The sequence below is a fragment of the Nocardioides currus genome (assembly GCF_003057875.1).
GTDB classification, from domain to species: Bacteria; Actinomycetota; Actinomycetes; order Propionibacteriales; family Nocardioidaceae; genus Nocardioides; species Nocardioides currus.
In genome coordinates, this window is sequence record NZ_PYXZ01000001.1 from 567,059 (window position 1) to 678,928 (window position 111,870).

Below are 111,870 nucleotides of genomic sequence, written 5' to 3' on the forward strand. Positions count from 1 at the left end.
TGCCCGTCGAGGTTGCCGTGCTGCTTGGCGAAGGTGACGAGCGCGAGGTTGGAGGCGTTGAGCATGAGCTCGATGCACATGAACACGACGATCGCGTTGCGGCGCACGAGCACGCCGACGCAGCCGATCGTGAACAGGATCGCGGACAGGACGATGTAGTGGGTCACTCCGGGCCCCCTCGGAGCTGTTCGGCGGACGAGCGAAGCGGAGGAGTCGAAGAACTTCGAGGGGTGCTCACTGCTCCTCGTCCTCCTTCACGACCGCGGGCATGGACCGGACGACGCCGCGAGCGGCGAGCACCCGCGAGACCGAGGCCTCCGACGCGGTGCCGTCGGGCAGCAGGGCCGGGGTGTCCACCGCGTTGTGGCGGGCGTAGACGCCGGGCGCGGCCAGCGGACCGAGGTGCTTGCCGTGCTCGGCGTAGTCGCGCATCCGCTGGGCGGCGATCGAGGCCTGCGTCGCCTTGGGCGTCAGGCGCTCGCGGTGGGCGAGCACCATGGCGCCGATCGCGGCGGTGATCAGCAGCGCGCTGGTGGCCTCGAAGGCGAAGACGTAGCGGCTGAAGAGGATGTTGGCGATCTGCTCGATGTTGCCGCCGGTGTTGGCCTCGTCGAGGCCCACGGCGGTGCCGAGCGTGACCTGCGAGAGGCCGATCACCAGGACCAGCCCGAGGACCAGGCCGAAGACGGCGGCCAGCACGCGCTGGCCGCGGATCGTCTCCACGACCGAGTCGGACGCGTCGACCCCGACCAGCATCAGCACGAACAGGAAGAGCATCAGGATCGCGCCGGTGTAGACGATGATCTGCACCGCGAACAGGAACGGCGCCTCGAGGACGGCGTACAGGACGGCCAGGCTGATCATGACCACGGCCAGCAGCAGCGCGGCGTGCACGGCCTTGCGGACGAACAGGATGCCGAGGGCCGCGACCACCATGATCGGGGCGAGGATCCAGAAGGTCATCGCGCACCCCCCTCGGTGGGCGCGGGAGCGGCGTAGGTGCCGCGGTAGTAGTCGCCCTCGTCGTCGCCGAGCCGCATCGCGTGCGGCGGCTGCTCCATGCCGGGCAGCAGCGGGGCGAGCAGGTCGGACTTCTCGTAGATGAGGTCGGCGCGGTTGGTGTCGGCCAGCTCGTACTCGTTGGTCATGGTCAGCGCGCGCGTCGGGCAGGCCTCGATGCACAGGCCGCACAGGATGCAGCGCAGGTAGTTGATCTGGTAGACGCGGCCGTAGCGCTCGCCGGGGCTGAAGCGCTGGCTGTTGCCGTCGGCGTCGGGGACGTCGGAGTTGGAGCCGCCCTCGACGTAGATCGCGTCGGCGGGGCAGGCCCAGGCGCACAGCTCGCAGCCGATGCACTTCTCGAGGCCGTCGGGCCAGCGGTTGAGCTGGTGGCGGCCGTGGAAGCGGGGCGCGGTCGGGAGCTTCTCGAAGGGGTACTGCTCCGTCACGACCTTCTTGAACATCGTGCGGAACGTGACCCCGAACCCGGCGACCGGGTCCCAGAACTGCTCCTTGAGGCTCTTGGGTTCAGCCATCACTTCTCCTCGTCGAAGGCTGCGGAGTCCGCGGTGCCGGGAACGGTCGTACGGCGATCGGGGAACGTCAGCGGTGCGGCGGCGCCGCGGACGGCACCCCCGGTCGGCATCGGCGGCGTCGGGAAGCCGCCGGCCCAGGCGTCGGTCTCGACGGCCCGGTCGGGCTCCTCGGCGTCGGCCTTCTCGGCACTGTCGCCGATGAAGAACAGCACCACGAAGAGCACCAGGAAGACCCCGGCCGCCCCGAACAGGTAGGTGCGGTCGATCCCGCCGTCGAGGGTGATGATCCGGATGCTGGCCACGGCGATGATCCACACCAGCGAGATCGGGATCAGCCGCTTCCAGCCGAAGGCCATGAACTGGTCGTAGCGCAGTCGCGGCAACGAGCCGCGCAGCCAGATGAACATGAAGATGAACAGCAGCATCTTCCCGAAGAACCACAGCAGCGGCCAGTAGCCGGAGTCGGCGCCCTCCCAGACCTGGATGATCGGCCAGGGGGCGTGCCAGCCACCGAGGAACAGCGTCGTCGCGAGCGCCGACACCGTCGCCATGTTGATGTACTCGGCGAGGAAGAACAGCGCGAACTTCAGGCTGGAGTACTCCGTGTGGAAGCCGCCGACCAGCTCGCCCTCGGCCTCGGGGAGGTCGAACGGGGCGCGGTTGGTCTCGCCGACCATGGCGATCACGTAGATGATGAACGACGGCAGCAGGATGACGGCGTACCACGTCGGGATCGGGATGACCCCGAGCCAGTACTCCTGCGCCGGGTTCTGCGCGGCCACGATCTCCGAGGTGGACATGGAGCCGGCGTAGAGGAAGACCGCGACGAGGGCGAGGCCCATCGCGACCTCGTAGGAGATCATCTGCGCACTCGAGCGCAGGCCGCCGAGCAGGCTGTACGTCGATCCGCTGGACCAGCCGCCGAGGACGATGCCGTAGATGCCGATCGAGGCGATGGCCATCACGAAGAGCACGGCGACCGGCATGTCGGTCAGCTGGAGCGGGGTGGTGCGGTCGGTGAACGGCAGGCCCACCTCGGGACCGAACGGGATCACCGCGAACGTCACGAAGGCCGGGATCGTCGCGATCACCGGCGCGATCAGGAAGACCACCTTGTCGGCGGCCTTCGGGATGATGTCCTCCTTGAGCGCCAGCTTCACGCCGTCGGCGAGCGACTGCAGCAGGCCGAACGGGCCGTTGACGTTGGGGCCGATGCGGTGCTGCATGCGAGCCACGACGCGGCGCTCGAACCAGATGTTGAACAGCGTCAGCAGCACCAGGACCAGGAAGATCAGCACGGCCTTGATCAGGATCAGCCACCACGGGTCCTGGCCGAAGGCCGAGAGTCCGTCGTCCGCCACCGCGGGCTGCACGGCGAGCACGCCGAGACCGAGGCTCATCACTTGGCTCCCTTCACGGTGACCGAGCCGCCGGGCGAGGCCAGGTCGGCGAGCACGCCACGACCGAACGAGTTGGCCGGCACCCACACCACCGCGTCGGGGAGGTCGGCGACCTCCACCGGCAGCGTGACCGAGCCCCGGTCGCCGGTCAGCACCACGCTGGCCGGGCCGTCGTGCAGGCCGAAGAGCGCGTCGTACGCCGCCTGGTTGATGCGGGCGACGGCGGGTCGTGCCGTGGCCGCCAGGTTGGCGTCGCCGTCCTGCATCGAGCCGCGGTCGAGCAGCAGCTTCCAGCTCGCCAGCGCGTGCGCGCCGGCCTTCGCCCGGGGCCTCTTGGGCTCCTTGCCGAGGACGAGCTCGGGACGCTCCCCGTCCCACGGGCCCATCGCCGCCATCTCGGCGCGGACCTCGGCCACGGTGCGGAAGCCCAGCGGGCTCCCCTGCCCCAGCACGGCCAGCTCGTCGGCGATGCCGGCGAGGAGACGCAGGTCGGGCAGCGAGCCCGGCTTGGTGAAGACGCCCTCGAAGGGGCGCGGGCGGCCCTCCCAGGTGACGAACGTGCCGGCCTTCTCGTCCACCGGGGCGACCGGCAGCACGACGTCGGCCAGGGCCGCGACCTCGGTCAGCCGCTGCTCCAGGCTGACCACGAAGCCGGCGGCCTCGATCGCGGCACGGGTGGCGGCCGGGTCGCTGGTGTCGTCGGGGTCGACGCCACCGATGACGAGCCCGCTGAGGTCGCCCTTGACCAGCGCGGCGACGATCGCGTCGCCGTCGCGGCCGGTCTTCTCGGGCACCGATTCCAGACCCCATGAGGTGGCGGCGTCGATGCGCGCGGACGCGTCGGCGACCGGTCGGCCACCGGGCAGCAGGGTCGGCAGGCAGCCGGCCTCGACCGCGCCGCGGTCACCGGCTCGACGCGGCACCCAGGCCAGTCGGGCGCCGGTCGTGCGGGCGAGCTCGAGCGCGGCGGTCAGGGCGCCGTGGCTCTGGGCCAGTCGTTCGCCGACGAGGATCACCGCGTCCTTGGTCACGCCGAACTCCGCGTCCTTGAGCGAGCCGAGGGCGGCGGCCTCCTCGCCGGGCACGGTCGGGACCAGGCGGCCGTTCATCTTGCCCAGCCCGCGGGTGGAGTACGGCGCCAGCGCCACGACCTGCGTCCCGCGCTTCGACGCCTTGCGCAGCCGCAGGAAGATCGTGGCCGCCTCGTCCTCGGGCTCGAGCCCGGCGAGCACCACGACGGGCGCGGCCTCGAGGTCGGCGTAGGACACGTCGGCGTTGAGGGCGACGAACGAGGCCAGGAAGTCGGCCTCCTCGGCGCTGTGCGGACGCGCGCGGAAGTCGATGTCGTTGGTGCCGAGGGAGACCCGGGCGAACTTGGCGTACGCGTAGGCGTCCTCCGCGGTCACGCGACCGCCGGTGAGCACCGCGGACGGGCCGGCCGCGTGCAGTCCACGGGCCGCGACGGCGAAGGCCTCGGGCCACGACGCGGGACGCAGCTCGCCGTCCTCGCGGATCATCGGGTGCGTGATCCGGTCGTCCTGGCGGGCGTAGTGGAAGGCGAAGCGGTCCTTGTCGCTGATCCACTCCTCGTTGACCTCGGGGTCGTTGCCGGCGAGGCGGCGCATCACCTTGCCGCGGCGGTGGTCGACGCGGATCGCCGCGCCGCAGGCGTCGTGCTCGGCGACGCCCGCCGTGGAGACGAGGTCGAAGGGGCGCGAGCGGAAGCGGTACTCGGCGCTCGTCAGTGCGCCCACCGGGCAGATCTGGATGGTGTTGCCGGAGAAGTAGGACAGGAACGGCGCGTCGGGCGCGATGCCGACCTGCTGCTGGGCGCCGCGCTCGACCATCTCGATGAACGGGTCGCCGGCGATCTCGTCGGTGAAGCGGGTGCAGCGCTGGCACACGATGCAGCGCTCGCGGTCGAGCAGCACCTGCGGCGAGAGGTTGATCGGCTTGGGGAAGGTGCGCTTGACGCCCTCGAAGCGGGTCTCACCGCGCCCGTTGGACATCGCCTGGTTCTGCAGGGGGCACTCGCCACCCTTGTCGCACACCGGGCAGTCGAGCGGGTGGTTGATCAGCAGGAACTCCATGACGCCCTGCTGCGCCTTGTCCGCGACCTTGCTGGTCACCTGGGTCTCGACGACCATGCCCTCGGCCACCGGCAGCGTGCAGGAGGCCTGCGGCTTGGGGATCGGCTTGCCGTTACCGGCGTCGGGGATGTCGACGAGGCACTGGCGACAGGCGCCGACCGGCGCCAGCAGCGGGTGGTCGCAGAAGCGGGGCACCTGCACGCCGATCTGCTCGGCGGCGCGGATCACCAGCGTGTTGGGCGGGACGCTGACCTGGACGCCGTCGATCGTGACGTTGACCAGGGCGGTCTTCTCGGGAGTCGTCGTCATGCGGAGGCTCCGGTGGTGGCGAACGTGGTGGAGGCGGCCGGGTCGAACGGGCACCCGCCGGTGGTGAGGTGGGCGAGGTACTCGTCGCGGAAGTACTTGATCGAGCTCGAGATCGGGCTCGTGGCGCCGTCGCCGAGCGCGCAGAAGGAGCGGCCCAGGATGTTCTCGCACTGGTCGAGCAGCAGGTCGAGGTCGTCCTCGCTGCCCTGCCCCTTCTCGAGGCGCGCGAGCGTCTGCACCAGCCACCACGTGCCCTCGCGGCACGGGGTGCACTTGCCGCACGACTCGTGCTTGTAGAACTCGGTCCAGCGCAGCACCGCCCGCACCACGCAGGTCGTCTCGTCGAAGAGCTGCAGGGCGCGGGTGCCGAGCATGGACCCGGCCGCCCCGACGCCCTCGAAGTCGAGGGGTACGTCGAGGTGCTCCGGCGTGAGCAGGGGCGTGCTCGATCCTCCGGGGGTCCAGAACTTCAGCTCGTGGCCCTCGCGCATGCCGCCGGCGAGGTCGATCAGCTGGCGCAGCGTGATGCCGAGCGGGGCCTCGTACTGCCCGGGCCTCGTGACGTGGCCGGAGAGGCTGAAGATGCCGTAGCCCTTGGACTTCTCGGTGCCCATCGAGGAGAACCAGCCGGCGCCGTTGCGGATGATGCTGGGCACCGAGGCGATCGACTCGACGTTGTTGATCACGGTCGGCGAGGCGTACAGGCCGGCGACCGCCGGGAACGGCGGGCGCAGGCGGGGCTGGCCGCGCCGGCCCTCGAGGCCCTCGAGCAGGGCCGTCTCCTCGCCGCAGATGTAGGCGCCGGCGCCGGCGTGCACGACGACGTCGAGGTCGTAGCCCGAGCCGTTGATGTTCTTGCCGAGGTGGCCCGCGAGGTAGGCCTCCTGGACGGCCCGCTGCACGCGGCGCACCACGTGGAGGACCTCACCGCGGATGTAGATGAAGGCGTGGTTGGCGCGGATCGCGTAGGAGCTGATGATGACGCCCTCGACCAGCGTGTGGGGGCTGGCCATCATCAGCGGGATGTCCTTGCAGGTGCCCGGCTCCGACTCGTCGGCGTTGACGACGAGGTACTTCGGCTTCGGGTTGTCCTGCGGGATGAAGCCCCACTTCATGCCGGTCGGGAAGCCGGCGCCGCCGCGGCCGCGCAGGCCGGAGTCCTTGACCGCGGTGATGATGTCGTCGGGGGCCGTGCCGAGGGCGGTCTTCATGGCGGCGTAGCCGCCCTGCTCCTCGTAGGCGGCCAGCGTCCAGGATCGGTCCTGGTCCCAGTTGTCGGTGAGGACCGGGGTCAGCACGTCGATGCTCACTTGTCGTCCACCTTCGTCTCGGACTCGGCGCGGGAGGTGTCGGCGTCCTCGACGGCCTCGGTCAGGCTGTCGGGGTCGCCGGTGCGGCCGGAGGCCTCGGTCGAGGGGGCGCTCCAGCCCTTCTCGCGCGCGATGCCCAGGCCGACCAGGGAGGCCGGACCGGCGCTCGGGCCCTCGTCGGCCAGGTCGTCGGGGAAGCCGGCGAGCACGCGCTCGGCCTGCTTCCAGGTGCACAGCCTGGGACCGCGCGTGGAGTGGACGTCCTTGCCGGCCCGCAGGTCGTCGACGGTGCGGACAGCCGACTCCGGGGTCTGGTTGTCCATGAACTCCCAGTTGACCATCATCACCGGCGCGTAGTCGCAGGCCGCGTTGCACTCGATGTGCTCGAGGGTGATCTTGCCGTCCTCGGACGTCTCGTCGTTGCCGACGTCGAGGTGCTCCTTGAGCCGCTCGAAGATCTGGTCGCCGCCCATCACCGCGCACAGCGTGTTGGTGCAGACGCCGACGAGGTAGTCGCCGACGGGCTTGCGCTTGTACATCGTGTAGAAGGTCGCGACGCCGCTGACCTCGGCGGCGGAGATCCCGAGCACCTCGGCGCAGGCCTCGATGCCCTCGGGCGTCACGCGGCCCTCGACCGACTGGACGAGGTGCAGCATCGGCAGCAGGCCGGAGCGGGCCTCGGGGTAGCGCGCGGCGATCGCGCGCAGCTCGGCGTACGTCTCGGACGTCAGCTGGGTGGGGTGACTCATCGGTCGACGCCTCCCATCACGGGGTCGATCGAGGCGATGGCGACGATGACGTCGGCGACCATGCCGCCCTCGCTCATCACGCTCGTGGCCTGCAGGTTGGTGAACGACGGGTCGCGGAAGTGCGCACGGAACGGGCGGGTGCCGCCGTCGGAGACGACGTGCGCCCCGAGCTCGCCGCGCGGGGACTCGATGGGGACGTAGGCCTGGCCGGCCGGCACCCGGAAACCCTCGGTGACGAGCTTGAAGTGGTGGATCAGCGCCTCCATCGACTCGCCCATGATGTGGCGGATGTGGTCGAGGGAGTTGCCCATGCCGTCGGAGCCGATCGCGAGCTGGCTGGGCCAGGCGATCTTCTTGTCGCCGACCATGACCGGAGCGCCCTCGAGGCCGGCGAGCCGGTCGGCCGCCTGCTCGACGATGCGCAGCGACTCGCTCATCTCGTTGAGCCGGACCCGGAAGCGGCCGTAGGCGTCGGCGGTGTCCCAGGTCTGGACCTCGAAGTCGTAGTCCTCGTAGCCGGAGTAGGGCTGCGTCTTGCGCAGGTCCCAGCCGTAGCCGGTCGCACGCAGCGGCGGGCCCGAGAGGCCGAGGGCCAGGCAGCCGGCGAGGTCGAGGTGCCCGACGTCCTCGAGGCGGGCCTTGAAGATGGGGTTGGCGTTGCAGAGCGCGGCGTACTCCGGGAGCCGCTTGCGCATGAGCGCGATGAAGTCGCGGATCTCGTCGAGCGCGCCGGGCGGCAGGTCCTGCGCGACGCCGCCGGGGCGGATGAACGCGTGGTTCATCCGCAGGCCGGTGATCAGCTCGAACAGGTCGAGGACCAGCTCGCGCTCGCGGAACCCGATCGTCATCACGGTCAGGGCGCCGATCTCCATGCCGCCGGTCGCGATGCACACCAGGTGGGAGGAGATGCGGTTGAGCTCCATCAGGAGCACGCGCATGACCTGCGCCTTCTCCGGGACGTCGTCCTCGATGTCCAGCAGTCGCTCCACACCGAGGGCGTACGTCGCCTCGTTGAAGAACGGCGAGAGGTAGTCCATCCGCGTGCAGAACGTGGTGCCCTGCACCCAGGAGCGGAACTCCATGTTCTTCTCGATGCCGGTGTGGAGGTAGCCGATGCCGCAGCGGGCCTCGGTGACCGTCTCGCCCTCGAGCTCGAGGATCAGGCGCAGCACGCCGTGGGTGGAGGGGTGCTGCGGGCCCATGTTGACCACGACCCGCTCGTCGGCGGAGTCGCCGAGCCCCTGCGCGATCGAGTCCCAGTCCTGGCCGGTGACCGTGAAGACCTTGCCCTGGCTGGTCTCGCTCGGGTCGGCGTACAGGTCCTGCTGGTTGTCGGTTGTGGTCACGAGTACGACCTCCGCTGGTCGGGAGGCGGAACGGTGCCGCCCTTGTATTCCACGGGGATGCCGCCCAAGGGGTAGTCCTTGCGCTGCGGGTGGCCCGGCCAGTCGTCGGGCATCAGGATGCGGGTCATGGACGGGTGGCCGTCGAACTGGATCCCGAACATGTCCCAGGCCTCGCGCTCGTGCCAGTCGTTGGTCGGGTAGATGCTGACCAGGCTGGGGATGTGCGGGTCGGCGTCCGGGCAGGTGACCTCGAGCCGGATGCGGCGGTTGTGGGTCATCGAGAGCAGGTGGTAGACCGCGTGCAGCTCGCGCCCGGCGTCCTCGGGGTAGTGCACGCCGCTGACGCCGGCACAGAACTCGAAGCGCAGGTCGTCGTCGTCGCGCAGCATCTGGGCCACGAACGCGAGGTCCTCGCGACGCACGTGGAAGGTGATCTCGCCGCGGTGGACCACGACGCGCTCGATCGCGGCGTCGAGGTCGGTGGCCCCCAGCCGGGCCTCGAGGGCGTCGGCGACCTCGTCGAACCAGCCGCCGTACGGGCGTTGCGTGGACGCGGGATAGACCGTGGGGCTGACGAGACCGCCGTACCCCGACGTGTCGCCACTGCCCTTGACGCCGAACATGCCGTGGCGCGAGCCGACGGCCCGGTTGATCTCCTGGTCGCCGGCGACGAGGTCGGTGGACGGGTCCTGGAGGTTGTGGTCGGGGGTGTCGTCGCTCATCGCAGCAGGCCCTTCATCTGCGAGGTCGGCAGCGCCTTCAGCGCGGCGGTCTCCTGCTGCTCGATCTCGTTGAGCCGGTTGACGCCGAGCTTGGTCGCCTGGACCTGGTCGTGCAGCTTGAGGATCGCGTCGATCAGCATCTCGGGACGCGGCGGGCAGCCGGGGAGGTACATGTCGACGGGGACGACGTGGTCGACGCCCTGGACGATGGCGTAGTTGTTGAACATGCCGCCGCTGCTGGCGCACACGCCCATGGCGAGGACGTACTTCGGCTCGGCCATCTGGTCGTAGATCTGGCGCAGGACGGGCGCCATCTTGTTGCTGACGCGACCGGCCACGATCATCAGGTCGGCCTGGCGGGGGCTGGCGCGGAAGACCTCCATGCCGAAGCGGGCGAGGTCGTACTTCGGCCCGCCCGAGGTCATCATCTCGATGGCGCAGCAGGCCAGGCCGAACGTCGCGGGCCAGAACGACGCCTTGCGCATGTAGCCCGCGACCCCCTCGACGGTGGTCAGCAGGACGCCGGACGGAAGCTTCTCTTCAATTCCCATGTGCTCAGTTACCTCTCTGAGGGTCACGAGGCGCGCGCCATGCCGAGGCGGAGGAGGGAAGGCGACCTTCAGCGGAGCGCAGCGGAGCGGTCGTCGACCGACGACAACGAAGGCAGGGTGCGTGCATCGTGACCCTCAGTCCCAGTCCAGGCCGCCGCGGCGCCATACATATGCGTAGGCGACGAACACGGTGGCGATGAAGACGACCATCTCGACGAGGCCGAAGAACTTCATCGCGTCGAAGTGCACGGCCCACGGGTAGAGGAAGATGATCTCGATGTCGAAGACGATGAACAGCATGGCGGTGATGTAGTACTTCACCGGGAAGCGGCCGCCACCGACGGGCTGCGGAGTGGGCTCGATGCCGCACTCGTAGGAGTCGAGCTTGGCCCGGTTGTAGCGCTTGGGCCCCACGGCGGCACTCATGATCACGGAGAACACCGCGAACCCGGCCGCCAGGAGGGCCAACGCCAGCACTGGCGTGTAGAGCTCCATCCTGCGTTTCCTTCCCTCTCGCCGTACGCCCACCGTGTGACCTTGTGAATAAGTTCACGAGTGGCGCAGAGCACAGTCTAGGGCGCGACGTGCGCTGCGTCACGCCGGGGGTCGGCGCACGAAAATGGGCTCTCACCTGCGCATTTAGTGCACAGTGGCGTTGCCTAATTGCGGGACCGGGTGCCACGGACCGGGCGGGACGCCGCTAGCCTGCCGGGCGTGGGTGCGCGGGGTCCGATCTGGCGTGAGCCGGGCATGCCGGCCCTGATGGTGATGACGTGCGCCGGCTTCTCCGGCTATGCCGTGCTCCTCACGGTCGCCCCGCTGTGGGCGGTCGAGGGCGGAGCGGGCACCGCGGGATCCGGGCTAGTCAACGGGGTTCTCCTGCTGTCCACGGTCCTCACCCAGCTCCTCGTCCCGCGTGCCCTGCGGCACGTCGGCTGGGGGCCGGTGCTCGCGGTCGGCCTGGCGCTGCTGGGCGTCCCGGGGATCCTGCTGACCCTGAGCGACGACCTGGGCGCCGTCCTGGGGGTGTCGGCGGTCCGCGGTGTCGGGTTCGGCGTCCTCACCGTCACCGGGAGCGCCGCCGTCGCCGCGCTGGTGCGTGCCGAGCGCCGCGGGGAGGCGATCGGCGCCTACGGCCTGGCGGTCGCGCTGCCCAACCTCGTCCTGCTGCCCGCCGGACCGTGGATCGCCGACAACCTCGGCTTCTGGGTGACGTTCGTCGTCAGCGCCCTGCCGGTGGTCGGCATCCCGGCGGCGCTCCGCCTCGCGTCAGCACTCCGACCGGACGACGCGGACCTCCACGCCGGAGCGGGCACGGTGGCCGACCCCGACGACCCGGAGTCCGCGGCCTACCGCCGACTGCTCCGACCGGTGCTGCTGCTGCTGGCGGTCACGCTGGCGGGCGGGGCGGCGATCACCTTCACGCCCCAGATGGTCGAGAGCCCCTCGGTCGCGGCGGCCGGCCTCTTCCTGATGGGCCTCTCGGCCGCCCTCGGCCGTTGGCGGGTCGGGGTCTTCGCGGATCGCCACGGACCGCAGCGCTTCCTGCTCCCCCTGGTCCCGCTCACCGGCTTCTCGATGGCGCTGATGGCGTGGTCGGTCGCTGGCTCCGCCGACGCCCGGACCGCCGCGTTCCTGCTCGCCATGCTCGTCCTCGGCCTGTGCTACGGCGGCCTGCAGAACCTGACGCTCCTGATCTCCTTCGGCTCCGTGTCACCTCGGCACCACAACCTCGCGAGCGCCGTGTGGAACGTCGGCTTCGACGCGGGTACGGCGCTGGGCTCGGTGGCCGTCGGGGTGATCGCCGGGTCGACCTCCTTCTCGACCGCCTTCCTGGTGGCAGCCATGGTCGCCGTCGCGACGCTCCCGCTCGCCTGGCGACCCGTGGTCGGCGCCCGGGAGCCGCGCCCGCGCTGAGCGGGCGCCTCAGGCGACGCCGAAGCGGCGACAGCGCATCCGGCGGTGGACCTCGGCGGCGATGCTCTGCATGCCGACAGCGGCCCAGACGAGGTTGGACGCGACGCTCGGCCACGCACCGTAGTAGGCGCTGGCGGCGCCGCCGAGGACTCCCCCGACCGTGTTCATGAGCGCGTAGGCGATCGAGTCGGCACCGAGCTTGCCCCGCCACAGCAGGACGTAGGCCGCGAACGTGCCCATGGTGCCGACCCAACCCAGTGTTGCCGCGATCATCGTGCTCGTCCTGCTCCTGCTCGACGGCCCCCACGGCCGCTGTCGGCGCCCAGTCTGAGTGAGTCCAGGCATTCAGATCAAACGCACATTTCTACATCCGGGGTTTAGAGTTACTAACTATGCAGATCGACCCCCGTCGGCTCAGGTTCCTGCTGGCCGTGGCGCGATCGGGCGGGGTGCTCGCGGCGGCCGACGACCTGCGCGTGACGCCCTCCGCCGTGAGCCAGCAGCTGGCCCGGCTGGAGACCGAGGTGGGCCGGCCGCTGGTGCGGCGCACGTCGACGGGCACGGTGCTGACCGATGCCGGGCTGGCCCTGGCCGAGGCCGCGGAGGACGTCGAGAAGACGCTCAGCGAGGTGCGGGCCCGGCTCGTCGACGACGGGGACGAGCCCGGGGGCACGGTGCGGGTGGGCGGCTTCCACAGCTTCCTGTCCCAGGTGCTGCTGCCACAGATCCCGGCCTGGCGCGAGGGTCACCCGCGCCTCGGCTTCGAGATCATCGAGTCCACGGAGGAGGAGACGCTGCGCAAGCTGCGCGCCGGCGAGCTCGACATCGCGATCCTCGAGCTCGACGCGGAGGAGTCGCAGCGCAAGCTGCCGGCGCGGCTCACCGAGACGCCGCTGCTCGACGAGCCCTGGAAGCTCGTCGTCCCCAGCGGCACCATCACCGCCGAGGACTCCGTCGACCTCTCCCGGCTCGGCCTGCCCTGGCTCGGCGTCGACCCGGAGGGGGCGGGCGCCAACGCCCTGCTGCGCGTGCGGCGCGCGACGAGCAACCAGATCCCGACCGTCCACCGCTACACCGAGACCCGGACGGCGCTGGCGCTCGTCGCCGCCGGCGAGGGCATGGCGCTCGTGCCCTCCCTCGCGCTCCAGGGCATCGCGCAGGAGGGGATCGAGACCCTCGACGTGCCCGGCCTCGGCCAGCGCCGGATCGTGCTGCGGCGCTACGAGGGCCGCGGCGTGCCGAAGGTGGTCGACGTGGCGACGGGCCTCATCCGCGACGCGGCCGCGGCGGTCTCCTTCGAGGGGCCGGGCTGAGGGCGCGCGGCACGGCTCACCAGCGGCCGTGCACCTGCTCGCGGATGCGGGCGTCGTACAGGTCCGAGATCCCGGCCAGCAGCTCGCCCGGCAGCGCGCCGACCTCGCCGGCCGCCGCGTTCGCCTGCGCCTGCGCCGTGTTGCGCGCGCCCGGGATGACGGTCGTGACGCCGGGCTGCTGGACGATCCACGCGATGGCGGCCTGCGCGGGCGTGACGTCCGGCAGGGCGGCCGACACCAGCGCAGTGAACTCCTGCGCGGCGGCGACACCGGTCGCGTAGTCGACACCGGAGAACGTCTCCCCCACGTCGAACGCGCTGCCGTCGCGGTTGTAGGTGCGGTGGTCGTCCTCGGCGAAGGTGGTGTCGAGGTCGTACTTCCCCGACAGCAGCCCGGAGGCCAGTGGCACGCGGGCGATGATGCCCACCCCGGCCGCCGAGGCGGCGGGCAGCACCGCGTCGAGCGGCTTCATCCGGAACGCGTTGAGGATGATCTGCACGCTCGCGAGGTGGGGCCGGGCGATCGCGCTCAGCGCCTGGTCGCAGGTCTCCACGCTGACGCCGTACGCCGCGATGATCCCCTCCGAGACGAGCTGGTCGAGGACGTCGTAGGTCTGGTCGTCGTCGATCACCTCCGAGGGCGGGCAGTGCAGCTGCACCAGGTCGATCGTGTCCACGCCGAGGTTGCGGCGCGAGCGGTCGAGCCACTCGCGGAACCTGGGCTCGACGTAGTTGGAGGGCACCTGCTCGTCGCGTCGACCCATCTTGGTCGCGACCGTGAAGCCGGCGTCGGCGTGGTCGGCGACGAAACGGCCCACGATCTGCTCGCTCCGCCCGTCGCCGTACACGTCGGCGGTGTCGTAGAAGGTGACCCCGGCCTCGGCCGAGGCCTCCAGCACCGCACGGGCGTCGGACTCGCTGACGTCGCCCCAGTCGGCGCCGAGCTGCCAGGTGCCGAGGCCGACGACCGAGGCGGAGAAGGGTGTGCGAGAGAAGGTGCGGGAGTCCATGGCCCGACCCTAGGTGAGGACCGGGTGCGATCAGGCGGTCGCGCGGTGCAGCGCGACGATGCCGCCCGACAGGTTGCGCCACTCGGGGGCGGTCCAGCCGGCGCCACCGATGAGGTCGGCGAGGCCCTGCTGGTCGGGCCAGGCGCGGATCGACTCGGCGAGGTAGACGTAGGCGTCGGGCGAGGACGAGACCGCGCGCGAGATCGCGGGCAGCGCCTTCATGAGGTACTCCATGTAGACGGTGCGGAACGGCGTCCACGTGGGGTGGCTGAACTCGCAGACCACGAGCCGGCCACCGGGTCGGGTGACGCGTCGCATCTCCCGGAGGCCCTGGACCGGGTCGACGATGTTGCGCAGCCCGAACGAGATGGTGACGGCGTCGAAGGTGTCGTCGGCGAACGGCAGCCTGGTGCCGTCGCCGGCCGTGAACGGCAGGGCCGGTCGCGCCTTCTTGCCCACCTGGAGCATGCCGAGGGAGAAGTCGCAGGGCACCACCATCGCGCCGCGGTCGGCGAACGGCTGGCTCGAGGTGCCGGTGCCGGCGGCGAGGTCGAGCACCTTCTCGCCGCGCGCCGGGGCGACCGCGTCGATCACGTCCTGGCGCCAGCGCCGGTCCTGCCCGAGCGAGAGGACGTCGTTGGTCACGTCGTAGCGCTTCGCGACCGCGTCGAACATGCGTCGGACGTCGGTCGGTTGCTTGTCGAGCTCAGCGCGGGCCACGCCCCAGAGGGTAGTCGTCGGCAACTTCGCGAAGTCGGTGGGCGTCCCTACGATTGTCGACACCCACCTCACTCCGGAGTCCCCATGCGCACGCCCCGTCTCGTCCCGATGCTGCTCGCCCTCGTCCTGGCGCTGAGCCTCGCGTCCCTCGCGGCCCCCGCCAACGCGACCTTCGACCGCCTGAGGTTCGGCGACACCGGGTGGAAGGTGCGGGTGCTCCAGAGCCGCCTGCACCAGCTGGGGCTGCACTCCGAGGTCATCACCAGCCGGTTCGATGCCCAGACCCGCGACGGCGTGCGGACCTTCCAGGCGCGCCGCAAGCGCCCGACCAGCGGCGTGGTCGACCGCGCCACCTGGGACAAGCTCGTCGCCAAGACCACCGAGCCGACGACCGAGGCGCTGCACAACATCTACACGCCCGGGCCGGCGATCCTGAAGCTCGGCGACCGCGGCCTGCCGGTGCGCCGCCTCCAGGCCCGGCTCGAGCAGGTCAAGTGGTGGAAGGGCGAGGTCACCGGGGTCTTCGAGGAGACGACCGTCGCGGCCGTCACCGGTTTCCAGGAGAAGCGCAAGATCCCCGTCACCGGTGAGGTCGACCGCCGCACCCTCGACCGCCTCGCCGAGATGACCCGCAAGCCGACCAAGGCAGAGCTGTTCAACATCGTGCCGACCGGACCGGCCCTCGACCCGCGCTGCCTGACGGGTCGCGCCATGTGCGTCGACAAGACCTCGCGCTCGCTGCGCTGGGTGATCGACGGTGTGGTGAAGTCGCGCTACGACGTGCGCTTCGGCTCCGACGAATTGCCGACCCGCGAGGGTGCCTTCGCGGTGTTCAAGAAGTCGCGCGACCACGTCTCAAGCCTCTACAACACCTCGATGCCGTTCGCGATGTTCTTCTCCGGCGGGCAGGCCGTGCACTACTCCCCCGACTTCGCGGCCACCGGCTACAACGGCGCGTCCCACGGCTGCGTCAACGTGCGCGACTACAACGGCGTCCGCTGGCTCTTCGACCAGGTGCAGGTCGGTGACAAGGTCATCGTCTACCGTTCGTGACGTGGTGATGACAGCGCCCATGGTCGTGCGTACGGCGAGCGTCGACCTCGACTCGATCGAGTCACTGCTCGACCTCGTGCCCGCCGACTCGCCGGTCAGCTGGCTGCGACGTGACGAGGGCCTCGTCGGCTGGGGCCGGGCGGCGGTCATCCGCACCTCCGGCTCGGCCCGCTTCCGCGACGCCGACAAGTGGTGGGCGGAGATCACCGGCCGGGCCGAGGTGCACGACGAGGTCAACGAGCCCGGCACCGGTCTGGTCGCGTTCGGCACCTTCGGCTTCGCCGACGACCCGGGCGACTCCGTCCTCGTCGTCCCGCAGGTGATCGTCGGTCGGCGCGGCGACCGGGCCTGGGTGACCACGGTCGACGTCGACGCGCCCGACCTCGTCGCCGCTCCTCTCCCGCGTCCGCCCGTGGGCCTCAGCTTCGCCGACGGTGCCCTCAACGGCGACGCCTGGATGTCCGCGGTGGCCGAGGCGGTCGCCCGCATCAACGCCGGCGACCTGGAGAAGGTCGTGCTGGCGCGCGACCTGATCGCCACCTGCGACGAGCCGGTCGACGTGCGGTGGCCGCTGCGCAAGCTGGCCGACGACTACGCCATGTGCTGGACCTTCCACGTCGATGGCATCTTCGGGGCCACGCCGGAGATGCTGGTGCGCCGCGAGCGCGGCCTGGTGACCTCGCGGGTGCTGGCCGGCACCATCCGGCGCACCGGCGACGAGGAGCGCGACGCCGCGCTGGCGGGCACGCTCGCCCGCTCGTCGAAGGACCTGGAGGAGCACGAGTACGCCGTCCGCTCGGTCGCCGACGCCCTCGAGCCCCACTGCTCCTCGATGAACGTGCCCGAGGTGCCGTTCGTGCTGCACCTGCCCAACGTCATGCACCTGGCCACGGACGTGGCCGGCGTGGTGCACGACGCGGCGACGGTGTCCTCGCTGCAGCTGGCCGAGGCGCTGCACCCGTCAGCCGCCGTCGGCGGCACGCCCACGGCTTCCGCGGTCGCCCTGATCGACGAGATCGAGGGCATGGCCCGCGACCGCTACGCCGGGCCGGTCGGGTGGATGGACGCCAACGGCGACGGCGAGTGGGGCATCGCGCTCCGCTCGGCGATCGTGCAGGGCGACACCGTGCGGCTGTTCGCGGGCTGCGGCATCGTCGGCAGCTCCGACCCCGAGTCGGAGCTCGCGGAGTCGCAGGCGAAGTTCGTGCCCGTGCGCGACGCCCTCTCGCGCTGACCGGCGCCGCTAGAGGTCGCTGCCCTCGGGCAGGCGCAGGAACTCCTGGCCCTCCGGCAGGAGGTTGCCCATGTGCGCGTCGACCATCCCGAGGGCTGCGTCGGTGTAGACCTTGTCGTGGATGCCGAGGTTGCGCGGGGCGCCGACCGCCCGGACGAAGTCGATCGCCTCGCCCACCTTCAACCATGGGGCGCTGATCGGCGCGAGCAGCAGGTCGATCTCGCGCTCGGGCAGGGTGAGGGAGTCGCCGGGGTGGTAGATCCGCAGACCGTCCACCGTGAGCACGAAGCCGCTGTTGTCCACGCGCGGGATCTCGGGGTGGATCATCGCGTGCCGCTCGCCGACCACGTCGACGGGCAGGCCGACGTCGAGGACCGACCCGGCGCGCACGACGCTCAACCGCTCGACCAGGTCGGGCGCGTCGACACGGATCCTGGCCGCCACACCCTCGACGGTCAGGATCGGCGCGTCGGTGCGTCGCAGGTGGTCGGCGGAGTAGTGGTCGGCGTGCTCGTGGGTGATGAGGACGACCGTGGCGCCGTCGACCGCGCCGGGCTCGGTGAAGCCGCCCGGGTCGACGACCACCACGGTCGAGTCCTGCTCGACACGGACGCACGCGTGCCCGAACTTCGTCAGTCTCATGGACCCAACCTAGATCGCTGACAACCATTCAGCGCCCCGGCCTGTCTGATTGTCGACCTCCAACACGCGGCAGTTATGGTGTGGGCGCCCTCGACGGATGCCAGGGGGAACCACATGCACCCGAACGAAGAGAGAACTCATGTCTGGACGCCGCGCACTGGCAGGGAGCCTGATGGCCCTGCTCATGCCCGCCTCGTTGCTGATGGTCTCCGCGACCACCTCGGCCGACGCAGCTGACGCCCCGCAGAACACCACCAACGCCCGCCAGGCCAAGGCGAAGGGCAAGGCCAAGCTCGTGGCCATGCCGCAGATCGTGCAGCAGGGCAAGAAGCCTGCGAGCGCCGGCTCGGCCAAGGCCGCGCTGACCGCCACGATCAAGCCCGCCAAGGCCGGCCGCCCCGTCGCACTCCAGGTGCAGAAGGGCAAGAAGTGGAAGACGGTCTCCAAGACCAAGCTGACCAAGAAGGGTCTCGCCGAGTTCGGCGCCCCCATCTCCAAGGGCGGCAAGGCCCTGACCTACCGCGTGACCGCGGCGCCGTACAAGGGTGCGAAGGCCGTCACCAGCAAGCCGACGACGACCGAGCGCTGGCTGACCGCCTCGTTCAGCGACGACTTCACCGGCTCGACCCTGAGCCCCTCGTGGAGCAACCGCGGCATCTACTACGAACCCGACAGCCTGCGTGAGTGCTCGAAGGGCGACCCGAGCGCCGTGTCCGTCAGCGGCGGCACCGTCAAGCTCTCGGTGATCAAGGACCCGACCCGCGCCAACGAGAGGTGCGTGGCCAAGAAGGACGGCAAGTCCACCGGCAGCTTCGACTACCGCCTCAACGGCCACATCGGCACCGAGGGCAGCGTCTCGATGCGCTACGGCTTCGCGGCCGCCCGCATCAAGACGCACAAGCTCCGTGGCCAGCACGGTGGATTCTGGATGCGTCCGACCACCGCTGGTGGCGGCGACCCGCGCGCCGAGATCGACGTCGTCGAGTACTTCGGTGACAAGCACCCCCAGGGCGGCCTGACGTCGTTCATCTACTCCACGAAGAACAACAAGGCCGTCAAGACCGGCTCGTGGATCAAGAGCCCCACGTCGTTCCTCAAGAACAAGAAGGACGGCTGGTCGAAGAACTACCACGTGTTCTCGGTCGAGTGGACGCCCAAGATGTATGTCTTCCGCATCGACGGCAAGGAGACCTACCGCACCAAGGTCGGCGTCTCCGACCAGTTCCAGTTCCCGATCCTGAGCCTGCTCAGCTCGGACTACGAGATCTCGCAGATGCCCGGCGGCGACAAGAAGCTGCCGCAGACGATGAACGTGGACTGGGTCCGCCTCTGGCAGGCCTGAGCCACCAGCTCATCTCGTACGGCGACACGCCGCCCCACTCCGGTGGGGCGGCGTGTTTCGCATTTCCGGGGGCCGGGGTGGCGGCCGGTAGGCGGGCGGGAGCGGGCCGGGCTGCCGGCCCCCGCGTCAGCCGGTCAGGTGGTGCACGTAGCACCAGCGCCAGTCCTCGCCCGGCTGGGCGGACTGCATCACCGGGTGGGTGGTGTCGTGGAAGTGCTCGGTGGCGTGGCGGTGCGGGGAGGAGTCGCAGCAGGCGACGTTGCCGCAGGCCAGGCAGCGCCGCAGCGAGACCCAGTGTGAGCCGAGCTCGACGCACTGCTGGCAGGTGAGGCCGTCCTCGGCGGTGAAGGCGACCGCGGGGCCGGCGGTGTCGAGGTGGTCGCACGAGCGGCCGACCACGACGCGCCGCGCGCGCGGGGCGTCGCCGTCGGCCTCGGCGGTGGCGATGTCGAGCATCGACTCCTCGACGTCGAGGATCGCGAGCACCTCGCGCACGACGTCGCTGGGGACGGTGCCGGTGCTGCGGACCTTGAGCACCTTCTGACGCTCCGCGTCGATCATCGCCAGCCGGGCACGGGCGTAGAGGTCGCTCGGCGACTCCTGGCCCTGCGTGGTGGACAGCTGCTCCCATGCGGCGAAGTTGCGCTGGTCGACGCGCTGGCGGATCAGGTCGTAGACCCCGTGCGGGTCGTCGTGGTCGAGTTCGTCGAGGGCGATGAACCCCGCCTTGGAGGCCTGCTGGAGCAGGGCCGCGCGGGCCAGGGCGTCGTCGAGCGGGTCGGGCGAGGGCACCCGCAGCCGACGGGCGACCCACGGCAGCGAGAGCCCCTGGATGAAGAGCGTCCCGGCCACGACGGTGAACGCGATCAGCAGCAGCACCTCGCGGTGCTCGGTCTCCTCGGGGATGACGAACGCCGCGGCCAGCGTGACGACCCCGCGCATGCCGGCCCAGCCGAGGATGAAGGTGTACTGCCACGGCGGCGCGTGACCGGTGGCGGGATCGGGACCGGGCCGCACCAGGGCGTAGCGGGCGGCGAAGACCCACACCATCCGCAGCACGATCGCGGCGGCGAGCGAGGCGGCGCAGACCGCGGCGATGCGCCCCGGCGCGATCTCGCTGTCGGCGACTCCTTCCAGGATCCAGCGCGCCTGGAGACCGATCAGCAGGAAGACGGTGTTCTCCAGCAGGAAGGCGATGGTGCGCCAGTTGATCCGCTCGGCGATGCGCGACTGGGCGGTCTGGATGATCGGCGCCTTGTGGCCGAGCAGGAGGCCGGCGACGACCACCGAGATGACACCGGACGACTCCAGCTCCTCGGCCAGGAGGTACGCCGCGAACGGGGTCACCAGCGAGATCGCGGTGTCCATCAGGGGGTCCGTGACGAGCTTGCGGAGCTTCGCCACGACCACGAAGACGACGAACCCGAGCGCGGCGCCCCCGAGGGAGGCCCACAGGAAGTCGACCCCGACCTCGAGCGTGTGCACGCCGACCGAGGCGGCGGCGAGCGCCGTACGCAGGGAGACGAGGGCCGTGGCGTCGTTGAGCAGCGACTCGCCCTCGAGGATCGTCACCACGCGTCGGGGCAGGCCGATGCTGCGGGCGATGGCGGTCGCGGCCACGGCGTCGGGCGGCGCGACCACCGCGCCGATGGCGATCGCGATCGGCCACGAGATGCTCGGCACGATCAGGTGCACGATCGCTCCGACCCCGAAGGCGGTGAAGACGACCAGGCCGACCGAGAGGAGCCCGATGGTGCGCCGGTTGGCGTTGAAGTCGACGAGCGAGGTCTGGATCGCGGCGGCGTAGAGCAGCGGCGGCAGCAGGCCGAGGAGCACGACCTCCGCCTCGAGATGCACCTCGGGGACGTGCGGGACGAAGGTGCCCACGACCCCGATGGCGATCAGCAGCAGCGGCGCGGGCAGGCCGACCCGGTCGGCGAGCGCCGTCCCGGCGAGCACGACGACGACCAGGGCGACGAGGAACAGCGCGATCTCCACCCTGGGATCATGTCAGCCGAGCGAGCCGATGCCACTGCGGTAGTCGGTCGCGTAGGTCAGCACGACGCGCCCGTCGCCGGGCGGCAGGATGAGTGACGCCGTCTGCGCGATGTAGGCGCCCTCGAGGTGCACGCTGACGTGGACGTTGCGATCGGCCGGGATCTCCCACGACACCGAGCCCCACACGACGACGTACTGACGCCCGTCGATGCTGGCGATCGGGCGGTACTTCGCGCGCACCGGTGCGTTGCCGGTGGTGAGGTCGACGGTGAGGAGCCGGCGAGGCCCGCTGTGCGCCTCGACGTAGGGGATGACGCCGGGCGTGGTGGCGAGCTCTGATGCTGTCGTCATGGGTGCCACCCTGCCCGAGGGCGCCATGGATAATCCTTCGGGTGCGGGTCCTCGGGGTGGTGGTCAGGTCGGTCCTGGCCCTCCTCACCCTCGTCGGCCTGCTGCTCGCCGCGGCCGGCGCGCTCGTCGCCGGGGTCGTGGGCTCCGACGACACGGTCTTCAACCGCCCCTCCGCGCTCGGCGCCGACGGCCGGCCGATCCTGACCGCGCCCGACCTGCTCGCCTACGACGGAGTCACGGTCACGCTGCGTGCCTCGGCCCCGGGCGGGGTCTTCATCGGCACGGCGCACCCGGTCGACGTCGCGGACTTCGTCGGCGACTCGTCACGGATCCGGCTGACGGACGTGACCCGCACCGGGGTCGGGTCGGAGGACGCCGGCGCGGGCGAGTCGGTCGACCCGGCACGGGCCGACTTCTGGACCGCGTCCATGACGGGGTCGTCGACCGAGGAGCTGACGCTCGACCGCGGCGCCTCGGCCGCCCAGTGGGTGATCGCGCCGCTGACCGGCGCCGGTCCGACCACGGTGTCCTTCGGCGTCACCGTGCCCGGGTTGTACGTCGCTGCGCTGGTGGTCTTCGGGGTCGGGACCGTCCTGCTGCTCGCCGGCGTCGAGCTGCTGCTGCGTCGACGCCGCCGTGGGCCGGGCCCGCCGACCGCGGCCGATCGCATCGCGGCGTACGTCCCGCCGTCGACCCCGACCCCCGGTCCGTCCCGCGGCAGGCACGCCGCGCTCTCGGTCGTGCTGACCCTGTCCCTGGCCGTCTCCTTGGCCGGGTGCGCGCCCGACGACCTGCTGCCCACCCGCCGCCAGTCGTCGGAGCTCGCCACCACCAAGGTCGCGCTGACCCGCGCCGACCTGCCCGCCCTCCTCGAGTCGTACGACGCCCGCCTCCGCGCCGCGATCAAGGCCGCCCGTCCGCCGAGGTACGCCACGACGAAGTGGCGTCTCGCCGATCGCGGGCCCGCGCTGGAGAGCGACCTCTTCGGCACCCGGGTCGGGCGGCTGACGAAGCTCGGTCGGCGCACCCCGCCGACCCACGACGGGGTCGAGGCGTTCTCCGCGCGCTTCGACTCCTACCCGATGTGGTCGTTGGCGGCCTCGCGGGTGGGGCGCGACACCCGCGTCGACCTCTTCACCAAGGCGGCGGTCGAGGCGCCGTGGCTCCGTCAGGGCGGCAGCGTCGTGTCGCGCGACCTGCCGCGACCCGGCACCCCCCGGTCGCTGCCCGGCAACAACGACGCGGCGGCGGCGACGGCGGCCTGGCGCGACTTCCTCCGCACCGGCGAGGAGGACGACCGGCTCGAGGTCGACCGCGACTCCCGGGCCTGGCGGGACAACGTCGCCGACCTCGGGAGCCGGGCGATGTTCCGCGGCTACGACGTGACGGTGCGACCGGACGGGTTGTCGCGGGTCGTGCGGGTGGCGGACGGCTCCCTCGCGATCGTGGCGCTGCGGGTGACGACCCGGCTCGACGGGCGGCCCGACCTGCGGGTGGTGTGGGCGCCGCCGTACGGGAAGTACCGCCCGGGCAAGGACGGGGTGCTGTCATTCGCCGACGTCGCCGTCGGGATCATCCACCTGCCGTCGAAGGGGACGCCGACGCTGCTCGGCTCGACCTTCAGCGAGGTCGCGGTCAGGCCCGGAGCGCCCTGATCCGCTGGTCCAGGTCGCGGCGGTTGTCACGCCGCACGACCGCCTCGACCACCTCGATCCCGCCGTTGGGCGAGGCCAGCGCCTGCTCGAGCTCGGGCAGGCTCGAGACGCGCAGGTGCGGCGTGCGGGTGGCGGCGCACAGGCTGGCGACGTCGACGCCGTGCGGGGTGCCGAAGAGCGTGTCGTAGCGGTCGGCGACCTCCGGGGCGCCCTGCTCGAGCATCGCGAAGATCGAGCCACCGTCGTCGTTGGTGACCACGATCGTCAGGTCGGGGCGCTCCTCGCGCGGGCCGAGGACCAGGCCGGTCATGTCGTGCAGGAAGGTGACGTCGCCCATCAGCGCGAGCGCGCGGCTGCTGTGCGGGCGACCGAGCGCGGCCCCGATCGCGCTCGACACCGTGCCGTCGATGCCGGCGAGGCCGCGGTTGGCGACCACCTTGCGCCGACCGCCGACCTCGTAGCGCGGCACCATCAGGTCGAGGTCGCGGATCGGGCTCGAGGCGCCGACGAAGAGGAGCCCGTCGCGCGGAAGCGCACGGCTCACCGCACCCGCAACGTCGTACGGCGTGAGCTCCCCCTCGCCCCGCAGCAGCTCGTCGAGCTGCCGTGCCACCGACCGGTCGGCCGCGAGCCAGGCGTCGAACCAGGCGGTGTCGCTCGACTCCGACGTCGTCGCGCGGGCGACGGCGTGGTCCACCGGGAACGGCCGGTCGCGCCACAGGCCGTCGCCCTCGACGTCCCACACCTCCACGTCGGGGCGGGCGAGGAGACGGGAGACCGGGCGGGACAGCGTGGGGTGCCCGGCGACGACGACCCGCTCGACCTGCGCGCCGAGATCACCCTCCAGCAGCAGGCGGTAGGTGCGGATGGCGTGGGTGCCGGTGCGGGAGCCGCTCGTGGGCTCGGCGAGCAGGGGCCACTGCCCGCGCTCGGCCAGCACCCGCGCGGGCGGGCCGGCGTCGTCGCCGGCGACGACGACGGTGCGGGGACCGTGCGGGACGTCGGTCTCCTCGTGCCACGACCTCGGCCCGCTGCCGACCATCACCTGCGGCACCTGCCAGCGGTCGCGCGGCACCAGCGGGTCGTCGAGCTGGACGTTGAGGTGCGCCGGGCGGGCGAGGTCGAGGGGCGGGAGGTGGTCGAGGTCGGCGATGTCGGTGAACGGCAGCCGCGGCAGGATCCCGGCCTGGTCGGTGGTCTGGCTGGCGCTGGTGCCGCGCAGCCGCAGCGGCCGGTCGGCGGTGACGAACACGACGGCCAGCCCGGCGTGCCAGGCCTCCAGGGCCGCGGGGTGCAGGTTGGCGACGGCGGTGCCCGACGTGCAGACCACGGCCGCGGGGCGGCCCGCCTTCGCCAGTCCGAGGGCGAGGAACCCGGCCGTGCGCTCGTCGATGCGCGTGTGCAGCCGGAGGAGGCCTGCCTCGGCCGCGTCGTGGGCCGCGAAGGCCAGCGGGGCGTTGCGGGAGCCGGGGGCGAGCACGACCTCGGCCACCCCGTTGCGCACCAGGTGCGCGACGACCCCGCGCGCCAGGTCGGTCGAGTCGGTCACGAACGCTGATCCTGCCGTACGGCGCTGAGCCGGCGCTCCCAGTGCTCGACCCGGTCGGGTGGTGCCGCCAGGCGTGCGAGCGCCTCGTCGGACAGCGCGACCGGCCGGACCGGCAGGAACCCGCCGACGGGCAGCAGCGGGTCGACGGCGACGTCGTCGGTGAGCAGCTGGACCGTGGCGAGACCGCACGCGTGCTCGAGCGAGGGCAGCGCGGCCGCCAGCGCGACCCCGGCGGCGATCCCCACGCTGGACTCGACGGCGCTGGACACCACGACGGGCAGCCCGATGTCCTCCGCGATCCGCACGCACGCCCGCACCCCGCCGAGCGGCTGCACCTTGAGCACCGCGATGTCGGCGGCCTCGAGGTCGCGCACGCGGTAGGGGTCCTCGGCCCGCCGGATCGACTCGTCCGCGGCGATCGGGACGTCGACCCGTCGGCGCACGACCGCGAGGTCCTCGACCTCCGCACAGGGCTGCTCGACGTACTCCAGCCCGCCAGCGGCGCGCTCGAGCAGGGTGATCGCGTGGACGGCGTCGTCGACGTCCCAGCCGCCGTTGGCGTCGATCCGCACGAGGCCGGCGTGGCCGATCGCGTCGCGCACCGCCTCGAGCCGGGCGACGTCGTCGGCCAGCGTCTGGCCGCGCTCGGCGACCTTCACCTTCGCGGTGGCGCAGCCGCCGGCCAGCACGATCCGGTGCGCCTCGTCGGGGCTGCAGGCGGGGACCGTGACGTTGACCGGGACCCGGTCGCGCACGGGGTCGGGCCAGTCGCCCGTGGCCGCCTCCTCCGCGCAGCGCAGCCAGGGGCGCGCGACGTCGTCGTCGTACTCCAGGAACGGCGACCACTCGCCCCAGCCGTGCTCGCCGCGGATCAGCACACCCTCGCGGACGGTGATCCCGCGGAACCGGGTGCGCAGGGGGATCGAGAAGACGTGCCTCACGCCAGCCATCACGCCTGCCATCACACCAGGCCCGCCAGCGCTTGGCGGTCGACCTTGCCGTTGGGGAGCAGCGGGAGCGTCTCGACGGCGACGACCTGCTGCGGTGCCCACGTGCGCGGCAGCTCCTCCGCGACCCAGTTGCGCAGCTTCTTGCGCGACAGGGTGGGGACGACGAACGCGACCACCCGGGCGCCCCACTCGTCGTCGGGCACCCCGAGCACCTCCACGGCGTGGACGTCGGGGTGCTCACGGATCCGGGCCGCGACCGCCGGGAGGGGCACCTTGACGCCGCCACTGATGACCACGTCGTCGATGCGGCCGAGCACGTGCAGGCGCCCGTCGTCGTCGATGCGTCCCGCGTCGGAGGTCCAGAACCTGCCGTCGACGAGGGTAATGGCGGTGAGGGCCGGGTCGTCGTCGTAGCCCTCGAAGATCGTCGGTCCGCCGATCCGTATGCGGCCGTCCTCTGCGAGGTCGAGCGTGACGCCGTCGAGCGGCTCCCCGTCGTAGACGCAGCCTCCGGCGGTCTCGGAGGCGCCGTACGTCGCCACGATCCGCAACCCCGCGTCCTCGGCGCGCCTCCTCAGTCCCGGGTCAAGCGGCCCGCCACCGAGGAGGATCGTGTGCAGGCGGCGCAGGGCCTCGACCTGGCTGCCGTCCTCGAGCAGGCGGTGCAGCTGGGTGGGGACGAGCGAGGTGAACCGGCCCTCCGTCGCGCCGGTGAAATCGAGGTCGGCGACCACCCGGGGATCGTGCCCGGCGAGCAGGGAGCGGGCGATGACCTGCACGCCCGCGACGTACGACGACGGGACCGCCAGCAGCCACTGGCCGCGCTCCCCCAGCCGCCGCGCGCTCGCCTCGACGGAGGCGACGACCGCGTCGCGCGACAGCACCACCCGCTTGGGGCGGCCGCTGCTGCCGGACGTCTCGATCACCAGGTGCTGCGGATCGTCGGTCTCCAGCCAGGTGCGGAGCTGGGTGATCGCTGCGGCCGCGTCGTCGGAGGGGCTCAGGAGGCTCACCCCAGCACGGTAGACCCGGGCGTGCGGGCTATGTTCGCCGGATGACGTTGCAATGGGAGCAGGTCCTCGTCCACGCCGTCGACCCGGCCGCCCTCGGCCAGTGGTGGGCCGACGCCCTCGGCTGGGTCGTCGTCTACACCTCCGACGACGAGTTCGAGATCCGCCCGGAGCCCGATCGGATGCCGGGGATCGACTTCGCTCGCATCGACGAGCCCAAGCAGGGCAAGAGCCGTCTGCACCTCGACTTCCGGCCTGACGACCACGACGCCGAGGTGGCGCGGCTGCTGGCCCACGGCGCCGTGCGGGTGGACATCGGCCAGGGCGACGGCACGCCGTGGACGGTGCTGGCCGACCCCGAGGGCAACGAGTTCTGCATCCTGGGCGAGAGCACGGCCGACTGAGGCGTGGGACGCACTCGATGAGCACACGCCGTGGACTCTTCGTCGCCCCCTTCGACGCCTTGGCCGACCCCCGGGTGGTCGGCGACCTGGCTGCGTCGGCCGAGGCGGCCGGCTGGGACGGCTTCTTCGTCTGGGACCACCTGGCGTACGGCGACCGGGTGACCGCGATCGCCGACCCGTGGACGTGCTGCGCCGCGATCGCGATGCGCACCGAACGGCTGCTGCTCGGACCGATGGTGACCCCGCTGCCCCGCCGCCGGCCGCAGGTGCTGGCCCGGCAGGCGGCCAGCCTCGCGGTGCTCTCCGGCGGGCGGTTCGTGCTCGGCCTCGGGATCGGCGACGACTGGGTGGGCGAGCTCAGCGGCTTCGGCGACGAGGCCGACCCCAAGGTACGCGGCCGGATGCTCGACGAGGGGCTCGAGGTCCTCACCGGGCTGCTGCGCGGCGAGCCGGTCGACCACGTCGGCGAGCACTACACCGCGCGCGACGCGCGCTTCCGGCCGGCGCCGGCCGTGCCGATCTGGCTGGCCGGTCGCTTCGGCAACCGTGCGCCGATGCGCCGGGCCGCCACCCGGGACGGGTTCTTCGTGATCGGGCTCGACGGTCCCGACGACCTCGACGCGCTCACCGCGGACCTCGTCGCGCTCCGCCCCGCCCCCGGCTTCGACGTCGTGGTGGACCTCCGGCCCGAGCAGGACCCGGGCGAGTGGCTCGACCGGGGTGCCTCCTGGGTGCTGACCCGGATCGGTCCCTTCGACCTCGACCTCGACGCGGTGCGGTCCATCGTCGAGGCAGGTCCCTGACCGGGGCAAAGCTTTCCGCGGCGACGTATCAGGCCGGGTGTAGCCGCCTCCTAGCCGCCGTGACCACGTGCGAAGACGCCCATGCCGAGCGACTGATCAGCGCCCTCTTCCAGGTCGACCGTGCGACCTCCGAGGGCGACGTGGGGGCGGCCCACGCCGCGCTGGGGCGAGCCGTGCGCGACCTCCACGGGGTCGGGGTGCCGTTGGACCGGGTCGCCCAGATCAGCGGGTTGTCCCACGCCGAGCTGAGTCACTTCCTCACGAGTCGGCCGACGCCTCCGCACCCACGCGGTCCGGCATGAGCAGGCCCGACAGCACCAGCGCCAGGGCCGCGACCGCGGAGCACACGAACACGGCGTGGATCGCCGGGGCCAGGACGCCCGCGGACAGCTGCTCGAGGGCCACCGTGGAGCCGGACGAGGTCCCGCCGGCGACGCGGCTGTTGACGATGGCGCCGAACACCGCGACCCCCACCGCGCTGCCGATCGAGCGGGCGAACATGTTCGTGCCGGTGGCGACGCCGCGATGCTCCCAGCCGACGGAGGACTGCGCGACGATGACCCCGGGGCTGGCGACGTACCCGAACCCGACGCCCATCACGAAGCACGGAAGGGCCAGCTGCCACAGGGCGCTGTCCTCGCTGACGAGCAGCAGCAGCGCCGCGCCGGCGATCACGAACATCGCGCCCATCAGGACGGTACGGCGGAAGCCCATGCCCAGGTAGAAGCGGCCGCTCGTCGCCGCCGCGATCGGCCAGCCGATGGTCATCGCGGCCAGCGCCAGCCCGGCCACGAGGGCGCCGTGGCCGAGGACGGCCTGGGCGTAGAGCGGGACGTAGGACGTCAGCCCGAGCATCAGGACCCCGACGACGAAGGCGCCGGAGTTGGCGGCGTTGAGCACGCGACGCCGGAAGATCCAGAGCGGGAGCACGGGCTCGGCCGTGCGCGCCTCGACCGCCACGAAGGCGGCGACCAGCGCGACGGCCGCGGCGAGGATCGCCACACTCGGGCCCGAGCTCCACTCCCAGCGCACGCCGCCCTCCAGCAGCCCGAGGAGCAGCAGCGAGCCGCCCGCCGCGAGCAGCACCGCACCCGCGTAGTCGATGGCGTGCGAGCGTCGCTCGACCTTCTCCTCGAACCGGCGCCACAGCACCCAGCCCGCGGCGATGCCCAGGGGCAGGTTGACGAAGAAGATCCAGCGCCAGCTGAGGTAGTCGGCGAAGACGCCGCCGAGGGTCGGTCCGACGACGGAGGCGATCGCCCAGACGCTGGCGATGTAGCCCTGCACCTTGGCGCGCTCCTCGAGGGAGTAGACGTCGCCGACGATCGTCATGCCCATCGGCTGCACGGCGCCGGCACCGAGGCCCTGCACGAGGCGGAAGACGATGAGGGCGGGCATGCTCCACGCGATGCCGCACAGCAGCGACCCGAGGACGAAGAGCCCGATGCCGGTCAGCATCACCGGCTTGCGCCCGTAGAGGTCGGCGAGCTTGCCGTAGATCGGCACCGACACGGCCTGCGCCAGCAGGTAGATCGAGAACAGCCAGGGGAAGGAGGTGAACCCGCCCAGGTCGTCGACCACGGCCGGGACAGCCGTGGCCAGGATCGTCGCGTCGATCGCGACCAGCCCGATGCTGAGCATGACCGCCAGGAGCAGGGGTCCACGCTCGCTGCGGAGGCCGACGCTGGCACGGGTGATCTCGGGAGCACTCACGAGTCCCCCAACCGAGGTCGACGACGAGGTGTTCCCCGGGGACTCAGCCGAGCTGCTCGAACAACGACACCACGATCCCCTCGGGCCCGCGGACGTAGGCCATCCGGACGCTGTCCTCGTACGCCCCGACACCTCCCACGAGTCCGTAGCCGTCTCCGGCCACCGCGGCCAGCGCCGCGTCGAGGTCACCGACCTCGAACGAGACGTTGCGCAGACCCACCTCGTTGGCCAGCGCGGCGGGCGACCCGGCCACGTGGTCGGGGGTCACGAAGCTCGAGAGCTCGAGGCGGCACCCGTCGTCGGGCGGGCGGAGCATGACGATGCGGCAGTGGGCGCCCGGGATCGCGCAGACGGTCTCCACGAACTCGCCCGCCACCTCCCCGGTGCCCTCGACCTCGAGGCCCAGGCGGACGAAGAAGTCCGTGGCCGCCTCGAGGTCGGAGACGGTGATGCCGATGTGGTCGAAGCGTCGTACGTGCGTCATGGGAGCCACCCTTCGTCGATCGTGTGCCGGTCATGAGTGGGACGGAGCCAGCCCGCCGGTCTCGACATCAGCCTCGCGCGGTCTTCTCCGCCACGGCCTCGTCGATGGCGTCGTTGAGCTCCGCGAGGCCGCCCGCGAGCAAGACGGCGGCGTCCTGGCCGAGGGTGTCGACGATCCGGCGCAGCCCGTCCGTGCGGACCTGCGAGTCGCTGCGGTAGGCCGCCTCGCCGGCCGCCGTCGCCTCGACCAGCATCGCTGCCGAGCCGGGCTCGGACGACCTCTCGGCGAAGCCTCGCGCGATCACGGCGTGGACCTGCCGGTTGATCGTGGACTGCTCGAGCTGCAGCTTCTGTGCGAGGTCGCGCAGGGTCTGGGGGCCGTCCTCCACCACCAGCCAGAGGATCTTGTACGCCGACCCGTCGAGCACCAGCGAGGGGTCACTCGTGTCCCGGCGCCGGCCGAGCCGGATGAGCTCGTGGCTGAGCGAGCGCAGGGTCTGGTCGTCCACCGGAGTCGGCACCGACGTCGACTCTGCTCGGGGCACTGGGTCCACCACCTCTCGCCGCGTGGCTCAGGCGTCCGCCGTCACCGTAGCGGGTGCCGTCGCGTCCGAGCCCGCGCTGCGGAGCGTGGGCACCGCGGCCGCGATGGCCACGCCGACGAACGCGGCGAGCGCCCCGACCACGAAGCACCAGCGGAACGCCCCCTCGCTGGGGATCGCGAAGCCACCGACCGTCGTGGTGCTGCTGGTGAGCAGCGTCGCCATCACCGCGGCGGCGAGCGTGGTGCCGGTCGAGCGCATCAGGCCGTTGACCCCGACGGCCGACGCGGCCTCCGTGGCGGGCACCGAGTCGAGGATCAGGGTCGGCATCGCGGCGTACCCGATCCCGACACCGGCCGAGGCGACGCAGGACGCGATGAGCAGCTGCCACGGGGCGTCCATGAGCACGAGGGCCACCAGGTAGCCGGCGCCGAGGACCGCGGCGCCGATCATCAGGGTCCGCTTGGCGCCGATGCTCCGCATCAGGCCGCTGGAGACCGGGGCGAAGACCAGCATCATCAGGCCGGCCGGGGCCATCCACAGGCCGGCGGCGAGGATCGACTGTCCGAGCCCGTAGCCGGTGGCCGCCGGCATCTGGAGGAGCTGCGGCACCACGATCGACTGCGCCATCATCCCGAAGCCGATGGCGACCGCGGCGAGGTTGGTCATCAGCACGGGAAGCTCGGCGGTGGTGCGCAGGTCGACGAGGGGCTCGTCCTGGCGCAGCTCGAAGACGCCCCACGCGACGAGGACCACCAGGCCCAGGACGATCGCACCCCACGTGCGGCCGCTGTCCCAGCCCCAGGCACTGCCCTTGGAGACGCCGACGAGGAAGGCGGAGAGCCCGACCGCGAGGCCGACGGTGCCGGGCACGTCGAGGCGCCCGGAGGAGCCGTCGTGCACGTGCGGCACGGCGACCCCGACGAGCAGCGTGATGACCGCAGCGAGGCCCGTGGCGACCCAGAACAGGGCGTGCCAGTCGCCGCGGTCGGCGATCCAGGCGGCCAGCGGGAGCCCGATCGCGCCGCCGACGCCGAGGGTCGCGCTCATCGTGGCGACGGCGGTGGAGGCCATCTCCGGCGGCGCGAACTCGCGGATGAACGAGATGCCCACCGGGATGAAGCCCATCGCGAGTCCCTGCAGCGCGCGGCCCGCCAGCATCGGGGCCAGCGACTCGGACATCGCGCACACCGCGGACCCGACGAGCAGGAGCGCGGAGCTCACGAACAGCACCCGCTGCTTGCCGACCAGGTCGGCGATCCGCCCGGCGACCGGCATGGTCACGGCGGCAGCGAGCAGCGTGATGGTCACGACCCACGCGGCGTTCGACGGCGAGGTCGAGAGCAGCCGCGGCAGCTCGCTCTGGATCGGGATGACCATGGTCTGGGTGAGGGCGGCGCTGAGGCCGCCGAGGCACAGCACCCCGATGGCGAGGCGCGGACGCACGGTCGGCGCGAGGGAGGTCGTCATGTGTGTAACGTACACATGGTTGCCTGATGCAACCAATTCCTGGTGCTGGCAGATCCCGCCCGACCGACCGAACCCGAAACTCCCGAGACGGATGTCGGTGCGACGAGGGACAATGTCCGACGATGAGCACCATTGACTCGGGACTTCGCGCACGTCTGGTCGACAAGGCCAGGCCGCCCTCGCAGCTGGCGGGGCGGTTGGCGACCCAGTCGCTGCTGTTCGCGCTCGGTGAGGGCACGTTCATGGCCGGCTCGGCCGTCTTCTTCACCCAGGTCGTCGGCCTCACGCCGGCCCAGGTGGGCCTCGGTCTGACGATCGCGGGCATCGCCTCCTTCATCGCGGCCTACCCGATGGGCCGGCTCGTCGACCGCCTCGGCGCCAAGCGCTCGTGGGCGATCAGCAGCGCGGGCCAGGCCTCGATGTTCGCGGTGTGGCCGTTCATCGACAGCTTCGAGGGCTACCTCGCGATGGCGGTGGTGATGGAGGTGATCGGCGCACTCGGCGGCGTCGCCCACGGCGCCTACACGATCGACGTGCTGCCACCCCACGAGCGGGTGAAGTCGCGGGCGTACATGTACTCCGCGCTCAACGTCGGCTTCACCCTCGGCTCGCTGCTCGGCGTGATCGCGCTCGGCCCCGAGTCGCTGACCCTGCTCATGGGGGTCCCGGTCTTCACCGCGATCGTCTTCATGTTCAACGCCTACAACATCACCCGCCTGCCGGACGCCCCCCACGACCTCAAGACCGACGAGGAGCGCAAGGTCAAGATCCCCGGCCCGGGGCCGATGCGCAACGTGGGCTGGCTGGCCACGTCGTTCTTCACCGGCGTGCTGTGGACCAACCAGGTGATCCTCAACATCGTCATCCCGCTGTGGCTCGTCGACAAGACGGACGCCCCGTGGGTCGTGCTCTCGCTGCTGTTCGGCACCAACACGGTGATGTGCATCTTCCTGCCCCTGGCGGCAGCCCGCGGCGTCAAGGACGTGCACACCGCTCTGCGTGCCATCCGGGTCTCCACGGTCTTCTTCATCGTCTCCTGCGTCATCACGCTCTCCACGCACGACACCGTCGGCTGGGTGACCATCGCCCTGTTCTTCGCCGGCCACGTCACCCTGACCGGCGCCGAGCTCTTCCTCTCGGCCGCCAGCTGGACCTTCGAGGCCGAGCTGATGGACCCCCGACGCCGCGGGGAGTACCAGGGCGCCGCCGAGCTGGCCGGCACCCTCGGACGGGTGTGGGCGCCGGCGGCCTTCACCTTCCTCGCGATGAACTGGGGCGCGACGGGCTGGCTCATCATCGGCGCCGCCATCACGATCGCCGCAGCCGCCCTGCACCCCTCCACCGCCGTGGCCCGCCGCTTCCTCGAGCAGCACGTGCCCGCCGAGGTCCTCGCCGACGCGTCGGCGTCCGACGAGTCGCACGACGCCGCGCTCGATCCCACCCACGACGTCGCCCCGGTCGGCCCACCGACCGTCGAGCAGCCCGCCGAGCCGGGCGGGATCAGCCCCCTGACACAATCCCTCGGTGGCAACCCCGACTGACTGGCTCGCCGGAGCCCGACCGCGCACCCTTCCCGCTGCCGTGGCTCCCGTCCTCGTGGGCACCGGCACCGCGGCGTACGTCGACGAGCCGGTGTGGTGGAAGGCGGCCCTCGCCCTCGTGGTGAGCCTGGCCCTCCAGGTCGCGGTCAACTACGCCAACGACTACTCCGACGGCATCCGTGGCACCGACGACGACCGGGTGGGCCCGATGCGGCTCGTCGGCTCCGGGACCGCGTCGCCGCGGGCCGTGAAGACCGCGGCGTTCCTGGCCTTCGGGGTCGCGGCGCTCGCCGGGCTGGTGCTCGCGGCGACCACGGCCTGGTGGCTGGTCGCGGTCGGCGTGCTGTGCGTCCTGGCGGGCTGGTTCTACACCGGCGGCTCGAAGCCCTACGGCTACCTCGGACTCGGCGAGGTCATGGTGTTCGTGTTCTTCGGGCTGGTCGCGGTGATCGGCACGACCTACGTGCAGACGGAGACGTTCGAGCTCCTCGCGGTGTACGGCGCCGTCGCCATCGGCTCCCTGACCTGCGCGATCCTCGTGGCCAACAACCTGCGCGACATCCCCACCGACACGATCGCCGGGAAGCGCACGCTCGCCGTCGTGCTCGGTGACGAGCGCACCCGCTACTTCTACGCCCTGCTCGTCGGGGCGGCCACCGTGGCGGTCGTCGCCATCGCCGCCGCGTCGACCTGGTGGTGCCTGCTCGGACTGCTGTTCGTGCTGCGGATCCTGCCGGCCGTGCGGATCGTCCTCGGCAAGGCGCAGGGACCGGCCCTGGTCCCGGTGCTGCAGCTGACCGGCGTCGCCGAGCTGGTGCTCGCGGTCCTGGTCGCCGCACCCCTCCTGCTGGCCTGAAATCCCGTTGCCACGCTGACTAGCGTGGATGCGTGGACTACGACTTCGCGACCCTCGATCTCTCCGACGAGTCCGATGCCGGACGCGCCCGGCGCTCCGGCTGGCTGGCGGCCGTGCAGCGCGGCTTCCACAGCGGACGGCCCGACGAGGAGTTCGAGACGCGCTGGCTGACCCACGTCCGCGCCGACGGGGCCGTGTGCACCGGCGCCTGGCTGCCCGAGGGCGAGTTCGGAGCCGGCCCGGTGCCGGTCGCGACGTACTGCAGCTTCGACAAGACGCTCAACGCCGGCCACGAGCTGGTGCCGCTGCGGATGGTCACCGACGTCACCGCCAGCCCCGCCCACCGGCGCCAGGGGCTCGTACGCCGCCTGATCGAGGCGGACCTCGCCGATGCCGTCGCCCACGGGATCCCGGTCGCGGCGCTGACCGCCTCCGAGGCCACGATCTACGGCCGATGGGGCTTCGGCGCCGCCGTCTTCGCGCAGAAGATCGAGCTCGACACCGGTCCGCGCTTCGGGCTGCGGGCCTTCAGCGACCCGGGCCGGGTGGAGCTCATCGAGCCGCCGGACTCGTGGCCCATCGTCAAGGACGTCTTCGACCGGTTCCACGCCCAGACCCGCGGCTCGGTCGAGTGGCCGCAGTTCTACGAGGTGCTCCACACCGGCGCCTTCGACTTCGGGGAGGGCGGGCCGGACAAGAAGCTGCGGGGGGCGGTCCACCTGGACGCCGAGGGCACGATCGACGGCGTGGTGCTCTACAAGGCCGACGGACGAGGGGACGAGCGCAAGATCAACGTCACCGAGATGATGGCGCTCACCACGCCCGCCGGACTCGCCCTGTGGCGGTTCCTCGGCAGCATCGACATGGCCAAGCGGGTGACCTTCGGCCTCGGGTTCCCCGACGACCCGCTGCGCTGGGCGCTCACCGACATCAACGCCGTCAGCTTCACCGCCCACGAGGAGTTCCTGTGGGTGCGCGTGCTCGACGTGGTGCGTGCCCTGGCCGCACGACCGTGGACGGCTGACGACGAGATCGTGCTCGAGGTCGAGGACGCGCAGGGACACGCCGCCGGGCGCTACCGAATCGTGACCGCGTCCGGCCGCGCCGAGGTGACGCGGACCGACGACCCGGCGGAGGTCACGCTCACCGCCGAGACCCTCGGCTCGCTCTACCTCGGCGGGGCCAACGCCTCGGCGCTCGCGCGCGCGGGCCGGGTGCACGGCACGGACGCCGCGCTCGCGCGGTTCGCCGCCATGGCCGACCTCGCGGAGCCGCCGTACAGCCTGACGGGCTTCTGACTCAGCTGTCGTCCGTGTCCTCGCGCGCGTTGCGCTGCTCGAAGGCCGAGGCGGCCCGCGAGGCGCGCTCCTCGACCTTGCGCGCGAACGCATCGCGCTGCCGGTTGAGCAGGAAGTAGGACAGCACGCCGGAGACGGCGAAGGCGATCACGACCGGCCAGATCGCGGAGACCCGGCCGTCGGTGAACAGCGACCAGATGAGCATCACGGTGATCAGGCTGGCGACGAAGAGCAGGATGCGCAGCCCCGTGTAGACGGCGAATTCCTTCACAGTGGTGCCTCCGATGGTGCGGGGTCGATCCGGACGACGGCCGGCGTCACCGGCGCGGCGTACGAGTGCTGGCTGGACGAGCTGAAGAAGTTGATGCCGATGAAGTTGAACCACAGGGTCGCCAGTCCGACCAGCGCCACGATCGCCGCGTTGCGGCCCTTCCACCCGGCGGTGGCACGGGCGTGGAGGTACGCCGCGTAGACCACCCACGTGATGAACGCCCACACCTCCTTGGGGTCCCAGTTCCAGTAGGACGACCACGCCTGGTGCGCCCAGATCGGCCCGGTGATGAGCACCGCGAAGGTCCACACCGGGAAGCCGAAGGCGTGCATGCGGTAGGAGATCCGGTCGAGGGAGGCCAGCTCGGGCACCCGGGCGAGGTAGCCGCGGTCGGCCTTCGAGCGCTCCTTGAGGAGGTAGAGCACCGAGCAGATCCCGCCGAGCGTGAAGGCACCGGTGGCGATCACGGCCGAGACCACGTGGATGACGAGCCAGTAGGAGTAGAGCGCCTCGGTGAGCGGCGCGACGGGCTCGTAGAGCCAGACCACCGCGAGCATCAGCAGGGAGAGGACCAGGGCGACGACGAGCGGGCCCATCCACTCCAGGGCGAAGCGGCGCAGGAACAGCAGGTAGAGCAGCGCGACGAAGAACGTGCCGGCGAGCGTGAACTCGTACATGTTGCCCCACGGCACCCGGTTGGGGTCGGCGGCCATCCCGCGACCGAGCAGCGCCACGGCGTGGATGCCGACGGCGATCACGGTCAGGAGGACGCCGAGGCGCCCGGCCATCGCCGTACGACCCGTCGTCACCGTCTCGTCCGCGGCCAGCCTGCGCAGGCCCGCCCACTGGACGAGGTGCGCGAGCAGGGCCAGGAAGTAGACGACCCCGCAGGCGGCGACCGCCTGGTTGCTCAGCGCCTCCCACGATGCGTTGCTCACGTGGCGTCCTCTCCGGTCTTCTGCATGGTCTCCATGATCCCTGCGAGCTCGAGCTCGCCGCGCTCCGGGTCGCCGCCGTTGCTGCGGTCCAGTGCTCCGATGTCGACGACCGTCTCGCCCGACTCCGAGCGCCGCGTGCGCACCCACACCCGGCGGGGCCGGATGAACAGCGACCCGAGCAGCCCGACCAGCGCCATCACGACGCCGGCCAGTGCGACCAGCTTGCCGGGGGTGCGGCTGATCTGGATCTTGTTCCAGCGCTCGATGCCGTCGAAGCTCACCGAGCCGAGGCCGTCGGGCAGGTCGATCTCGTCGCCCGGGCGCATGTCGAGCCGGAAGGGCTGGCCGTTGGCCTTGAGCACCGGGGTGGCGTCGGTCTTGTCGAGGACGTAGACCGAGTCGCCGGTGCCGAGGTCGCCGGTGTAGACCAGCATCGAGAGCAGCGGGTTGACGAGATCGCCGAAGCTCGAGCGGGGCAGCCCGTCGCCGAGCGCGAAGGTCGGGTAGAACTCCCCCTCCAGGCCGATCTGCTTCGGCTTGGCGAAGCGCGCCGGGACGACACCGAACGACTGGAAGGTCTGGTCGGTGGGCAGGAAGATCGTCGGTCCGCTGTAGGTCACGTCGCCCTTGCCGTCCTTGACGGTGATGACCGGCGCATAGCCGTGCCCGATCAGGAAGATGTCGGTGCTGCCGATGGTCAGCGGGTGGTTGACGCGCAGGTCGTAGGTCTTGGTCTCGGAGTCCGGCGACTCCTGGTAGTCGAGGGTGCTGACGAACTTGCGCGCCATGCCGGCCCGCGGCCCCTCGGTCAGCCAGTCGACCTCGAAGTCCTTGACCGTGAACGAGAAGGGCTCGAGGTCCTCCCCCTTGAACAGGCTGCCGGGCACGAAGTCGTCGTACTGCGTGAGGTCGTTGGAGAAGCCGCTGCCCACCACGACGATGACGCCGCCCTTGTAGCCGAACATCCCGCCGAGGGCGAAGCCGACCAGCACCACCAGCACCGAGAGGTGGAAGACCAGGTTGCCCGCCTCGCGCAGGTAGCCCTTCTCGGCCGAGACCGAGTCCTCCCCGACGACCACGCGGTAGCGACGGCGCTTCAGCTCGGCCGCGGCCCGGGTCACCACGTCGCCGGGGTCGTCGGTCGTGGTGTACGCCGCGTGCTCGGGCAGCCTCGCGAGGTTGCGCGGCGCCGCCGGGGGCCTGGAGCGCAGCGCCCGCCAGTAGACGAGCGTGCGCGGGACGATGCAGCCGACGAGGGAGATCATCAGCAGGATGTAGATCGCCGAGAACCACGGGGAGTCGTAGACCGAGAACAGGTCGAGCTTCTCGTAGACCGGCGTCAGCTTGGGGTGGGCGTCCCGCCAGCGCGAGGCGCCGATGGAGTCGACGTCCTCCTGCGGCACGATCGAGCCCGGGATGGCGGCCAGCGCCAGGAGGAGCAGGAGCACCAGCGCCGTACGCATCGAGGTGACCTGGCGCCAGGTCCAGCGCGCGAGCTCGCGGGCGTTCATGTCGGTGGGCATCGGGGTGGCCTGCCGGTCGCGGCCGCCGGTGTCCTTCGTCTGCTGCTGGGTCATGGTGTGCTCACACCGCCACCTCGAAGCCGTTGACCAGCCGGACCTGGATCCACTGGACCGCCCAGTCCCAGGCCCCGGTGACGAGGAGGACACCGACCAGCACGAGCATCGCTCCCCCGATGCGGGTGACCCACTGCTGGTGGCGGCGGACGACCGCGAAGGCGGAGAGGGCGCGGCGGTAGGCCAGCGCGGCGACCACGAAGGGAAGCCCGAGCCCGAACGCGTAGACGGCCGAGAGCACCGCGCCGCGGGCCGCCGTGGCCTCCTGGGCCGAGAGGCTGAAGATGACGCCGAGCGTGGGCCCGACGCACGGGGTCCAGCCGAGGCCGAACATGAAGCCGAGGAACGGCGCCGCGGCGAGGCCGACGGCCGGGACCCGGTGGAAGCGCACCTCGCGCTGGAGCAGCGGGACCAGCCCGATGAAGGCCAGCCCCATCAGGATCACGAAGACGCCGAGCACGACGTTGAGCTGCTCGACGTGCTCGGCCAGCCAGAAGCCGAACCGGCCGGTGATCGCGCCGAGGCAGACGAAGACGGTGGCGAATCCGAGGACGAAGAGCAGCGACCCGGCGAGCATCCGGCCGCGACCGTGCCGTCCCTCGGCGAGGTCGGCCCCGGAGATGCCGGTGGCGTAGGAGAGGTAGCCCGGCAGTATCGGGATGACGCACGGCGAGAAGAACGAGACGAGACCGGCGACCAGCGCGACGGGGACGGCCAGCACGAGGGAGCCCGACGCCGCGGTCTCCCGGAAGAGGTCACCCACCGGACTCACCGTCGACGTCCTCGACGAGGTCGACGAGGGTGCCCGCCGAGGGCAGCGAGCCGAAGATCGCGGCGGCGATGCGACCCTCCTTGTCGAGGACGAACGTCGTGGGCGGTGAGCGCACGCGCATCACCTCGGAGAAGGCCAGCAGCCGCTTGCTGTCGGGGTCGTAGATCGAGGGGTACGGCACGTCGAACGAGCGGACGAACGCGCTGGCCGTGTCGGGCGAGCTGTCGCGGATGTTGATGCCGACGAAGTTCGCGACGCCGGAGGTCTTCTCGGCCGCCTCGTTGAGGTCGGGCTGCTCGTCGCTGCACGGGCCGCACCAGGCGCCCCAGACGTTGACCACGACGACGCGACCACGGAGGTCGGCCAGCGAGATCTCCGTGCCGTCGAGCCCGTCGCCACTGACGTCGATGGGCTGCTCGCGGTCGGCGACCGGCACCTGCGTGACGGACCCGTCCTGCGAGATGTAGCCCTTGTCGCCCGTCCCCTCGAGCGACGAGCAGCCCGTCACGAGGAGGACGAGCAGGCCCAGCAGGACGGGCAGGCGCCTCACGGCCGGTCTTCCGGCGTGGCCCCACCGGCGGAGAAGGGGGCCGAGCGGTCCGCCACCGGGATCATGTCGCCGGCAGGCTCGGAGTAGGCGACCTGCCGCAGCTTGTCGTCCTCGAAGTGCAGCGACGTGACCGAGCACAGCGTGCACTGACGGGTCTTCGGGTGGTGCAGGTAGGACCGCTTCTCCACGAACAGGCGCGTCGTCCAGATCGGCAGCTGGTGCGAGACGATCACGGCCTCGTGGCCGCGGGCCGCGTCGCGCGCGTCGTGCACCGCCGCCATCATCCGGGCCGCGATCTCGTCGTACGGCTCGCCCCACGACGGCTTCAGCGGGTTGTAGAGGTGGCGCAGCAGGCCCGGGTGCTTGAGGAACGTCCTCGCGCCGCCGCCGAAGTTGATGCCCTCGAACTGGTTGGCCGACTCGATCACCCGCGGGTCGAGGACCGGGGTCAGGCCGCGGGCGGCGGCGAGGGGCGCGCCCGTCTCCTGCGCACGCTCGAGCGGCGACGTACGGAGGTGGACGATGTCGCGGTCGCCGAGCGACTCGCCGATGCGGGCCGCCATCCGGTGGCCGAGCTCGGAGAGGTGGAAGCCGTCGCGGCGGCCGTAGAGCACGCCCTCCGGGTTGTGGACCTCGCCGTGGCGGAGCAGGTGGACGATCGTCTTCATGCGCTGGCCTTCGCTGCGGCCTGCGCCGCGATCGGGAGTGCGTCGAGGACGGTGGCGACCGCCCTCTCGTCGTGGGCCGCGGAGACGAACCACGACTCGAACGCCGACGGCGGGAGGTAGACCCCCGCGTCCAGCATGGCGTGGAAGAACGCGGCGAAGGCGGCGGTGTCCTGGGTGGACGCGCCCGCGAAGTCGCTGACCGCCCCGTCACGGAAGAACACCGAGAACATCGTCCCGGCGCGTTGTACGGCGTGGGGCACACCGGCCGCGGTGAGGGCGTCGACCACGGCGCCGATGATCGTGTCGGCGGTCGCCGACAGGGCGGCGTACACCTCGGGCGTCGCCAGCCTGAGCGTGGCGAGACCGGCGGTCGTGGCGATCGGGTTCCCCGACAGGGTGCCGGCCTGGTAGACCGGGCCCTCAGGCGCGAGGCGGCCCATCACGTCGGCGCGGCCGCCGAACGCCGCGGCGGGGAAGCCACCGCCCATCACCTTGCCGAAGGTCATCAGGTCGGGGGTCCAGCCCTCGACAGCGCCATCGAGGCCCCAGCCGCCCTCGCGGGTGGCCCGGAAGCCGGTCATCACCTCGTCGCTGATGAACAGCGCGCCGTGGTCGCGGCAGGTCTGGGCCAGGAACCCGTTGAAGCCGGGCTCGGGGGGTACGACGCCCATGTTGCCCGGTGTCGCCTCGGTGATCAGGCAGGCGATCCGGTCGCCGTGCTCGGCGAACGCCGCGGTGACCGCGGCCCGGTCGTTGTAGGGCAGCACGATCGTCTCGCCGGCCGCGCTGGCGGGGACGCCCGGCGTGCCGGGAACGGCGAGGGTCGCCAGGCCGGAGCCGGCGCTGGCGAGGAGGGCGTCCACGTGGCCGTGGTAGCAGCCGGCGAACTTGATCACGACGTCGCGGCCGGTGAAGCCGCGGGCGAGGCGGATCGCCGACATCGTGGCCTCGGTGCCGCTGGAGACGAAACGCACCTTCTCGACCGGGGTGCGCGCGACGATCTCCTCGGCCAGGAGGACCTCGGGCTCGGTCGGGGTGCCGTAGGACGTGCCACGGGCGACTGCCTCGTTGATGGCCTCGAGGACCTCCGGGTGCGCGTGGCCGAGCAGCATCGGGCCCCACGAGCAGATCAGGTCGACGTACTCGTGGCCGTCGACGTCGGTGAGCCAGGCGCCCCGCGCGCTCCGGATGAACCGTGGGGTCCCGCCCACGGCGGAGAACGCCCGGACCGGTGAGTTGACCCCACCGGGAGTCACGCTCTGCGCCCGCTCGAAGAGCGCGCCGGATCGGGGGGTGGCACGTCCAGTCACCCGGTCATTGTCGCGTAGGACCCAAGCAGGCGGCGATTCGGCCACCGCCCCACGTCCCCAGGGGTGGGGAGGATCACCACGTCCCTACCCATGCGTAACTCCCTGTGACACCATTCGTTGAGAGCCTTGTGCACGCTTGAGGGAGCGCGCGCACGATTCCGAGCACCACCCAGGGGAGATCCGCAGATGCCAGCTTTCACCCGATTGCACCGGGCCACGGCCATCGTGCCGCTCGCCGTGCTGTCCGCGGCCTGGACCGCGAGCCTGACCGGTGTCGGCCTCGGCAACGCGGTCGCCGGCGACGTCGTCACGACGCTGCCCGACGGGACGACCGTCCCGTCCCAGGCGATCGAGGCCCCCGCGAGCGTCTCCGCCCCGGCCGCCGAGGCTCCCGACGCGGCCCTCGGCGACACCGAGGCGATCATCTCCACCGCGTCCACCAGCGGCATCCCGTCGGCGGCCCTCACGGCCTACCAGCGGGCCGAGGCGGTCATCAACGCCGCCGACAAGACCTGCCAGATCCCGTGGCAGCTGATCGCGGCCATCGGTCGCGTCGAGTCCGACCACGGCCGCTTCCGCGGCAACGCGCTGGACGCCGACGGCGTGGCCCAGCCGGGGATCTACGGCGTCGCCCTCAACGGCAAGAACAACACCCAGAACATCGTCGACACCGACGCCGGGCAGCTCGACTCCGACACGAAGTTCGACCGCGCCGTCGGGCCGATGCAGTTCATCCCCTCGACGTGGTCGGTCGTGGGCGTCGACGGCGACAACGACGGCAAGCGCAACCCGCAGGACATCGACGACGCCGCGCTCGCCACGGCCGTCTACCTCTGCTCCGGCGACGACGACCTGTCCACCGACCAGGGCCAGCGCGCCAGCGTCTACCGCTACAACCACTCCAACGACTACGTCGACCTGGTCCTGTCGATCATGCAGGCCTACCTCGACGGCGACTTCACCTCGGTGCCCAACGGCACGACGTCGGCCGGCGTCTTCCTGCCGAGCACGCCGGGCACCACCACGGCGCCCGCTCGCGCCGGCAAGGGCGCGAAGGGCGGCAAGGCCGTCGTCCGCGGCAGCACGAGCACCCCGACCGCCACCGCGACCTCGAAGCCGACGCCCACCAGCACCTCGACGCCGAAGCCCACCCCGACCCCGACGGCGAAGCCGACGCCCACCGCGACCCCGACCAAGCAGCCCACCAAGCAGCCCACGCTCCCGCTGCCCACGTCGCTGCCGCCGCTGCCGACCACGTCCGTCCCGCCGGTCGACCAGGTCCTGACCATCGCCGAGGCGACGGTTGAATGCACCTTGGAGGGGATCGTCGACAACCCGCTGACGGCGATCGACGAACTGCGGGCCTGTGCAGAAGCGAAGTTGAAGCCGTAGCCCGCCCAGTCGGCGCAAACCCACCGCCGAGTCGGCGCGAGATCAGTGCTGGGCTGAGTTCACGCCGACTCGGCACTCAGTTCACGCCGACTCGGCACTCAACTCACGCCGACTCGGCACTCAGTTCACGCCGACTCGCGGTCAGCGGGCGAGCAGGCGCGCGGCGTCGACCGCCCAGTAGGTGAGGATGACGTCGGCCCCGGCCCGCCGGATCGACGTCAGGGTCTCGAGCACGGCCGCGTCGCGATCGATCCAGCCGTGGGCGGCGGCGGCCTCGACCATGGAGTACTCTCCCGAGATGTTGTACGCCGCCACGGGCACGTCCACCGCGTCGCGCACGCGCGCGACGACGTCGAGGTAGGCCAGCGCCGGCTTCACCATCACGATGTCGGCACCCTGCTCGACGTCCAGCAGCACCTCGCGCACGCCCTCGCGCACGTTGCCGGGGTCCTGCTGGTAGGTCTTGCGGTCGCCGTCGAGCGAGGAGTCGACGGCCTCGCGGAAGGGGCCGAAGAAGGCGGAGGCGTACTTCGCGGAGTAGGCCAGGATCGAGACCCCGGAGTGCTCACCGGCGTCGAGCGCCTGGCGGATCACCGCGACCTGGCCGTCCATCATCCCGCTCGGACCGACCATGTCGACGCCGGCCTCGGCCTGCGCGATCGCCATCTCGGCGTACGCCGCGAGCGTCTTGTCGTTGTCGACCTCGCCGTCGGGCGTGAGGAGGCCGCAGTGGCCATGGTCGGTGAACTCGTCGAGGCACAGGTCGGACATGACGGTGAGCTGGTCGCCGACCTCGGCGACCACGTCGTTGATCGCGAGGTTGAGGATCCCGGTCGGGTCGATCGCGCCGCTGCCGGTCGCGTCCTTGGTCGCGGGGATGCCGAAGAGCATCACGCCGCCGAGGCCGAGCTCGGCCGCCTCGAGCGCCGCCGCCTTCAGCGAGTCGCGGGTGTGCTGGACGACGCCCGGCATCGAGCCGATCGGCACCGGCTCGGTGGCGCCCTCGCGGACGAACACCGGCAGCACCAGCTGGCTGGCGCGCACCTGCGTCTCGCCGACCAGGCGTCGCAGCGCGGGGGTGCGCCGCAGTCGTCGCGGCCGGATGACCGGCCTGGAGATCTCGGTCTGCTCGTCGGTCACGACGTCCCTCCGGTCACTTCGTCAGCGGTGAGTGAGCCACATTCTCTGGATCGCGAACGTGGCTGGGACACCGCCCTCGGACGGGTCGCGCCACACTCGCCGGGCGGCGGCGCGTCAGCCACGTTCCCGCGAGCGAGAAGGTGGCTGGCTCACCGCCGGCCCGTGGTGTCGAACCTACTTCGCGCGCGCCTTGCGACGGGTCGCGGGCTTGCGCTCGCTCGGCTTGGTGACCGGCTCGCCGGCCTCGAGCAGCGCCGCGCGGCGGACGGCACCGAAGTCGGCGAGGGCGTCCACGAGGACCTCCACGTCGGGCTTCGGCGACAGCACGTCGACGCGCAGGCCGTGCTCCTCGGCGGTCTTGGCCGTGGCGGGGCCGATGACCGCGATGATCGTCGAGGGGTGCGGCTTGCCGGCGATCCCGACGAGGTTGCGCACGGTCGAGGACGAGGTGAACACGACGGCGTCGAACTTGCCGGTCTTGATCGCGTCGCGGGTCTCGGCCGGCGGCGGGGTGGCGCGCACGGTGCGGTAGGCCGTGACGTCGTCGCACTCCCAGCCCAAGTCGATCAGGCCCGCCACGAGGTTCTCGGTGGCGATGTCGGCGCGAGGCAGGAACACCCGGTTGATCGGGTCGAGGACGTCGTCGTACGGCGGCCAGTCGGCCAGCAGGCCGGCAGCGGACTGCTCCCCGGTGGGCACCAGGTCGGCGCGCAGGCCCCAGGCGGCGATCGCCTCGGCGGTCTTGTCGCCGACCGCCGCGATCTTCAGGCCCGAGAAGGCACGGGCGTCGAGGCCGTACTCCTCGAACTTCTCGCGGACCGCCTTGACCGCGTTGACCGAGGTGAACGCGATCCACTCGTAGCGGCCCTCGACGAGGCCGCGCACGGCCTTGTCCATCTGCAGCGGGTTGCGGGGCGGCTCGACCGAGATCGTCGGGACCTCCTCCGGCACCGCGCCGTACTCCCGGACGCGGCGCGACAGCGAGCCGGCCTGCTCCTTGGTGCGCGGCACCAGCACGCGCCAGCCGAAGAGCGGCTTGGTCTCGAACCACGACAGCGTCTCGCGCAGGTCGACGACCTTGCCGATGACCGTGATGGCGGGCGGCGCCATGCGCGCGGCGCGGGCGTCGGCGGCGATGTCGGCGAGCGTGGAGGTGATGGTGGTCTGCTCGGTGGTGGTGCCGACGCTCGTCATCGCGACCGACGTCTCGGCGGGGCGACCGGCGGCGACCAGCGCGGCGGCGGTCTCACCGATCGAGCCGACGCCCGAGAGGAGGACGAGGGTGCGGTCGTCGGCGTACTGGCTCCAGTCGACCTTCTGCCCGCAGGTCACGACGGCGACCTCGCGGTTGTCCTTGGTGGTCAGCGGGATGCCGGCGTAGGCGGGGACCGCGGAGACGGACGAGACGCCGGGCACGATGTCGAAGCCGACACCGGCCTTGACGCAGGCCTGCGCCTCCTCCGGACCCGAGGCGTAGAGGAACGGGTCGCCGGTCATCAGGCGCACGACGCGGTGCTTCTTGCCGTGCTTGACCACGACCTTGCCGCGGGCGGCGTGGGTCAGCGGCTGGCCGTCCTCGCCGAAGCCGCCGTCGACGAGCAGCGGGCCGTCCTCGGTGACGTCGACCAGGGCACGCACCAGGGCGACGTGCTCGGGCGCCTCGGTGACGATCACGTCGGCGTCGCGCAGCAGCTCGACCGCCCTGAGTGTCATCAGGCCCGGGTCTCCCGGACCACTGCCGACGAAGGAGACCCACCCGCGCGGCGCGGCCGCGGCGGCCTTGGTGGTGTCCGTGGACTGGGCGCTCTGTGCTCGCGTCATGACTGCTTCCTCACTGCTGCTTCCATCCCTGTGTTTCCCATCAGGCTTGCTGCGCCGTCGGCGAGCATCTCGCTCGCGAGGCGGTGGCCGGTCCCGGCCGCGTCGGCGACGGCCCCGGTGGCGCTCATCCGGACCGAGAGCCCGCCGTCGGGCGAGAGCGCGACCGCGCGGATCCACAGCTCGTCGCCGTCCTCGCCCTCGACGACCTCCGCGAGGGCGCCGAGCGGTGCCGAGCAGCCGGCCTCGAGCGTGGAGAGGACCTCCCGCTCGGCGGTGACCGCGGCGCGCGTGGTGTGGTCGTCGAGCCGGGCCAGGTCGGCGACCAGCTCGGTGTCGGTGCTGCGGCACTCGATCGCCAGCGCGCCCTGGCCGGGGGCCGGGAGCATCTGGAGCGGGTCGAGGACCTCGGTGGCCTCGTCGGCGCGACCGAGGCGGAGCAGACCGGCGCGAGCGAGCACGACGGCGTCGTACTCGCCGCTCGTCACCTTGCGGATGCGGGTGTCGACGTTGCCGCGGATGCCGCTGATGTCGAGGCCGAGGCCGAGCGCCTCGAGCTGCGCGGCGCGGCGCGGCGAGCCGGTGCCGACGCGGCTGCCGACCGGCAGCTCGCCGAGGGTCAGGCCGTCGCGGGCGATCACGACGTCGCGGGGGTCCTCGCGCGGGGGTACGGCGACGAGCGCGACTCCCTCGGCCGGAGCCGTCGGCAGGTCCTTGAGCGAGTGGACGGCGACGTCGACCTCGCCGCGCAGCAGCGCCTCGCGCAGGGCGCTGACGAACACGCCCGTGCCGCCGAGCGTGGCGAGCGGCGCGGCGCTGACGTCTCCCTCGGTCGTGATCTCCACGAGCTCCACCTCACGCCCGAGGCGCGAGCGGATCAAATCGGCGACGTGCCCGGACTGGGTGGTGGCGAGCGCGGAGCGACGGGTGCCGAGGCGCAGTGGGGTGAGGTTCACGTCGGGGTCCCCGCGGCGTTGTTCGGGGGAGCGAAGCGGAGGAGAAGAAGGTCGTGGGGTGACGTTCACGTCCGACCCTCCTCGGGAACGCCGGCGCGGGTGACCGCGTCGACCGCCTCGGGGTCGAGGGCGAACAGCTCGGCCAGGGCCGCGGCGTAGGACACGGCGCCCGTCTCGTTGGCCAGTGCCTTCACGCGCACGGTGGGCTCGTGCAGGAGCTTGTCGGCGACGCGGCGCACGGTGTGCAGCACCTCGGCGCGGACGGCGTCGTCGAGGTCGGGCAGGCGGGCACCGAGGCGCTCCATCTCGGCGTCGACGACCGACGTGGCCATCGAGCGGAGGGCGACGACGGTGGGGGTCACGCTGGCCTGGCGACGGGCGGAGAGGAAGGCGGTGATCTCCTCGGCGACGATGAGCCGCACGCCCTCGACCTCGCGGCCCGCGTCGGTCTCGCGCAGGTCCTCGGCGAGCGAGGCCAGGCCGACGAGGCTCACACCGGGGAGCTCGGCGACGGCCGGGTCGACGTCGTGCGGGAGGGCCAGGTCGATGATCGCGAGGGGCGACTCGTTGCCCGCGCGAGCCGTCGCGAGGGCCTCACGGGTGACGAGCACACCGGTCGCCCCGGTGCACGACACCACGATGTCGGCCTCGGCCAGCGCCTCGGTCAGGTGCGCGAGGGGCAGCGAGCGGGCGGCGTACTCCCGGGCGAGCCGGTCGGCGCTGTCGCTGCTGCGGTTGACCACCGCGATGTCGGAGGCGCCCATCCGGAAGACGGTCGCGACGGCCAGCGAGGCCATCGCTCCGGCGCCGACGACGACCACGCGCCGACCGGCGACGGAGCCCGGGATCCGCTCGAGGGCGGCGCTGACCAGGGACGGCGCGGCACGATCGATCTCGGTCTCGGCGTGCGATCTCTTGCCGACGCGCAGCGCCTGCTGGAACAGCACGTTGAGGGCGGGACCGACCGAGCCGATCTCCTGCCCGAGCCGGAGCGCCTCGCGGGTCTGGCCGAGGATCTGGCCCTCGCCGACGACCATCGAGTCGAGGCCGGACGCGACGTTGAAGAGGTGGGAGACGGCACCGTCGTCGTAGTGGACGTAGAGATGCGGGACCAGCGCCTCGGTCGACTCGCCGGCGCGGTCGACGAGGAGTCGCGAGACCTCCTCGACGCTGCCGTGGAATCGGTCGACGTCGGCGTAGATCTCGAGGCGGTTGCAGGTGGCGATCACGGTCGCCTCGCCGACGTGCTCGCTGCCCATCAGGTCGTCGACGAGCTTGGTCACGCCGTTGGCGTCCAGGGCCAGGCGCTCGAGCAGCGCCACGGGGGCTGACTTGTGGGACACGCCCACGACGAGGACACTCACGCGCTGTCCTCCTCGACGCTGCCCGCCAGGCCCGCGGCCGCCTTGCGCTGCACGTGGTAGGCGAGGATCTGCAGCTCGATCGACAGGTCGACCTTGCGGACGTCGACCCCGTCGGGGACCCCCAGCACGGTCGGTGCGAAGTTGAGGATGCTGGTGATGCCGGCCTCGACCATCCGGTCGGCGACGTCCTGCGCGGCCACGGCCGGGGTGGCGATGACGCCGATGGCGACGCTGTGCTCGACCACGATCCCCTCGAGCTCGTCGAAGGGCCGGACGTCGACGCCGGCGACGACCTCGTCGTGCATGCCGGGGTCGGCGTCGAGCAGTGCCACGACGCGGAAGCCGCGGCTGCGGAAGCCGGAGTAGTTGGCGAGGGCGTGGCCGAGGTTTCCGATGCCGACGATGACGACCGGCCAGTCCTGGGTCACCCCGATCTCGCGGGCGATCTGGTAGCGGAGGTACTCGACGTCGTACCCGACCCCGCGTGTGCCGTAGCTGCCGAGGTAGGACAGGTCCTTGCGGAGTTTGGCGGAGTTGACGCCCGCGGCGGTCGCGAGCTCCTCGGAGGAGCAGGTCATGGTGCCCTGCTCGGCGAGGGTGATCAGGGCACGGAGGTAGACGGGTAGCCGGGCGACAGTTGCCTCGGGAATGTCCCGGGCGTGGTCGTTGGACGTCCGTGCACTCACTGCGTCTACTTTCCAGCCGACGCGATCCCGGGAGTGGGAATCCCGTGTGAGGTCGGGCCGGCGCGATCACTGTAGGAGTTTGTGAACGGGAGAACAAACTGAGCGCGGACGGCGGCTACCACATGTGAGATGACCCACCCGCAGCGGGGGTTGATCAGGTCCGGAGGGCCGCGCGCAGCCGGTCCGGGTCGACCCGCCAGAAGTCGTGCTGGCGCCCGTCGACGAAGGTCACGGGGACCTCCTCGGTGAAGCGCTCGGCCAGCACCGCGTCGGTGTCGATGTCGACCTCGGCGAAGGACTCCCCCAGCTCGGCGCACACGCCCTCGATCACCGCCCGCGCCTCCTCGCACAGGTGGCAGCCGGCGCGGCCGTAGAGGGTGACGCGCGGCTCGTTCACTCGGGGCCTCCGCGGAGTTGTTCGGAGGAGCGCAGCGGAGGAGAAGACCGTCGTGGGGTGATCATTCGAGAAGGCCCAGCGCCCGGCGCCGCTCGATGCCGCGCAGGCGACCCTTCTGCACCTTGCCGGTGACGGTGAACGGCAGCTCGTCGACGACCTCGATGCGGCTGGGCTGCTTGAACCGGGCCAGTCGGGCGGCCGTGTGCTCGCGCACGGCGTCGGCGAGCGCGTCGGCCGCACCCTGGGCGTCACTCCCGACGACGTAGGCCACGACGGCCTCGCCGGTCTGCTCGTCCGCGACCCCGATGACCGCCGCGTCGCGGACGCCCGGCACCTCGCGAATGACCTCCTCGACCTCGGAGGGATAGACGTTGAAGCCGCTCACGATCACCAGCTCCTTGAGCCGGTCGACGAGGAAGAGGTCGCCGCTGGCGTCGAGGAAGCCGACGTCGCCGGTGGACCACCAGCCCTCACGGGTGGGGCCGCCCGAGGAGTCGGGCCAGTAGCCGCTGAAGAGGTTGGCGCCGCGGACCTGGATCTCGCCCGGGTCCTCGCCGCTGACGACGTGGCCGGAGTCGTCGACGAGGCGCAGCTCGATGCCGGGCAGCGCCGCACCGACCGACCCGCTCTGGTGCCGCTCGCTGCACAACGTGCTGGTCACGACCGGCGCCGCCTCGGTCAGGCCGTAGCCCTGGTGGACGGGCACGCCGGTGATGGCCGTGAACTCGTCGACGACCTCGCCCGAGAGCGGGGCGGAGCCGGACAGCACGAGGCGGACCGGACCGAGCCGGTCGGCGAGGTCCTCGACCCCACGCCAGTGCGCGAAGACCGGCGGCGCCACCGGCAGCACGCTCACGGCCTCGTCCTCGATCAGGTCGAGCACGGTGTGCGGGTCCCACTGCTCGACCAGCAGCAGCTTGGCGCGGTGGCGCAGGATGCCGCCCAGCACGGCGTTGAGGCCGTAGACGTGGAAGAGCGGCAGCACCCCCAGCACGACGTCGTCACCGTGGATCATCGGCGGCTCCACCTCGGCGATCTGGGCGAGGTTGGCGAGCAGCGCCCGGTGGGTGAGCATCGCGGCGCGCGGCCGTCCGGAGGTGCCGCTCGTGTAGAGGAGTGCGGCCAGCTTCTCCGGGTCGGGCAGGAGCGGGACGGCGCGTCCCTGCGCGGCCAGCACGTCGGCGTACGCCACCTCGCCGGTCTCCGTCGGCCCGTCGACCACGACGATGCGCGGGCGTTGCGCGCGGCTGACGAGGTCGGCGTCGAGGTCGGTGGTCGCGCCGTCGAGGGCCGAGACGACCTGCGCGCAGGCGGAACGGACGGCGGCCACGCTGTGGGGGTCGGCCACGACCAGCCGGGTGCCGGAGTCGGCGATCATCCGGGCCAGCTCGTCGGCGGTCGAGCGTGGATTGACGGGTACGGCGACGACCTGCGCCCGGAGGACGCCGAGGTAGCTCGTGACGAACTCGAGGCGGTTGCCGAGCACGATCATCATGCGGTGACCGGCCCGCACGCCGAGTCCGCCGAGGCCCGTCGCGAAGGACGACACCTCGCGCTCGAGCTCGCCCCACGTGCGGCCGCGCCCGTCGGACTCGACGACGGCCAGGCGATCCGGCGCCACCTCGGCGGCAGTCAGCACGAGGTCGGCCAGATCGGTCTGGAGCATGCGCCGATCCTTCCACACGTCCAGGCGGTGCGGGCGGGCTCGGACGTCTACGCTGACCGTCGTGACGCCGCCCGAGAAGCCTCGCCGACTCAACCTCCAGCAGCGCTCGACGCTCGCCGGGGAGGCCGCCGCGGCGGCCGCCGAGGTGGAGACGGCGCTCGTCATGCCGAGCGACGTGAGCGGGGCCGCCTTCTTCGACGTGGACAACACCGTCATGCAGGGCGCGAGCATCTTCCACCTGGCCCGCGGCCTGCACCGGCGCAAGTTCTTCACGACCCGCGAGATCCTCGGAGCCGCGTGGAAGCAGACCTACTTCCGCGTCGTCGGCGTGGAGGACCCCGAGCACGTGGCCGACGCCCGCAACTCGGCCCTGAGCTTCATCGCCGGGCACACCGTCGAGGAGCTCGAGGACATCGGCGAGGAGGTCTTCGACGAGGGCATGCAGCACCGCATCTGGCCGGGCACCCGCGCCCTCGCGCAGATGCACCTCGACCAGGGCCAGCGCGTGTGGCTGGTGACCGCGGCACCGATCGAGATCGCCTCGATCATCGCCCGCCGGCTCGGCCTGACGGGCGCGATGGGCACCGTCGCCGAGCACGTGGACGGCGTCTACACCGGCCGCCTCGTCGGCGACCTCCTGCACGGCCCGGCCAAGGCCGAGGCGATCAAGGCGCTCGCCGTACGCGAGGGCCTCGACCTGAGCCGGTGCTCGGCCTACTCCGACTCCTTCAACGACCTGCCGATGCTCTCGATGGTGGGCGAGCCGATCGCGATCAATCCCGACGCCCGGCTGCGTGCGCACGCCCGGGCGCAGGGGTGGCGGATCCGCGACTACCGCACGGGCCGCAAGGCCGCCCGGGCCGGGCTCGTGGTGGCGGCCGCCGCCGGCGGGCTGAGCGGGGCGGTCGCGGCCGGCGCGGCGGTGCGGGCTCGCCGCCACTGACCGCAGTTCGGCGTTCGGTTCCCTTGCGCCACGCTCCCGCCTACCCTTGACGGCGGGAGGAAGCACGCACGTGATGGCAGGACGAGGGGACTGGTCGGCCGGGCTCGACGCGCTGAGGCGCGCGGTCGCCCTGGCCCTCTCGCCGAGCCCGCTCGTCGCCGGCGCGGTCCGCGACGGCCTGCTCCTCTCAGAGGCGGCCACCTCGCCCAGCCCGCCCGGCCCGCGCGGGCCGATCGACTACGGCGACGCCGAGCAGGCGACGTCGTCGGAGGAGAACGAGGCGGAGCGCACCCGCCTGATCGCGCTCGTCGAGCTCGCCCGCGGCGGCGACAAGGAGGCCTTCGGCCAGCTCTACGACCACTACCAGCCCTCGGTCTACCGCTTCCTCTACTACCGCACCCGGTCGGCGTCGCTGGCCGAGGACCTCACCTCCGACACGTTCTTCCGTGCGCTGCGCAGCATGAACAACTTCCGCTGGCAGGGCCGCGACTTCGGTGCGTGGCTGATGACGATCGCCCGCAACCTCACCACCGACCACTTCAAGGCCGGACGCACCCGCCTCGAGCTGACCACCGAGGACATGAGCCTCCACGACGACGTCACCGAGGGCCCCGAGTCCGCCGTGCTCGCCGAGCTCACCAACGAGGTGCTCCTCGAGGCGCTCACCGAGCTGCCGCAGGAGCAGCGGGAGTGCCTGATCATGCGCTTCCTCCAGGGCATGAGCATCGCCGAGACCGCGGCCGCGCTCGACCGGTCCGACGGGGCGGTCAAGCAGCTCCAGCTGCGCGGGGTGCGCAACCTCGCCAAGCTGTTGCCGGACGGGCTGCGTGACCCGTCGTGAAGCCGACCATTCCGTGCGTAACTTCCGTCCCCACCGCGTCGTTTGGCTCGGTGGAGGGGCAGGACCTAGCGGCAGGACACCAGCGATGACAGGGCCTTTCTCGGCGCGACGACGCGCGGAGGAGTTCGACGCGGCACTGTCGCGACCCCTCACCGAGCAGGACGCGACACAGTTCGCCGACCTCCTCGCCGTGGTCCGCGACCTGCGCGCCGTCCCCGAACCCACCGCGCGCCCCGAGTTCGTCGGCGACCTGCGCGAGCGACTGATGGCCGAGGCCGACACGGCCCTCCTCCCCCAGTCCGCCCGGCCGTTGACGGCCGTGGAGCAACGCCTGGTGCTCCCGGTGCGTACGACGCCGCGCGACCGCCGCCTCGCCACGGTGCTCGGCGCCGCCGCACTGATCGGTGCGACGACCTCGGTCGCCGTGGCCGCCCAGACCGCCCTCCCCGGCGAGTCGCTCTACACGGTCAAGCGCGCGATCGAGGACGCGCGGACCGGCATCGCCCGTGACGACGCGGCGAAGGGTCGAGCCATGCTCGCCAACGCCCGGGACCGGCTCGGCGAGGTGCGTGCGCTCGCCGACCGCGGCGACCCGGCCAGCCTCGGGGTGCTCGGGTCGACCCTCGACGCGTTCACCGAGCAGGCCGCGGACGCGTCCGACGTGCTGCTGGCGTCGTACGCCGAGACCGGCGACGAGGCGGTCGTGAGCGAGCTGCGCACCTTCACCGCGACGAGCATGGACGAGCTGTCGGCGCTCGAGTCGACGCTGCCCGCGTCGGAGCGCGAGGACCTCGTCACGGCCGGCCGCCGGCTGGCCGACATCGACCTGCAGACCAGCCAGGCCTGCCCTGCCTGCACGGGCGACGTCACCTCCATCCCGCACAACCTGCTGTCCGCGGAGAAGCTCACCGGTGGGGTGACGACGGTGATCGTGGCCGCCAGCCAGGACCCCGGGCTGCTGAAGCCCGTCAAGGTCGTCAAGCCCGACCCGGTCACCCCCGACCCGGTCTCCGGGCAGGACACCGACGGCGTCGAGGTCCCCGACCTCGAGGTGCCCGACCCCACCACGGCCGCCCCCACGCCCACGCCCACGCCGACCGGCAAGCCGACCTCGCCGGTGAAGGTCGACGTGAAGAAGCCGGTCAACGACGCCACCAAGCTGCTGACGGGCGACCTGACGACCGTCGTCGACGGCGTGCCCGTCGTCGACGACGTCCTGACCGGCGTCGGCACCACCCTCGACGGGACGGTCGACGGGGTGCAGGGCACCCTCGACGGCGTGACCGGCTCGCTGCTCCCCTGAGCAGCACCTGACCGCGGCCTGACTAGCGGAAGACGCCCTGCCGCTGGCGCAGCAGGCTGAACAGCGTCTGCTGGATCGTCTCGCGCACCTGGTCGGTGACGTTGAAGACCAGCATCGGGTCGTCGGCCTCGGCCGCGCTGTAGGCGTCGGTGCGGATCGGCTCGCCGAACTCGAGCAGCCACTTCGACGGCAGCGGCACCAGGCCGAGCGGTCCGAGCAGCGGGAAGAACGGCGTGATCGGGAGGTAGGGCACCCCGAAGAGCCGCGCCAGGGAGGGGATGTTGCCGACGAGCGGGTAGATCTCCTCGGCCCCGACGACCGACAGCGGCACGATCGGCACACCGGTGCGCAGGGCCGCCGAGACGAAGCCGCCCCGGCCGAAGCGCTGGAGGCGGTAACGCTCGCTGAACGGCTTGCCGATCCCCTTGAAGCCCTCCGGCCACACGCCGACCAGCTCGCCGCCCGACAGCATCCGCTCGGCGTCCTCGGTGCACGCGAGCGTCGCTCCGCCCTTGCGGGCCAGGGTGCTGACGACCGGCATCCGGAACACCAGGTCGGCGCCCAGCGGACGAAGGAAGCGCCCGGTCTCGTCGTGGACCGACAACATGGTCATCAGCCCGTCGACCGGCACCGTGCCGGAGTGGTTGGACACCACGAGGGCCCCGCCGGTGGTCGGGATGTTCTCGACCCCGCGCACCTCGACGCGGAACCACTTCTCGGCGATCGGTCGCAGCGCAGCCATGAAGAAGCGCTCGGTGACCTCGCTGTCGAAGCCGTACTCGTCGACGACGTACTCCCCCGCCAGCCGGCGGCGCACGAACGCCATCATCTCGGCCAGCCGGCGCTCCCACTGCTCGCCGAAGACCTCGACGGCGGCCGTCTGGAACGCCGAGAGCCAGTCGCCGACCGGCACGCCCGCGAGCGGGTGGCGTCCCTCGGTCGTGGCGGCCTCGCGGCCGGGCGTCGAGGGGGGTACGGCGCTGGGCTGCTCCTCCGGCGGCGCGGTGGCGGGCTCCACGGCGGCCGGCTTCGGGGCGACCGGCTTCGCCGCAGCGGGCTTCGGGGCGGTCTTCTGGGCGGTCGGCTTCGACCGGGCCTTCGGCTTCGAGGTGGCGGCCAGACCGCGGGCCGCGGACGAGGGCCGGTCGCGGCCCGTCCCGCGTCCCGGGCGGCCGCTGGTGCCGATCGGGATCACCTGGGCGTCGTTGCGCTCGGCATCAGGCACGGGCCACCTCCCGGGGGGCCACGCCGAGGGAGACGCCGAAGTCGGCGAACGCCCCCTCGGTGGTGAAGCGCGGCTCGAACCCGAGCGTCTCGCGCATGCGGGTGGTGTCGACGCCGCGGCCGAAGGTGAGGAAGCTGCGCTGCTCGGGCGAGAAGTCGGCCACTCGGGCCTGACGCAGCGCGGAGCCGAGGCGGCCGACGGCGAAGCCGGGCAGCGAGACGGTCGGTTTGCCGAGTCGGCGGATCGCCTGCGACAGCATCAGCATGCCGTCACCGGCCACGTTGAAGGTGCCGTCGACGTCGGTGGCCATGGCGTGTCGGAGGACGTCGAGGAGGTCGTCCTCGTGGAGGAACTGCAGGCGCGGGTCGAAGCCGAGGACCTTCGGGATGACCGGCAGCCGGAAGTAGCTGGTGATCGGGCTGACGACGTGCGGGCCGATGACGTTGGCGGCGCGGATCGTGGTGACCTTGACGTCCGGGCGCCGGCGGGCGAAGCCGCGCACGTAGCCCTCGACCTCGAAGACGTCCTTGGCGTAGCCCGCGCTCGGCAGCCGCTTGGGCCCCATGTCCTCGGTGAACATCGCGGGGTCGCGCGAGCTGGCGCCGTACATCGTGGTCGTCGACTTCACGACCAGGCGTTGCACCGTGGGCGACTTCTGGCACGCAGCGAGGAGCTGCATGGTGCCCATGACGTTGAGCTCCTTCATCGTGTTGCGACCGCCGGCCGAGCCGGGGGTCGCGATGACGCTCATGTGGACGACGGTGTCGACGTCCTCCTTGGCGAGCACCTTCGCGATGACGGGGCTGCGGATGTCGGCGCGCACGAAGGAGACGCCGCCGATGTCACCGCGGGGCGGGACGACATCGACGCCGATGACGCGATCATTGGACGGGTCGGCGGCAGCCGCACGCGCGAAACGGCGCGCGATGTCCCGGGAGATCCCGGTGACCAGCACGACCCGTCCCATGGGCGCAGGTGTTACTTGCCGAGCTTGCGACGCTGGACGCGCGTCTTCTTCAGCAGCTTGCGGTGCTTCTTCTTGGCCATGCGCTTGCGCCGCTTCTTGATGACAGAACCCACGGGAAACCTTTCACGAACCTGTGCGGGCAGGTGCCCGCACGATCCGCACAGCCTACTGGCCCGTGCTGATCAGCGAGAATCGGTGTCCGTCGAGCTCGCGCGGCGGCGTCAGCCGGCGTTGTAGAAGCTCTTGCGCAGGTACTCGTTGACGTCGTCCTCGGTCACCCGGAACGAGCGGCCGACGCGCACCGCCGGCAGCTCGGCGTTGTGGACGAGGCGGTAGACGGTCATCTTCGAGACACGCATCTTGGACGCCACTTCGGCGATCGTCAGGAAGACGACGTCGGACATGTCTCCGGGGGTCTTGGAAGCCATCGGTGCACCAAACCTTTCGCGCAACGGCACCGGCTTCCCCACCGGTGTCACAAGTTCGTTGGCGCTCTATCGGGACAATAGGGCCAATGTGACCCGTGGGGAAGGGTGTTACTAGAGAAACTTGTGGGACGTCCGGCGTGTCGGTTTGCTTTCACGGGTACGGGTCGAGGCCGTGCAGCGGGAAGATCTCCGTGCGCGTGGCCATGATGGCCCGGTCGAGCCAGGTCTCGGGGTCGTAGCCGTCGGCCCAGTCTCGGTAGCCCGCGCTGCGTCCGTCGGTGAGCCGGTGCGGCGGCGTACGCCCCAGCGCCTCCTCGACGTAGGCCCGCCACGCGGGGGGCGTCTCGGTGGCCGGGTCGAGCGGTGCGCCGGCCACGATCGCCAGCAGGTGCGTCCAGGCGCGGGGCACGACCTCGACGAGTGCGTAGCCCCCACCGCCGGTCACCACCCATTTGCCGTCGCAGACCTCGTGCGCCAGCTCGTGCAGGGCGAGGTAGGCCGCGCGCTGGCCGTCGACGCTCAGCATGAGGTGGGCGAGCGGGTCCTCCATGTGCGAGTCGCAGCCGTGCTGGGTGACCAGCACCTGCGGCTCGAAGGCGCGCACCAGCGGCGGCACGACCGCGTGGAACGCCCGCAGCCACCCGCCGTCGGCCGTGCCGGGCGGGAGCGCGACGTTGACCGCGGTCCCCTCCGCGCCGGCGCCGCCGTGGTCCTGCGGGAAGCCGGTGCCGGGGAAGAGCATCTGCCCGGTCTCGTGCAGGGAGATCGTGAGGACCCGTGGGTCGTCGTAGAAGATCTTCTCCACGCCGTCCCCGTGGTGGACGTCCACGTCGACGTAGGCGATGCGCTCGACCCCGTTGTCGAGCAGGTGCTGGATCCCGACCGCGATGTCGTTGTAGATGCAGAAACCGCTCGACCGGTCGGCCATCGCGTGGTGCAGGCCGCCGACGATGCTGGCGCTGTGCAGCGAGTCGCCGCTGAGCACCTGGCGGCAGGCCTCGACGGTCGCCCCGACGACGTGGGCGGCCGCCGCGTGCATGTCGCGGAAGACCGGGTTGTCGTCGCTGCCGAGCCCGTGCTCGGGGTCCTCGCCACCCTCCTGGCCCATGCGGGTGACGGCCGCGATCAGCCCGTCGGTGTGGACACTGGCGATCAGCTCGTTGGCGGCGACCGGGGCGGGCACGACCTCGAGCCCGTCGAGCACGCCGAGCTCGCGCGCCAGGCGCATCGTGAGGTCCACGCGGATCGGCGACATCGGGTGCGCGGGCCCGAAGTTGTACTCCGTGAGCGATGAGTCGAAGACGACCGACGCCGGCCCGGAGCAGTCCACCATGCCCCGAACCTATCGCCCGGCGCGTGGCGGCCCTCACACCGTTCGACGCACACCCGGGTTTGAACACGTTCAAAATGCGCTATAGTGCTGACATGGCTGGAATTGAACGCGTTCAACACGCGGCGTGGACCGCGCCGTGCCGTCCGCAACCGCTGTGGGTTCCGGTCGGGGCCCTGACGGGTGTCGGCACCGGGGCCGTCGCGGGCGCAGTGCTGCTCGCGGTGTGGTGGCGCAGCGATCCGACGCACGCGGCAGAGATCGGCCTCTGGTACGGCGGGATCGTCGGCGGGGTCATCGGACTCGTGGCCGGGGTGGTGCTGACGTTCGCCGCCGGCAGCCACCTCGCCCGTCCGGTGGCACGCGATCGCGCCTTCGCCGTCGCGACCCTCGTCACCGCCCTGCCCGCGGTCCTCCTGTCGCTGCCGTTCATGGTCCATCCCTTCCCCTTCTTCTCGCTCGTGCTCGCGACCCTGGTCAGCGTCCTCGCTGGAGGGATCGCACGCGGGCTCGCTCGCGCCCTCTGACCGTTCCGCCCACCCACCACCACAACAGGAGTTCCCATGGACTGGACCGCCGCTTCCTACCTCACCTACCTCGCCGTGACCGTGCCGCTGACGATCTGGGTCGCCAGCACCCTCTCCAGCAACGGCCGGGTGTTCCTCGAGGACGTCTTCGACGACAACGCCGCGCTCGCCGACGCGATCAACAAGCTGCTCGTCGTCGGCTTCTACCTGCTCAACGTCGGCTTCGTGCTGCTCTACCTGCGCACCGGCGAGCTCGTCGTCGACCTGCCGAGCCTGATGGAGGTCGTCAGCCTCAAGGTCGGCGTCGTGATGGTGGTCCTCGGACTGATCCACTTCACCAACGTCTACGTCTTCAACTCGATCCGCCGTCGGGTGCGGATGGAGAGCCTGCGCACCCCGCCGCTGCCGCCGCAGCAGTTCGTCGGACCGGCGCAGCCCGCCTACCCGCGGTGACCTCCGGTGCGACTGACGGTGCTGTACGACGACGGGTGCCCGATGTGCCGGACCTTCAGCTCCTGGCTGGCGCGCCAGCCGACGCTGGTGGGCCTCAGCCTGATGGCCGCCGGATCGCCGTACGCCCGTGCCCGGTTCCCGACGCTCGACCACGAGAGGACGCTCGAGGAGATCACCGTCGTCGGCGACGACGGTGCGGTGTGGACGGGATCGCACGCGTGGGTGATGTGCCTGTGGGCGACCGCCGCCCACCGACCGCTGGCCGAGAGCCTGGCCCGGCCGTCGCGACTGCCGCTGGCGCGAGGCGCCGCGCACCTCGCCGCCGGCATCCGCCACGTCACCACGAGTCGGACCGCGCGGTCGGGGGGTGACTACCCTGACCACTGTGCCGGAACCTGCGCCCCGCCCGACCACGCCCCCAGCCAGGGTCTCCTCGAAGGCCTCGTCGAAGGCTGAGCAGACCCGCGCCACCATTGTCTCCTCGGCGCTGGACCTGTTCCGCACGAAGGGTTTCGAGGGCACCACGATGCGCGGCATCGCCGACGCGGCCGGGGTCTCGCTCGGCAGCGCGTACTACTACTTCGCCGGGAAGGAACACCTGATCCAGGCGTTCTACGGCCAGATGCAGGGCGAGCACCTGACCGCCGCCCGGTCGGTGCTGGACCGCGAGACCGACTTCTCGGCCCGCCTGAGGGGCGTGCTCGAGGCGTGGGTCGAGACGGCCGAGCCCTACCACGAGTTCGCCGGCACCTTCTTCAAGAACGCCGCCGAGCCGACCAGCCCGCTCTCCCCCTTCTCCCCCGAGTCGACCGACGCCCGCGACGCGAGCATCGCGATCTACGCCGAGGTCGTGACGGGGTCCGACATCAAGGTCGCGTCCGCCCTGCGACCGCGGCTGCCGGAGCTGCTCTGGCTGCTGCAGATGGGGATCGTGCTGTTCTGGGTGCACGACCGCAGTGACGACCAGGCCCGCACCCGTGCCCTGATCGGCGGCGTGGTGCCGCTGGTCGACAAGCTGGCCCGCCTCTCACGGGTCCCGGTCGTGCGCGGGGTGACCGCCGACCTCGTCGCGCTGCTCGACTCGCTGCGCTCCTGAGGTCCGGGCGCCGCACCGGCGGCGCGTCGGACGGGTCGAAGTCGCCGTACGCAGGCGCGCTCACGCTGACCGCGTCGCGCCTGCCGGACTTCGTCACGTCCGACACGCCGGTGCGCTCCATCCGTCGGACGTCCGGACGTCGCCGTACGGCGGCGGGTGAGCCACCTTCGTCGGCGGCGGAATGTGGGTGACTCACCGCCCCGCTGGGCGGACGCGTGTCGTCGTACGGCGGCGGCGCGTGAGCCACGTCGGCGAGCCGCACAAGGTGGGTGGCTCACCGCCCCCGGGCGAGGCTCAGGACATGACGCCGGTCGTCGCGATCGAGGTCATCTGCTCGACCGTGAGCGTCGGGGAGGCGAGCCCGGTGAGTCGGCCCTCCCAGCGCGCCGGGGAGTCGACGAACATGCTCACGCTGCCGTTCGCCGGGTCCTGGCCGACCCAGACCTTCGCGGCCGCGCCGGACTCGAGCTCGACCGGCGCGGCCCAGGCCGGCAGCCGGCCCGGGTCGTAGACGCGCAGGAACTGGTCGTCGATCGACTCGTCGCCCGCGCCGCGCTCGTAGGTGAAGGTCATGCCCGCGAGCGTGATCTCCTCGGTCACGACCGCACCTCGCGTCGGCGTGGAGAGCGTCGACGGCGCAGCGCTGCTCGCCGACGGACGCTCCGGGGGCGTCGGGTCGCCGGGCGACCCGAGGACCACGACGGCGGCGGCCACGGCGCCGACGGCCGGCAGGGCCACGACGCCGGGACGGGCCCAGAGGGGTCGGGTGCGCACCCGGGGCGCAGCGCGGTCGTAGGCCAGGTCGGCCGTGTCGTCGGTGAACGCGGCTCGCAGCTGTCGGGTCAGGTCGTCATCGGTCAGCACTGGCTCTTCTCCCTCTCGGTGGTGAGCGCGGCCCGGAGCTTGTCCAGGGCGCGCGATGTCTGTGACTTGACCGTCCCGGTGGAGCAACCGAGCGCCGCTGCGGTCTCGGCGACGCTGAGGTCGTCGAAGTAGCGCAGCACCAGCACCGCCCGTTGGCCGGCCGGCAGCTGCCGGGCGGCCGCGAGGAGCTGCTCGCGGTCGGCGACCCCGTCGTCGTCGACCGGGATCGCCACGTCGATCTCGAGGGGCGCCTCGCCGAGGCGCCGGCCGCGCAGGCGCCACCGGTCCTTGGCCAGGTTGACCACGACGCGCCTGGCGTAGGCGTCGGGCTCCCTCCGCGCCGTCGACCACCGTCTGGCCGTCCGCATCAGCGCCGTCTGGACCATGTCCTCCGCGTGGCCGTGGTCCCCACTGAGGAGGAAGGCCGTGCGGAGCAGCCGGTCCGACGACCTGACCACGAACGCCTCGAAGGCGGCCTGGTCGCGGTCGGCGATCACTGTCGTCCTCGTCTCGTCACACCCACCACAACTCCGGCGGGCACGCGCGGGTTGTCAGGAGAGCGTCAGGATCCTTCGGCGAGCTGGCGCGAGCGGTCGCGCGCGGCCTCCATGGCCGCCAGGAAAGCGGCACGGACCTTGTGGCTCTCGAGCTCGCGCAGGGCCGAGGCGGTGGTGCCGCCCGGCGAGGTGACCTGCTCGCGGAGCACGACCGGGTGGGTGCCGGTCTCACGGAGCATCGTGGCCGAGCCGTAGAGCGTCTGGATGACCAGCTCGGTGGCGGTGGCGCGCGGCAGGCCGAGGTGGACGCCGGCCTCGATCATCGACTCGACGACGAAGAAGATGTAGGCCGGACCCGAGCCGCTGATCGCGGTCACGGCGTCCTGCTGCTTCTCGGGCACGCGCACGACTCGGCCGGTCGAGGACAGCAGCGACTCCGCCTCGGCGAGGTGCACGTCGTCGCAGTGGGAGCCGGGCGAGATGGCAGCCATCCCCTCGTCGACGAGCGCCGGGGTGTTGGGCATGACCCGGACGACGGCGACGCCCTCGGGCACGCGCGACTCGATGAACGCGGTGGTGATGCCGGCGGCGAGGCTGACGACGAGCTGGCCGGGTCGCAGCACGTGCGCGATCTCGTCGAGCACGGCGGCCATGTCCTGGGGCTTGACCACCAGCGCGACGGTGTCGGCCTTGGTGGCCGCCTCGACGTTGGAGACCGCAGCGACGCCGTACCTCTCCTCGAGCTCGCGAGCGCGCTCGGGTCGCTTCTCGCCGACCAGCAGCCGGTCGACGCGACGGCCGGCGCGGACGAGGCCGGAGAGCAGGGTCTCCCCCATCACGCCGGCACCGATGATGGCGGTCTGACCTCCGCTGGACGACATGGCTGCCTACTTCTTGGAGACGAGTGAGCGCACGAAGAATGACAGGTTCTGCGGGCGTTCGGCGAGACGTCTCATGAGGTAGCCGTACCACTCCTGTCCGTAGGGGATGTAGACCCGCACGGTCTCGCCGGCCGCCGCCAGGCGCTTCTGCTCCTCGGGGCGGATGCCGTAGAGCATCTGGAACTCGTAGGTGCCGGCGCGGCGGCCGTAGCGGCTGGCCAGCGACGCCGCGATCTGGATCATCCGGGGGTCGTGGCTGGCGACCATCGGGTAGCCCTGGCCGCCCAGCAGCACCTTGAGGCAGCGGACGTAGGACTTGTCGATGTCGAGCTTGTCCTGGAAGGCGACGGACTCGGGCTCGTGGTAGGCGCCCTTGCACAGCCGCACGCGCGAGCCCTCGTAGGCGAGCGTGCGGGCGTCGGCCTCGGTGCGGTGGAGCATGGCCTGGAGGACGGCGCCGGTCTCGGGGAAGTCCTTGCGGAGCTCGCGCAGGATCGACAGCGTCGAGTCGGTGGTGGTGTGGTCCTCCATGTCGAGGGTGACCGTGGTGCCGGCGTTGCGCGCGGCCCGGCAGATGTCGCGCGCGTTCTCCAGCGCGATCTTCTCGCCGTTGTCGGGGAGGGCCTGCCCGACGGCCGACAGCTTGACGCTGACCTCGGCCCGGCCGGCCAGCCCGCGCCGCGCGAGCTCGGCGAGCACCTCCTTGTAGGCCGCCACCGTGGCGTCCGCCTGCGCGGCGTCGAGGGTGTCCTCACCGAGGAAGTCGAGGGTGACGTGGAGACCGTCGTCGACCAGCCCCGCGGTCGCCGTGACCGCAGACTCGGTGGTCTCCCCGGGGACGTAGCTGGTCACGATCCCGGACGAGACGGGCATGGTGCTGACGAGCTTCTTGACGGCCTCGCTCTTGGCGAGCAGGAGGATCGGTTGGCGCAGCAAGGACATGCCGACAGGCTACGCCGTACGTCGCCGCAGGGTCGCGGCTCCCAGCGCCAGCCCGGCGACGGCGAACCCGAGCACCACGGACACGTCACCCCACACCGCCGACTGGTCGGCGGCGCCCACGAGCTCCTGCATCGCGTCGACGGCGTAGGACAGCGGGAGCGCGTTGCTGATGACCTCGAGCACCGGCGGGAGGGCGTCGCGCGCGACGAACAGGCCGCAGAGCAGGATCTGCGGGACGACGACCAGCGGCATGAACTGGACGGCCTGGAACTCGGTCGCGGCGAAGGCGCTGACGAAGAGCCCGAGCGCGGTGCCGAGGACGGCGTCGACCACGGCCACGACCCCGAGCAGCCAGACGGGTCCGTTGACGTCGAGGCCGAGCAGGCCGACGCTGACCGCCACGGCGAGCGCCGACTGGAGGGCGGCGATGATCCCGAACGCCACGGCGTAGCCGAGCAGGAAGTCGAGCCTGCCGAGCGGCATCGCGAGCAGCCGCTCGAGGGTGCCGCTGCTGCGCTCGCGCAGGGTAGTGACGCTGGTGACGAGGAACATCACGATGAACGGGAAGATCGCCAGCAGCCCCGGCCCCAGGCGGTCGAAGGCGTTCCCCGGCAGGTCCGCGAACATCCACCACAGCAGGGTGATGAGCGCGCAGGGCAGCACCAGCAGCATGACGAGGGTACGGCGGTCGCGGCGGACCTGGGTCAGCACCCGGCCGGCGACGGCGAGGGTCCTCGTGGGGCTCATGCGGGGCCCCCGCGGCGTTGTTCGGGGCAGCGCAGCCGAGGAGAAGAAGGTCGTCGGGTGGATCTCATGCGACGGCCTCGTTCTCGACGAGGCGCAGGAACGCGTCCTCGATGTCGCGGGCGTCGCCGCGGATCACGGCCGGGGTCCCGTGGGCGATGATCCGACCCTCGCGCATCAGCAGCAGCCGGTCGCAGCGCTCAGCCTCGTCCATGACGTGGCTGGAGACGAGCACGGCCGTCCCGTCGTCGGCGAGCCGGTGGAAGAGCGCCCACAGGTCGCGGCGCAGCACGGGGTCGAGGCCGACGGTCGGCTCGTCGAGGACGAGCACGTCGGGCGCACCGAGCAGGGCGACCGCCAGGCTGGCGCGTGAGCGCTGCCCGCCGCTGAGGTCGCCGACGACCTGGTCGCGGTGGTCGTCGAGGTCGACGGAGGCGATGGCCGCCTCGCAGGCGCGGTCGAGGTCGCGGACCCCGAGCACCCGGGCGAAGAAGCGCAGGTTCTCGGCGACCGACAGGTCGTCGTACACGCTGGCGGTCTGCGTCACGTAGCCGACGCGGTCGCGCAGCGCCTTCGAGCCGGCGGGCCGACCGAGGATCTCGACGGTCCCGGAGCGGACCTCCTGCACGCCGACGACCGAGCGCATGAGCGTGGACTTGCCGCAGCCGCTGGGGCCGAGGAGTCCGGTGACGCCGGGGCCGACGTCGAGGGTGATGCCGGGGAGCACCTCGCGGGTGCCGCGCACGACGCGGAGGTCGACGATCGCGATGACGTTATTCATCATGCGTTGAATTGTGCGCCTGGGACACGGCGCGGGTCAAGGAGGGATGTCCATGGGAGGTCGCGGACCGGAATAGGGGGGATCCCAGCCGCTCGCTCCCATGGACATCACCTCTCCTCGACTGACGACCGGGGGGAGGTCGTCAGTCTCCAAGCGGAGCCAGGAGGTTCTCCTTTCCCTCGAAGGAGAACAGCAACAGGTCGGCCATCCGGAAGCGGCCGGCGACGGCGCCCAGGTCGGGGCGGAACTCCGGGCTCCTCACAATGGAGTGGACGCTCGCCTCGATCGCCCGGTGGAACGTCTCGACCACGATCCGCGCGCCGACGCCGGTGAGCCGGCCACCGTTGAGCTCGGCCTCGCGCAGGCAGTAGAACCACAGCGGGGTGTCGGCCAGGAACGCGTCCAGCTGGGCGGTGGTGAGGCCCGACAGGTCGGCCCCGCCGGACCCGTCGCGCAGCTGCGCCTTCGTCAGCGTCGTCACCGGCACGCCCTTGCTGCGCAGCAGCGCGGCCATCTGCTGACCGCTGGCCAGCCGGACCATGCCGGCTCGGACCAGGTTGCGGAAGGCGAGGTTGGCGCGGATGGTGAACGCGTCGCCCTGCACCCCGCCGAAGGAGCCGATCGGGAGCACCGACAGCGGGTCCACCAGCCGGGTGTCGAGGCGGCGGGCGACGTTGAACTCACCACGCGGCGGCTTGAGGTCGGGGCGGCCGATCTGCGCGAAGCGGTAGAGCCGTCGCCAGTCCGCGATCCAGTTGCTCGGCAGGGTCGGGTCGCCGCCGAGGTCGCCGCTGGTGCCGGAGAACGTGAAGAGCAGCTCGAGTGCGCCGGCACCGCTCGGGAAGACCGCGTTCCATGCGTAGGACTCGCGCACCATCGAGTGCCCGAGCCGGAAGGCGCCGATCGAGAACTCGACCGGCATCCGCGGCATCGAGAAGGGGTCGGCGCCCGGCTCCACGACCTTGCGGCCCGCGGTGAAGACGTCGGTCACCACTGACCCCTCGCAGACCCTCGGCAGGTAGTCGGTCTTGAGCATCCACTGGTAGTGGAGGACCACGCGCCGACGCGCCCGCTCGAACTTCTCGGCCGCCGGCACACCGGCCCCGAGGGTGGCGACCACACGGTTGTGGAAGCGGATCATCGCGGCGTGGTGCTGGGCCACCGCGAGGTTCTCGTCGTTGCGGAGGTCGGGGATCTTCGCCGTGCGCTTCGCGGCGGCGTTGCCCGTGCCGACGCGGGGCACGTCGAAGCCGACGCGGGCGATGTCGCTGCCGATCTTCGTGGTCTTGCCGACCTTGAGCCGCGCCTTGTCCGCCTCGTAGAACTCGCTCGAGACGGGATCGAGCGGGCCCGCGCCGTACAGGCTGTCGAGGTCGAGCGTCGGCGAGCGGCCCTGCGCGAGGTCGGCCGGCGAGACTTGATCGCCGAACGCGACGAGGGTCTTGTCGAAGGTGAGGTCGTGGTCGACGAACTGCCCGAGGTAGGTGAAGCCGGCCGGGATGTTGTCGTCGCGGTTGGCGCCGCGCGTCATCGCCTCGGCGACCCCGCGCAGGAGCGGGTCGGGGAGCTTCTTGCCCTTGGGGCCGATCCGGGAGAACCGGAAGGTGGGCGCGGCCCGGAGCGCGACCCCGCTGCGGGCCGTGACGCCGGCCCGGGGCGTCAGGCCGTCGCCCGCGTCGGCCGGCTGGCCGACGACCCCCTCGCCCTCGATGAAGAACGACTCGCGGCCGTGCCGCGTCGGTCGATCCTGCGGCCCCATGTGGCTACCTCCCGAGTGGAACGGACACCTCGAACTGTCCTCTCGCGCGGGGGGCCGCCGCATCATCCGATTCGTGGATGTTCGTGCACGGAAACCGGACGAGGGGTCAGGGCAGCTCGCCGGTGAGGTAGCGCTGGAGCGTCGGGGCGTACGTCGCGACCACGTCCTCGCTCGACAGCGACGCGAGCGGCTCGACGCGCAGGACGTAGCGCATCAGGATCAGCCCCATCACCTGGCTGGCGACCAGCGTCATCCGGTGCTCGGAGCGGTCGAGTCCGAGTCGCGCCCCGATCGGCTGGATGACCACCGGCAAGAACCCCTCGGACATCAGCCGGTCGTTGCCGGGCTCGACCATGCTGCGGGCGACGGTGAGCAGCGCCGGCCGGATCTCGGGGTCGTCCCACACGCCGAGGAACGCGGTGAGGAACCGGGCGGCGACCTCGTCGAGCGGCCCCTCGGTCACGTGCGCGACGACCGCACGTGGGTCGACGGGCAGCTGCATCGCGGCGAGGAACAGGTCGTCCTTGCTGCCGAAGTAGTGGTGCACCAGCGCCGGGTCGACGCCGGCCCGCGACGCGACGGCGCGGATCGTCGTACCCCGGAAGCCGTGCTCGGCGAAGGACGCGCGGGCCGCGTCCAGCACGGAGGCGCGGGTGTCGGGCGCGCCGGGTCGGCGCCCGCGGGCGGTGCCTGCCATCAGCCGGACCTCAGCTCGCGCGTACGGCGAAGTGCTGGCGCGCGAAGGCGAGCGACTCGGCCAGGTCGGCGATCCGCTCCTGGCGGTCGGAGCACTTGCGGGTGTTGATCTCGAGCACGATGTGGCCCCCGAAGCCCTGCTCGGCGATGTGGGCGAGGAACGCGGCCGCGCCCATCGCACCGCGACCGGGGACGAGGTGCTCGTCCTTCGCGGAGCCGCTGCCGTCGGTGAGGTGGACGTGACGCAGCCGGTCACCGAGACGGTCGGCCATCGCGACCACGTCCGCCTGCGCGATCGCAGCGTGCGACAGGTCGATGGTGGTGTTGGCGTAGTCGTGGTCGGCGGGGTCCCAGCTCGGGAGGTACATCTCCATGCCGCGGCGCGAGGAGGCGCGCCACGGGTACATGTTCTCGACGGCGAACGCGATCCCGGTCGACGACTCGAGCGCGGCGATGCCCTCGACGAAGCCGGCCGCATAGTCCTTCTGCCAGCGGAACGGCGGGTGGACCACGACCACGTCGGCGCCGACCTCGGACGCGAGCTCGGCCGAGCGCTCGAGCTTGCCCCACGGTTCGGTGCCCCAGACCCGCTGCGTCCAGAGCAGGCACGGTGAGTGGATCGCGCAGACCGGCATCTCGTGGTGCTCGATCAGCTGCTTGATGGCGGAGGTCTGCTGCGACAGCGCGTCGATGCCGACCATCACCTCGACGGCGTCGTAGCCCACCTGGGCGGCGTAGCCGAACGCGTGGGCGGTCGACTCCGGGTAGGTCGACGCGGTCGAGAGGGCGATCAGGGTCACGGGAGGCTCAGCACCGAGATCTGGTCGAGGCGCTCGAGGATGACGCCCTCACGCAACGCCCACGGGCAGATCTCCAGGGCCGGCAGGTCGAAGATGTCCATGCACGCCTCCGCGACGAGGGCGCCCGGCACGATCTGGTGGGTGCGGCTGGGCGAGACGCCGGGCAGTGAGGCGAGGTCGTCGGGACCGAGCGCGATCAGCTTCGGGATCCAGCCCGCGAGGGTCTCGCGCTCGAGCGTCCGCGGGACCAGTGCGCCGTCGCCGCTCGGGGCGGCGCCGCAGATGCGGGCCAGCGAGCGGAAGGTCTTGGAGGTCGCGGCCGCCCGGTCGGGCACGCCGGGGCGCAGCAGGTGTCCGGCGTCCGAGGCGATGTCGGCGCGGATCTGGCGGCGGAGCTGGCGCACGGCCTCGTCGTCGGGCTTGTCGCCGCCGAACCACGCCCGCGCGAGCCGGGCCGCGCCGAGCGGCAGCGACCAGGCCACGTCCGGGGCCTCGTCCGAGCCGCCCGCGATCTCCAGCGAGCCGCCGCCGATGTCGAAGACCGCCAGCCGGCCGGCGGACCAGCCGAACCAGCGGCGTACGGCGAGGAAGGTCAGCCGGGCCTCGTCCTCCCCCGACAGCACGGCCAGGTCGACGCCCGCGACCCGCTTGACGTGCTCGAGGACGTCGTCGGAGTTGACGGAGTCGCGCACCGCGGACGTCGCGAAGCCGAGCATGTCGGCGCAGCCCATGTCCTCGGCGACCTGCACGGCCGACGCGCAGAACTGGGTGAGCGCGTCGATGCCGGCCTGGGTGACCGCGCCGTGCTCGTCGAGGTGCTCGGCCAGGCGCAGCGGCTGCTTGTGGGAGAAGGCCGGGAGCGGGGCCGCGCCACCGTGCGCATCGACCACGAGGAGGTGGCCGGTGTTGGAGCCGATGTCGAGGACGCCCAGGCGCATGTGTCCGAATCTACTAGGGACCTAGGATCGTGCGGTGCCTGAAGTGGATCTCGTCTTCCCCCGTGCCTTCGTCGAGTTCGCCGACCCGGGCGACGTGAGCCAGGTCTTCCGCTGCGACCTGACGTGGCTGACCTCGAGCTACATGTGCATCTTCGGCCAGGGTTGCCAGGGCATCTACGCCGACGCCCCCGACACCGGGTGCTGCACGCTGGGGGCCCACTTCGCCGACAAGGACGACGAGTCGCGCGTCGCGGCGTACGTCGCGGAGCTGACGCCCGAGCAGTGGCAGTTCCACCCCGGCCGCGCACCGAGGAAGGGCGACTGGGTCGAGAAGGACGACGACGGCGAGCGCAAGACCCGCACCCGCGAGCACCAGGGCCAGAGCGCCTGCATCTTCCACAACCGCGCGGACTTCAGCACCGGCGCGGGGTGCGCGCTGCACGGGCTCGCGCTCGAGCAGGGCCGCAACCCGCTGGAGACCAAGCCCGACGTCTGCTGGCAGCTGCCGATCCGGCGCACGTTCCGCGAGGTCGAGCGGCAGGACGGCACGTCCTACACCGAGGTGGCGATCGGCGAGTACGACCGCCGTGGCTGGGGTCCGGGCGGTCACGACCTCGACTGGTACTGCTCGGGCAACACCGAGGCGCACGTCGCGCTCGAGCCGGTGTTCGTCACCCACGAGGCCGAGCTGACCGAGCTGATGGGGCCGGCGGGCTACGCCGAGCTCGTCACCCACTGCGAGGCGCACGTGCGCTCGCGCTCGGCGCTGGCCCTGCACCCGGCCGATCCCCGCTGAAGTCTCGACGTCAAGAGAACCCGACCCCGTGTGCGAGCCAGGGGATACCCGAGTGAGAATGCCTGCATGCGCCTGGACCACCTCTCTTTCGCAGCCGGACCTGACGGCCTCGCCAGCACTGCCCGGCGCATCGGGGAGCTGCTCGGCAAGGACTTCGCAGACGGCGGGATCCACCCCCGCTTCGGCACCCGCAACATGATTCTGCCGCTCGCGGGCGGCACCTACCTCGAGATCGTCGAGGTCCTCGACCACCCCGCCAGCGACAAGGCGCCCTTCGGCCAGGCCGTGCGCGCCCGCTCCACCGCCGGTGGCGGCTGGCTCGGCTGGGTCGTGGCGATCGACGACATCGCCGAGGTCGAGACCCGCCTCGGCCGCGAGGCCGTCAAGGGCAACCGGCACCTGCCGACCGGCGAGGAGCTGCTGTGGCAGCAGATCGGCGTCAACGCGCTGATGGCCGACCCGCAGCTGCCGTTCTTCATCCAGTGGGAGTCCCCCGTCGAGATGCACCCCAGCCGGGGCGGCACCGACGACTTCGCGCTCGCCACGCTGGAGATCGCCGGCGACCCGCAGCGCGTGAGCGAGTGGCTCGGCGAGACCGTCGAGGCGCCGCTCGAGGACGTCAAGGTCGAGTGGGTCGCTCCCAACGGCACCCCCGGCATCCTCGCCGCGCAGTTCCAGACCCCCTCGGGCCTCGTCCGCATTTGACGCGGCCCCCGCGTCGGGTGGGCGCGACGCCCTCGCCGAACATCTGGCACCACCCCTCGACCTACGAGGTCGAGAACCGCGCCGCCGACCCGCACGGCCGGATCGAGCAGGCGATGGAGTCCGTCGCCTCGTGGTCCGGAGCGCGCATGCTCGACATCGGCTGCGGCACGGGCTTCCACCTCCCGCGCTGGGCGGCGAGCGCCGCCTCCGTGATCGGCGTCGAACCGCACCCCGACCTCGCGGCGCTGGCGCGGCGGCGCACGCGATCCTCGTCGAACGTGACCGTCGCGGTGGGTACGGCGCAGGCGCTCCCCGTCCCGGACGCGAGCGTCGACGTGGCGCACGCGAGGTGGGCCTACTTCTTAGGTCCGGGCTGCGACCCCGGGCTGGTCGAGCTCGACCGGGTGATGGCCCGCGGCGGGACGGCGTTCGTGATCGACAACGACGGGTCGCGCTCGACCTTCGGGGCGTGGTTCCGCCGTGGCTACCCGGAGGTCCGGGCCGACGAGGTCGAGCGCTTCTGGTCGGTGCGCGGCTGGAGCCGGATCCCGGTCGACATGGGGTGGTCGTTCGAGACGCGCGACGACCTCGAGGCCGTGGTGCGGATCGAGTTCGCGCCCGAGGTGGCGGACGAGATCATCGCGTCCCACTCCGGCACCGAGGTCGACTACGCCGTCAACGTGTGGTGGCGCCGCTACTGAGCGAACCGGACGCCGGTGGTGCTCATCCCGTCCGTCCTCACGACGACGTGCTGCTCGTCGCCGGCCCGCTCGCAGGCCCCGGTCGACAGCGTGCAGCGCACGACCTGCACGCTCTGGTCGAACGCGTCGGTGGCGCCCTCACCGTCCGGGTCGGACACCGGGAGCAGGACGCTGTCGTCGTCCTCCCAGACGAGGCTGCCCATCCAGCCGTCGCCCCATCCCTCGACGACCTCGCGAGGCAGGTCGACGCGCGCGAAGCGACCCTCCCGGAGGTCCCAGACCTCGGGCAGGTCGTCGGTGACCAGCCAGCGGGCGTCGTCGGAGACCGCGAGCGCCTCCCCGAGGTAGCCCCCCAGGCACCCGCTCCCCTGCCCGGTCCACACCGACCCGACGAGGCGGAAGGTGGTGACGCAGGTGTCCGTGTCGTCGTCGGCGTAGTCGAAGCGCAGGGCGAGGTCGGCCGGTCCGCCGTCGCGCACGTGGCTGCCCCCCGGCGGCTCGACCCGCACGGTCGACCCGTCGTCCCGCAGGAGCCACGTGGTCCCGATCCCCTGGTGGAACGGGGCGGCCTCGTAGACCAGCCCCTCGGCGGTGAAGCCGACCATCCGCACCTGCGTGTAATAGCCCTTCTGCACGTCCGACCCGGGCACGTGCGGCACCGGGGTGGCCGCCATCGTGGCCAGGTCGACCATCCACCGGCCGAGGGCGACCCGCCCTCCGTCCGGCGCGACGACCGCGCGCACGTCGCCCAGTCCCCCGGCCCAGGTCTCCTCGGGCAGCGGCTCGAGTGCGCCGTCCGCGGCCAGCACCGCCCAGGCCAGCTCGTCCTCGCGCTGGCCCACGACGACCAGCCAGCCGTCGCGGACCGTGCGGGGCGGGACGGTCCGGTTGACCGAGGCGGGCAGGGGGACGAGCGCCTCGCCCGCGTGGAGCCCGTCGTCGCCGAAGAACGGCAGCCCGGGCACCGGACCGGCCGGCAGCGAGCGCGCCCACGCCAGCCGCGCGGACGCGTCGTCGTACGTCGAGGCCGGCTCGCCGTCGCGGGCGAGCGGGCCGCCAGCGGGGACGACGGTCGCGGCGGCGACGATCGCCGCCGCCGCGACGAGTGCGCCCGCGGCGTACCGGCGACGTCTCCTGGCCCGACCGCGCGTCAGCACGACGTGGGCGAAGGCAGGAGGTGCGGTCGTGTCGTCGACGGCCCCGCGCAGGCGGTCACGGATCTGGGTGTCGGTCATCGGATCGGTCCTGTCGAGGAGGCGAGCAGCTCGCGCATGAGGGCGACCCCGCGGGAGGCGTGGGCCTTGACGGTGCCGGCGCTGCAGCCGAGGGCCTCGGCGATCTGCGCCTCCGACTGGTCCTCGTAGTAGCGCAGCACGAGCACGGCGCGCTGGCGTGGGGAGAGCGAGGCGAGCAGGGCCCACACCTCGTCGCGCTCCTCGGGTCCGGCGTGGACGACGGGCGTCTCGGGCACGTCGTCGGTGACCACCTCGCCCCGACGCTGGCGGCGACGTGTCCGGTCGATCGCCGACCGGGTCATGATCGAGCGGACGTAGGCCTCCTGGGCCTCGCGACGCTTGATGCGGGGCCACGCGACGTACGCCTTCTCCAGCGCCGTCTGCACCAGGTCCTCGGCCGCGTGCAGGTCGCCCGCGCAGAGCAGGCGGGCGGTGCGGAGCAGGGCGACGGATCGCGCGTCGACGAAGGCGACGAAGTCGTCGTCACGTCTGGCCACAGGGTCTCCTCGGTTCGGGGATCTCTGTGAGTGGGGACGCTGCGGCGTCGCCGTCGGTTGACGTCGGGGTCAGCTCGATTCGCGTACGGCGAGGGTGGGCGTCAGCAGGACGCCGGGATTGGGCTCGTGCACGTGGCCGAGGAGCGACTCGAGCGCGCGCACGATGGCGACGGCGACGTCCTCGAGCGGCTGGCGCACCGAGGTGAGGCCGACCGGGAAGACCTGGGCGACCTGGGAGTCGTCGAAGCCGACCACCGCGATGTCGCGGCCGGGCGCGAGCTGGCGGATCCACAGCGTGTGCAGCACCCCCATCGCGAGGGTGTCGGAGGCGCAGACGAACGCGGTCGGCGCGGACTCGTCGAGCAGCACGGCCGCGGCCTCGGCGCCGCTCTGGACGGTGTCCTCGACGCGGGACGCGAGGCCGGTGGTGGGGTGGCCGGCGTCGTGCATCGCGCCGAGCCAGCCCGCGCGACGGTCCTCGCCGATGGGCGAGTCCTTGCGCCAGCCGATCCACGCGATGCGGGTGTGGCCCTTCTCGATGAGGTGCTCGGTGGCCAGGCGGGTGCCGGCGGCGCCGTCCACGTCGACCCACGGGTGGGTGGCCTGCGGCTGGTCCCAGGGTCGGCCGAACGCGACGAAGGGCGCACGCTGCTCGGTGAGCCAGGCGGCCTGCGGGTTGCCGAGGTAGGTGTCGGTGACGACGAAGGCGTCGACGGCGGTGGCCCGCAGCAGGTGGTCGTAGCCGCCGACGGGGTCGTCGTTGTCGCCGGCGAAGAGGAGCACGTGGTAGCCCGCCTCGGCCGAGGTGTCGACGAGGGTGTGCACGAAGCGGTCCATCATCGCGTTGGCGGTGCCCTCCTGCGCGGGCAGCACGCGCAGGCCGATCAGCTGCGAGCTGCGGGTGCGCAGGTTGCGCGCCGCGCGGTTGGGCGAGTAGCCCATCTCCTCGATCGCCTCGCGCACCCGCTCCAGGGTGCCGGGGCGCAGCAGATCGGGGTTGTTGACCGCGTTGGAGACCGTCTGCCGGGAGACCCCGGCGCGCTCGGCGACGTCGGCGAGCGTCGGCGGTGAGACCGGGATGAATCCCGTCCCCCGTGACTCCGTGCGCGACATGGCTGGCTCCTTGATCGTTCCAATCCACCGGCAGCATAACCGCCGGGTCCGGGCGGGGGTCGGCACCGTGGCGTACGTCGCGTTGTCGGTGCCGTCGCCTACCTTTCTGCGCATGGAGCCCCGCGCATGAGCAAGCGAAGCGAGCGAGTCAGACGACACAGCGCACGACGAGCCTCGTGCGCGCACGGAGCGAAGCGAGTAGGCGCGTGAGCGAGCGAAGCGAGCGAGTCAGACGACACAGCGCACGACGAGCCTCGTGCGCGCACGGAGCGAAGCGAGTACGCGCATGAGCAAGCCAGCCAAGGTGAAGTCCGCCTTCCGCTGCACCGAGTGCGGCTGGGAGACGACCAAGTGGGTCGGCCGGTGCGGCGAGTGCCAGGCCTGGGGCTCGGTCGCCGAGGCCGCTGCCCCGACCCTGCGTGCCGCCGCGTCGCCGGTGACGACGCCGGCCGTGCCGATCGGCCAGGTCTCGGTGGAGGACTCGACCTTCCGCACCAGCGGTGTCCCCGAGCTCGACCGGGTGCTGGGCGGCGGCCTGGTCCCGGGCGCGGCGATCCTGCTGGCCGGCGAGCCCGGCGTCGGCAAGAGCACGCTGCTGCTCGAGGTCGCCGCCCAGACGGCACGCGTGCGCACCCGCACGCTCTACGTCACCGGCGAGGAGTCGGCCTCGCAGGTGCGGCTCCGCGCCGACCGCACCGGCGGCGTGCACGACGAGCTCTTCCTCGCGGCCGAGACCGACCTCGGCGCCGTGCTGACGCACATCGAGCAGGTGCGCCCGACGCTGCTGGTCATCGACTCGGTCCAGACGATCGGGGCCAGCGGGATCGAGGGCGTGCCCGGGGGCGTCACCCAGGTCAAGGAGGTCGCAGCCGCGCTGGTCCGGGTGGCCAAGACCCGCAACATCACCACGGTGATCGTCGGCCACGTGACCAAGGACGGCTCCATCGCCGGCCCGCGGGTGCTCGAGCACCTCGTCGACGTGGTGCTGCACTTCGAGGGCGACCGCAACTCGCGCTTCCGAATGGTGCGGGCGATGAAGAACCGCTTCGGGCCGATCGACGAGGTCGGCTGCTTCGACCTGTCCTCCGAGGGCATCCGCGCGGTCACCGACCCGACCGGGCTGTTCGTCGAGCACCACTCGTCCCAGGTGCCCGGCACCTGCGTCGCGGTGACGATGGAGGGTCGGCGCCCGATGCTCGCGGAGGTGCAGGCGCTCGTGACGCCGTCCCTGCTCGAGCGTCCGCGCCGCACCACGTCGGGCATCGACGGCTCGCGGGTGGCGATGATCCTCGCGGTGCTCCAGCAGCACGCCGGCATCCGGCTCCACCAGCACGACGTCTTCGCCTCCACCGTCGGGGGCGCCCGCATCACCGAGCCGGCCGCCGACCTGGCCATCGCCGTCGCCATCGCCAGCTCGACCAGCGGGGCCGCGCCTCCCAAGGGGATCGTCGCGATGGGCGAGATCGGCCTGGCGGGCGAGCTCCGGCGGGTGCGCGACCTGCCCCAGCGGCTCGCCGAGGCGGCACGGCTCGGCTTCCGGATGGCGATCGTGCCGAGCGAGCCCGGGGCGCCCGAATCGCCCCGGGGCCGCAACGTCGACGGGATGCACGTCCTCGACGTCAGCACGGTCTTCTCCGCACTGCAGGCCGTGCAGGTCCTGAAGCGGTGATGGGCGCGGTGCCGGTCCCCTAGACTGGCGCGCGCGCAACCGGCGCACGACATGGGAGGACCACGGGTGGCAGAGCGAATGGGCGACGCCCTGCGTCTGCGCGCCACGCTGGCCGAGATCGCCCCAGGCACCGCCCTGCGCGACGGCCTCGAGCGGATCCTCCGCGGTCGCACCGGCGCGTTGATCGTGCTCGGCATGGACAAGACGGTCGAGTCGATCGCGACGGGCGGCTTCACCCTCGACGTCCCCTTCACCGCCACCGGCCTGCGCGAGCTCGCCAAGATGGACGGCGCGATCATCCTCGACAAGGACGTCTCACGGATCCACCGCGCCGCGGTCCACCTGATGCCCGACCACACGATCCCCTCCGAGGAGACCGGCACCCGGCACCGCACCGCCGACCGGGTGGCCCGCCAGACCGGGTTCCCGGTGATCTCGGTGTCGCAGTCGATGCAGATCATCGCGGCGTACGTCGGCGACATCCGCCACGTCCTCGAGGACTCCGGCAAGATCCTGGCCCGGGCCAACCAGGCGCTCGCCACGCTGGAGCGCTACAAGCTGCGCCTCGACGAGGTCTCCGCGACGTTGTCGGCCCTCGAGATCGAGGACCTCGTCACCGTCCGCGACGTCGCAGTGGTGGCGCAGCGGCTGGAGATGGTCGCCCGGATCGCCAGCGAGATCGACGACTACGTCCTCGAGCTGGGCACCGACGGCCGGCTCCTGACGCTCCAGCTCGAGGAGCTGATCACCGGCGTCGACGCCGAGCGAGAGCTGGTCGTGCGCGACTACCTCCCGACCGGCAAGCGCCGCAAGACCAGCACGGAGACGCTGCTGGCCGACCTCGCCAACCTCTCCCCCACCGAGCTCGTCGACCCGGGCGCCGTCGCCGGCGTGCTCGGGCTCGGCACCGGCGAGCTCCTCGACGGGGCCGTCGCCCCCCGCGGCTACCGCCTCCTCGCCAAGGTCCCCCGCCTCCCCGCCCCCGTGGTCGACCGGCTGGTCGAGCACTTCGGCGGGCTCCAGCAGCTGCTGTCCGCCGGCATCGACGACCTCCAGGCCGTCGACGGCGTCGGCGAGCTCCGCGCCCGCAGCGTGCGCGAGGGTCTCTCCCGGCTCGCGGAGTCGAGCATCACCGAGCGCTACATCTGAGCCGCGCGGCGACGAGCTCGGCGCGGGCGTGTCGTAGGCGCGTCGCCGTACGAGCGGTGCGTGAGCCACCTTTTCTCGCTCGAGACTGTAGGTGGCTCACCGCTGCCGGTACGGCGCGGGCGTGTCGCCGTCCGAGCGGTGCGTGAGCCACCTTTTCTCGGTCGAGACTGTAGGTGAGTCACCGCTGCCGGTACGGCGCGGGCGTGTCGCCGTGCGAGCGGTGCGTGAGCCACCTTTTCTCGGTCGAAACTGTCGGTGACTCACCGCTGCCGGTACGGCGCCGGGCGTGTCGCCGCACGAGCGGTGACACAGCGACCTTCCGCGACGCAGGAACGTGGCTCACGCACCGCCCCCGGCGCGGCGCGCCGGACCGGCCGGTCAGCCCTCGGAGTTGCCGGTCCCCTGCTCGCCGGGCGTGTGCTCGGTGTCGGGCTGCTTGTTCTTGCCGCCCTTGCCCTTCCCGGTGGGCGTCGGCTTCGGCGTGATCGTCTTGGTGATGACCGCACTCGCGGGGCGGACCAGCTCGAACTGGATGTCGGTCGGCTCGCCACCGAGGGCGGCCGCCTCCACGTGGTAGAAGCCGAGGCGCGCCCACTCGGTGTAGTCGGAGCAGTCCTCGTCGGAGCGCTTGGCGTTCCAGGTCAGCACGATGGGGGCGTCGACGGCCTGCCGGACGACCACGTCCTGCGCCGGGATGGCCGCGGGGCACTCGCGCGTCGACCAGATCGCGTCCTCGCCCGAGGTGATCGACACGGTCAGCGTCTCCGGCGACACGGTCCACGTGCAGGCGGGGGTCTGCGCCGTACGCAGGTTGAGCGTGACGGGGACGTCCACCCCGCCCTGCGCCTCGGCGACCACCGGCGTCACCACGATGTCGCTGCTCACGCATGCGCCGGTCGGCTCGGCCAGGGGTGGCTCGGTCGGCGTCTGCTTCTTCTTCTTGCGCTTGGGCTTCACCGGATCGGTGGTCGCCGCGTCGGTCGGCGTCGTCGTGGTCGTCTGCCCGGCGGTGATCGCCTTGTCGCCCGCGGGGTCGGCGCCGTCGCTCGACCCGCCCAGCACCCGCGCCAGTCCGAACACCAGCACCAGCGCCAGTCCCAGCAGGACCAGGCGGCGCGTCCAGTAGACGCGCGCCGGCAGCGGGCCGCGCGGTTGCAGGGGTGAGGACGGCATGGCCCCAACCGTAGGAGGCGCGCCGCCGCCGTCCCGGCTGCCACACCGTGGCCCCTAGGATCTGAGCCGATGAGCGACCTCCACGACCCCGTGCTCGGGTGGTACGACGAGCACGCGCGTGACCTGCCGTGGCGATCGGCGACGGCGTCGGCCTGGTCGGTGATGGTCTCGGAGTTCATGCTCCAGCAGACGCCGGTCGCTCGCGTGCTGCCGGTGCACGCCGCGTGGATGGAGCGCTGGCCGACGCCGGCCGACCTGGCCGCGGAGTCCACCGGCGAGGCGGTGCGCATGTGGGGGCGGCTCGGCTACCCGCGGCGCGCGCTGCGCCTGCACGCGGCCGCCACGGCGATCGTCGAGCAGCACGGGGGCGAGGTGCCGGCGGCGTACGGCGACCTGCTGGCGCTGCCCGGGATCGGCGACTACACCGCGGCCGCGATCGCCAGCTTCGCGTTCGGCCGGCGGCACGTCGTGCTCGACACCAACGTGCGGCGGGTGTTCGCCCGGGCGGTCGTCGGGACGGAGTTCCCTCCGGCGTCGGTGACCCGAGCGGAGCGCGACATCGCCACCGACCTGCTGCCGAGCGACGACGCGATCGCCGCGACCTGGGCGGTCGCCGTGATGGAGCTCGGCGCCCTGGTCTGCACGGCCCGTGACCCGCGGTGCGACGCCTGCCCGATCGCGGAACGGTGCGCGTGGCTGGCCGCCGGCCGCCCGGCCCACGACGGTCCGCCGCGGCGGGGGCAGGCGTGGGACGGCACCGACCGCCAGTGCCGCGGCCGGATCATGGCCGTGCTCCGCGACGCCGACGGCGCGGTCCACCGCTCGAGCATCGAGGCGGTGTGGCCCGACGCCGAGCAGCGCGAGCGCTGCCTGGCCGCCCTCGTCGCCGATCGGCTGGTGGTGGCCGCCGGCCCGTCGGCGTACGCCCTGCCCTCCTGAACCCCGTCGTCGCGTCGGGGTAGTTAAGTGAGGGTTTGTCGTTCTCGGGCTGATATCCGACGAACTCTCACTTAACTACCCAGACCCCCACCAGAAATGCACCGGAGCCCCCGGCCGTGACGGCCGGGGGCTCCGGGGGTGGTGCGTGCGGATCAGTCGGTGGACTTCTCCACGTCGATCGGGCCGGCGGAGTCGTCGGGGCCCTCGATCGGCGCCTCGGACTCACCCATCACGTCGGCGGTCTCGAACGGCGGCAGGTCGGGCAGCGCCGAGACCTTCTGGCCCTTGAAGGTGAAGGTCGCCTCGGCGCCCTCGCCCTCGACGTCGACCAGCACGATCTGGCCGGGGCCGATCTCGCCGAAGAGCATCTTCTCGGCCATCGTGTCCTCGATCTCGCGCTGGATCGTGCGACGCAGCGGACGCGCACCCAGCACCGGGTCGAAGCCCCGCTCGGCCAGGAGGTTCTTGGCCGACTGGGTCAGCTCGAGCTGCATGTCGCGGTCCTTGAGCCTCAGCTCGACGCCCGCGATCATGTTGTCGACCATCGCGACGATCTGCTCCTGCGACAGCGGCGGGAAGACGATGATCTCGTCGACACGGTTGAGGAACTCGGGGCGGAAGTGCTGCTTGAGCTCCTCGCCGACCTTGGTCTTCATCCGCTCGTAGGACCCGGCCGTGTCGCCCATCTGCTGGAAGCCGAGGTTCTGGCCCTTCGCGATGTCCTTGGTGCCGAGGTTGGTGGTCATGATGATGACGGTGTTCTTGAAGTCGACCACCCGGCCCTGCGAGTCGGTCAGGCGACCTTCCTCGAGGATCTGCAACAGGCTGTTGAAGATGTCGGGGTGGGCCTTCTCGACCTCGTCGAAGAGCACCACGGAGAACGGCTTGCGGCGCACCTTCTCGGTGAGCTGGCCGCCCTCCTCGTAGCCGACGTAGCCGGGGGGCGAGCCGAAGAGCCGCGAGACCGTGTGCTTCTCGCTGAACTCGCTCATGTCGAGCTGGATCAGCGAGTCCTCGTCACCGAACAGGAAGTCCGCGAGGGTCTTGGACAGCCACGTCTTTCCCACACCGGACGGGCCGGCGAAGATGAACGAGCCGCCGGGACGCTTGGGGTCCTTGAGGCCGGCACGGGTACGGCGGATGGCGCGCGAGAGGGCCTTGACGGCCTCCTCCTGGCCGATGACGCGCTTGTGCAGCTCGTCCTCCATCTTGAGCAGTCGACCCGACTCCTCCTCGGAGAGCTTCACGATCGGGATGCCGGTCGCGACGGCGAGCACCTCGGCGATGATCTCCTCGTCGACCTCGGCGACCTCGTCCATGTCGCCCGAGCGCCACTGGGTCTCGCGCTCGGCCTTGCGGGCGATGAGCTGCTTCTCCTCGTCGCGCAGTCGCGCGGCGGCCTCGAAGTCCTGACCGTCGATCGCGCCCTCCTTGCGCTGGCGCACGTCGGCGATCTTGTCGTCGTACTCCCGCAGGTCGGCCGGGGCCGTCATCCGGCGGATGCGCAGGCGCGAGCCGGCCTCGTCGATGAGGTCGATCGCCTTGTCCGGCAGGAACCGGTCGGAGATGTAGCGGTCGGCCAGCGTCGCCGCGGAGACCAGCGCCTCGTCGGTGATGGTCACGCGGTGGTGCGCCTCGTAGCGGTCGCGCAGGCCCTTGAGCATCTCGATCGTGTGGGCGATCGACGGCTCGGCGACCTGGATCGGCTGGAAGCGGCGCTCGAGCGCGGCGTCCTTCTCGAGGTACTTGCGGTATTCGTCGAGGGTGGTCGCACCGATCGTCTGGAGCTCGCCGCGGGCGAGCATCGGCTTGAGGATCGAGGCCGCGTCGATCGCGCCCTCGGCCGCGCCGGCGCCGACGAGGGTGTGGATCTCGTCGATGAACAGCACGATGTCGCCGCGGGTGCGGATCTCCTTGAGCACCTTCTTCAGGCGCTCCTCGAAGTCACCGCGGTAGCGCGAGCCGGCGACGAGCGCACCCAGGTCGAGGGTGTAGATGTGCTTGTCCTTGAGCGTCTCGGGCACGTTGCCCTTGACGATGTCCTGGGCCAGGCCCTCGACGATGGTCGTCTTGCCGACGCCGGGCTCACCGATGAGGACGGGGTTGTTCTTCGTGCGCCGCGAGAGGATCTGCATGACCCGCTCGATCTCCTGCTCGCGCCCGATGACCGGGTCGAGCTTGCCCTCGCGGGCGGCCTGGGTGAGGTTGCGGCCGAACTGGTCGAGGACCAGCGAGCTCGACGGCGCCTCGGCACCGGCACCGCTCGCGGCCGCGCCGGACGCGGCCGACTCCTTGCCCTGGAAGCCCGAGAGCAGCTGGATGACCTGCTGGCGCACCCGGTTGAGGTCGGCGCCGAGCTTCTGCAGCACCTGGGCGGCGACGCCCTCGCCCTCGCGGATCAGGCCGAGCAGGATGTGCTCGGTCCCGATGTAGGAGTGGCCGAGCTGCAGCGCCTCGCGCAGGGACAGCTCGAGCACCTTCTTGGCGCGCGGCGTGAACGGGATGTGGCCGGAGGGCGCCTGCTGGCCCTGGCCGATGATCTCCTCGACCTGGGCGCGCACGGCCTCCAGGGAGATGTCGAGGGACTCGAGGGCCTTGGCGGCGACGCCCTCGCCCTCGTGGATGAGGCCGAGCAGGATGTGCTCGGTCCCGATGTAGTTGTGGGAGAGCATGCGGGCCTCTTCTTGGGCCAGCACGACAACTCGCCGGGCTCGGTCGGTGAACCGCTCGAACATGTGCGCTCCTCTACGTCTGTGCGTCCACGAACCAGCTGCGGACACCGGGCTCAACGCCCGGGTCCACCCTACGTGTTCCCAGGGTCACTTCGAGGGCGTCCGCTGACAGCGAACAGCGCGACCTCCGGTCCGACGCGCGTACGCCGACGCGCCCTGTGACAGGGCACGGCGGCGTACGCACGGAACGGGCGTCAGTGGGCGGCGTCGTAGGCCTGCTGGACGTCGGCGGAGATGCGACCCCGCTCGGAGACCTCCATGCCTTGGCTCTTGGCCCACTCGCGCACGTCCTTGGTGTTGGAGCCACCGGCGGAAGCGGAGCCGGCGGACTTGCGCGTGGCCCGGCGGCCACCACCGGTGACCTTGCGGGCGTGCCCGACGTAGCCACTCAGCGCGTCGCGCAGGGCGGCGGCGTTGGCGTCGGTGAGATCGATCTCGTACGTCGTGCCGTCGAGACCGAACGTGACGGTCTCGTCGGCCTCGGTCCCGTCGAGGTCGTCGACGAGGACGATGTTGACCTTTTGTGCCATGGGTATTTCCTCAATTGAATTCGCGGGGTTTTATGCAATTGCGGATCAAGTAAATACCCCATGCGTTCTCCGGGGCAAGACGACGCGAGCGGGATCAGGAATTGCGTTCGAAGACCAGGCGCAGGCCGTGGAGGGCGAGCCACGGGGAATGGGCGGTGAATGACGCGCATTCGTCTCGCACCAGCGGTGCGAGATGGCCCGTGGAAATGACATTCACCGTCGACTTCTCGGCATCGAGCTCGGAGATCATCCGCGCGACCATTCCGTCGACCTGGGCGGCGACGCCGAAGAGCAGCCCGCTCTGCAGCGCCTCGACGGTGTTCTTCGCGATCGCCGCGCGGGGTCGCTGGAGCTCGACCTTGCGCAGCTGGGCGCCGCGACGCCCGAGCGCCTCGAGGGAGATCTCGATGCCGGGGGCGATCGCACCGCCGATGTAGTGGCCGGCCGCGTTGATGACGTCGAACGTCGTGGCGGTGCCACCGAAATCGACGACGATGGCCGGACCGCCGAATTCGCGGGCGGCGGCGAGTGCATTGATGATGCGATCCGTTCCGACCTCGCGCGGATTGTCCATCAGCACCGAGATCCCGGTGCGCACGCCTGGCTCGACGACGACGCTGCGAATGTCGCCGAAATGGCGCGCGAGCATGTCACGCCATTCCTGGAGGACCGCGGGAACGGTCGAGCACACCGCCATGGCATCGACCTCTCGACCCGCCTCGACGAGCAGTCCGCGCACGAGCACCGCCCACTCGTCCGCCGTACGCCGCTCGTCGGTGGAGACGCGCCAGTGGGCCACGACCTCCGGGCCGTCCAGCAGTCCCAGGACCGTGTCGGAGTTGCTGATGTCGGCGGCGAGGAGGGTCATTCGTCCACCAGGTCCATCCCGATGTCGAACACCTTCACCGAGTGGGTCAGCGCGCCGACCGAGATGAAGTCGACGCCGGTCGCGCCCACCTCGCGGGCGCGTTCGAGCGTGAGACCACCGGATGCCTCGAGGACGGCACGGCCGGCGGTGATCCCGACCGCCTGGGCCATCAGGGCGGTCGACATGTTGTCGAGCAGGATCCGATCGCAGCCGGCGTCGAGCAGCTCGCGGAGCTGGTCGAGGTCGGTGACCTCGACCTCGATCGGGAGGTCGGGGTAGGCCGCGCGCACCGCCTCGAACGCCGGCACGACTCCCCCGGCCGCGATGACGTGGTTGTCCTTGACCATCGCCATGTCGGAGAGGCTGAAGCGGTGGTTGACGCCGCCACCGCAGCGGACGGCGTACTTCTGCAGCGCCCGCCAGCCCGGCAGCGTCTTGCGGGTGTCGAGCACGCGGGCGTTCGTGCCCTCGAGCGCCGCCACCCAGTGCGAGGTCGCCGTCGCGACGCCGGAGAGGTGGCTGGCGACGTTGAGGGCGGTGCGCTCGGCGGTGAGCAGGCCGCGGGTCGGGCCGGCGACGCGCAGGACCACGTCGCCGGCCGCGACGGATGTGCCGTCGGGCAGCCGGTCGCTCACCTGGACGTCGTTGCCCATGACGTATCGGAACACCATCTCGGCGACCCCGAGCCCGGCCACGACGCCCGGCTCCCGTGCCGCGAAGTCGGCCCGGCCGCGTGCCTCGAGGGGGATCGTGGCCGCACTGGTCGTGTCGACGCTGCCGCCCGGGAGGTCCTCCCCGAGGGCACGAGCGATGTCGGCGTAAATGGCCTCCGGGTCGAGCCCGGCCCCGGCGATCTCGTCGACGAGGTCGGTCGGCAGTGCGGCGTACGGCGTGAAGGTCACGACAAGGCTCCCGTGGACGGGTCGGTGGAGGGTGCGGGGTGGAACTCCTGCTCGAGGCGCCCGTCGACGAGGCGGGTGTCGATGTGGCCGGCCTGCGTGCGGTCGTCGCGCTCGGGGAAGTCCTCGCGCCAATGGGACCCGCGCGTCTCCTCGCGACGCAGCGCCGCGGCGGCGAGGGCGGTGCTGATGACGTGCAGGTTGGTCGTCTCCCAGCCGTCGACCCCGGGGACCGTGGGGTCGTCGGTGGGGTTGTCGGTGGGCTGCGCGCCGAGCCAGGCGAGCGCCTCCCCGATGCCCTCGGCGGACCGGAGCACGCCGACGCGGGTGGTCATGGTCGCCTGGAGGTCGGGTCGCGCCGACCAGTCGACGAGGCCCGCCGGGCGCCGGTCGTCCACCGGCTCGGCCCAGGGCCGCAGCTCGCCGGGGAGCACCTGCGCGATCCGCCGCGAGAAGACCAGTCCCTCGAGCAGCGAGTTGGAGGCGAGCCGGTTGGCGCCGTGCACGCCGCTGCAGGCGACCTCGCCGGTGGCGTAGAGCCCGGGCACGCCGGAGCGGCCGTCGAGGTCGGTGGCGACGCCACCCGAGGCGTAGTGCTGGGCGGGGGCGACGGGGATCAGCTCGGTGACCGGGTCGACGCCGTGCTCGCGGCAGACGGCGAGGATCGTCGGGAAGCGTCGCCCCCAGAACTCCGCGCCCAGGTGTCGGGCGTCGAGCCACATGTGCGCGCGGCCCGTCTCCAGCATCCGGCGGGTGATCGCCTTGGCGACGACGTCGCGCGGCGCGAGGTCGGCGAGCTCGTGCTGGCCCTGCATGAACCGGTTGCCCTCGAAGTCGACGAGGAAGGCGCCCTCGCCGCGGACGGCCTCGGAGATGAGGGGCTGCTGGCCCTGGGAGTCGGGTCCGAGGTACATCACCGTCGGGTGGAACTGCACGAACTCGAGGTCGCGCAGGGTGGCCCCGGCGCGCAGCGCGACCGCCATCCCGTCGCCGGTCGAGACGCTGGGGTTGGTGGACTGGGAGAACACCTGCCCGAGGCCGCCGCTGGCCAGCACGATCGCTCGGCAGTGGGCCGCGCCGACGCCGTCGCGCTGCCCCTCGCCGAGCACGTGCAGGGTCACACCGGCGACACCGCCGTCCGCCGCCGGCAGCAGGTCGACGGCGAGGGCGTGCTGGATGACCTCGATCTCGGGCGCCCGCTCGACGGCGGCGATGAGGGACCGCTGGATCTCGGCTCCGGTCGCGTCCCCGCCGGCGTGGGCGATGCGGTCGCGGTGGTGGCCGCCCTCGCGGGTCAGCGACAGCTCGCCGTCGTGGTGGTCGAACTCGGTCCCGAGCGCGATCAGCTCGCGCACGGCGTCGGGCCCCTCGGTCACCAGCACCCGCACCGCGTCCACGTCGCACGCGCCGGCGCCGGCCACCAGGGTGTCGGTGAGGTGCTGCTCGGGGGTGTCGCCCGGCCCGAGCGCGGCCGCGATCCCGCCCTGCGCCCACTGCGTCGAGCCCGCGTTGAGCACGTCCTTGGTGACCACGAGCAGCTTCAGGCTGCGGTCGGCCGCGTGGATCCGGAGCGCCGCGGTCAGCCCGGCGATGCCGGAGCCGATCACGACGACGTCCGCGCGGGTGGTCCAGCCTGGCTCCGGTGCGGTCAGCCGGCCCGGGAGGCGTGCGCTCATCCGGGCAGGCTATCCATACGCCCGCGGAGGCCGTCGGCCGCTCATCGGGTGAGGGCGTCGCCCCGGGCCAGCGACGGGTCGCCGAAGGTCTCGGCGGGGTCGAACCCGGTCGCCAGCACCTTGTTGTCCCCGTCGACGAAGACGACGGCCGGCTTGAGCTCCTTCGCCTCGGCCGTCTCCATCTGGGCGTAGGCGATCAGGATGACGGTGTCGCCCGGGTGCACGAGACGAGCCGCGGCGCCGTTGATGCCGATGACGCCAGAGCCGCGCTCGCCGGCGATCGTGTAGGTCTCCAGCCGCGCCCCGTTGGTGACGTCGACGATGTGCACGAGCTCGCCCGCGAGCAGGTCGGCGGCGTCGAGGAGGTCCTCGTCCACGGTCACCGAGCCCACGTAGTGCAGGTCTGCCTGCGTGACGGTGGCCCGGTGGATCTTGGACTTCATCATCGTGCGCAGCATCAGGCGCTCCGTTCTGCCGGGGTCGTGAAGAGGATGGGCATGTTGTCGATCAGGCGGGTGCTGCCGAGCCGGGCGGCGACGAGGATGCGCCCCTCGCCGTTCTCGGGCGCCTCGCCGAGGTCGGTGCCGGTCAGCGCGAGGTAGTCGAGCTCGACGAGCGGCTCCGACTTCAGGACGCTCATCGCCGCCCAGCGGGCCGCCGGCACGCCGTACGTCGCTCGCTCCCGCGCCGCCCGCAGGGCCCGACTGAGGACGGTCGCGGCCCGACGCTGCTCGGGGTCGAGGTAGCGGTTGCGGCTGGACAGGGCGAGGCCGTCGGGCTCGCGCACCGTCTCCGCGCCGACGACCTCGACGGGCAGGCACAGGTCGCGCACCATGGCGCGGATCAGCGCGAGCTGCTGGTAGTCCTTCTGGCCGAAGACCGCGACGTCCGGCTGGACGAGGCCGAAGAGCTTGGCGACGACGGTGAGGACGCCGTCGAAGTGGCCGGGGCGGGACTCGCCGTCGAGGATCGTCGCGAGCCGGCCCGGGTGCACCGTGACCCCGTCGCGGACCTTGTCGTGGCTGAACCCGCCGGCGTACATCTCCTCGACCGCGGGTGCGAAGACGACCGCGACGCCGTTGGCCGCGCACACCTCGAGGTCCTCGGGCAGCGTGCGCGGATAGCGGTCGAGGTCCTCGGTCGGGGCGAACTGCATGGGGTTGACGAAGATGCTCACCACCACGACGTCCGCGTGCCGCGCCGCCTCGCGCATCAGGCTGGCGTGGCCCTCGTGCAGGGCGCCCATCGTGGGCACGAAGCCGATGCGCCGCCCCTCGCGGCGGGCGGTCGCGAGCAGGCCGGAGAGCTCCTCGCGGGTGTTCGCGAGGGTGGGGGTCGAGGTCACGCCCAGGGGCTTCGGCGGCGCGGGGCGGCGGTGGTGGCGGTCTCGGTGGCCGCCTCGGCGGCGTCGAGGACCTGGCGCATCTTCGCGGCGCGGATCGGGATCAGCCGGCCGTCGGTGACGACGCGGTCGAGGGTGGCGCGGGCCATCGCGAGGTAGGACGCGACGGTCTCGGGCGCGTTGGCGGTGATCTCGACGAGGTGCGCGCGCACCGTCTCGACGTCGCCACGCACGATCGGCCCCGTGAGCGCGGAGTCGCCGTGGGCGAGCGCGTTGTCGAGGGCGGCGTTGAGGAGCGGGCGCAGGGTGTCGGCGGGGTTGTCGCCCCCGGCGGCCGCGAGCATCTCCATCGCCTGCGTCACGAGCGTGACGAGGTGGTTGGCGCCGTGCGCGAGACCGGCGTGGTAGAGCGTGCGCTTGTCCTCGGGCACCCACATCGGGCGGCCGCCGAGGTCGGCGACCAGCTGCTCGGTGACGACCCGCTCGGCGTCACCGGCCGTGACACCGAAGATCGCGTCGCGCAGTCGCGGCAGGTCGAGCTCGGTGCCGGTGAAGGTCATGGCGGGGTGCAGCGCGATCGTCCGCGCGCCGACGGCGGCGGCCGGGGCGAGCACGGCCAGGCCGTGGGCGCCGCTCGTGTGCACGACGAGCTGGTCGCGGTGGATCGCGCCGCTCGCGCTGAGCACGGTGACGACGTTGGCGAGCATGTCGTCCGGGACGGTCAGGAGCAGCAAGTCGGACGCACGCGCGGCATCGCTGGGCTTGACCACCGGGGTGCCGGGGAGCAGCGCGTCGATGCGGCGGCGGGAGGCGTCGGACTCGCCGGCGGCGGCCACGATCTCGTGGCCCGCGGCACGGAGCGCGGCGGCCATGACGGCACCGACGCGACCAGCGCCGACCACGCCCACACGGAAGTGAGTCACTACGAACCCTTTCGTTCCAGTCCCGCCGACCACCCCTGGTGGGGCCGGTGTGGGTACCAGACTCGGTGCTCGATCTGTTCAACAACGAGCGTACGCCGCCCGATTCCGCCGTGTGAACAGGTGGTGAACGTGACGAATCCGACACCGCCGGTGCTGGCGCACGGCGTTGTCCACAGGCTCCGGGCGACGGGTCGACCCGGTGGCGCGTGCCGCCTAGCGTCGCCCCATGACTCACGCACTCCCCCTCGGATGGAGCGGCTCCTTCGACGAGGAGGCCGCGGTGCTGCACCTGGCCACGGCCGACACCACCCGGGCCGCGAGCGTCACGTTCGCCCCGGCTCCTGCGGGGCGGGACGGGGACCTGCTCGACCGGGCGACCGGGTTCCTGGAGGCCGAGACCCACCGGATGGCGCGCCGGACCTGGGAGCGCAGCGGCGGACGACTGCCGGTCGGCGCCCGCGCCGAGGTCGGGACCCGAGCGGCCGGCGACGGCGTGATCGTGAACGGCTCGGCGACCGGCCTGCTGCGTCGGCGCCGCACGGGCGAGATCGTGCTCGGCGGCCGGACCTACGTGGTGCGGCACCGGTCGCGGTGGCGAGCGGTGGTGGAGGCCGACGGCCAGCGCATCGCCGTACTCTCCCGGCGGCTGCTGTCACGACGCTCGCGACCGCTCGAGCACACCCGCCAGCCGGGCGTGCAGACCGCCGCCGTCACCGAGGCCGACCAGCTCGCGGTCGTGCTGGCCGCCTCGGTGCTGGGACCGCCCGGCCGCCCCGGCTTCTGGGGCGAGCTGACGCGCGGGCTGCCGTTCCCGTGACGAGCTAGCGGCGCATGATCCGCCGCGCGGCGACGTTGCCCGCGAGCTGCACCACCTGGACGAGCGCCACGATGATGACCACCGCGGTCCACGTCACGACGGCGTCGAACTGCCGGTAGCCGTACTGCAGGGCGAAGTTGCCGAGGCCACCGCCGCCGATGACGCCGGCGATCGCGGACATGTCGACCAGGGCCACGAAGATGAACGTGTAGCCGAGGACGAGCGGACCGAGCGCCTCGGGCAGCACCACCGTCCGGATGATGTGCAGCCGGCTCGCACCCACGGAGCGCGCCGCCTCGATCACGCCCGGGTCGACGGTGACCAGGCTCTGCTCCACGATCCGGCTGATGCCGAACGCCGCAGCGAGGGTCAGCGCGAAGATGATCGCCGGGTTGCCGATGCCCGTCCCGACCACGACCCGCGCCAGCGGCTGGACGGCCGCGATGAAGATGACGAACGGGATCGGCCGGAAGAAGTTCACGACGACGTTGAGCACGAGGTTGGTGGCCCGGCTGGCGTAGAGCCCGCCGCGCCGGGTGACGTAGAGAGCCAGGCCGAGGAGCAGCCCGAGGATCCCGCCGAGGGTGAGGGTGATGGCGACGATGTAGAGCGTCTCGTAGGCGCCCTGCCACACGAGGGGCCACAGCTCGCCGATGTTGGTGTCGAGGTTCATCGCGACAGCTCCGTGGTGGGGACGAGGTCCGCGACGGCCGCCACGGCCGCGGTCACCGCGGCCGGGTCGCCGTCGAGGGCCAGGGTCAGGTTGCCGAAGGTCTCGCCCTGCACCTCCTCGATGCCGCCGTAGACGAGCTCGAAGCGGACGTCGCGGCTCAGCAGCTCGGCGAAGACGTCGCTCTGGCGGACCTCGTCACCGCGGAACGCGAGCTTGACGAAGTGCCCCGGGTGCCGGGCGTGCAACGCGGCGAGGGCCTCGGCGTCGGGCTCGTCGTCGACGATCGTGGAGACGAAGCGCCGGGTGACGGGCTGCTGCGGGTCGGAGAGCACCTGCACCACCGGTCCCTGCTCGACGATCCGGCCGGCCTCCATCACCACCACGCGGTGGGCGAGGCTGCGCACGACGTCCATCTCGTGGGTGATGACCACGATCGTGATGCCGAGCTCGCGGTTGACCCGGCGCAGCAGGGACAGCACCTCCTGCGTCGTCTCGGGATCGAGGGCGCTGGTGGACTCGTCGGCGAGCAACAGGCTGGGCTCGGTGGCGAGCGCCCGGGCGATCCCGACGCGCTGCTTCTGCCCGCCGGACAGCTCGTCGACGTGGCTGTGCGCCTTGTCGGCGAGGCCGACGAAGTGCAGCAGGTCGGAGATGCGCTGGTTCTGCTCGGCCCTGGCGACCCCTGCGACCTCGAGCGGGTAGGCGATGTTGCCCCAGACCGTGCGCGAGCGGAACAGGTTGAACTGCTGGAAGATCATCCCGATCCCCAGCCGCACCTCGCGCAGGTCACGCTCCTTGAGGTCGGCGATCTCCCGCCCGCCGATGCGCACGCTCCCCGAGGTGGTCGACTCGAGGGCGTTGATGAGCCGGACGAGGGTGGACTTGCCGGCACCGGAGTAGCCGACGATGCCCACGATCTCGCCCGCCTCCACGCTGAGGTCGACGCCGCGGATGGCCTCGACCGGCGTGCCGCCGCGCGCCGCCGGGAAGGTCTTGTGGACGTCCCGGAGCTCGACCAGCGGGACGGACGTGGCTGCGGGGCCGGCTGCAGTGGTCACTGCTGGGCCGCGGTGTCGGCCTCGACCTTGTCCAGGGCGGCCTGGAGCTCGGGCTGCGAGATCTTCACGAGCTGGGCGGTGCCGCCGGAGACGTCCTGGACACCGTCGGTCACGGCCTGCGTGTCCTGGTAGATCGCGACGAGCTTCTGCAGCGTCGCGTCGTCCTTGTCCTCGGCGCGGACGGCGAAGACGTTGACGTACGGCAGGGAGTTGGGGTCCTCCGGGTCGTCGGTCGCGATGGCGTCCGCGAACTCGAGGCCGGCCTTCTCCACGAAGTCGTTGTTGATGATCGCCGCGGCGACGTCGGGCAGCGAGGTCGGCGTGAGGTCGGCCTTGATCGCCTTCACCTCGACGCGCGAGGCCTCCTCGTCGATGTCGGCGAGGGAGGAGTAGATCGTGCCGCCGTCCTTCAGCTCGATCAGGCCGGCCGACTGGAGGATCAGCAGGCCGCGCGCCTGGTTGCTGTCGTCGTCGGGCACGACGACCGTGTCGCCGTCCTGGATGTCCTCGACCGAGTCGACCTTGGTGGAGTAGAGCGCCAGCGGGTAGATCGCCGTCGAGCCGAGCGGCACGAGGTCGGGGTCGTTGGCCGCGTTGTACTCCGCGAGGTAGACGAGGTGCTGGAACTGGTTGACGTCCAGCTCGCCCTCGCTGAGCGCGGGGTTGGGCTGCGGGTAGTCGGCGAAGTCCTTGACCTCGAGGTCGATGCCCTGCTCGGCCGCCTCGTCGGTGAGCACCTGCCAGTAGGGGTCGCTCGCCCCGACGGTGCCCAGCACGACCTTGGCCGGCTCGGCGCCCCCGGCGGCGGCGGAGTCGTCACCGCTGCGTGCCCACACGATGCCGCCGACGACGGCGATCACGGCCACGACGGCGACGACGGCGAGGAGCGGCTTCTTGCGCGAGGTCGGCGGGGCGATCTGCGGGTGGGTCTCGGACATGGTGGTGCCTTTCGTGCGCAGGGGGTCGGCCGCAGGGTGGGCGGGCCGGATCGGGGCGGACCGGATCGGTCCACGAGCGACGGTCACGCTAAAGCCGACCAAGTTGATCGACTAACTGGTTTGCCGTCGTCCCGACAGTAGCCTCGGGAGAACCCCGCACGCCAAACCGAGATGCCCCGCAGGCGTGTGTTCTCGGTCACCGGCCCTCAGGCGCGCAGGTGCAGCTTCGCGTGGTCGGGGTCGTCGACCACGAACGGCCGTGGCGCACGCGGCAGCCAGGTGTGCGTCACGTGGTCGACGACGTGCTCACCCTCGGGCGCGACGATCTCGGTGACGCCCTCGGGGACCGTGCCCTCGTTGAGCGCGTTGAAGACCAGCCACTCACGCCGCTTGCGGCGGTTGCGGACGCTGGTGGCGAACGACTCCGGATTGGTCCAGTGGGCGAACTCGTCGCCGTCGAGGTACTTCAGCTCGACGACCAGCCCCTGCGGCAGCGCGAACTGACGGATCTGGTCGGGCGTCGTGCGGATCTCCCACTCGGGCGCCTTGGAGTAGACGAAGTCCGGCGTCATCGGGAAGCCCCACTCCTCGATGTTGCGCAGCCCGAGGTCGAGGAACGCCCGCCGGTCCGACTCGATGTAGAGCCCGTGGCGCGGGAAACGGATCACCGCGTCGGCCTGCCCCACCTGCCAGGACAGGTCGGCCATCGAGACCTCGCCCTCGGTGGTGAGGACCATGTCGCCGTCCCACTTCCACGAGTAGCGGGTGCGGACGTGGGAGAAGCACCAGTTGTAGAAGTAGGCCAGCGAGTGGACGCTCGTCTCGGGTACGGCGAGGTGTTCCGCCCCGGCGCGAGCGACGTCGAACGGATAGGCCTTCAGGGTGAACTTCTCCCGCAGGCCGTGCTCGGCGGCGACGGCCAGCGCCGCCTCGCCGGTGCCGTCGGTGGAGTTGTTGTCGACCAGGAGCACGTGGTCGCAGGCCCGCAGCAGCGGCGGGAGCACGAACCGCATGGAGTCGGCCTCGTTCTTGACGCGCAGCACCGCGGTCGCGCCGCGTCGCTGCGGCCCCCAGTCGTCGGTGCGGTTCCAGGGCCACACGATGTCGAAGTCGGTGTGGCCCTCGAGGTTCCTCAGCCCGCGGCCGGCGCCGACGGGGACGCTCACTGCTCCCCTTGCGAGTGCTCCGTGGCCCGCTGGCGTCCGAGGGCCTTGCGCACCCCGCGGCGTACGGACGGCGGGATCTTCGCCCGGACGTCGTGGGGGATCCGGTCGGCCAGCCCGCCGCCCTCCTCGGGCGGCGCGGTGTCGGCCGCGGCGCGGGCTCCGGCGATCCGGGCGGCCACGACCGAGGACTTGCTGATCGCCTCGGACTCCTCGTAGAGGTCGGTGTAGGCGTCGCGGAGCTCGTCGAGCGTGGTGTGCACCGCGGCGACGTCGCCCGCGGGGTCGGCCAGCTTGTTGAGCTCCTCCCACGTCTGGGCGGTGAGCTCGTGCAGGCGCGGCGGGAGCGCGAGGTCCTCGAGCGAGGAGCTGACCCGTCGCAGCGTGGGGTCGATGAAGCGGTGGACCTCGCGGATCAGGTCGCTGCGGGTGTGGACGATCGACTGGAGGCCGAGGGTGTTGCCGACGTGCATGGTCGTCTTCACCCAGTCGGTGAGCAGGTCCTCGTAGCGCACGAACACCCGCGCGGAGCCGGCCTCGTCGCGGGTCGCCCGCTCGGTGTGGAGCAGCATGTTGAGCCAGCTGGCCGTGAGGTGGGCCGAGCCGAGCTTGTTGGCGTAGTACTTCTGCTTGCTCCCCACGACCTCGGCCGGCGGGCGCAGCATCGTCACGAAGACCGGCGCGGCCCCGGTCCTGATCGCGGCGACCCGCCACAGTCCGAGGAACCAGCTCAGGCGCGGGTCCTTCACGACCAGCTCCGGGTGCACGTCGAAGTGCGGCTCGAGCCACTCCGTGACCCGGATCCGGGCCGGCTCGCGGGTGGAGATGCGGCCGGTCTCGAACCATGCCGACGGCCGGGAGTCGCTGACCTGCACGCCGGCCTCCTTGAGCAGGCGGTCGTGGAGGTCGACGACCCACTGCGGCTCGGAGAATCCGCGCGGGTTGGAGGCGTCCGGCGGGACCTCGGGCAGCGGCACGTGCATGCCGAGCTTGCTGGCGATGCCCGCCATGGTGGAGGTGCCGCTGCGGCCGGCACCCGCGACGAAGAGGACCTTCCGCGGGACGCCGTCGGGGTTCATCTCGTCGATCGCACGGGCCTGAGCAGTCACGGCGGGGAGCCTACCGCCGATAGGGTCGGGCGCCATGAGGCTGCCCTGGCGATCGGACCCGCTGCCTCCCGAGCCCCTCGTGTCGGTCGTGGTGCCGGCCTACGGCGTCGAGGACTACCTCCCGGCGTGCCTCGATTCGCTGCTCGCGCAGACCTGGCAGAACTGGGAGGCGGTGGTCGTCGACGACGGCTCGCCCGACCGGTCCGGCGAGATCGCGTCGTCGTACGCCGCCCGCGACCCGCGCATCCGGGTGGTGACCGTGCCCAACGGCGGGCTCGGGTCGGCGCGCAACGTCGGTGCGGCGCACGCCACGGGCGAGTTCCTCGGCTTCCTCGACTCCGACGACGTGCTGCCCCCGCTCGCGCTGACCGTCCTGGTCCGCACCCTCGTCGAGTCGGGCTCCGACTTCGTCACCGGCTCGATCGTGCGGTGGGAGCCGACCGGCCTCGTCGAGCCGCCGTGGATGAGGCGCCTGCACCACCGGGCGATCGGGATCCGGATCGCAGAGCGGCCCGAGCTCCTCGGCGACGTGTTCGCGTGGAACAAGGTCTTCCGGCGCTCCTTCTGGGACGCGGCCGGCCTGCGCTGGCCCGAGGGGGTCCGCTACGAGGACCAGCCGACGACGACGCGTGCCTTCATGGCCGGCACCTTCGACGTGCTCCCCGACATCGTCTACCACTGGCGCATCCGCGACGACGGCTCCTCGATCACCCAGCAGCGCGGGTCGGTGCGCGACCTCGCCGACCGGTGGGAGACCAAGCGGATGGCGTACGCCGCCGTGCGGGCAGGCCACGACGCGGAGGTCGAGTCGGTGTTCGTCGACCGGGTGCTCGCCGGCGACCTGTGGCGCTACTTCCTGGAGATCCCCGGCTCCTCCGACGAGTGGTGGACGCTGCTGCGCGACGGCGTGCGGGAGTTCTGGGGCGACCGGTCGCTGGTGCACTCCGGGCTGCCGCCCGTCCACCGCCTCGGCGGCTGGCTGGTCGAGCAGGACCGCCGCGCGGACGCCGCTGCGCTGATGACGTGGGTGGCGACGCTGCGCGGCCCGGCGCCCCAGACGGCGGACGGGCCGGGCCGACGCCTCGACGTACCGAGCGAGGTGCTCGACGTGTCGGGGGTCGACCCGGCCGCGCTGGCGCTCCGGGACTTCGAGGTGCGCTAGCTCAGAGCAGGCCCTCGTCCTCGAGGAAGGACGTGGCGACGTCCTCGGGCTTCTCCCGGTCGACCGCGATCCGGCCGTTGAGCTCGGTGAGCCCCTCGGTGGTCAGCGCCGCCATCAGCGGGTTGAGGATGTCGGCGACGTCCGGGTTGGCGTCGAGGAACTCGGTGGAGATCGCCGGCACGAGGTTCTGCGCGGGCTGGATCTGCTTGTCGTCCTCGAGCACGACGAGGCCCTGCGACTCCAGGGTGCCGTCCGTGGTGGAGGTCTCGCCGAGCTGGGACTCGCCGTCGATGACCGACTGGTAGGTCTGGTCACTGGCGTAGCCGAGGCCGAGCACCTTGGTCACGTCGATGCCGTACTGGTCCGACAGCCCGCCCTCGCAGTCGAGGCGGCCCTCGCAGTCGGGGGCGGCGGCCAGCACGACGGACTTGCCCTCGAGGTCGGACAGCGTGGTCACGCCTTCGGACTCGGAGTAGTCCTGCGTCACGAAGAAGGCGTTGGTGTCGGTCGCGGGCGACACGTCGAGCAGCGTGATGCCGGCGTCGGTGAGCAGGGACTCCCCGTCGGAGGCCAGCTGCTCGCCGTCGCCGGCCTCGAACGGCTCGGCCTTCGCACCATTGGCCTGCGTGTTGAGGAAGTTGACGATGCCGCCGACGTACTCCGGCACGATGTCGACGCTGTCGGGGAAGGTCGGCATGTAGGCGTCGCGGGAGTCGACCAGCTTCACGTCGACGGAGTAACCCTCCTTCTCCAGGAGCTGCTGGTACATCGAGGCGACGAGCGTCGCCTCCGGGAAGTTCTGCCCGGCGATGGTGAGCGAACCCTTGTCGGCCGAGGCCGAGGAGTCGTCGCCGGCGGAGTCGTTGTCAAGATCGTCGCCGGCACAGCCGGCGAGGGCGAGGGCGCCGGCGGCGATGACCGCGGCGAGCGAGCGGCGTACGAGCATCTCGATTTCCTTCTGTGTCCCGTGGCTCGGGGCCACGCGTGTCCGGAGGTGGACGTCAGCCGACGGCGTCGGCGTTGGCGTCCACGGTATCCGCAGCCGGGGACAACGGATCCGCCTGGCGAGACGGTCCACCCTTGGGGGTGGGGTCGGAGGCCCGCTGGGCGAGGGCGGCGAGGAGCTCCAGCGCGAGGGCGACCACGGCCACCACCAGCGCTCCGGCCAGGCCCTTGCCGTAGTTGGAGCGGAAGAAGCCGTCCGTGATGATGGTGCCGAGCCCGGGGCCCTCCACCAGCGCGGCGATCGTCGCCGTCGCCCACACCTGCACGAGCGCGAGGCGCACGCCCGACATCACGAGGGGCAGGCCGAGCGGGAGCTCGACGCGGAAGAAGCGTTGCGGACCCGTCATGCCCATCCCGCGGGCGGCCTCGCGGACTTCCGCCGGCACCTCGCGCATCGCGACGTACGCGTTGGTGATGATCGGCGGGAGGGCGAACAGCGTCAGCGCGAGCAGCGTCGCCAGGCCGGCGCGGCCGTAGGGGCCGAGCGAGTCCGTGCCCGGCCAGTCGGCCTTCACGAACAGTGCCAGCAGCGCGAACGTCGGGATGGCGCGTCCGATGTTGGAGATGTTGATGGCGAGGAAGCCGCCCCGGCCGAGGTGTCCGAGCCAGAGCGCGAGCGGCAGGCCCGCGACCACGGCCATCGCCAGGGCGGTCACCGTGAGCAGGAGCTGCTGGACGAGCAGCGCCCAGATGCCACCGTCGCCCGACCAGTTGGCGCCCGTGGTCAGGAAGTCCCACATGTCGGTGAAGACGGTCATGCCCTGACCCCCCTCGTCCAGGGCGTGAGGAGCCGTTGGGCCACCACCAGCAGCACGTCGAGCAGGATCGCCAGCACGACGCAGATGACGGAGGCCGTGAACAGCTCGGCGCGGAAGTTGGTGGAGACGCCGTCCTTGATCAGGTTGCCGAGACCGCCGTACGCCACCAGCGACCCGACCGTCGTCAGGGCGACCGTCGAGACGGTGGCCACGCGCAGGCCGGCCATCAGGACCGGCAGCGCGAGGGGCAGCTCGACGCGGAACAGCAGCCGCGTGGCACCCATGCCCATCCCGGTGGCGGACTCGCGCACCTCGTCGGGGACGGCGCGCAGTCCCTCGAGCAGGCTGCGGACCAGGATCGTCAGGGCGTACAGCGCCAGCCCGATCACGACGGTGGTGGGAGTGAGGCCGGTGAAGGGCACGAGCAGCGGGAACAGCGCCAGCGACGGGATCGTGTAGATGCCGGTGGTGACGGCCAGGATCGTGGACTCCAGCCGGATGAACCGTCGCGCGGCGAGCGCGAGCGGGAACGCGATGACGAGGCCCACGAGCACCGAGACCGCCGTGATCGCGATGTGCTGCACGGTCGCGTCGACGATCTCCGAGCGGCGGTCGGCGAGGTAGTCCGAGCAGATCCACTCGTTGACCTGGCGTGTGTAGCAGCTCGGCCCGTCGGCCCCGGCCAGTAAGGTCACCGCATGGACGCTACCGCCTCGAGCGACGGATCCACCTCACCCTCCGGTGCGGACGAGCCGATGATCCTGCTCCAGGGCGTCGGCAAGACCTACGACGACGGCACGGTCGCGGTGCACGAGCTCGACCTCGACGTGCGGCGCGGTGAGATGGTCTGCCTCGTCGGTCCGTCGGGGTGCGGCAAGTCCACGACGCTGAAGATGATCAACCGGCTGATCGAGCCGACGACCGGCCGCATCATCCTCGACGGCACCGACGTCACCGAGTCCGACCCGGTCGAGCTGCGCCGAGGCATCGGCTACGTCATCCAGCAGATCGGGCTGTTCCCGCACCAGAAGATCATCACCAACGTGATGACCGTGCCGCTGCTGTACGGCGAGTCGAAGTCCACCGCCCGCACGCGCGCCATGGAGCTCCTCGAGACCGTGGGCCTCGACCCCGCGAAGTACGCCGACCGCTACCCCCACCAGCTCTCCGGCGGCCAGCGCCAACGTGTCGGCGTCGCCCGCGCGCTCGCCGCCAACCCGCCCGTGCTGCTGATGGACGAGCCCTTCGGCGCGGTCGACCCGGTCGTGCGGCACAAGCTCCAGGACGAGTTCCTGCGCCTCCAGCGCGACCTCGGCAAGACGGTCGTGCTGGTCACCCACGACATCGACGAGGCGGTCCGGATGGGCGACCGCGTGGCGGTCTTCGCCGTCGGCGGCCGGCTCGCCCAGTTCGCCACGCCGATGGAGCTGCTCGCCCGGCCGGCCGACGACTTCGTGGCCGACTTCGTGGGCTCGACGCGTGGTCTGCGACGGCTGACCGTGACGCCGCTGCGCGAGGAGCACCTCGAGCCCATGGACGGCGTCAACGGCGGCCAGCTCGGCGCCGCGATCGACCTCGACTCCTCGCTGGAGGAGGCGCTCGCGGCCCTGCTCCGCGACGACAAGGCGATGATCGGGGTCAAGCGCGGCTCCCAGTTCGTCGGGGTGCTCACGCCCAACGGGGTGCACCAGGCGCTGCGCGAGTCGCTGCGCTGAGGTCTGAGCGGCGTCACTCCGCCCGCGCTACCGGACAGTCGGGTCGACCGGTGCGGTCGCAGACCGCCGTACGGTCCGGTAGCGCCGGCGCAGCGGTGCGTGACCGACCTTCTGCGCGCCGGGAATGTGGGTCACCCACCGCCGGCGGGCGCGTCGCCTGAAACCCGCCGACCAGGCGGTGCGTGAGCCACCGTCCGACCGCGCCGAACGTGGGTCACTCACCGCCGACGGGAGCGTCGCGGCGGCGTACGGCGCACTCCACGCCACCGGTGCGTGAGCCACGTTCCGGCGATCGCGAACGTGGGTGGGCCACCGCTCCCGGGCGGGTCGCGGCAGACTCGCCGCCCCGGCGGTGCGTCAGCCACCGTCCGGCCGCGCCGAACGTGGGTCACCCACCGCCGGCGGGCGCGTCGCGGCGGCGTACGGCGACGGGCGACACCGCCCGGCCTAGCTGACCGGCACCTCCCGGTGCCACGACTCGGTGACGTACTTCGTCCCCCAGCCCATCGCGGTGTAGAGCCCGTCGGCGCCGGTGGGCGAGTCGGCGTCGACCTCGAGCCCGACGCGGTCGCGCCCGCGGGCGGCGGCGTCGGCGATGATCGTGTGCAGCAGGCCCTTCGCGACGCCGCGGCCGCGGGCGGTGTCGAGGACGCCGAGGTAGGAGACGTAGGAGCCGTCGGGCCCCTGGCTCGACTCGCTGACGGTGCCGACCAGGGCACCGGCCGGCTCCCCGTCCACGAGCGCCAGCCACCAGTGGTCCCAGCGGTGGCCGGGGTCCTCACGCAGCCGGTGGATGAACTCCTGGAAGGTCTCCTCGGCGGAGTTGAAGTGGTCGGTGAAGGCGCCCTCGAGCACCTCGTGGACCGCCCGCAGGTCGGCCTCGTCGGGCAGGCCGCCGGCCTCGCGGCGTACGAGCCGGAACTCGACGCCGTCCCTGCTCCACGCCTCGGGGTAGGCCACCAGCTCGACCTCCTCCGGCTCGACCGAGCGGCTCATCTGCCACCAGGTGCGCACGCAGGTGAAGCCCGCGCGCTCGAGCCACGCGTGCTGGCGCTCGTCGTCGGCGAAGGCGCCGGTGTCGATCTGCTGGACCTCGAGCCCCCGCTCGGCGCCGACCTGGCGAGCCTGGGCCTCGGCCCAGGCGAAGAGGACGTCGGAGCACCGCGTCGCCACGTCGTCGGCGAGCGTGCGGTCGACGATGTGGACGTAGAGCATCCGGCCCTCGGCGCGGTCGTGGACACTGCCCCACGCACGGATGGTGCCGGTGTCGTCGCGCACGACGACGTTCTCGCGGGTCTCGAGGCCGTGCACCTCGACGAGCACGTCCTCCTCCGAGCCGCTCGCCCAGCCCCGGGCGGCGCGCTCGTGGGCCCGGAGCAGCTCGGTGAGGCGCTCGACCTCGGCCGGGGCGTCACCGTCGACGGAGTCCGCCTGCCAACCGGCCGGGAGGCCAGGATCCTCGGGCAGTGCCTCGGCGGGATCGCTCTCGAACCGGTTGTCCTCAGGAATCACGTCGCACGATTCTGCCCTAGCGGGGGCAGCCCCGGACGGGTGGCTCAGGCGGAGCTGGCGCGCTTGCGCGTCGCGGCGGCCTGCCAGGAGGCCAGCTCGGCCTTCAGCACGTCGAGCTCGGCCTCGAGCTCGGAGACGAGCACGATCGCCTCGGCGGCGCGGTCCTCCGACGAGCTCAGCGAGCGCTCGAGCCCGGCCACCGCGTCGGCCTGCTCGCGGCCCTCGCGCTCGGCCAGCTCGGCCCGGCGGGCCTCGGCGTTGACCTTGCGGGTCTGCTCGGCGACCTGGCGCTGCGCGTCGGCCAGCGCCACCTCGAGGCTGGAGATGACCTCCTCGCGGGCGTTGATCTTGCGGCGCATGTCGAGCGCGAAGGCCATGTTCTCGGCCGTACGGCGATCGGTCAGCGTCGCGTAGGCCTGGGCCTGGGCCGCGCGGTCGCGGGCGGCCTCGACGCGCGCGTCGGCCAGCTCGGAGTGCGTGATCTTCGTGGCCGCGGCACCCAGCACCACGCCGAGCACGGCGGCGACGGTGATCAGCAGCGTCGACCCGGAGGCCACGGCACCCACCACCAGCACGGCGGAGAGCACCAGCAGGGCGACCGCGACACTCAGGCGGGTGCTGCGCTGGCGACGACGCGCAGTCGTGCGGGACGACTGTGACTGCTGGGGCTGGTGGGAAGACATGGGGTCAGGCTAGGGCGCCTGGTCGTCGGAAGGGACGCGACACGCGCGCTCGAGGGCGAGTGAGGCGAGCATCATCAGCAGCGCCCCGACCGCGGCGACCCCGCAGCGGACCAGGCGTTCGTCGGCGAGCTCGGAGGCGTCGCCCAGCCAGGTCACGGCGTAGCCCGCATAGCCACCGGCCGCCAGCGCACCGACGAGGGCGCACGCGCGGGCGAGCACCAGCCGGTTGACGGCCCGGTCGCCCTCCAGCCTGCGTCGGTGCACGTGGATGGTCTGCCAGGTGTGCCACGCGACGTACGCCAGGACGGCGGCCACGAAGACCAGCGCCAGCGCCTGGATCCACGTGACGTACGGCGCCGTGCCGCCCAGCCGCACGGAGACGGGCCGCAGCAGCCACCCGCCGACCAGCCCGACCACCGCCGCGAGGGCCAGCGACGCGCCCGTGGTGGGCCGCAGGTGACCTTCCGGTGGCGGGACCGGGTCCTGCGTCACTGGACCTCGAGCACCAGATCGTCGCGCTTGGTGATGCCGGAGCCGTCGATCTCGGCGAGCAGGTCGGCGATCGCACCCCGGTCGGGGAACGTGGCGTCGGGCTCCAGGTCGTGCCAGGGCTGCAGCACGAAGGCGCGCTCGTGGGCACGCGGGTGGGGCAGCCGCAGGAAGTCGTCGTCGGCCCGGCGGTCGCCGACGACGATCAGGTCGACGTCGAGGGTGCGGGGCGCGTTGCGCACCTCGCTGCGCTCGCGGTCGAAGGCGTCCTCGACGGCCAGGGCGCGCTCCATCAGGCGAGCGGCGGGCAGCGTGGTGTCGGCCAGCACGACGGCGTTGAGGAACTTCGGGGCGTCCTCGACCGGGGAGTCGACCGGCTCGGTCTCGTAGACCGGTGAGACGCCGGTGACGAAGAAGTCGGGAGTGTCGGCCAGGGCGTCGACGGCTCCTTGCAGTGCAGCGAAACGCTCTCCGAGATTGGAACCGAGAGCGACCACCACCCGGCGGATCGGGTGCATCTCCCCGGTGAGGGAGTCGGCATCCACGATGTTGGGGTTGGGGGTCTCAGTCATGTGTGGCCCTCGTCTAGTGATGGGTGTCTAGGGGTTGTTCCTGGTGATCGTCAGCGTGACGTCCGCGAACGTCGCCTCGATCGGTGCGTCCGGTTTGTGGATCGTCACGCGGGCCCATTCAACACGACCGTCCGCAAGGCACACGTCCGAGATGCGCTGGGCCACCGTCTCGATCAGATCGACGGGATCGGACTCGACGGCGGCTTTGACCCGCGCCACGAGGCTTCCGTAGTCGACCGTGTCCTGCAAGTCGTCGGAGGCCGCCGCGGGGGCGGTGTCGAGCCCCAGCGTGAGGTCGATGACGAAGGTCTGGCCCTCGCGTCGCTCGAACTCGAAGACGCCGTGGTGGGCGAAGCACTCGACCCCGGTGATGGTCAGCTCGTCGGTCACGGGAGCACACCTTGCCGTACGCCGCCGAGCGCCTCGACGACGGCCAGCGCGTCGCACGTCGCGCGCACGTCGTGCACGCGCAGGCACTCCACCCCGCGGCTGGCCAGCAGGGCCACCAGGGCCGCGTGGGCGAACTCCCGCTCCCCCACGTCGCGCGGTGCGCCGTCGGCTGCGAGGAGCGAGCCGAGGAACGACTTGCGGCTCGCGCCGACGAGCAGCGGCTGCCCGAGCGACTCCAGCGCGTCCAGGCCGCGGAGCAGCTGCCAGTTGTGGGCGGCCGTCTTGGCGAAGCCCAGGCCCGGGTCGAGGAGGACTCGCTCCGCCTCGATCCCCGCGGCGAGCACCGCCTCCAGGCGCTCGCCGAGCTCGCGGCGTACGCCCTCGACGACGCCGTCGGGGCCGTAGTCGGTGAAGGCCTGCATGGTGGTGGAGTGGGCGCGCCAGTGCATCGCGACGTACGTCGCCGTGCTGGCGGCCACGACGTCGAGGATCTCCGGGTCGGCCAGCCCACCGGACACGTCGTTGACGACCTGCGCCCCCGCGGCCAGCGCCGCGGCGGCCACCTCGGCGCGCATCGTGTCGACCGAGACGACGGCGCCGCCCTGCGCCAGCTCGGTGATGACGGGGACGACGCGGTCGAGCTCCTCGCCGACCTCGGGGCGGATCGCGCCCGGGCGGGTGGACTCGCCGCCGATGTCGAGCAGGTCGGCCCCGTCGGCGAGCAGCTCACGGGCGTGCGCGACGGCGTGGTCGGTGTCGGCCCAGCGTCCTCCGTCGGAGAAGGAGTCGGGCGTGACGTTGACGATCCCCATCACCCGCGGGCGGGAGGGGAGGGTGCTCATCGTCGTGAGTTGATCAGGGCCATCGCCTCGGCGCGGGTGGCCTGCTTGGTCAGCATGGTGCCGCGCACGGCGCTGGTGATGGTGCGCGCGCCGGCCTTGCGGACCCCGCGCATGGTCATGCAGAGGTGCTCGGCCTCGATCACCACGATGACGCCGCGGGCGTCGAGGATGTCCATGAGCGCGTCGGCGACCTGGGTGGTCAGCCGCTCCTGGACCTGGGGACGCTTGGCGTAGACGTCGACGAGCCGGGCCAGCTTGGACAGGCCGGTGATCTTGCCCGTGGCGGCCGGGATGTAGCCGACGTGCGCGACCCCCGTGAACGGCACCAGGTGGTGCTCGCACATCGACCACAGCTCGATGTCGCGGACCAGGACCATCTCGTCGTGGCCGAGGTCGAAGGTCGTGGTGAGCACGTCCTCCGGGCGCTGGCGCAGGCCCTGCGTCAGCTCGGCGTAGGCCCGCGCCACCCGCGCGGGGGTGTCGCGGAGCCCCTCGCGGTCGGGGTCCTCGCCGATGGCCGCGAGGAGCTCACGGACCGCGGCCTCGGCCCGGTCGTGGTCGAAGTCGGGGACGTCGCGCTCCTCGAGGCTGATCGGGTCGGTCATGACGGTTCCGTGGTGTTCCCGCGACTGTCCCCGAGGGGGGTGTCGCCGTGGGTGTCGCCGCCCGCGCCGGGGGGCGTCAGGATCACGCCGCCCTCGGGCCTGGCCTCGATGGCACCGGCGGCGGCCCGGTCGCGGATCTCCTGCGGGATCTCGACGGGCGGGATCGCGCTCGGGGTGCGGGCGTCGGACCCGGTCCAGGCCGGACGCGGTGGGTGGAGCCGCAGCGGCTCGAAGATCGCCGCGATCTGCGCCTTGTCCAGGGTCTCCTTGTCGAGCAGCTCGAGCACCAGCGAGTCGAGCACGTCGCGGTTGAGCTCGAGGATGTCGAAGGCCTCCTGGTGGGCGGTCGAGAGGAGCTTCTTGACCTCCTCGTCGACGATCGCCGCGACCTCCTCGGAGTAGTTGCGCTGGTGACCCATGTCGCGGCCCAGGAACGGCTCGGAGTTGTTGTCGCCGAGCTTGATCGCGCCGAGGCGCTCGCTCATGCCGTACTGCGTCACCATCGCGCGGGCCAGGCCCGTCGCCTTCTCGATGTCGTTGCCGGCGCCGCTGGTCACGTCGTGGAAGATCAGCGCCTCGGCCGCCATCCCGCCGAGCATGTAGGCCAGGCTGTCGAGCATCGCGCTGCGCGACTGGCTGTACTTGTCCTCGTCGGGCAGCACCATCGTGTAGCCCAGCGCGCGACCGCGCGGCAGGATCGTCACCTTGTGCACCGGGTCGGTGCCGGGGAGGGCCGCGGCGACGAGGGCGTGGCCGCCCTCGTGGTAGGCCGTGATCAGCTTCTCCTTCTCGTTCATCAGGCGGGTGCGCCGCTGCGGACCCGCGATCACCCGGTCGATGGCCTCGTCGAGGCTGCGGTCGGTGATCAGCTTCTCGTTCTGGCGGGCGGTGAGCAGCGCCGCCTCGTTGAGCACGTTGGCCAGGTCGGCACCGGTGAAGCCGGGCGTGCGGCGCGCGACGCTGAGCAGGTCGATGTCGGCCGCGATCGGCTTGCCCTGCGAGTGCACCTTGAGGATCTGGTGGCGACCGTTGAGGTCGGGCGCGTCGACGCCGATCTGCCGGTCGAAGCGGCCCGGGCGCAGCAGCGCCGGGTCGAGCACGTCGGGGCGGTTGGTCGCGGCGATCAGGATGACGCCGCCTCGGACGTCGAAGCCGTCCATCTCGACCAGGAGCTGGTTGAGGGTCTGCTCGCGCTCGTCGTGGCCGCCGCCCATGCCGGCGCCGCGGTGGCGACCGACGGCGTCGATCTCGTCGATGAACACGATCGCGGGCGCGTTCTCCTTGGCCTGCTCGAACAGGTCGCGCACGCGGCTGGCGCCGACGCCGACGAACATCTCGACGAAGTCGGAGCCGGAGATGGAGTAGAACGGCACGCCGGCCTCGCCGGCCACGGCGCGGGCGAGCAGCGTCTTGCCGGTTCCGGGCGGGCCGTACAGCAGGACGCCCTTGGGGATCTTGGCGCCGACGGCCTGGAACTTGGCCGGCTCCTGGAGGAACTCCTTGATCTCGCCGAGCTCCTCGATGGCCTCCTCGCAGCCGGCGACGTCGGAGAACGTCGTCTTCGGCATGTCCTTGGAGATCAGCTTGGCCTTGGACTTGGCGAACTGCATGACACCGCGGCCGCCGCCCTGGGCCTGGTTCATCAAGAAGATGAACAGCAGCACGATCAGCGCGAAGGGCAGGAGCGTGACGAGGAGGGAGCTGAGCAGTCCCGGCTGCGGGTTCTCGGAGTTGGACTCCTTGATGGTGCCCGCGTCGACCTGCTTGTCGACGAGCGCCAGCAGGCCGGCCTGCTGGCCCATGATGTAGTGGGTCGAGACCTTCTCGCTGCCCTCGCGGGTGCCGTCGGCCAGGGTCGCCTGGATCTCCTGGTCACCGTCGATGAACGTGATCTCGGTGACCTTGCCGTCCTTGATCCACGAGCTGAGCTCGGACGTCTTGACCTCGTCGTAGCCACCGTTGGGCGCGAGGTACTGGATGGCCAGCAGGACGCCGAACATGGCCAGCACCATCCACAGCCAGGGGCCCTTGAATATCCGCTTCACTTGCATCTTTCGCCGGAGTTGATCGGGAGTGACGCGACGCTACATGGTCGAGCCAGCTCCCTGTCTTGGTCACACGAGTGCATTGTTTCAGGCGGGGTGAAGCGGGGCCCGCACCGACGGCGTCGGTCAGGAGTAGACGTGCGGCGCCAGCGTCCCGATGTCGCGCAGGTTGCGGTAGGTCTCGCGGTAGTCCAGGCCGTACCCCACGACGAACTCGTTGGGGATGTCCCACCCGACGTACTTCGGCTCCACCGGCATGCTCAGCGCCTCCGGCTTGCGGAGCAGGGTCGCGATCTCGACGCTCGCCGGACCGCGGCTGCCGAGGCTGTTGACCAGCCAGCTCAGCGTCAGGCCGGTGTCGATGATCTCGTCGACGATGAGCACGTGGCGCCCGGTGATGTCGGTGTCGAGGTCCTTGAGGATCCGCACGACGCCGCTGGACTTGGTGCCCGAGCCGTAGGAGCTGATCGCCATCCAGTCCATCTCGACGTGGCGCGGCAGGGCCCGCGACAGGTCGGCCATCACCATCACCGCGCCGCGCAGGACCCCGACCATGAGCAGGTCCTGGCCCTCGTAGTCCGCGGCGATCTGGACGGCCATCTCGCCCAGCCGCTCCTGGATCTGCGCTTCGGTGAACAGCACGTTGACGAGGTCGTTCTCCACGTGGGCTGAGTCCATGGCGTCAGCGTAGGGGCTGGCGCGGGTCGACTCACCCGTGGGCAGCACACGTGTAGGACTTGTGTCCCTGACAGGCGCGGCTGAGGGGCCAGAAGTCCTACACGTGTGTCGGTGCGGGCTCGACGACGAGCAGGTCACCGCGGCGTACGGCGCGGAGGTGCCCGGGCAGGTCGATCCACTTCTGCCCACGCCAGTGCGTGAGGAGCGCGTCGACCGCCAGCACGTGCTCGTGGAAGAGCTCGGCGGGCGGGGCGCCGGCCGCGAGCGCGGCGGCCCGGACCACCCGCCGCCGGAGCGCGGGCGGCTGGTCGGCCAGTCGCGGCACCGACAGCCCGTCGGGGCCGGCCACCTCCGCGAGCAGGGCGTCGGCCAGGTCGTCGAGCAGTGCCGTGTCGTCGCGGAGCTGGTCGGCGGTGCGGGCGAGCGCGCGGGCCACGCCGGGACCGAGCTCCTCCTCGAGCAGCGGCAGGACCGTGCGACGCACGCGCACCCGCGTGAAGGAGGGGTCCGCGTTGTGCGGGTCCTCCCACACCTCCAGTCCCTCGACCCGGCAGGCGGTGAGCGTGTCGTCACGGCGTACGTCGAGGAGCGGGCGTGCGAAGACGTCGAACCCGCGCCGCATGCCGGCCAGCGAGCGGCCGCCCGAGCCACGGGCCAGGCCGAGCAGCACCGTCTCGGCCTGGTCGTCGAGGGTGTGCCCGAGCAGCACGAGGGCCGCAGGCAGCCGCTGGGCGACCTCCTCCAGGACGGCGTACCGGGCCTGCCGGGCGGCCGCCTCCGGGCCGACGCCGGCCGCGTCCACGACCACCGTCGCGGTCATCGTCTCGTCGGCCCCGATCGACGCCATCTGCGCCACGACGTCGCCCGCGTGCTCGGCCGAGCCGGGCTGGAGGCCGTGGTCGACGGTCACGCCGACCACGCGCAGGGCCCTCGACCGGGCCTCGAACACCGTGGCGGACAGCAGGGCGAGCGAGTCGGCTCCCCCGCTGCAGGCCACCACGACCGTCGCACCGGGGTCGAGCGGCTCGAGGACCGCGCGCACGCCGCGGCGTACGAGCGCGATCGAGGGGTGCAGGGTCAAGGCATGCCTCCTTGTCCTCGGCCGTCGCGAGCGTCGTCCGGGGCGTGCGATGGCAAGGCGGAGGAGGGAGACATGACGGAGTCATGGCGACTGACGACAACGCAGCCAGCGTGCGTGCCGGGCGGCGCGCAGCAGGCCACGGGACGAGGAGTCATGCCTTAAAGCACCCGGGTGATCCAGGCGGCCGGGTCCTCGATCTCCGCCTTGGAGGGGAGGTTGGCCGGCGACGCCCAGACCGCGTTGAACTGCTCCATGCCGACCTTGTCGACGACCTGGTTCACGAAGGAGGCGCCGTCGCGGTACTGCGCCATCTTGGCGTCGAGGCCGAGCAGCCGGCGCAGGACGCGGTCGAGGGTGCCGATGCCCTTGCGGCGCTCGTTGAAGGAGCGGCGGATCTTGTCGACCGACGGGATCACGCTCGGCCCGACGCCGTCCATCACCACGTCGGCGTGGCCCTCGAGCAGCGACATCACCCCGGTGATGCGGTCGAGGATCTCGCGCTGCTCCGGCGTGCTCATCACGTCCATCAGGCTGCCGCCGCCACGCACGGCCTCGGAGATGCGGCGGACGGCGTCCTCGGCGAGCCGGGTGGGCTCGATGCTCTGGGTCAGCGCGGTCATCTCGGAGAAGAGGTGGTCACGCATCCACGGCACGGCCGTGAACTGCACCCGGTGGGTCTCCTCGTGCAGGCAGACCCAGAGGCGGAAGTCGGTGGGGTCGGCGCCGATCTCGCGCTCGACGTGCACGATGTTGGGCGCGACGAGCAGCAGCCGCCCCGACGGGTCGTGGAAGGGGTCGAACTGGCCCAGCACCTTGGTGCCGAGGAAGCCGAGCAGCAGGCCGACCTCGGCACCGGTGACCCGCGAGCCGATGGCGACCGAGAGCCCTGAGGGCGAGGCGCCCTTCTTCTCGTTCACGCGGGCGATCATCGGCTCGATGATCGTGGCGAAACCGTCGGCGTTGGCCTGCACCCAGCCACGGCGGTCGACGACGAGCACCGGCGCGGTGTGCTCGGCGGCGACGAGACCGGTGAACTCCCGCACCAGCCCGGTCGAGCGGTCGGCACCGGCCCGCAGCTCGGCGACGGTGGCGGCGGCGACGTCGGCCTGCACCGCGGGGCCGTCCCCGGCCACCCTGGCGCCGAGGTTCACCGCGAAGTCCCAGTCGACGAGTCCACTCATGCGGGGTCCCCGCGGTGTTGTCCGGGGGAGCGCAGCGGAGGAGGAGAACATCGTGGGGTGGACCTCATGCCGAAGAACCTAGCCCGCGCCGCAACGGCACCCGGCGAGGTCGGCGGCGAGGGAGTCGAGCGCGGCCTCGACCTCGACCTCGGGCGCTCCCCGGGTCTGGTCGGCCGCGATCACGAACACCATCTGCGTGCCGTCGCGGCCGGTGACGATGCCCGCGAGCGAGCTGACCCCGCTCAGGGTGCCCGTCTTGGCGCGTACGTCGCCGAGCGCGACCGCGTCCGCGGAGGCGAACCGGCCGGCGAGCGAGCCGGTGAAGCCGGCCACCGGGAGCCCCGTGACGAGCGGACGCAGCTCGGGGTGGTCGTCGCGGGCGGCGACCTGGAGGACCTGGAGCATCGTCGTGGGCGAGATCCGGTTGAAGCGGGAGAGTCCCGAGCCGTCGTGCACGACGTCGTCGCCGGTCTCGACCCCCAGCGACCGGAGCGTGCCGAGCACGCCGGCGGCGCCGCCGGCGAACGAGCCGTCCCCGCTGACGGCGAGCCCGACCTGGTGGGCGAGCACCTCCGCGGTCTCGTTGTCGCTGACGTCGAGGAGGCGCTCGACGATGTGGGCGACCGGCGCACTCTCGGCGCTGGCGAGGTCGGCCGCACCCTCGGGCGCGCGGCCGGGCGTGGGTTCGCCGACGACCGTGATGCCGGCCTCGCGCAGGCCGGCGGCGAAGGCCTTCGCGGCGTCGAGGGACGGGTCGTCGCTGCGGCCGTAGCCGGTCGGCGAGGCGCCGCGGTCGACCCAGAGGGCGGTGATCGGCGAGACGATGTCGTCGGGGACGTAGTCGGCGCGCCACTTCGGGTTGTTCGTCGGGCCGGTGAAGAGCGAGTCGTCGTACACCACCCTGACCCGCTTGCGGCCGGCCAGCGCCACGGCGGTGTCGCGGGCGAGGGTGACGACGTCGGCGCGCTCGGGGTAGGTGGTGGCCTGCTCGGCCACGGTCAGCGGCTTGCTGGAGAGATAGGGGTCGCCGCCCCCGACGAGCACGACCTCCCGGGGCGAGCGGCCGGCCACGACACGGGTGGTGAAGCGGGCGTCCGGCCCGAGGGCGGCCAGGGCGGCGGTGCTGGTCAGCAGCTTGGTCGTCGAGGCGGGCAGGAACCGGTCGTCGTCGTGGACCCAGACCGGGCCGTCGCCGCCGAGGTCGCCGACCGCGGCCACCACGTGCCGACCGAGGGTCTTGTCACGCAGGCCGGTCGCGAGCGCGGACTCGACCGCCGCGGCGTCCACCGACGAGGACGACGGGAGGGGTGCGGCGACCAGGGCCGGGGGCGACCACGCCGGCAGCTCCAGGCCGACCGGCGGCGCGATCGCGGCCGGATCGTCGGTCGGCTCGTCGCCGTACCAACCGAGATAGCGGGGACCCCAGTCGAGGCGGTACGCCGCGAACGCAGCCCCCACCAGGACGAGCACGAGCAGCGTGGGGAGCCAGTGCGCCAGGCGGCCCGGGCCGGTCGGGTGGCGTGTGTCACGTCCCACTCGATTTCACCCCGCTCGCTTGACCCTTTGCGGCCATTGTGCGCGACACTGACGACCGAACCACCCACAGGCCCCAGGAGAAGACAGTGCCCGACGAGCAGGTAGCAGACGACGTCCGCGACGAGATCACCGAAGAAGACGCTCGTCCGACCGAGAACTCGATGCTCTTCGACGTCTTCATCGAGATCCCCAAGGGCTCGCGCAACAAGTACGAGGTGGACCACGAGAGCGGTCGCCTGCGCCTCGACCGGATGCTCTTCACCTCGACGGCCTACCCCGAGGACTACGGCTTCATCGAGGACACCCTCGGCCAGGACGGCGACCCGCTCGACGCGCTGGTGCTGCTGCAGGCCCCGACCTTCCCCGGCTGCCTGATCGAGTGCCGCGCCATCGGCATGTTCCGCATGACCGACGAGGCCGGCGGCGACGACAAGGTGCTGTGCGTGCCGTCGCACGACCCGCGCCTGCAGTACCTCCAGGACATCGACGACGTCTCGAAGTTCGACCGCCTCGAGATCCAGCACTTCTTCGAGGTCTACAAGGACCTCGAGCCCGGCAAGTCGGTCGAGGGCGCCAACTGGGTGGGCCGCGACGAGGCCGAGGCCGAGATCCGCGCCTCCTTCGAGAGGTTCAAGAAGACGTCTCACTGAGCCCTGGGCCGGCTGAGCGCCTGTTTCGGTTTCCCCGGCTAGCCGGGGAAACCCCGACTTCACGTAGCAAGCATGCCCCCCGAAGTTCACGACTCGCCCACGAAGTCGGGGTCAGCGAGTGAGCACCCGCTCGTCGAGCACCCCGCCGAGCTTGTGCGGGTTGCGCACGATGTAGGCCCCGGTGACGACGTCGCCGGTGAAGGAGAAGGTCGCGACCGCCTCCAGCTCGCCGTCGAGCTCGATCCGCAGCCCGGGCGCGCCGTTGACCGACACCAGCTCGACGCCGGTCGAGAGCTGGTAGATGCCGGTCAGGAACCGCACCACCTTGTCCGCCCCGAGGATCGGGCGCAGCGCGGCCTGCTTGAAGCCGCCGCCGTCGGTGATGAGCACGATGTCGGGCGCGATCACGTCCATCAGCTGCTGGAAGTCGCCGGTCGCCGCCGCGGCCAGGAACCGCTCCAGCGCCGCGTGGTGCAGGTCGGGCGTCACACGGTCGCGCGGGCGTCGCGCCTCGACGTGCGAGCGCGCGCGGTGCGCGACCTGCCGCACCGCCGGCTCGGACTTGTCGACGGCGGCCGCGATCTCGGCGTACGGCACGTCGAACACCTCCCGCAGCACGAAGACCGCGCGCTCGACCGGCGGCAGGGTCTCGAGCACCAGCAGCATCGCGGTCGAGACGCTGTCGGCGAGCTCGACGTCGTCGGCGACGTCGGGCGCGGTCAGGAGCGGCTCGGGCAGCCACGGGCCGACGTAGTCCTCGCGCCGACGGGCGTTGCCGCGCAGCTTGTTGAGGGAGAGCCGGGTGGTGATCCGCACCAGGTAGGCCCGGTCGTCCAGCACCTCGTCGGTCACCTCGACCCACCGCAGCCAGACCTC

At 71.9% G+C, this 111,870-nt stretch carries 115 protein-coding genes (2 of these 115 only partly in view); 29 read left to right on the forward strand and 86 right to left on the reverse strand.

The genetic code is table 11. The features are described 5' to 3' along the window. The 11 genes from nuoK to C7S10_RS02755 form a co-directional block, all read right to left on the reverse strand. A protein-coding gene (gene nuoK / locus C7S10_RS02705; protein WP_108342843.1) for an NADH-quinone oxidoreductase subunit NuoK crosses the window boundary here: on the reverse strand, positions 1–167 show its 5' portion. Its footprint begins 127 nt before the window's first position; 167 of the gene's 294 nt are visible here — the first part of the coding sequence; it begins with the start codon at positions 165–167; its stop codon lies beyond the left edge, outside the window. Between the two features lie 67 nt (positions 168–234). After that, positions 235–963 carry an NADH-quinone oxidoreductase subunit J gene (locus tag C7S10_RS02710; RefSeq protein WP_108342844.1) on the reverse strand — a complete coding sequence of 243 codons (729 nt, stop codon included), beginning with the start codon at positions 961–963 and terminating at the stop codon, positions 235–237. Then, positions 960–1,535, reverse strand: a complete 576-nt coding sequence (gene nuoI / locus C7S10_RS02715) for an NADH-quinone oxidoreductase subunit NuoI (RefSeq protein ID WP_108342845.1) — start codon at positions 1,533–1,535, stop codon at positions 960–962. Before nuoI ends, C7S10_RS02710 begins: the two co-directional genes overlap by 4 nt. Continuing rightward, on the reverse strand, positions 1,535–2,935 hold the full coding sequence (nuoH, locus tag C7S10_RS02720) for an NADH-quinone oxidoreductase subunit NuoH (protein WP_108342846.1): 1,401 nt from the start codon (positions 2,933–2,935) through the stop codon (positions 1,535–1,537). The genes nuoI and nuoH overlap by 1 nt, the downstream gene beginning before the upstream one ends. After that, positions 2,935–5,334 carry an NADH-quinone oxidoreductase subunit G gene (locus C7S10_RS02725; RefSeq protein ID WP_108342847.1) on the reverse strand — a complete coding sequence of 800 codons (2,400 nt, stop codon included), beginning with the start codon at positions 5,332–5,334 and terminating at the stop codon, positions 2,935–2,937. The genes nuoH and C7S10_RS02725 overlap by 1 nt, the downstream gene beginning before the upstream one ends. Next, positions 5,331–6,644: an NADH-quinone oxidoreductase subunit NuoF gene (gene nuoF / locus C7S10_RS02730; RefSeq protein WP_243395160.1), complete on the reverse strand. Its 1,314-nt coding sequence runs from the start codon at positions 6,642–6,644 to the stop codon at positions 5,331–5,333. The genes C7S10_RS02725 and nuoF overlap by 4 nt, the downstream gene beginning before the upstream one ends. Further along, positions 6,641–7,393 (reverse strand): NADH-quinone oxidoreductase subunit NuoE, encoded by a 753-nt coding sequence (gene nuoE / locus C7S10_RS02735; RefSeq protein ID WP_108342848.1) that lies wholly within the window; start codon positions 7,391–7,393, stop codon positions 6,641–6,643. The genes nuoF and nuoE overlap by 4 nt, the downstream gene beginning before the upstream one ends. After that, entirely contained in the window at positions 7,390–8,712 is a 1,323-nt protein-coding gene (locus tag C7S10_RS02740) for an NADH-quinone oxidoreductase subunit D (RefSeq protein WP_423802705.1), read from the reverse strand. Before C7S10_RS02740 ends, nuoE begins: the two co-directional genes overlap by 4 nt. 23 nt (positions 8,713–8,735) lie before the next feature. Next, positions 8,736–9,461 (reverse strand): NADH-quinone oxidoreductase subunit C, encoded by a 726-nt coding sequence (locus C7S10_RS02745; protein ID WP_108342850.1) that lies wholly within the window; start codon positions 9,459–9,461, stop codon positions 8,736–8,738. Then, on the reverse strand, positions 9,458–10,012 hold the full coding sequence (locus C7S10_RS02750; RefSeq protein WP_108342851.1) for a NuoB/complex I 20 kDa subunit family protein: 555 nt from the start codon (positions 10,010–10,012) through the stop codon (positions 9,458–9,460). The genes C7S10_RS02745 and C7S10_RS02750 overlap by 4 nt, the downstream gene beginning before the upstream one ends. A gap of 135 nt (positions 10,013–10,147) precedes the next feature. Then, entirely contained in the window at positions 10,148–10,507 is a 360-nt protein-coding gene (locus C7S10_RS02755; RefSeq protein WP_108342852.1) for an NADH-quinone oxidoreductase subunit A, read from the reverse strand. Positions 10,508–10,726: 219 nt separating this feature from the next. Between C7S10_RS02755 and C7S10_RS02760 the strand changes: the two genes are divergently transcribed. Next, positions 10,727–11,929: an MFS transporter gene (locus C7S10_RS02760; protein WP_207769202.1), complete on the forward strand. Its 1,203-nt coding sequence runs from the start codon at positions 10,727–10,729 to the stop codon at positions 11,927–11,929. A 9-nt stretch (positions 11,930–11,938) separates the two neighbouring features. On the opposite strand, the gene C7S10_RS02765 is transcribed toward C7S10_RS02760, so the two are convergent. Next, entirely contained in the window at positions 11,939–12,202 is a 264-nt protein-coding gene (locus tag C7S10_RS02765) for a CBU_0592 family membrane protein (RefSeq protein WP_133176413.1), read from the reverse strand. 119 nt (positions 12,203–12,321) lie between these two features. Here C7S10_RS02765 and C7S10_RS02770 point away from each other — a divergent pair, with 119 nt between their 5' ends. Beyond that, positions 12,322–13,242: a LysR family transcriptional regulator gene (locus C7S10_RS02770; protein ID WP_108342854.1), complete on the forward strand. Its 921-nt coding sequence runs from the start codon at positions 12,322–12,324 to the stop codon at positions 13,240–13,242. A 16-nt stretch (positions 13,243–13,258) separates the two neighbouring features. On the opposite strand, the gene C7S10_RS02775 is transcribed toward C7S10_RS02770, so the two are convergent. Both C7S10_RS02775 and C7S10_RS02780 read right to left on the reverse strand, forming a co-directional pair. Beyond that, entirely contained in the window at positions 13,259–14,251 is a 993-nt protein-coding gene (locus C7S10_RS02775; protein WP_108342855.1) for an aldo/keto reductase, read from the reverse strand. Positions 14,252–14,281: 30 nt separating this feature from the next. Continuing rightward, on the reverse strand, positions 14,282–14,971 hold the full coding sequence (locus C7S10_RS02780) for a demethylmenaquinone methyltransferase (RefSeq protein WP_108342856.1): 690 nt from the start codon (positions 14,969–14,971) through the stop codon (positions 14,282–14,284). A gap of 84 nt (positions 14,972–15,055) precedes the next feature. Here C7S10_RS02780 and C7S10_RS02785 point away from each other — a divergent pair, with 84 nt between their 5' ends. Both C7S10_RS02785 and C7S10_RS02790 read left to right on the forward strand, forming a co-directional pair. Further along, complete coding sequence (locus C7S10_RS02785; RefSeq protein WP_243395161.1) at positions 15,056–16,024, forward strand: L,D-transpeptidase family protein; 969 nt, start codon at positions 15,056–15,058, stop codon at positions 16,022–16,024. Between the two features lie 7 nt (positions 16,025–16,031). Beyond that, positions 16,032–17,258 (forward strand): isochorismate synthase, encoded by a 1,227-nt coding sequence (locus C7S10_RS02790; protein ID WP_108343285.1) that lies wholly within the window; start codon positions 16,032–16,034, stop codon positions 17,256–17,258. 9 nt (positions 17,259–17,267) lie between these two features. Here the strand turns inward: C7S10_RS02790 and C7S10_RS02795 are convergent, their stop codons facing one another. Further along, positions 17,268–17,900: an MBL fold metallo-hydrolase gene (locus C7S10_RS02795; RefSeq protein ID WP_108342857.1), complete on the reverse strand. Its 633-nt coding sequence runs from the start codon at positions 17,898–17,900 to the stop codon at positions 17,268–17,270. Between the two features lie 139 nt (positions 17,901–18,039). Here C7S10_RS02795 and C7S10_RS02800 point away from each other — a divergent pair, with 139 nt between their 5' ends. Then, positions 18,040–19,242, forward strand: coding sequence for a glycoside hydrolase family 16 protein (locus C7S10_RS02800; RefSeq protein ID WP_133176414.1), 1,203 nt, complete (start codon positions 18,040–18,042; stop codon positions 19,240–19,242). Between the two features lie 126 nt (positions 19,243–19,368). Here the strand turns inward: C7S10_RS02800 and C7S10_RS02805 are convergent, their stop codons facing one another. Both C7S10_RS02805 and C7S10_RS02810 read right to left on the reverse strand, forming a co-directional pair. After that, positions 19,369–21,240: a Na+/H+ antiporter gene (locus tag C7S10_RS02805; protein ID WP_108342859.1), complete on the reverse strand. Its 1,872-nt coding sequence runs from the start codon at positions 21,238–21,240 to the stop codon at positions 19,369–19,371. Positions 21,241–21,252: 12 nt separating this feature from the next. Then, the gene (locus tag C7S10_RS02810) at positions 21,253–21,591 is read right to left on the reverse strand and encodes a hypothetical protein (protein WP_108342860.1); all 339 of its coding nucleotides are present in this window, start codon (positions 21,589–21,591) and stop codon (positions 21,253–21,255) included. A 41-nt stretch (positions 21,592–21,632) separates the two neighbouring features. On the opposite strand from C7S10_RS02810, the gene C7S10_RS02815 reads away from it, so the two are divergent. Beyond that, positions 21,633–23,246, forward strand: a complete 1,614-nt coding sequence (locus C7S10_RS02815) for a hypothetical protein (protein WP_108342861.1) — start codon at positions 21,633–21,635, stop codon at positions 23,244–23,246. Here the strand turns inward: C7S10_RS02815 and menD are convergent. The 3 genes from menD to C7S10_RS02830 are packed head-to-tail and all read right to left on the reverse strand — an operon-like array spanning position 23,227 to position 26,758. Next, a complete protein-coding gene (menD, locus tag C7S10_RS02820; protein WP_108342862.1) occupies positions 23,227–24,795 on the reverse strand; it encodes a 2-succinyl-5-enolpyruvyl-6-hydroxy-3-cyclohexene-1-carboxylate synthase in 1,569 nt (522 codons plus the stop codon). The genes C7S10_RS02815 and menD overlap by 20 nt on opposite strands. Beyond that, the gene (locus C7S10_RS02825) at positions 24,792–25,745 is read right to left on the reverse strand and encodes an o-succinylbenzoate synthase (RefSeq protein ID WP_108343286.1); all 954 of its coding nucleotides are present in this window, start codon (positions 25,743–25,745) and stop codon (positions 24,792–24,794) included. Before C7S10_RS02825 ends, menD begins: the two co-directional genes overlap by 4 nt. A gap of 11 nt (positions 25,746–25,756) precedes the next feature. Then, positions 25,757–26,758, reverse strand: coding sequence for an AMP-binding protein (locus tag C7S10_RS02830; RefSeq protein WP_243395162.1), 1,002 nt, complete (start codon positions 26,756–26,758; stop codon positions 25,757–25,759). A gap of 41 nt (positions 26,759–26,799) precedes the next feature. On the opposite strand from C7S10_RS02830, the gene C7S10_RS02835 reads away from it, so the two are divergent. Both C7S10_RS02835 and C7S10_RS02840 read left to right on the forward strand, forming a co-directional pair. Beyond that, complete coding sequence (locus C7S10_RS02835) at positions 26,800–27,159, forward strand: VOC family protein (protein WP_108342863.1); 360 nt, start codon at positions 26,800–26,802, stop codon at positions 27,157–27,159. Between the two features lie 17 nt (positions 27,160–27,176). Then, positions 27,177–27,962: an LLM class flavin-dependent oxidoreductase gene (locus C7S10_RS02840; protein ID WP_108342864.1), complete on the forward strand. Its 786-nt coding sequence runs from the start codon at positions 27,177–27,179 to the stop codon at positions 27,960–27,962. Positions 27,963–28,220: 258 nt separating this feature from the next. Here C7S10_RS02840 and C7S10_RS02850 read toward each other — a convergent pair whose 3' ends face one another. From C7S10_RS02850 to C7S10_RS02865, 4 genes are all read right to left on the reverse strand, one after another. After that, on the reverse strand, positions 28,221–29,675 hold the full coding sequence (locus C7S10_RS02850) for an MDR family MFS transporter (RefSeq protein ID WP_243395163.1): 1,455 nt from the start codon (positions 29,673–29,675) through the stop codon (positions 28,221–28,223). Positions 29,676–29,718: 43 nt separating this feature from the next. Beyond that, complete coding sequence (locus C7S10_RS02855; RefSeq protein WP_108342866.1) at positions 29,719–30,159, reverse strand: VOC family protein; 441 nt, start codon at positions 30,157–30,159, stop codon at positions 29,719–29,721. A gap of 67 nt (positions 30,160–30,226) precedes the next feature. Continuing rightward, a complete protein-coding gene (locus tag C7S10_RS02860; protein WP_165807030.1) occupies positions 30,227–30,679 on the reverse strand; it encodes a MarR family winged helix-turn-helix transcriptional regulator in 453 nt (150 codons plus the stop codon). A 51-nt stretch (positions 30,680–30,730) separates the two neighbouring features. Beyond that, on the reverse strand, positions 30,731–32,170 hold the full coding sequence (locus tag C7S10_RS02865) for an MFS transporter (RefSeq protein WP_108342868.1): 1,440 nt from the start codon (positions 32,168–32,170) through the stop codon (positions 30,731–30,733). Between the two features lie 122 nt (positions 32,171–32,292). On the opposite strand from C7S10_RS02865, the gene C7S10_RS02870 reads away from it, so the two are divergent. From C7S10_RS02870 to C7S10_RS02880, 3 genes are read left to right on the forward strand one after another with little or no spacing between them, the layout of a single operon-like run. After that, positions 32,293–33,711, forward strand: a complete 1,419-nt coding sequence (locus tag C7S10_RS02870) for an MFS transporter (protein ID WP_108342869.1) — start codon at positions 32,293–32,295, stop codon at positions 33,709–33,711. Continuing rightward, complete coding sequence (locus C7S10_RS02875) at positions 33,695–34,567, forward strand: 1,4-dihydroxy-2-naphthoate polyprenyltransferase (protein WP_108342870.1); 873 nt, start codon at positions 33,695–33,697, stop codon at positions 34,565–34,567. Before C7S10_RS02870 ends, C7S10_RS02875 begins: the two co-directional genes overlap by 17 nt. Positions 34,568–34,599: 32 nt before the next feature. Beyond that, positions 34,600–35,865 carry a GNAT family N-acetyltransferase gene (locus C7S10_RS02880; protein WP_108342871.1) on the forward strand — a complete coding sequence of 422 codons (1,266 nt, stop codon included), beginning with the start codon at positions 34,600–34,602 and terminating at the stop codon, positions 35,863–35,865. Position 35,866: 1 nt separating this feature from the next. On the opposite strand, the gene C7S10_RS02885 is transcribed toward C7S10_RS02880, so the two are convergent. Genes C7S10_RS02885 through hemL form a run of 7 tightly spaced genes read right to left on the reverse strand, consistent with a single transcriptional unit; the run spans position 35,867 to position 41,951 of the window. Then, on the reverse strand, positions 35,867–36,136 hold the full coding sequence (locus C7S10_RS02885; protein WP_108342872.1) for a DUF4229 domain-containing protein: 270 nt from the start codon (positions 36,134–36,136) through the stop codon (positions 35,867–35,869). Then, a complete protein-coding gene (ccsB, locus tag C7S10_RS02890) occupies positions 36,133–37,074 on the reverse strand; it encodes a c-type cytochrome biogenesis protein CcsB (protein WP_108342873.1) in 942 nt (313 codons plus the stop codon). The genes C7S10_RS02885 and ccsB overlap by 4 nt, the downstream gene beginning before the upstream one ends. After that, entirely contained in the window at positions 37,071–38,651 is a 1,581-nt protein-coding gene (gene resB / locus C7S10_RS02895) for a cytochrome c biogenesis protein ResB (protein WP_108342874.1), read from the reverse strand. The genes ccsB and resB overlap by 4 nt, the downstream gene beginning before the upstream one ends. A gap of 7 nt (positions 38,652–38,658) precedes the next feature. Then, entirely contained in the window at positions 38,659–39,414 is a 756-nt protein-coding gene (locus C7S10_RS02900; protein ID WP_108342875.1) for a cytochrome c biogenesis CcdA family protein, read from the reverse strand. Continuing rightward, positions 39,407–39,973 (reverse strand): TlpA family protein disulfide reductase, encoded by a 567-nt coding sequence (locus tag C7S10_RS02905; RefSeq protein WP_108342876.1) that lies wholly within the window; start codon positions 39,971–39,973, stop codon positions 39,407–39,409. Before C7S10_RS02905 ends, C7S10_RS02900 begins: the two co-directional genes overlap by 8 nt. Next, positions 39,970–40,641, reverse strand: coding sequence for a histidine phosphatase family protein (locus C7S10_RS02910; protein WP_108342877.1), 672 nt, complete (start codon positions 40,639–40,641; stop codon positions 39,970–39,972). The genes C7S10_RS02905 and C7S10_RS02910 overlap by 4 nt, the downstream gene beginning before the upstream one ends. Further along, complete coding sequence (gene hemL, locus C7S10_RS02915; protein WP_108342878.1) at positions 40,638–41,951, reverse strand: glutamate-1-semialdehyde 2,1-aminomutase; 1,314 nt, start codon at positions 41,949–41,951, stop codon at positions 40,638–40,640. The genes C7S10_RS02910 and hemL overlap by 4 nt, the downstream gene beginning before the upstream one ends. Before the next feature lie 186 nt (positions 41,952–42,137). Between hemL and C7S10_RS02920 the strand changes: the two genes are divergently transcribed. Beyond that, on the forward strand, positions 42,138–43,343 hold the full coding sequence (locus C7S10_RS02920; protein ID WP_108342879.1) for a lytic transglycosylase domain-containing protein: 1,206 nt from the start codon (positions 42,138–42,140) through the stop codon (positions 43,341–43,343). Between the two features lie 141 nt (positions 43,344–43,484). Here the strand turns inward: C7S10_RS02920 and hemB are convergent, their stop codons facing one another. The 7 genes from hemB to C7S10_RS02955 all read right to left on the reverse strand — a co-directional run bounded on the left by hemB (position 43,485) and on the right by C7S10_RS02955 (position 51,370). Continuing rightward, entirely contained in the window at positions 43,485–44,483 is a 999-nt protein-coding gene (hemB, locus tag C7S10_RS02925) for a porphobilinogen synthase (protein ID WP_243395164.1), read from the reverse strand. Between the two features lie 174 nt (positions 44,484–44,657). Then, positions 44,658–46,304 carry a bifunctional uroporphyrinogen-III C-methyltransferase/uroporphyrinogen-III synthase gene (locus C7S10_RS02930; protein WP_108342880.1) on the reverse strand — a complete coding sequence of 549 codons (1,647 nt, stop codon included), beginning with the start codon at positions 46,302–46,304 and terminating at the stop codon, positions 44,658–44,660. Continuing rightward, positions 46,301–47,257, reverse strand: coding sequence for a hydroxymethylbilane synthase (gene hemC, locus C7S10_RS02935; RefSeq protein ID WP_243395165.1), 957 nt, complete (start codon positions 47,255–47,257; stop codon positions 46,301–46,303). Before hemC ends, C7S10_RS02930 begins: the two co-directional genes overlap by 4 nt. Positions 47,258–47,322: 65 nt before the next feature. Next, a complete protein-coding gene (locus C7S10_RS02940) occupies positions 47,323–48,621 on the reverse strand; it encodes a glutamyl-tRNA reductase (RefSeq protein ID WP_108342881.1) in 1,299 nt (432 codons plus the stop codon). Beyond that, positions 48,618–49,307, reverse strand: a complete 690-nt coding sequence (locus tag C7S10_RS02945) for a redox-sensing transcriptional repressor Rex (protein ID WP_108342882.1) — start codon at positions 49,305–49,307, stop codon at positions 48,618–48,620. Before C7S10_RS02945 ends, C7S10_RS02940 begins: the two co-directional genes overlap by 4 nt. Positions 49,308–49,461: 154 nt before the next feature. Further along, positions 49,462–49,704: a glutaredoxin family protein gene (locus C7S10_RS02950; RefSeq protein WP_108342883.1), complete on the reverse strand. Its 243-nt coding sequence runs from the start codon at positions 49,702–49,704 to the stop codon at positions 49,462–49,464. Positions 49,705–49,765: 61 nt separating this feature from the next. Continuing rightward, positions 49,766–51,370, reverse strand: coding sequence for a class I adenylate-forming enzyme family protein (locus tag C7S10_RS02955; protein ID WP_108342884.1), 1,605 nt, complete (start codon positions 51,368–51,370; stop codon positions 49,766–49,768). Positions 51,371–51,431: 61 nt separating this feature from the next. Here C7S10_RS02955 and C7S10_RS02960 point away from each other — a divergent pair, with 61 nt between their 5' ends. The 3 genes from C7S10_RS02960 to C7S10_RS02970 all read left to right on the forward strand — a co-directional run bounded on the left by C7S10_RS02960 (position 51,432) and on the right by C7S10_RS02970 (position 54,457). Then, entirely contained in the window at positions 51,432–52,313 is an 882-nt protein-coding gene (locus C7S10_RS02960; protein WP_243395166.1) for an HAD family hydrolase, read from the forward strand. A 73-nt stretch (positions 52,314–52,386) separates the two neighbouring features. Next, complete coding sequence (locus C7S10_RS02965) at positions 52,387–53,154, forward strand: sigma-70 family RNA polymerase sigma factor (RefSeq protein WP_108342886.1); 768 nt, start codon at positions 52,387–52,389, stop codon at positions 53,152–53,154. Positions 53,155–53,239: 85 nt separating this feature from the next. Then, entirely contained in the window at positions 53,240–54,457 is a 1,218-nt protein-coding gene (locus C7S10_RS02970) for a DUF5667 domain-containing protein (RefSeq protein WP_108342887.1), read from the forward strand. A gap of 22 nt (positions 54,458–54,479) precedes the next feature. Here the strand turns inward: C7S10_RS02970 and C7S10_RS02975 are convergent, their stop codons facing one another. From C7S10_RS02975 to C7S10_RS02995, 5 genes are all read right to left on the reverse strand, one after another. Then, the gene (locus C7S10_RS02975; protein WP_243395167.1) at positions 54,480–55,682 is read right to left on the reverse strand and encodes a lysophospholipid acyltransferase family protein; all 1,203 of its coding nucleotides are present in this window, start codon (positions 55,680–55,682) and stop codon (positions 54,480–54,482) included. After that, positions 55,675–56,649 (reverse strand): NAD-dependent epimerase/dehydratase family protein, encoded by a 975-nt coding sequence (locus C7S10_RS02980; RefSeq protein ID WP_108342888.1) that lies wholly within the window; start codon positions 56,647–56,649, stop codon positions 55,675–55,677. Before C7S10_RS02980 ends, C7S10_RS02975 begins: the two co-directional genes overlap by 8 nt. A gap of 11 nt (positions 56,650–56,660) precedes the next feature. After that, entirely contained in the window at positions 56,661–56,762 is a 102-nt protein-coding gene (locus C7S10_RS02985; protein WP_008356322.1) for a 30S ribosomal protein bS22, read from the reverse strand. Positions 56,763–56,870: 108 nt separating this feature from the next. Further along, positions 56,871–57,077 (reverse strand): helix-turn-helix domain-containing protein, encoded by a 207-nt coding sequence (locus C7S10_RS02990; protein WP_108342889.1) that lies wholly within the window; start codon positions 57,075–57,077, stop codon positions 56,871–56,873. A 151-nt stretch (positions 57,078–57,228) separates the two neighbouring features. Further along, positions 57,229–58,410, reverse strand: coding sequence for an acetoin utilization protein AcuC (locus tag C7S10_RS02995; RefSeq protein ID WP_108342890.1), 1,182 nt, complete (start codon positions 58,408–58,410; stop codon positions 57,229–57,231). A gap of 92 nt (positions 58,411–58,502) precedes the next feature. Here C7S10_RS02995 and C7S10_RS03000 point away from each other — a divergent pair, with 92 nt between their 5' ends. The 4 genes from C7S10_RS03000 to C7S10_RS03015 are packed head-to-tail and all read left to right on the forward strand — an operon-like array spanning position 58,503 to position 60,483. Beyond that, positions 58,503–58,934 (forward strand): hypothetical protein, encoded by a 432-nt coding sequence (locus C7S10_RS03000; protein WP_133176415.1) that lies wholly within the window; start codon positions 58,503–58,505, stop codon positions 58,932–58,934. 36 nt (positions 58,935–58,970) lie between these two features. Continuing rightward, positions 58,971–59,387 carry a hypothetical protein gene (locus C7S10_RS03005; protein ID WP_108342892.1) on the forward strand — a complete coding sequence of 139 codons (417 nt, stop codon included), beginning with the start codon at positions 58,971–58,973 and terminating at the stop codon, positions 59,385–59,387. 6 nt (positions 59,388–59,393) lie between these two features. Beyond that, a complete protein-coding gene (locus C7S10_RS03010; RefSeq protein ID WP_207769203.1) occupies positions 59,394–59,843 on the forward strand; it encodes a thiol-disulfide oxidoreductase DCC family protein in 450 nt (149 codons plus the stop codon). After that, the gene (locus tag C7S10_RS03015; protein WP_207769204.1) at positions 59,773–60,483 is read left to right on the forward strand and encodes a TetR/AcrR family transcriptional regulator; all 711 of its coding nucleotides are present in this window, start codon (positions 59,773–59,775) and stop codon (positions 60,481–60,483) included. The genes C7S10_RS03010 and C7S10_RS03015 overlap by 71 nt, the downstream gene beginning before the upstream one ends. A gap of 294 nt (positions 60,484–60,777) precedes the next feature. Here C7S10_RS03015 and C7S10_RS03020 read toward each other — a convergent pair whose 3' ends face one another. The 10 genes from C7S10_RS03020 to C7S10_RS03065 form a co-directional block, all read right to left on the reverse strand. Then, on the reverse strand, positions 60,778–61,347 hold the full coding sequence (locus C7S10_RS03020) for a hypothetical protein (RefSeq protein ID WP_108342894.1): 570 nt from the start codon (positions 61,345–61,347) through the stop codon (positions 60,778–60,780). Then, positions 61,341–61,844: a SigE family RNA polymerase sigma factor gene (locus tag C7S10_RS03025; RefSeq protein ID WP_243395168.1), complete on the reverse strand. Its 504-nt coding sequence runs from the start codon at positions 61,842–61,844 to the stop codon at positions 61,341–61,343. Before C7S10_RS03025 ends, C7S10_RS03020 begins: the two co-directional genes overlap by 7 nt. A gap of 65 nt (positions 61,845–61,909) precedes the next feature. Beyond that, positions 61,910–62,725 carry a pyrroline-5-carboxylate reductase gene (gene proC / locus C7S10_RS03030; protein ID WP_108342895.1) on the reverse strand — a complete coding sequence of 272 codons (816 nt, stop codon included), beginning with the start codon at positions 62,723–62,725 and terminating at the stop codon, positions 61,910–61,912. Positions 62,726–62,731: 6 nt separating this feature from the next. Next, a complete protein-coding gene (locus C7S10_RS03035) occupies positions 62,732–63,667 on the reverse strand; it encodes a proline dehydrogenase family protein (RefSeq protein ID WP_243395169.1) in 936 nt (311 codons plus the stop codon). Positions 63,668–63,676: 9 nt separating this feature from the next. Beyond that, positions 63,677–64,414 carry an ABC transporter permease gene (locus C7S10_RS03040; RefSeq protein WP_108342896.1) on the reverse strand — a complete coding sequence of 246 codons (738 nt, stop codon included), beginning with the start codon at positions 64,412–64,414 and terminating at the stop codon, positions 63,677–63,679. A gap of 64 nt (positions 64,415–64,478) precedes the next feature. Next, positions 64,479–65,195 carry an ABC transporter ATP-binding protein gene (locus C7S10_RS03045; RefSeq protein WP_108342897.1) on the reverse strand — a complete coding sequence of 239 codons (717 nt, stop codon included), beginning with the start codon at positions 65,193–65,195 and terminating at the stop codon, positions 64,479–64,481. 139 nt (positions 65,196–65,334) lie between these two features. Next, the gene (locus C7S10_RS03050; protein ID WP_207769205.1) at positions 65,335–66,951 is read right to left on the reverse strand and encodes a peroxidase family protein; all 1,617 of its coding nucleotides are present in this window, start codon (positions 66,949–66,951) and stop codon (positions 65,335–65,337) included. Positions 66,952–67,057: 106 nt separating this feature from the next. Continuing rightward, positions 67,058–67,648, reverse strand: coding sequence for a TetR/AcrR family transcriptional regulator (locus C7S10_RS03055; RefSeq protein WP_108342899.1), 591 nt, complete (start codon positions 67,646–67,648; stop codon positions 67,058–67,060). 10 nt (positions 67,649–67,658) lie between these two features. Continuing rightward, positions 67,659–68,447 carry a sugar phosphate isomerase/epimerase family protein gene (locus C7S10_RS03060; protein WP_108342900.1) on the reverse strand — a complete coding sequence of 263 codons (789 nt, stop codon included), beginning with the start codon at positions 68,445–68,447 and terminating at the stop codon, positions 67,659–67,661. After that, positions 68,444–69,385: a Ppx/GppA family phosphatase gene (locus tag C7S10_RS03065; RefSeq protein ID WP_108342901.1), complete on the reverse strand. Its 942-nt coding sequence runs from the start codon at positions 69,383–69,385 to the stop codon at positions 68,444–68,446. The genes C7S10_RS03060 and C7S10_RS03065 overlap by 4 nt, the downstream gene beginning before the upstream one ends. Before the next feature lie 34 nt (positions 69,386–69,419). Between C7S10_RS03065 and C7S10_RS03070 the strand changes: the two genes are divergently transcribed. From C7S10_RS03070 to C7S10_RS03080, 3 genes are all read left to right on the forward strand, one after another. After that, complete coding sequence (locus C7S10_RS03070; RefSeq protein ID WP_108342902.1) at positions 69,420–70,181, forward strand: DUF3109 family protein; 762 nt, start codon at positions 69,420–69,422, stop codon at positions 70,179–70,181. A 66-nt stretch (positions 70,182–70,247) separates the two neighbouring features. Then, a complete protein-coding gene (locus C7S10_RS03075) occupies positions 70,248–70,886 on the forward strand; it encodes a VOC family protein (RefSeq protein WP_108342903.1) in 639 nt (212 codons plus the stop codon). Next, positions 70,883–71,587 carry a class I SAM-dependent methyltransferase gene (locus tag C7S10_RS03080; RefSeq protein ID WP_108342904.1) on the forward strand — a complete coding sequence of 235 codons (705 nt, stop codon included), beginning with the start codon at positions 70,883–70,885 and terminating at the stop codon, positions 71,585–71,587. Before C7S10_RS03075 ends, C7S10_RS03080 begins: the two co-directional genes overlap by 4 nt. On the opposite strand, the gene C7S10_RS03085 is transcribed toward C7S10_RS03080, so the two are convergent. From C7S10_RS03085 to C7S10_RS03095, 3 genes are all read right to left on the reverse strand, one after another. Further along, positions 71,581–72,822: a hypothetical protein gene (locus C7S10_RS03085; protein ID WP_108342905.1), complete on the reverse strand. Its 1,242-nt coding sequence runs from the start codon at positions 72,820–72,822 to the stop codon at positions 71,581–71,583. The two genes, C7S10_RS03080 and C7S10_RS03085, sit on opposite strands and share 7 nt — an antisense overlap. Beyond that, positions 72,819–73,319, reverse strand: coding sequence for a SigE family RNA polymerase sigma factor (locus C7S10_RS03090; RefSeq protein ID WP_108342906.1), 501 nt, complete (start codon positions 73,317–73,319; stop codon positions 72,819–72,821). The genes C7S10_RS03085 and C7S10_RS03090 overlap by 4 nt, the downstream gene beginning before the upstream one ends. Before the next feature lie 69 nt (positions 73,320–73,388). Then, positions 73,389–74,432, reverse strand: a complete 1,044-nt coding sequence (locus C7S10_RS03095; protein ID WP_108342907.1) for a LacI family DNA-binding transcriptional regulator — start codon at positions 74,430–74,432, stop codon at positions 73,389–73,391. Positions 74,433–74,718: 286 nt separating this feature from the next. Between C7S10_RS03095 and radA the strand changes: the two genes are divergently transcribed. Together radA and disA are read left to right on the forward strand one after the other, a co-directional pair. Continuing rightward, a complete protein-coding gene (gene radA / locus C7S10_RS03100; protein ID WP_108342908.1) occupies positions 74,719–76,101 on the forward strand; it encodes a DNA repair protein RadA in 1,383 nt (460 codons plus the stop codon). A gap of 78 nt (positions 76,102–76,179) precedes the next feature. Next, a complete protein-coding gene (gene disA, locus C7S10_RS03105; RefSeq protein ID WP_243395217.1) occupies positions 76,180–77,250 on the forward strand; it encodes a DNA integrity scanning diadenylate cyclase DisA in 1,071 nt (356 codons plus the stop codon). A gap of 378 nt (positions 77,251–77,628) precedes the next feature. Here the strand turns inward: disA and C7S10_RS03110 are convergent, their stop codons facing one another. Next, positions 77,629–78,423, reverse strand: coding sequence for a hypothetical protein (locus tag C7S10_RS03110; protein WP_108342910.1), 795 nt, complete (start codon positions 78,421–78,423; stop codon positions 77,629–77,631). Positions 78,424–78,492: 69 nt separating this feature from the next. Here C7S10_RS03110 and C7S10_RS03115 point away from each other — a divergent pair, with 69 nt between their 5' ends. Then, positions 78,493–79,362, forward strand: coding sequence for an HhH-GPD family protein (locus tag C7S10_RS03115; protein ID WP_108342911.1), 870 nt, complete (start codon positions 78,493–78,495; stop codon positions 79,360–79,362). A gap of 152 nt (positions 79,363–79,514) precedes the next feature. Here C7S10_RS03115 and C7S10_RS03120 read toward each other — a convergent pair whose 3' ends face one another. The 8 genes from C7S10_RS03120 to C7S10_RS03155 form a co-directional block, all read right to left on the reverse strand. Next, positions 79,515–82,097 (reverse strand): ATP-dependent Clp protease ATP-binding subunit, encoded by a 2,583-nt coding sequence (locus C7S10_RS03120; protein WP_108342912.1) that lies wholly within the window; start codon positions 82,095–82,097, stop codon positions 79,515–79,517. Positions 82,098–82,288: 191 nt separating this feature from the next. Further along, the gene (locus tag C7S10_RS03125; protein WP_108342913.1) at positions 82,289–82,624 is read right to left on the reverse strand and encodes a histone-like nucleoid-structuring protein Lsr2; all 336 of its coding nucleotides are present in this window, start codon (positions 82,622–82,624) and stop codon (positions 82,289–82,291) included. A 94-nt stretch (positions 82,625–82,718) separates the two neighbouring features. Further along, positions 82,719–83,492: a type III pantothenate kinase gene (locus C7S10_RS03130; protein WP_108342914.1), complete on the reverse strand. Its 774-nt coding sequence runs from the start codon at positions 83,490–83,492 to the stop codon at positions 82,719–82,721. After that, on the reverse strand, positions 83,489–84,394 hold the full coding sequence (gene nadC / locus C7S10_RS03135) for a carboxylating nicotinate-nucleotide diphosphorylase (RefSeq protein ID WP_108342915.1): 906 nt from the start codon (positions 84,392–84,394) through the stop codon (positions 83,489–83,491). Before nadC ends, C7S10_RS03130 begins: the two co-directional genes overlap by 4 nt. After that, positions 84,391–86,067 carry an L-aspartate oxidase gene (locus tag C7S10_RS03140; RefSeq protein WP_108342916.1) on the reverse strand — a complete coding sequence of 559 codons (1,677 nt, stop codon included), beginning with the start codon at positions 86,065–86,067 and terminating at the stop codon, positions 84,391–84,393. Before C7S10_RS03140 ends, nadC begins: the two co-directional genes overlap by 4 nt. A gap of 41 nt (positions 86,068–86,108) precedes the next feature. After that, positions 86,109–86,525, reverse strand: coding sequence for an aspartate 1-decarboxylase (gene panD, locus C7S10_RS03145; protein WP_108342917.1), 417 nt, complete (start codon positions 86,523–86,525; stop codon positions 86,109–86,111). Next, on the reverse strand, positions 86,525–87,412 hold the full coding sequence (gene panC, locus C7S10_RS03150; protein ID WP_108342918.1) for a pantoate--beta-alanine ligase: 888 nt from the start codon (positions 87,410–87,412) through the stop codon (positions 86,525–86,527). Before panC ends, panD begins: the two co-directional genes overlap by 1 nt. Further along, a complete protein-coding gene (locus tag C7S10_RS03155; protein ID WP_108342919.1) occupies positions 87,409–88,332 on the reverse strand; it encodes a Rossmann-like and DUF2520 domain-containing protein in 924 nt (307 codons plus the stop codon). Before C7S10_RS03155 ends, panC begins: the two co-directional genes overlap by 4 nt. A 226-nt stretch (positions 88,333–88,558) precedes the next feature. Here C7S10_RS03155 and C7S10_RS03160 point away from each other — a divergent pair, with 226 nt between their 5' ends. Next, positions 88,559–89,149 carry a hypothetical protein gene (locus C7S10_RS03160; protein ID WP_108342920.1) on the forward strand — a complete coding sequence of 197 codons (591 nt, stop codon included), beginning with the start codon at positions 88,559–88,561 and terminating at the stop codon, positions 89,147–89,149. A 4-nt stretch (positions 89,150–89,153) separates the two neighbouring features. Here the strand turns inward: C7S10_RS03160 and C7S10_RS03165 are convergent, their stop codons facing one another. The 5 genes from C7S10_RS03165 to C7S10_RS03185 all read right to left on the reverse strand — a co-directional run bounded on the left by C7S10_RS03165 (position 89,154) and on the right by C7S10_RS03185 (position 94,090). Beyond that, the gene (locus C7S10_RS03165; protein WP_108342921.1) at positions 89,154–89,822 is read right to left on the reverse strand and encodes a methionine ABC transporter permease; all 669 of its coding nucleotides are present in this window, start codon (positions 89,820–89,822) and stop codon (positions 89,154–89,156) included. Further along, the gene (locus C7S10_RS03170) at positions 89,819–90,880 is read right to left on the reverse strand and encodes a methionine ABC transporter ATP-binding protein (protein ID WP_108342922.1); all 1,062 of its coding nucleotides are present in this window, start codon (positions 90,878–90,880) and stop codon (positions 89,819–89,821) included. Before C7S10_RS03170 ends, C7S10_RS03165 begins: the two co-directional genes overlap by 4 nt. Further along, on the reverse strand, positions 90,877–91,818 hold the full coding sequence (locus C7S10_RS03175) for a MetQ/NlpA family ABC transporter substrate-binding protein (protein ID WP_108343295.1): 942 nt from the start codon (positions 91,816–91,818) through the stop codon (positions 90,877–90,879). Before C7S10_RS03175 ends, C7S10_RS03170 begins: the two co-directional genes overlap by 4 nt. A 206-nt stretch (positions 91,819–92,024) precedes the next feature. After that, positions 92,025–92,984 carry a glycosyltransferase family 2 protein gene (locus C7S10_RS03180; protein WP_108342923.1) on the reverse strand — a complete coding sequence of 320 codons (960 nt, stop codon included), beginning with the start codon at positions 92,982–92,984 and terminating at the stop codon, positions 92,025–92,027. Next, positions 92,981–94,090 (reverse strand): sulfotransferase family protein, encoded by a 1,110-nt coding sequence (locus C7S10_RS03185; protein WP_243395170.1) that lies wholly within the window; start codon positions 94,088–94,090, stop codon positions 92,981–92,983. The genes C7S10_RS03180 and C7S10_RS03185 overlap by 4 nt, the downstream gene beginning before the upstream one ends. A 34-nt stretch (positions 94,091–94,124) precedes the next feature. On the opposite strand from C7S10_RS03185, the gene C7S10_RS03190 reads away from it, so the two are divergent. Further along, positions 94,125–95,252, forward strand: a complete 1,128-nt coding sequence (locus C7S10_RS03190) for a glycosyltransferase family 2 protein (protein ID WP_108342925.1) — start codon at positions 94,125–94,127, stop codon at positions 95,250–95,252. A gap of 1 nt (position 95,253) precedes the next feature. Here C7S10_RS03190 and C7S10_RS03195 read toward each other — a convergent pair whose 3' ends face one another. The 3 genes from C7S10_RS03195 to C7S10_RS03205 are packed head-to-tail and all read right to left on the reverse strand — an operon-like array spanning position 95,254 to position 97,710. Then, positions 95,254–96,198 (reverse strand): ABC transporter substrate-binding protein, encoded by a 945-nt coding sequence (locus C7S10_RS03195; protein WP_108342926.1) that lies wholly within the window; start codon positions 96,196–96,198, stop codon positions 95,254–95,256. A gap of 55 nt (positions 96,199–96,253) precedes the next feature. After that, positions 96,254–97,015 carry an ABC transporter permease gene (locus tag C7S10_RS03200; RefSeq protein WP_108342927.1) on the reverse strand — a complete coding sequence of 254 codons (762 nt, stop codon included), beginning with the start codon at positions 97,013–97,015 and terminating at the stop codon, positions 96,254–96,256. Next, the gene (locus C7S10_RS03205) at positions 97,012–97,710 is read right to left on the reverse strand and encodes an ABC transporter permease (protein WP_207769206.1); all 699 of its coding nucleotides are present in this window, start codon (positions 97,708–97,710) and stop codon (positions 97,012–97,014) included. The genes C7S10_RS03200 and C7S10_RS03205 overlap by 4 nt, the downstream gene beginning before the upstream one ends. Before the next feature lie 3 nt (positions 97,711–97,713). On the opposite strand from C7S10_RS03205, the gene C7S10_RS03210 reads away from it, so the two are divergent. Then, positions 97,714–98,730 (forward strand): ABC transporter ATP-binding protein, encoded by a 1,017-nt coding sequence (locus C7S10_RS03210; RefSeq protein WP_108342928.1) that lies wholly within the window; start codon positions 97,714–97,716, stop codon positions 98,728–98,730. Between the two features lie 447 nt (positions 98,731–99,177). Here C7S10_RS03210 and C7S10_RS03215 read toward each other — a convergent pair whose 3' ends face one another. The 12 genes from C7S10_RS03215 to dacB form a co-directional block, all read right to left on the reverse strand. Beyond that, the gene (locus C7S10_RS03215) at positions 99,178–100,242 is read right to left on the reverse strand and encodes a GNAT family N-acetyltransferase (protein WP_207769207.1); all 1,065 of its coding nucleotides are present in this window, start codon (positions 100,240–100,242) and stop codon (positions 99,178–99,180) included. 44 nt (positions 100,243–100,286) lie between these two features. After that, on the reverse strand, positions 100,287–100,925 hold the full coding sequence (locus C7S10_RS03220; RefSeq protein ID WP_108342929.1) for a hypothetical protein: 639 nt from the start codon (positions 100,923–100,925) through the stop codon (positions 100,287–100,289). A 9-nt stretch (positions 100,926–100,934) separates the two neighbouring features. Continuing rightward, positions 100,935–101,417, reverse strand: a complete 483-nt coding sequence (locus tag C7S10_RS03225) for a DUF3180 domain-containing protein (protein ID WP_243395171.1) — start codon at positions 101,415–101,417, stop codon at positions 100,935–100,937. Continuing rightward, entirely contained in the window at positions 101,414–101,986 is a 573-nt protein-coding gene (gene folK / locus C7S10_RS03230; RefSeq protein ID WP_108342930.1) for a 2-amino-4-hydroxy-6-hydroxymethyldihydropteridine diphosphokinase, read from the reverse strand. The genes C7S10_RS03225 and folK overlap by 4 nt, the downstream gene beginning before the upstream one ends. Positions 101,987–102,013: 27 nt before the next feature. Further along, positions 102,014–102,376, reverse strand: coding sequence for a dihydroneopterin aldolase (gene folB / locus C7S10_RS03235; protein WP_108342931.1), 363 nt, complete (start codon positions 102,374–102,376; stop codon positions 102,014–102,016). After that, entirely contained in the window at positions 102,373–103,218 is an 846-nt protein-coding gene (gene folP / locus C7S10_RS03240) for a dihydropteroate synthase (RefSeq protein WP_108342932.1), read from the reverse strand. Before folP ends, folB begins: the two co-directional genes overlap by 4 nt. Next, positions 103,215–103,823: a GTP cyclohydrolase I FolE gene (gene folE / locus C7S10_RS03245; RefSeq protein ID WP_108342933.1), complete on the reverse strand. Its 609-nt coding sequence runs from the start codon at positions 103,821–103,823 to the stop codon at positions 103,215–103,217. The genes folP and folE overlap by 4 nt, the downstream gene beginning before the upstream one ends. Beyond that, the gene (gene ftsH, locus C7S10_RS03250) at positions 103,820–105,874 is read right to left on the reverse strand and encodes an ATP-dependent zinc metalloprotease FtsH (protein WP_108342934.1); all 2,055 of its coding nucleotides are present in this window, start codon (positions 105,872–105,874) and stop codon (positions 103,820–103,822) included. Before ftsH ends, folE begins: the two co-directional genes overlap by 4 nt. 120 nt (positions 105,875–105,994) lie before the next feature. Beyond that, entirely contained in the window at positions 105,995–106,546 is a 552-nt protein-coding gene (hpt, locus tag C7S10_RS03255) for a hypoxanthine phosphoribosyltransferase (RefSeq protein WP_108343299.1), read from the reverse strand. Between the two features lie 97 nt (positions 106,547–106,643). Beyond that, positions 106,644–107,627, reverse strand: a complete 984-nt coding sequence (tilS, locus tag C7S10_RS03260) for a tRNA lysidine(34) synthetase TilS (protein WP_108342935.1) — start codon at positions 107,625–107,627, stop codon at positions 106,644–106,646. Between the two features lie 158 nt (positions 107,628–107,785). Beyond that, positions 107,786–108,808: a zinc-dependent metalloprotease gene (locus tag C7S10_RS03265; RefSeq protein WP_108342936.1), complete on the reverse strand. Its 1,023-nt coding sequence runs from the start codon at positions 108,806–108,808 to the stop codon at positions 107,786–107,788. 78 nt (positions 108,809–108,886) lie between these two features. Beyond that, positions 108,887–110,344: a D-alanyl-D-alanine carboxypeptidase/D-alanyl-D-alanine endopeptidase gene (gene dacB / locus C7S10_RS03270; RefSeq protein ID WP_108342937.1), complete on the reverse strand. Its 1,458-nt coding sequence runs from the start codon at positions 110,342–110,344 to the stop codon at positions 108,887–108,889. A gap of 161 nt (positions 110,345–110,505) precedes the next feature. Here dacB and C7S10_RS03275 point away from each other — a divergent pair, with 161 nt between their 5' ends. After that, complete coding sequence (locus tag C7S10_RS03275) at positions 110,506–110,994, forward strand: inorganic diphosphatase (RefSeq protein ID WP_108343300.1); 489 nt, start codon at positions 110,506–110,508, stop codon at positions 110,992–110,994. Between the two features lie 111 nt (positions 110,995–111,105). Here C7S10_RS03275 and C7S10_RS03280 read toward each other — a convergent pair whose 3' ends face one another. After that, positions 111,106–111,870, reverse strand: the 3' portion of a protein-coding gene (locus tag C7S10_RS03280) for an RNA polymerase sigma-70 factor (protein WP_108342938.1). The gene runs 99 nt beyond the window's last position; the window shows 765 of its 864 coding nt (coding positions 100–864); its start codon lies beyond the right edge, outside the window — the gene reads right to left on this strand; the stop codon is at positions 111,106–111,108.

Bases quoted from the DNA above. Each gene is read 5' to 3' on its own strand.
- C7S10_RS02710 (WP_108342844.1), bottom strand. From the start codon at position 963: ATGACCTTCTGGATCCTCGCCCCGATCATGGTGGTCGCGGCCCTCGGC.
- nuoI (WP_108342845.1), bottom strand. From the start codon at position 1,535: ATGGCTGAACCCAAGAGCCTCAAGGAGCAGTTCTGGGACCCGGTCGCC.
- nuoH (WP_108342846.1), bottom strand. From the start codon at position 2,935: ATGAGCCTCGGTCTCGGCGTGCTCGCCGTGCAGCCCGCGGTGGCGGAC.
- C7S10_RS02725 (WP_108342847.1), bottom strand. From the start codon at position 5,334: ATGACGACGACTCCCGAGAAGACCGCCCTGGTCAACGTCACGATCGAC.
- nuoE (WP_108342848.1), bottom strand. From the start codon at position 7,393: ATGAGTCACCCCACCCAGCTGACGTCCGAGACGTACGCCGAGCTGCGC.
- C7S10_RS02745 (WP_108342850.1), bottom strand. From the start codon at position 9,461: ATGAGCGACGACACCCCCGACCACAACCTCCAGGACCCGTCCACCGAC.
- C7S10_RS02750 (WP_108342851.1), bottom strand. From the start codon at position 10,012: ATGGGAATTGAAGAGAAGCTTCCGTCCGGCGTCCTGCTGACCACCGTC.
- C7S10_RS02755 (WP_108342852.1), bottom strand. From the start codon at position 10,507: ATGGAGCTCTACACGCCAGTGCTGGCGTTGGCCCTCCTGGCGGCCGGG.
- C7S10_RS02765 (WP_133176413.1), bottom strand. From the start codon at position 12,202: ATGATCGCGGCAACACTGGGTTGGGTCGGCACCATGGGCACGTTCGCG.
- C7S10_RS02770 (WP_108342854.1), top strand. From the start codon at position 12,322: ATGCAGATCGACCCCCGTCGGCTCAGGTTCCTGCTGGCCGTGGCGCGA.
- C7S10_RS02775 (WP_108342855.1), bottom strand. From the start codon at position 14,251: ATGGACTCCCGCACCTTCTCTCGCACACCCTTCTCCGCCTCGGTCGTC.
- C7S10_RS02785 (WP_243395161.1), top strand. From the start codon at position 15,056: ATGCGCACGCCCCGTCTCGTCCCGATGCTGCTCGCCCTCGTCCTGGCG.
- C7S10_RS02790 (WP_108343285.1), top strand. From the start codon at position 16,032: ATGACAGCGCCCATGGTCGTGCGTACGGCGAGCGTCGACCTCGACTCG.
- C7S10_RS02795 (WP_108342857.1), bottom strand. From the start codon at position 17,900: ATGAGACTGACGAAGTTCGGGCACGCGTGCGTCCGTGTCGAGCAGGAC.
- C7S10_RS02800 (WP_133176414.1), top strand. From the start codon at position 18,040: ATGTCTGGACGCCGCGCACTGGCAGGGAGCCTGATGGCCCTGCTCATG.
- C7S10_RS02810 (WP_108342860.1), bottom strand. From the start codon at position 21,591: ATGACGACAGCATCAGAGCTCGCCACCACGCCCGGCGTCATCCCCTAC.
- C7S10_RS02825 (WP_108343286.1), bottom strand. From the start codon at position 25,745: ATGGCTGGCGTGAGGCACGTCTTCTCGATCCCCCTGCGCACCCGGTTC.
- C7S10_RS02835 (WP_108342863.1), top strand. From the start codon at position 26,800: ATGACGTTGCAATGGGAGCAGGTCCTCGTCCACGCCGTCGACCCGGCC.
- C7S10_RS02840 (WP_108342864.1), top strand. From the start codon at position 27,177: ATGAGCACACGCCGTGGACTCTTCGTCGCCCCCTTCGACGCCTTGGCC.
- C7S10_RS02855 (WP_108342866.1), bottom strand. From the start codon at position 30,159: ATGACGCACGTACGACGCTTCGACCACATCGGCATCACCGTCTCCGAC.
- C7S10_RS02865 (WP_108342868.1), bottom strand. From the start codon at position 32,170: ATGACGACCTCCCTCGCGCCGACCGTGCGTCCGCGCCTCGCCATCGGG.
- C7S10_RS02870 (WP_108342869.1), top strand. From the start codon at position 32,293: ATGAGCACCATTGACTCGGGACTTCGCGCACGTCTGGTCGACAAGGCC.
- resB (WP_108342874.1), bottom strand. From the start codon at position 38,651: ATGACCCAGCAGCAGACGAAGGACACCGGCGGCCGCGACCGGCAGGCC.
- C7S10_RS02910 (WP_108342877.1), bottom strand. From the start codon at position 40,641: ATGAAGACGATCGTCCACCTGCTCCGCCACGGCGAGGTCCACAACCCG.
- C7S10_RS02920 (WP_108342879.1), top strand. From the start codon at position 42,138: ATGCCAGCTTTCACCCGATTGCACCGGGCCACGGCCATCGTGCCGCTC.
- C7S10_RS02930 (WP_108342880.1), bottom strand. From the start codon at position 46,304: ATGACGCGAGCACAGAGCGCCCAGTCCACGGACACCACCAAGGCCGCC.
- C7S10_RS02955 (WP_108342884.1), bottom strand. From the start codon at position 51,370: ATGCTCCAGACCGATCTGGCCGACCTCGTGCTGACTGCCGCCGAGGTG.
- C7S10_RS02965 (WP_108342886.1), top strand. From the start codon at position 52,387: ATGGCAGGACGAGGGGACTGGTCGGCCGGGCTCGACGCGCTGAGGCGC.
- C7S10_RS02970 (WP_108342887.1), top strand. From the start codon at position 53,240: ATGACAGGGCCTTTCTCGGCGCGACGACGCGCGGAGGAGTTCGACGCG.
- C7S10_RS02980 (WP_108342888.1), bottom strand. From the start codon at position 56,649: ATGGGACGGGTCGTGCTGGTCACCGGGATCTCCCGGGACATCGCGCGC.
- C7S10_RS02990 (WP_108342889.1), bottom strand. From the start codon at position 57,077: ATGGCTTCCAAGACCCCCGGAGACATGTCCGACGTCGTCTTCCTGACG.
- C7S10_RS02995 (WP_108342890.1), bottom strand. From the start codon at position 58,410: ATGGTGGACTGCTCCGGGCCGGCGTCGGTCGTCTTCGACTCATCGCTC.
- C7S10_RS03000 (WP_133176415.1), top strand. From the start codon at position 58,503: ATGGCTGGAATTGAACGCGTTCAACACGCGGCGTGGACCGCGCCGTGC.
- C7S10_RS03005 (WP_108342892.1), top strand. From the start codon at position 58,971: ATGGACTGGACCGCCGCTTCCTACCTCACCTACCTCGCCGTGACCGTG.
- proC (WP_108342895.1), bottom strand. From the start codon at position 62,725: ATGTCGTCCAGCGGAGGTCAGACCGCCATCATCGGTGCCGGCGTGATG.
- C7S10_RS03035 (WP_243395169.1), bottom strand. From the start codon at position 63,667: ATGTCCTTGCTGCGCCAACCGATCCTCCTGCTCGCCAAGAGCGAGGCC.
- C7S10_RS03040 (WP_108342896.1), bottom strand. From the start codon at position 64,414: ATGAGCCCCACGAGGACCCTCGCCGTCGCCGGCCGGGTGCTGACCCAG.
- C7S10_RS03045 (WP_108342897.1), bottom strand. From the start codon at position 65,195: ATGATGAATAACGTCATCGCGATCGTCGACCTCCGCGTCGTGCGCGGC.
- C7S10_RS03050 (WP_207769205.1), bottom strand. From the start codon at position 66,951: ATGGGGCCGCAGGATCGACCGACGCGGCACGGCCGCGAGTCGTTCTTC.
- C7S10_RS03055 (WP_108342899.1), bottom strand. From the start codon at position 67,648: ATGGCAGGCACCGCCCGCGGGCGCCGACCCGGCGCGCCCGACACCCGC.
- C7S10_RS03065 (WP_108342901.1), bottom strand. From the start codon at position 69,385: ATGCGCCTGGGCGTCCTCGACATCGGCTCCAACACCGGCCACCTCCTC.
- C7S10_RS03075 (WP_108342903.1), top strand. From the start codon at position 70,248: ATGCGCCTGGACCACCTCTCTTTCGCAGCCGGACCTGACGGCCTCGCC.
- C7S10_RS03085 (WP_108342905.1), bottom strand. From the start codon at position 72,822: ATGACCGACACCCAGATCCGTGACCGCCTGCGCGGGGCCGTCGACGAC.
- C7S10_RS03095 (WP_108342907.1), bottom strand. From the start codon at position 74,432: ATGTCGCGCACGGAGTCACGGGGGACGGGATTCATCCCGGTCTCACCG.
- radA (WP_108342908.1), top strand. From the start codon at position 74,719: ATGAGCAAGCCAGCCAAGGTGAAGTCCGCCTTCCGCTGCACCGAGTGC.
- disA (WP_243395217.1), top strand. From the start codon at position 76,180: ATGGGCGACGCCCTGCGTCTGCGCGCCACGCTGGCCGAGATCGCCCCA.
- C7S10_RS03110 (WP_108342910.1), bottom strand. From the start codon at position 78,423: ATGCCGTCCTCACCCCTGCAACCGCGCGGCCCGCTGCCGGCGCGCGTC.
- C7S10_RS03115 (WP_108342911.1), top strand. From the start codon at position 78,493: ATGAGCGACCTCCACGACCCCGTGCTCGGGTGGTACGACGAGCACGCG.
- C7S10_RS03120 (WP_108342912.1), bottom strand. From the start codon at position 82,097: ATGTTCGAGCGGTTCACCGACCGAGCCCGGCGAGTTGTCGTGCTGGCC.
- C7S10_RS03125 (WP_108342913.1), bottom strand. From the start codon at position 82,624: ATGGCACAAAAGGTCAACATCGTCCTCGTCGACGACCTCGACGGGACC.
- C7S10_RS03130 (WP_108342914.1), bottom strand. From the start codon at position 83,492: ATGACCCTCCTCGCCGCCGACATCAGCAACTCCGACACGGTCCTGGGA.
- C7S10_RS03140 (WP_108342916.1), bottom strand. From the start codon at position 86,067: ATGAGCGCACGCCTCCCGGGCCGGCTGACCGCACCGGAGCCAGGCTGG.
- panD (WP_108342917.1), bottom strand. From the start codon at position 86,525: ATGCTGCGCACGATGATGAAGTCCAAGATCCACCGGGCCACCGTCACG.
- C7S10_RS03160 (WP_108342920.1), top strand. From the start codon at position 88,559: ATGACTCACGCACTCCCCCTCGGATGGAGCGGCTCCTTCGACGAGGAG.
- C7S10_RS03165 (WP_108342921.1), bottom strand. From the start codon at position 89,822: ATGAACCTCGACACCAACATCGGCGAGCTGTGGCCCCTCGTGTGGCAG.
- C7S10_RS03175 (WP_108343295.1), bottom strand. From the start codon at position 91,818: ATGTCCGAGACCCACCCGCAGATCGCCCCGCCGACCTCGCGCAAGAAG.
- C7S10_RS03190 (WP_108342925.1), top strand. From the start codon at position 94,125: ATGAGGCTGCCCTGGCGATCGGACCCGCTGCCTCCCGAGCCCCTCGTG.
- C7S10_RS03195 (WP_108342926.1), bottom strand. From the start codon at position 96,198: ATGCTCGTACGCCGCTCGCTCGCCGCGGTCATCGCCGCCGGCGCCCTC.
- C7S10_RS03200 (WP_108342927.1), bottom strand. From the start codon at position 97,015: ATGACCGTCTTCACCGACATGTGGGACTTCCTGACCACGGGCGCCAAC.
- C7S10_RS03210 (WP_108342928.1), top strand. From the start codon at position 97,714: ATGGACGCTACCGCCTCGAGCGACGGATCCACCTCACCCTCCGGTGCG.
- C7S10_RS03220 (WP_108342929.1), bottom strand. From the start codon at position 100,925: ATGTCTTCCCACCAGCCCCAGCAGTCACAGTCGTCCCGCACGACTGCG.
- folK (WP_108342930.1), bottom strand. From the start codon at position 101,986: ATGACTGAGACCCCCAACCCCAACATCGTGGATGCCGACTCCCTCACC.
- folP (WP_108342932.1), bottom strand. From the start codon at position 103,218: ATGAGCACCCTCCCCTCCCGCCCGCGGGTGATGGGGATCGTCAACGTC.
- folE (WP_108342933.1), bottom strand. From the start codon at position 103,823: ATGACCGACCCGATCAGCCTCGAGGAGCGCGACGTCCCCGACTTCGAC.
- ftsH (WP_108342934.1), bottom strand. From the start codon at position 105,874: ATGCAAGTGAAGCGGATATTCAAGGGCCCCTGGCTGTGGATGGTGCTG.
- hpt (WP_108343299.1), bottom strand. From the start codon at position 106,546: ATGGACTCAGCCCACGTGGAGAACGACCTCGTCAACGTGCTGTTCACC.
- C7S10_RS03265 (WP_108342936.1), bottom strand. From the start codon at position 108,808: ATGAGTGGACTCGTCGACTGGGACTTCGCGGTGAACCTCGGCGCCAGG.
- C7S10_RS03275 (WP_108343300.1), top strand. From the start codon at position 110,506: ATGCTCTTCGACGTCTTCATCGAGATCCCCAAGGGCTCGCGCAACAAG.